The sequence below is a fragment of the Ralstonia mojiangensis genome (assembly GCF_023955645.1).
In the GTDB taxonomy this organism is placed as follows: Bacteria; Pseudomonadota; Gammaproteobacteria; order Burkholderiales; family Burkholderiaceae; genus Ralstonia; species Ralstonia mojiangensis.
The window spans coordinates 286,428-401,770 of record NZ_JAMXHU010000005.1; the positions used below are offsets into that span (position 1 = coordinate 286,428).

Annotated in this window: 96 protein-coding genes and 2 pseudogenes (2 of these 98 cut by a window edge); 49 read left to right on the forward strand and 49 right to left on the reverse strand. The window is 64.6% G+C overall.

From position 1 onward, the window contains the following. Positions 1 to 582 (forward strand): annotated as a pseudogene (locus NG898_RS21765) (methyl-accepting chemotaxis protein) (its annotated part extends 978 nt beyond the left edge of the window); the annotation flags it as partial. 192 nt (positions 583 to 774) lie between these two features. Here the strand turns inward: NG898_RS21765 and NG898_RS21770 are convergent. The 5 genes and pseudogenes from NG898_RS21770 to NG898_RS26200 form a co-directional block, all read right to left on the reverse strand. Next, positions 775 to 1,047, reverse strand: a complete 273-nt coding sequence (locus tag NG898_RS21770) for a hypothetical protein (RefSeq protein ID WP_252694379.1) — start codon at positions 1,045 to 1,047, stop codon at positions 775 to 777. 59 nt (positions 1,048 to 1,106) lie between these two features. Beyond that, complete coding sequence (locus NG898_RS21775) at positions 1,107 to 1,487, reverse strand: hypothetical protein (RefSeq protein ID WP_252694380.1); 381 nt, start codon at positions 1,485 to 1,487, stop codon at positions 1,107 to 1,109. A gap of 85 nt (positions 1,488 to 1,572) precedes the next feature. Then, positions 1,573 to 1,857: a hypothetical protein gene (locus tag NG898_RS21780; protein WP_252694381.1), complete on the reverse strand. Its 285-nt coding sequence runs from the start codon at positions 1,855 to 1,857 to the stop codon at positions 1,573 to 1,575. A gap of 90 nt (positions 1,858 to 1,947) precedes the next feature. After that, positions 1,948 to 2,274, reverse strand: coding sequence for a hypothetical protein (locus NG898_RS21785; protein ID WP_252694382.1), 327 nt, complete (start codon positions 2,272 to 2,274; stop codon positions 1,948 to 1,950). A gap of 187 nt (positions 2,275 to 2,461) precedes the next feature. Further along, positions 2,462 to 2,581, reverse strand: a pseudogene (locus tag NG898_RS26200) (cold shock domain-containing protein); the annotation flags it as partial. A 498-nt stretch (positions 2,582 to 3,079) separates the two neighbouring features. Between NG898_RS26200 and NG898_RS21790 the strand changes: the two are divergent. The 4 genes from NG898_RS21790 (at position 3,080) to NG898_RS21810 (ending at position 5,416) form a co-directional block, all read left to right on the forward strand. After that, on the forward strand, positions 3,080 to 3,310 hold the full coding sequence (locus tag NG898_RS21790) for an isochorismatase (RefSeq protein ID WP_252694383.1): 231 nt from the start codon (positions 3,080 to 3,082) through the stop codon (positions 3,308 to 3,310). An 81-nt stretch (positions 3,311 to 3,391) separates the two neighbouring features. Further along, entirely contained in the window at positions 3,392 to 3,646 is a 255-nt protein-coding gene (locus tag NG898_RS21795; protein WP_252694384.1) for a translation initiation factor 1, read from the forward strand. A gap of 377 nt (positions 3,647 to 4,023) precedes the next feature. After that, the gene (locus NG898_RS21805) at positions 4,024 to 4,902 is read left to right on the forward strand and encodes a lysophospholipid acyltransferase family protein (RefSeq protein WP_252694386.1); all 879 of its coding nucleotides are present in this window, start codon (positions 4,024 to 4,026) and stop codon (positions 4,900 to 4,902) included. Between the two features lie 190 nt (positions 4,903 to 5,092). Next, the gene (locus tag NG898_RS21810) at positions 5,093 to 5,416 is read left to right on the forward strand and encodes a hypothetical protein (protein ID WP_024978472.1); all 324 of its coding nucleotides are present in this window, start codon (positions 5,093 to 5,095) and stop codon (positions 5,414 to 5,416) included. Positions 5,417 to 5,528: 112 nt separating this feature from the next. Here NG898_RS21810 and NG898_RS21815 read toward each other — a convergent pair whose 3' ends face one another. After that, entirely contained in the window at positions 5,529 to 9,434 is a 3,906-nt protein-coding gene (locus tag NG898_RS21815) for a DUF4781 domain-containing protein (protein WP_252694387.1), read from the reverse strand. 431 nt (positions 9,435 to 9,865) lie between these two features. After that, positions 9,866 to 10,279, reverse strand: coding sequence for a hypothetical protein (locus NG898_RS21820; RefSeq protein ID WP_252694388.1), 414 nt, complete (start codon positions 10,277 to 10,279; stop codon positions 9,866 to 9,868). Between the two features lie 172 nt (positions 10,280 to 10,451). Here NG898_RS21820 and NG898_RS21825 point away from each other — a divergent pair, with 172 nt between their 5' ends. Both NG898_RS21825 and NG898_RS21830 read left to right on the forward strand, forming a co-directional pair. Next, entirely contained in the window at positions 10,452 to 10,778 is a 327-nt protein-coding gene (locus NG898_RS21825) for a hypothetical protein (protein ID WP_252694389.1), read from the forward strand. A 773-nt stretch (positions 10,779 to 11,551) separates the two neighbouring features. Next, complete coding sequence (locus NG898_RS21830; protein WP_252694390.1) at positions 11,552 to 11,830, forward strand: hypothetical protein; 279 nt, start codon at positions 11,552 to 11,554, stop codon at positions 11,828 to 11,830. Between the two features lie 127 nt (positions 11,831 to 11,957). Here NG898_RS21830 and NG898_RS21835 read toward each other — a convergent pair whose 3' ends face one another. The 8 genes from NG898_RS21835 to NG898_RS21870 form a co-directional block, all read right to left on the reverse strand. After that, the gene (locus NG898_RS21835) at positions 11,958 to 12,767 is read right to left on the reverse strand and encodes an arylamine N-acetyltransferase family protein (RefSeq protein WP_252694391.1); all 810 of its coding nucleotides are present in this window, start codon (positions 12,765 to 12,767) and stop codon (positions 11,958 to 11,960) included. A 35-nt stretch (positions 12,768 to 12,802) separates the two neighbouring features. Beyond that, a complete protein-coding gene (locus NG898_RS21840; RefSeq protein ID WP_252694392.1) occupies positions 12,803 to 13,774 on the reverse strand; it encodes a helix-turn-helix domain-containing GNAT family N-acetyltransferase in 972 nt (323 codons plus the stop codon). Positions 13,775 to 13,883: 109 nt separating this feature from the next. Next, positions 13,884 to 15,458, reverse strand: coding sequence for a methyl-accepting chemotaxis protein (locus NG898_RS21845; RefSeq protein WP_252694393.1), 1,575 nt, complete (start codon positions 15,456 to 15,458; stop codon positions 13,884 to 13,886). A gap of 225 nt (positions 15,459 to 15,683) precedes the next feature. Continuing rightward, entirely contained in the window at positions 15,684 to 16,757 is a 1,074-nt protein-coding gene (yjfF, locus tag NG898_RS21850) for a galactofuranose ABC transporter, permease protein YjfF (protein WP_252694394.1), read from the reverse strand. Further along, entirely contained in the window at positions 16,754 to 17,803 is a 1,050-nt protein-coding gene (locus tag NG898_RS21855; protein ID WP_252694395.1) for an ABC transporter permease, read from the reverse strand. The genes yjfF and NG898_RS21855 overlap by 4 nt, the downstream gene beginning before the upstream one ends. Beyond that, positions 17,800 to 19,389: a sugar ABC transporter ATP-binding protein gene (locus tag NG898_RS21860; protein ID WP_252694396.1), complete on the reverse strand. Its 1,590-nt coding sequence runs from the start codon at positions 19,387 to 19,389 to the stop codon at positions 17,800 to 17,802. The genes NG898_RS21855 and NG898_RS21860 overlap by 4 nt, the downstream gene beginning before the upstream one ends. Positions 19,390 to 19,584: 195 nt before the next feature. Continuing rightward, on the reverse strand, positions 19,585 to 20,571 hold the full coding sequence (locus NG898_RS21865) for an ABC transporter substrate-binding protein (RefSeq protein ID WP_252694397.1): 987 nt from the start codon (positions 20,569 to 20,571) through the stop codon (positions 19,585 to 19,587). Positions 20,572 to 20,840: 269 nt separating this feature from the next. After that, positions 20,841 to 21,776: a helix-turn-helix domain-containing protein gene (locus NG898_RS21870; RefSeq protein WP_252694398.1), complete on the reverse strand. Its 936-nt coding sequence runs from the start codon at positions 21,774 to 21,776 to the stop codon at positions 20,841 to 20,843. A 217-nt stretch (positions 21,777 to 21,993) separates the two neighbouring features. Here NG898_RS21870 and NG898_RS21875 point away from each other — a divergent pair, with 217 nt between their 5' ends. The 7 genes from NG898_RS21875 to NG898_RS21905 all read left to right on the forward strand — a co-directional run bounded on the left by NG898_RS21875 (position 21,994) and on the right by NG898_RS21905 (position 27,932). After that, entirely contained in the window at positions 21,994 to 22,779 is a 786-nt protein-coding gene (locus tag NG898_RS21875; protein ID WP_252694399.1) for a GntR family transcriptional regulator, read from the forward strand. Beyond that, positions 22,776 to 24,500, forward strand: a complete 1,725-nt coding sequence (locus NG898_RS21880) for a fumarate reductase/succinate dehydrogenase flavoprotein subunit (protein ID WP_252694400.1) — start codon at positions 22,776 to 22,778, stop codon at positions 24,498 to 24,500. Before NG898_RS21875 ends, NG898_RS21880 begins: the two co-directional genes overlap by 4 nt. A gap of 2 nt (positions 24,501 to 24,502) precedes the next feature. Continuing rightward, positions 24,503 to 24,769: a 4Fe-4S dicluster domain-containing protein gene (locus NG898_RS21885; RefSeq protein WP_004627681.1), complete on the forward strand. Its 267-nt coding sequence runs from the start codon at positions 24,503 to 24,505 to the stop codon at positions 24,767 to 24,769. A gap of 7 nt (positions 24,770 to 24,776) precedes the next feature. Then, positions 24,777 to 25,736 (forward strand): HEAT repeat domain-containing protein, encoded by a 960-nt coding sequence (locus NG898_RS21890; RefSeq protein ID WP_252694401.1) that lies wholly within the window; start codon positions 24,777 to 24,779, stop codon positions 25,734 to 25,736. Then, positions 25,723 to 26,013 (forward strand): DUF971 domain-containing protein, encoded by a 291-nt coding sequence (locus NG898_RS21895; RefSeq protein ID WP_252694402.1) that lies wholly within the window; start codon positions 25,723 to 25,725, stop codon positions 26,011 to 26,013. Before NG898_RS21890 ends, NG898_RS21895 begins: the two co-directional genes overlap by 14 nt. Before the next feature lie 96 nt (positions 26,014 to 26,109). Further along, positions 26,110 to 27,102: a sulfonate ABC transporter substrate-binding protein gene (locus tag NG898_RS21900; RefSeq protein WP_252694403.1), complete on the forward strand. Its 993-nt coding sequence runs from the start codon at positions 26,110 to 26,112 to the stop codon at positions 27,100 to 27,102. A 65-nt stretch (positions 27,103 to 27,167) separates the two neighbouring features. Next, positions 27,168 to 27,932 carry a molybdate ABC transporter substrate-binding protein gene (locus tag NG898_RS21905; RefSeq protein WP_252694404.1) on the forward strand — a complete coding sequence of 255 codons (765 nt, stop codon included), beginning with the start codon at positions 27,168 to 27,170 and terminating at the stop codon, positions 27,930 to 27,932. A gap of 24 nt (positions 27,933 to 27,956) precedes the next feature. Here the strand turns inward: NG898_RS21905 and NG898_RS21910 are convergent, their stop codons facing one another. Then, positions 27,957 to 28,520, reverse strand: coding sequence for a YbhB/YbcL family Raf kinase inhibitor-like protein (locus NG898_RS21910; RefSeq protein WP_252694405.1), 564 nt, complete (start codon positions 28,518 to 28,520; stop codon positions 27,957 to 27,959). A 178-nt stretch (positions 28,521 to 28,698) separates the two neighbouring features. Between NG898_RS21910 and NG898_RS21915 the strand changes: the two genes are divergently transcribed. Together NG898_RS21915 and NG898_RS21920 are read left to right on the forward strand one after the other, a co-directional pair. Then, positions 28,699 to 29,259, forward strand: coding sequence for a YggT family protein (locus tag NG898_RS21915; RefSeq protein WP_252694406.1), 561 nt, complete (start codon positions 28,699 to 28,701; stop codon positions 29,257 to 29,259). Positions 29,260 to 29,331: 72 nt separating this feature from the next. Continuing rightward, positions 29,332 to 29,514 carry a glycine zipper 2TM domain-containing protein gene (locus NG898_RS21920; protein WP_252694407.1) on the forward strand — a complete coding sequence of 61 codons (183 nt, stop codon included), beginning with the start codon at positions 29,332 to 29,334 and terminating at the stop codon, positions 29,512 to 29,514. A gap of 32 nt (positions 29,515 to 29,546) precedes the next feature. On the opposite strand, the gene NG898_RS21925 is transcribed toward NG898_RS21920, so the two are convergent. Beyond that, positions 29,547 to 30,524 (reverse strand): GlxA family transcriptional regulator, encoded by a 978-nt coding sequence (locus tag NG898_RS21925; protein ID WP_252694408.1) that lies wholly within the window; start codon positions 30,522 to 30,524, stop codon positions 29,547 to 29,549. Between the two features lie 134 nt (positions 30,525 to 30,658). On the opposite strand from NG898_RS21925, the gene NG898_RS21930 reads away from it, so the two are divergent. After that, on the forward strand, positions 30,659 to 31,318 hold the full coding sequence (locus tag NG898_RS21930) for a cysteine hydrolase family protein (RefSeq protein ID WP_252694409.1): 660 nt from the start codon (positions 30,659 to 30,661) through the stop codon (positions 31,316 to 31,318). Between the two features lie 39 nt (positions 31,319 to 31,357). Here NG898_RS21930 and NG898_RS21935 read toward each other — a convergent pair whose 3' ends face one another. Next, positions 31,358 to 32,191 (reverse strand): MBL fold metallo-hydrolase, encoded by an 834-nt coding sequence (locus tag NG898_RS21935; protein ID WP_252694410.1) that lies wholly within the window; start codon positions 32,189 to 32,191, stop codon positions 31,358 to 31,360. A gap of 147 nt (positions 32,192 to 32,338) precedes the next feature. On the opposite strand from NG898_RS21935, the gene NG898_RS21940 reads away from it, so the two are divergent. Beyond that, positions 32,339 to 32,941 carry a helix-turn-helix domain-containing protein gene (locus NG898_RS21940; RefSeq protein WP_252694411.1) on the forward strand — a complete coding sequence of 201 codons (603 nt, stop codon included), beginning with the start codon at positions 32,339 to 32,341 and terminating at the stop codon, positions 32,939 to 32,941. Between the two features lie 9 nt (positions 32,942 to 32,950). Here the strand turns inward: NG898_RS21940 and NG898_RS21945 are convergent, their stop codons facing one another. Next, positions 32,951 to 33,490: a hypothetical protein gene (locus NG898_RS21945; protein ID WP_252694412.1), complete on the reverse strand. Its 540-nt coding sequence runs from the start codon at positions 33,488 to 33,490 to the stop codon at positions 32,951 to 32,953. 352 nt (positions 33,491 to 33,842) lie between these two features. On the opposite strand from NG898_RS21945, the gene NG898_RS21950 reads away from it, so the two are divergent. After that, positions 33,843 to 35,627 carry an IlvD/Edd family dehydratase gene (locus NG898_RS21950; RefSeq protein WP_252694413.1) on the forward strand — a complete coding sequence of 595 codons (1,785 nt, stop codon included), beginning with the start codon at positions 33,843 to 33,845 and terminating at the stop codon, positions 35,625 to 35,627. Between the two features lie 21 nt (positions 35,628 to 35,648). Here NG898_RS21950 and NG898_RS21955 read toward each other — a convergent pair whose 3' ends face one another. Both NG898_RS21955 and NG898_RS21960 read right to left on the reverse strand, forming a co-directional pair. Then, positions 35,649 to 36,665, reverse strand: a complete 1,017-nt coding sequence (locus NG898_RS21955; RefSeq protein WP_252694414.1) for a LacI family DNA-binding transcriptional regulator — start codon at positions 36,663 to 36,665, stop codon at positions 35,649 to 35,651. Between the two features lie 84 nt (positions 36,666 to 36,749). Next, the gene (locus NG898_RS21960) at positions 36,750 to 37,505 is read right to left on the reverse strand and encodes an IclR family transcriptional regulator (RefSeq protein ID WP_252694770.1); all 756 of its coding nucleotides are present in this window, start codon (positions 37,503 to 37,505) and stop codon (positions 36,750 to 36,752) included. A gap of 139 nt (positions 37,506 to 37,644) precedes the next feature. Here NG898_RS21960 and NG898_RS21965 point away from each other — a divergent pair, with 139 nt between their 5' ends. Further along, a complete protein-coding gene (locus NG898_RS21965; protein WP_252694415.1) occupies positions 37,645 to 38,829 on the forward strand; it encodes a fumarylacetoacetate hydrolase family protein in 1,185 nt (394 codons plus the stop codon). Positions 38,830 to 38,837: 8 nt separating this feature from the next. On the opposite strand, the gene NG898_RS21970 is transcribed toward NG898_RS21965, so the two are convergent. From NG898_RS21970 to xylF, 5 genes are all read right to left on the reverse strand, one after another. Continuing rightward, entirely contained in the window at positions 38,838 to 39,722 is an 885-nt protein-coding gene (locus NG898_RS21970) for an SMP-30/gluconolactonase/LRE family protein (protein WP_252694416.1), read from the reverse strand. Next, positions 39,719 to 40,486, reverse strand: a complete 768-nt coding sequence (gene xylB / locus NG898_RS21975) for a D-xylose 1-dehydrogenase (protein ID WP_252694417.1) — start codon at positions 40,484 to 40,486, stop codon at positions 39,719 to 39,721. The genes NG898_RS21970 and xylB overlap by 4 nt, the downstream gene beginning before the upstream one ends. A 47-nt stretch (positions 40,487 to 40,533) precedes the next feature. Continuing rightward, positions 40,534 to 41,736, reverse strand: a complete 1,203-nt coding sequence (locus NG898_RS21980) for a sugar ABC transporter permease (protein ID WP_252694418.1) — start codon at positions 41,734 to 41,736, stop codon at positions 40,534 to 40,536. Then, the gene (gene xylG, locus NG898_RS21985; RefSeq protein WP_252694419.1) at positions 41,733 to 43,292 is read right to left on the reverse strand and encodes a D-xylose ABC transporter ATP-binding protein; all 1,560 of its coding nucleotides are present in this window, start codon (positions 43,290 to 43,292) and stop codon (positions 41,733 to 41,735) included. Before xylG ends, NG898_RS21980 begins: the two co-directional genes overlap by 4 nt. 81 nt (positions 43,293 to 43,373) lie before the next feature. Next, on the reverse strand, positions 43,374 to 44,405 hold the full coding sequence (gene xylF, locus NG898_RS21990) for a D-xylose ABC transporter substrate-binding protein (RefSeq protein ID WP_252694420.1): 1,032 nt from the start codon (positions 44,403 to 44,405) through the stop codon (positions 43,374 to 43,376). 279 nt (positions 44,406 to 44,684) lie between these two features. Here xylF and NG898_RS21995 point away from each other — a divergent pair, with 279 nt between their 5' ends. Beyond that, positions 44,685 to 45,908: a XylR family transcriptional regulator gene (locus NG898_RS21995; protein ID WP_252694421.1), complete on the forward strand. Its 1,224-nt coding sequence runs from the start codon at positions 44,685 to 44,687 to the stop codon at positions 45,906 to 45,908. Continuing rightward, positions 45,905 to 46,987, forward strand: coding sequence for an aldose epimerase family protein (locus tag NG898_RS22000; protein WP_252694422.1), 1,083 nt, complete (start codon positions 45,905 to 45,907; stop codon positions 46,985 to 46,987). Before NG898_RS21995 ends, NG898_RS22000 begins: the two co-directional genes overlap by 4 nt. A gap of 43 nt (positions 46,988 to 47,030) precedes the next feature. Here the strand turns inward: NG898_RS22000 and NG898_RS22005 are convergent, their stop codons facing one another. Beyond that, positions 47,031 to 48,458 (reverse strand): nucleobase:cation symporter-2 family protein, encoded by a 1,428-nt coding sequence (locus NG898_RS22005; protein ID WP_252694423.1) that lies wholly within the window; start codon positions 48,456 to 48,458, stop codon positions 47,031 to 47,033. A 342-nt stretch (positions 48,459 to 48,800) separates the two neighbouring features. Between NG898_RS22005 and NG898_RS22010 the strand changes: the two genes are divergently transcribed. Beyond that, positions 48,801 to 49,868: a hypothetical protein gene (locus NG898_RS22010; protein ID WP_252694424.1), complete on the forward strand. Its 1,068-nt coding sequence runs from the start codon at positions 48,801 to 48,803 to the stop codon at positions 49,866 to 49,868. A gap of 195 nt (positions 49,869 to 50,063) precedes the next feature. On the opposite strand, the gene NG898_RS22015 is transcribed toward NG898_RS22010, so the two are convergent. Then, on the reverse strand, positions 50,064 to 58,181 hold the full coding sequence (locus NG898_RS22015) for a hypothetical protein (protein WP_252694425.1): 8,118 nt from the start codon (positions 58,179 to 58,181) through the stop codon (positions 50,064 to 50,066). Between the two features lie 371 nt (positions 58,182 to 58,552). Here NG898_RS22015 and NG898_RS22020 point away from each other — a divergent pair, with 371 nt between their 5' ends. Together NG898_RS22020 and NG898_RS22025 are read left to right on the forward strand one after the other, a co-directional pair. Further along, the gene (locus tag NG898_RS22020; protein WP_252694426.1) at positions 58,553 to 59,044 is read left to right on the forward strand and encodes an Ivy family c-type lysozyme inhibitor; all 492 of its coding nucleotides are present in this window, start codon (positions 58,553 to 58,555) and stop codon (positions 59,042 to 59,044) included. Then, positions 59,041 to 59,553 carry a CC0125/CC1285 family lipoprotein gene (locus NG898_RS22025; RefSeq protein WP_252694427.1) on the forward strand — a complete coding sequence of 171 codons (513 nt, stop codon included), beginning with the start codon at positions 59,041 to 59,043 and terminating at the stop codon, positions 59,551 to 59,553. The genes NG898_RS22020 and NG898_RS22025 overlap by 4 nt, the downstream gene beginning before the upstream one ends. Here the strand turns inward: NG898_RS22025 and NG898_RS22030 are convergent. Further along, positions 59,547 to 60,107 (reverse strand): hypothetical protein, encoded by a 561-nt coding sequence (locus NG898_RS22030; protein ID WP_252694428.1) that lies wholly within the window; start codon positions 60,105 to 60,107, stop codon positions 59,547 to 59,549. The two genes, NG898_RS22025 and NG898_RS22030, sit on opposite strands and share 7 nt — an antisense overlap. A gap of 281 nt (positions 60,108 to 60,388) precedes the next feature. On the opposite strand from NG898_RS22030, the gene NG898_RS22035 reads away from it, so the two are divergent. From NG898_RS22035 to NG898_RS22045, 3 genes are read left to right on the forward strand one after another with little or no spacing between them, the layout of a single operon-like run. Further along, complete coding sequence (locus tag NG898_RS22035) at positions 60,389 to 61,351, forward strand: formyltetrahydrofolate deformylase (RefSeq protein ID WP_252694429.1); 963 nt, start codon at positions 60,389 to 60,391, stop codon at positions 61,349 to 61,351. Continuing rightward, the gene (locus NG898_RS22040) at positions 61,348 to 61,623 is read left to right on the forward strand and encodes a hypothetical protein (RefSeq protein ID WP_252694430.1); all 276 of its coding nucleotides are present in this window, start codon (positions 61,348 to 61,350) and stop codon (positions 61,621 to 61,623) included. Before NG898_RS22035 ends, NG898_RS22040 begins: the two co-directional genes overlap by 4 nt. A gap of 9 nt (positions 61,624 to 61,632) precedes the next feature. Continuing rightward, positions 61,633 to 62,046, forward strand: coding sequence for a hypothetical protein (locus NG898_RS22045; protein ID WP_252694431.1), 414 nt, complete (start codon positions 61,633 to 61,635; stop codon positions 62,044 to 62,046). Positions 62,047 to 62,065: 19 nt separating this feature from the next. On the opposite strand, the gene NG898_RS22050 is transcribed toward NG898_RS22045, so the two are convergent. Then, the gene (locus NG898_RS22050) at positions 62,066 to 63,547 is read right to left on the reverse strand and encodes a hypothetical protein (RefSeq protein ID WP_252694432.1); all 1,482 of its coding nucleotides are present in this window, start codon (positions 63,545 to 63,547) and stop codon (positions 62,066 to 62,068) included. A 438-nt stretch (positions 63,548 to 63,985) separates the two neighbouring features. Here NG898_RS22050 and NG898_RS22055 point away from each other — a divergent pair, with 438 nt between their 5' ends. Continuing rightward, the gene (locus NG898_RS22055; protein ID WP_252694433.1) at positions 63,986 to 65,083 is read left to right on the forward strand and encodes a LysR family transcriptional regulator; all 1,098 of its coding nucleotides are present in this window, start codon (positions 63,986 to 63,988) and stop codon (positions 65,081 to 65,083) included. 9 nt (positions 65,084 to 65,092) lie between these two features. Here the strand turns inward: NG898_RS22055 and NG898_RS22060 are convergent, their stop codons facing one another. The 4 genes from NG898_RS22060 to NG898_RS26205 all read right to left on the reverse strand — a co-directional run bounded on the left by NG898_RS22060 (position 65,093) and on the right by NG898_RS26205 (position 68,674). After that, positions 65,093 to 65,980, reverse strand: coding sequence for a helix-turn-helix transcriptional regulator (locus NG898_RS22060; RefSeq protein ID WP_252694434.1), 888 nt, complete (start codon positions 65,978 to 65,980; stop codon positions 65,093 to 65,095). 110 nt (positions 65,981 to 66,090) lie between these two features. Next, complete coding sequence (locus NG898_RS22065; RefSeq protein ID WP_252694435.1) at positions 66,091 to 66,843, reverse strand: lytic transglycosylase domain-containing protein; 753 nt, start codon at positions 66,841 to 66,843, stop codon at positions 66,091 to 66,093. A 24-nt stretch (positions 66,844 to 66,867) separates the two neighbouring features. Continuing rightward, entirely contained in the window at positions 66,868 to 67,527 is a 660-nt protein-coding gene (sctR, locus tag NG898_RS22070) for a type III secretion system export apparatus subunit SctR (protein WP_065854284.1), read from the reverse strand. After that, positions 67,520 to 68,674, reverse strand: coding sequence for a FliM/FliN family flagellar motor switch protein (locus NG898_RS26205; protein WP_252694436.1), 1,155 nt, complete (start codon positions 68,672 to 68,674; stop codon positions 67,520 to 67,522). Before NG898_RS26205 ends, sctR begins: the two co-directional genes overlap by 8 nt. A 255-nt stretch (positions 68,675 to 68,929) precedes the next feature. Between NG898_RS26205 and sctV the strand changes: the two genes are divergently transcribed. The 16 genes from sctV (at position 68,930) to NG898_RS22155 (ending at position 93,652) form a co-directional block, all read left to right on the forward strand. After that, positions 68,930 to 71,125 (forward strand): type III secretion system export apparatus subunit SctV, encoded by a 2,196-nt coding sequence (gene sctV / locus NG898_RS22080; RefSeq protein ID WP_252694437.1) that lies wholly within the window; start codon positions 68,930 to 68,932, stop codon positions 71,123 to 71,125. Further along, positions 71,125 to 71,403: an EscS/YscS/HrcS family type III secretion system export apparatus protein gene (locus NG898_RS22085; protein WP_027679288.1), complete on the forward strand. Its 279-nt coding sequence runs from the start codon at positions 71,125 to 71,127 to the stop codon at positions 71,401 to 71,403. Before sctV ends, NG898_RS22085 begins: the two co-directional genes overlap by 1 nt. 38 nt (positions 71,404 to 71,441) lie before the next feature. Then, on the forward strand, positions 71,442 to 73,313 hold the full coding sequence (gene sctC, locus NG898_RS22090) for a type III secretion system outer membrane ring subunit SctC (protein WP_252694438.1): 1,872 nt from the start codon (positions 71,442 to 71,444) through the stop codon (positions 73,311 to 73,313). Next, positions 73,288 to 74,559, forward strand: coding sequence for an FHA domain-containing protein (locus tag NG898_RS22095; protein WP_252694439.1), 1,272 nt, complete (start codon positions 73,288 to 73,290; stop codon positions 74,557 to 74,559). Before sctC ends, NG898_RS22095 begins: the two co-directional genes overlap by 26 nt. Before the next feature lie 115 nt (positions 74,560 to 74,674). Then, positions 74,675 to 74,887, forward strand: coding sequence for a hypothetical protein (locus tag NG898_RS22100; RefSeq protein WP_252694440.1), 213 nt, complete (start codon positions 74,675 to 74,677; stop codon positions 74,885 to 74,887). Positions 74,888 to 74,987: 100 nt separating this feature from the next. Beyond that, positions 74,988 to 75,413, forward strand: coding sequence for a hypothetical protein (locus NG898_RS22105; RefSeq protein ID WP_252694441.1), 426 nt, complete (start codon positions 74,988 to 74,990; stop codon positions 75,411 to 75,413). Positions 75,414 to 75,415: 2 nt separating this feature from the next. Further along, a complete protein-coding gene (sctJ, locus tag NG898_RS22110; RefSeq protein WP_252694442.1) occupies positions 75,416 to 76,231 on the forward strand; it encodes a type III secretion system inner membrane ring lipoprotein SctJ in 816 nt (271 codons plus the stop codon). Positions 76,232 to 76,239: 8 nt separating this feature from the next. Beyond that, positions 76,240 to 76,914 carry a bcscK gene (locus tag NG898_RS22115; RefSeq protein ID WP_252694443.1) on the forward strand — a complete coding sequence of 225 codons (675 nt, stop codon included), beginning with the start codon at positions 76,240 to 76,242 and terminating at the stop codon, positions 76,912 to 76,914. Beyond that, positions 76,896 to 77,510 carry a type III secretion system stator protein SctL gene (sctL, locus tag NG898_RS22120; protein WP_252694444.1) on the forward strand — a complete coding sequence of 205 codons (615 nt, stop codon included), beginning with the start codon at positions 76,896 to 76,898 and terminating at the stop codon, positions 77,508 to 77,510. The genes NG898_RS22115 and sctL overlap by 19 nt, the downstream gene beginning before the upstream one ends. Continuing rightward, entirely contained in the window at positions 77,507 to 78,919 is a 1,413-nt protein-coding gene (sctN, locus tag NG898_RS22125; protein WP_252694445.1) for a type III secretion system ATPase SctN, read from the forward strand. The genes sctL and sctN overlap by 4 nt, the downstream gene beginning before the upstream one ends. After that, positions 78,882 to 79,394, forward strand: a complete 513-nt coding sequence (locus tag NG898_RS22130) for a hypothetical protein (protein ID WP_252694446.1) — start codon at positions 78,882 to 78,884, stop codon at positions 79,392 to 79,394. The genes sctN and NG898_RS22130 overlap by 38 nt, the downstream gene beginning before the upstream one ends. Further along, on the forward strand, positions 79,391 to 80,191 hold the full coding sequence (gene sctT / locus NG898_RS22135; protein WP_252694447.1) for a type III secretion system export apparatus subunit SctT: 801 nt from the start codon (positions 79,391 to 79,393) through the stop codon (positions 80,189 to 80,191). The genes NG898_RS22130 and sctT overlap by 4 nt, the downstream gene beginning before the upstream one ends. Then, positions 80,188 to 81,231: an EscU/YscU/HrcU family type III secretion system export apparatus switch protein gene (locus tag NG898_RS22140; protein WP_252694448.1), complete on the forward strand. Its 1,044-nt coding sequence runs from the start codon at positions 80,188 to 80,190 to the stop codon at positions 81,229 to 81,231. The genes sctT and NG898_RS22140 overlap by 4 nt, the downstream gene beginning before the upstream one ends. A 298-nt stretch (positions 81,232 to 81,529) precedes the next feature. After that, complete coding sequence (locus NG898_RS22145) at positions 81,530 to 82,432, forward strand: helix-turn-helix transcriptional regulator (protein ID WP_175537130.1); 903 nt, start codon at positions 81,530 to 81,532, stop codon at positions 82,430 to 82,432. A gap of 235 nt (positions 82,433 to 82,667) precedes the next feature. Further along, a complete protein-coding gene (locus tag NG898_RS22150; RefSeq protein ID WP_252694449.1) occupies positions 82,668 to 93,035 on the forward strand; it encodes a LysM peptidoglycan-binding domain-containing protein in 10,368 nt (3,455 codons plus the stop codon). A gap of 101 nt (positions 93,036 to 93,136) precedes the next feature. After that, positions 93,137 to 93,652 carry a VirK family protein gene (locus tag NG898_RS22155; RefSeq protein ID WP_252694450.1) on the forward strand — a complete coding sequence of 172 codons (516 nt, stop codon included), beginning with the start codon at positions 93,137 to 93,139 and terminating at the stop codon, positions 93,650 to 93,652. 21 nt (positions 93,653 to 93,673) lie between these two features. Here NG898_RS22155 and NG898_RS22160 read toward each other — a convergent pair whose 3' ends face one another. Continuing rightward, entirely contained in the window at positions 93,674 to 94,405 is a 732-nt protein-coding gene (locus NG898_RS22160) for a Crp/Fnr family transcriptional regulator (RefSeq protein WP_252694451.1), read from the reverse strand. Between the two features lie 226 nt (positions 94,406 to 94,631). Between NG898_RS22160 and NG898_RS22165 the strand changes: the two genes are divergently transcribed. Next, complete coding sequence (locus tag NG898_RS22165) at positions 94,632 to 95,714, forward strand: MBL fold metallo-hydrolase (RefSeq protein WP_252694452.1); 1,083 nt, start codon at positions 94,632 to 94,634, stop codon at positions 95,712 to 95,714. Between the two features lie 68 nt (positions 95,715 to 95,782). On the opposite strand, the gene NG898_RS22170 is transcribed toward NG898_RS22165, so the two are convergent. The 4 genes from NG898_RS22170 to flhA are packed head-to-tail and all read right to left on the reverse strand — an operon-like array spanning position 95,783 to position 101,370. After that, positions 95,783 to 96,544: an RNA polymerase sigma factor FliA gene (locus tag NG898_RS22170; protein WP_045201919.1), complete on the reverse strand. Its 762-nt coding sequence runs from the start codon at positions 96,542 to 96,544 to the stop codon at positions 95,783 to 95,785. A gap of 8 nt (positions 96,545 to 96,552) precedes the next feature. Continuing rightward, on the reverse strand, positions 96,553 to 97,332 hold the full coding sequence (locus tag NG898_RS22175; protein ID WP_252694453.1) for a MinD/ParA family ATP-binding protein: 780 nt from the start codon (positions 97,330 to 97,332) through the stop codon (positions 96,553 to 96,555). Between the two features lie 13 nt (positions 97,333 to 97,345). Then, complete coding sequence (flhF, locus tag NG898_RS22180) at positions 97,346 to 99,265, reverse strand: flagellar biosynthesis GTPase FlhF (RefSeq protein ID WP_252694454.1); 1,920 nt, start codon at positions 99,263 to 99,265, stop codon at positions 97,346 to 97,348. After that, positions 99,262 to 101,370: a flagellar biosynthesis protein FlhA gene (gene flhA / locus NG898_RS22185; protein WP_252694455.1), complete on the reverse strand. Its 2,109-nt coding sequence runs from the start codon at positions 101,368 to 101,370 to the stop codon at positions 99,262 to 99,264. The genes flhF and flhA overlap by 4 nt, the downstream gene beginning before the upstream one ends. Before the next feature lie 462 nt (positions 101,371 to 101,832). On the opposite strand from flhA, the gene NG898_RS22190 reads away from it, so the two are divergent. After that, positions 101,833 to 102,525 carry a YitT family protein gene (locus tag NG898_RS22190; RefSeq protein WP_252694456.1) on the forward strand — a complete coding sequence of 231 codons (693 nt, stop codon included), beginning with the start codon at positions 101,833 to 101,835 and terminating at the stop codon, positions 102,523 to 102,525. 58 nt (positions 102,526 to 102,583) lie between these two features. On the opposite strand, the gene flhB is transcribed toward NG898_RS22190, so the two are convergent. From flhB to nosZ, 8 genes are all read right to left on the reverse strand, one after another. Continuing rightward, entirely contained in the window at positions 102,584 to 103,759 is a 1,176-nt protein-coding gene (flhB, locus tag NG898_RS22195; RefSeq protein WP_252694457.1) for a flagellar biosynthesis protein FlhB, read from the reverse strand. Between the two features lie 193 nt (positions 103,760 to 103,952). Continuing rightward, on the reverse strand, positions 103,953 to 104,555 hold the full coding sequence (locus tag NG898_RS22200; protein ID WP_252694458.1) for a nitrous oxide reductase accessory protein NosL: 603 nt from the start codon (positions 104,553 to 104,555) through the stop codon (positions 103,953 to 103,955). Between the two features lie 2 nt (positions 104,556 to 104,557). Further along, positions 104,558 to 105,088, reverse strand: a complete 531-nt coding sequence (locus tag NG898_RS22205; protein WP_252694459.1) for a nitrous oxide reductase accessory protein NosL — start codon at positions 105,086 to 105,088, stop codon at positions 104,558 to 104,560. Next, positions 105,085 to 105,909 carry an ABC transporter permease gene (locus NG898_RS22210; RefSeq protein ID WP_252694460.1) on the reverse strand — a complete coding sequence of 275 codons (825 nt, stop codon included), beginning with the start codon at positions 105,907 to 105,909 and terminating at the stop codon, positions 105,085 to 105,087. Before NG898_RS22210 ends, NG898_RS22205 begins: the two co-directional genes overlap by 4 nt. After that, the gene (locus NG898_RS22215) at positions 105,906 to 106,862 is read right to left on the reverse strand and encodes an ABC transporter ATP-binding protein (RefSeq protein ID WP_252694461.1); all 957 of its coding nucleotides are present in this window, start codon (positions 106,860 to 106,862) and stop codon (positions 105,906 to 105,908) included. The genes NG898_RS22210 and NG898_RS22215 overlap by 4 nt, the downstream gene beginning before the upstream one ends. Next, positions 106,840 to 108,144: a nitrous oxide reductase family maturation protein NosD gene (locus tag NG898_RS22220; protein ID WP_252694462.1), complete on the reverse strand. Its 1,305-nt coding sequence runs from the start codon at positions 108,142 to 108,144 to the stop codon at positions 106,840 to 106,842. The genes NG898_RS22215 and NG898_RS22220 overlap by 23 nt, the downstream gene beginning before the upstream one ends. Then, entirely contained in the window at positions 108,141 to 110,759 is a 2,619-nt protein-coding gene (locus NG898_RS22225) for a NosR/NirI family protein (protein WP_252694463.1), read from the reverse strand. Before NG898_RS22225 ends, NG898_RS22220 begins: the two co-directional genes overlap by 4 nt. Before the next feature lie 58 nt (positions 110,760 to 110,817). Further along, positions 110,818 to 112,767, reverse strand: a complete 1,950-nt coding sequence (gene nosZ / locus NG898_RS22230; protein WP_252694464.1) for a TAT-dependent nitrous-oxide reductase — start codon at positions 112,765 to 112,767, stop codon at positions 110,818 to 110,820. 237 nt (positions 112,768 to 113,004) lie between these two features. On the opposite strand from nosZ, the gene NG898_RS22235 reads away from it, so the two are divergent. Beyond that, on the forward strand, positions 113,005 to 113,427 hold the full coding sequence (locus NG898_RS22235) for a c-type cytochrome (protein WP_252694465.1): 423 nt from the start codon (positions 113,005 to 113,007) through the stop codon (positions 113,425 to 113,427). A 4-nt stretch (positions 113,428 to 113,431) separates the two neighbouring features. Then, on the forward strand, positions 113,432 to 114,472 hold the full coding sequence (locus tag NG898_RS22240) for an FAD:protein FMN transferase (protein ID WP_252694466.1): 1,041 nt from the start codon (positions 113,432 to 113,434) through the stop codon (positions 114,470 to 114,472). Between the two features lie 75 nt (positions 114,473 to 114,547). On the opposite strand, the gene cheZ is transcribed toward NG898_RS22240, so the two are convergent. Together cheZ and cheY are read right to left on the reverse strand one after the other, a co-directional pair. Next, positions 114,548 to 115,216 carry a protein phosphatase CheZ gene (gene cheZ, locus NG898_RS22245; protein ID WP_092972198.1) on the reverse strand — a complete coding sequence of 223 codons (669 nt, stop codon included), beginning with the start codon at positions 115,214 to 115,216 and terminating at the stop codon, positions 114,548 to 114,550. Beyond that, positions 115,216 to 115,343 carry the final stretch of a chemotaxis response regulator CheY gene (gene cheY, locus NG898_RS22250; protein ID WP_004627759.1) on the reverse strand. 274 nt of this gene lie beyond the right edge of the window, so 128 of the gene's 402 nt are visible here — the last part of the coding sequence; its start codon lies beyond the right edge, outside the window; it ends in the stop codon at positions 115,216 to 115,218. The genes cheZ and cheY overlap by 1 nt, the downstream gene beginning before the upstream one ends.

Consider the following 115,343-nt stretch of genomic DNA (forward strand, 5'->3'; position numbering starts at 1 on the left):
GCTCAGCAGGCCAGCGTGCTCGCCTCGGACGCCTCCGAGATTGCGCAACGGGGCAGCACCGTGGTCGGCAACGTGGTCGACACCATGACCGACATCCGCACCAGCTCGGCCAAGGTGGCAGACATCATCGGCCTGATTGAAGGCATTGCATTCCAGACCAACATCCTCGCGCTCAACGCCGCAGTGGAAGCTGCGCGCGCCGGAGAGCAAGGCCGCGGCTTTGCCGTGGTGGCCAGTGAAGTCCGCAGCCTCGCGCAGCGTTCATCCAGCGCCGCCAAGGAGATCAAGGAACTCATCAGCACCTCGGTGCAGAAGATCCAGGACGGCTCCTCGCTGGTGGAAACCGCTGGCAAGACCATGAACGAAGTCACCCAGGCCGTGGCCCGCGTGACCGACATCATGGGCGAGATTGCCGCCGCCTCTGTCGAACAGAGCCGTGGCATCGAGCAGATCAATCTGGCGATCACGCAGATGGACGAAGTCACCCAGCAGAATGCCGCGTTGGTCGAACAGGCAGCGGCTGCATCCACGTCATTGGAAGGCCAGGGTCAGCAACTGAGCCATGCGGTGGCGTTTTTCCGGCTGCAAGGGTGAGTTCAGCGGCTTGATGCAGCAGACAATGTCGCCCGTATTGGGCGGCTATCGCCATTGAGTGGGAAATCGATTTGTAGGAACGCAGCCGTTTGACCACGGCTGCTGTCTGCGAACGTCTGCGAACAGACGAGACTCGAATGTCGCGCGCGATTGTCCGCTACCAACCGTCGAACACGCCCCTTAAACCTTTCCAGGGGCAAATCCATCGATGATGGCTTCGGCCATCTTCGTGGCTGCCCGTCTGGCGATACCAATGCTCTCCCAATGGTCCGCCTGCAGCGCGAAAATCCGAGAATGCTCGGTACTGGGAGGCATCCCTTCCTGGCAGATCAACACGGAGGCACGGTAAGACCGGTCAGGACGCCGCTCGTGCCATTCACGAGGCGGATCAAAGAGGTAGATCAGGGGGTAAACATCGAACCCCTTGTAGCGGCATGTCGGATAGGCATCCACAGCAATCTCCGTTGAAAGGGGTCGCCTCACTCTACGCTCTTTCCATTTGCTCCATTGAACTATCCCCGAACGAGCGAATGCGAACGAAGCGGCCTTTGTGCGCCACGTGATCCCGCCGGTTTGAGATCTCCTTGCCAAGGCTGCACGTGCATATCGAGGGTATGGTCGCCTTGTGCAGTTTTCGCGTAGAGGCTGTCACGGATGACTTGTCCGATGGCCAGGCGACACAAGGTTTCAATGCCGCCCGTGGCTGCAGAGGCCAGATCCCGCGCGCTTGCCAGCAGCCTGAAGGACCGCCTTCCTTCTCCCACGAAACTGGTGAACTGGACGCAGTTCGGCTGCCCATCGTGGATAAAGCCCACAGTGATGGAGTACGCCATGCCTTTTGCCGCTCCGGGGAGCGTGCAGAGAAAGCTCGTCTTGTCGGTCGCATGATTCATCTTGTTTCCTAGCCAGTCATGCGAGCAACACGCCTCGCCAACGCAATATCAAAAAGGCACGGGCTACAGGCACACGTGGCGCCCGTTACAGCGATGCCACCGACTCGCCGGGTACCAGACCATTGATGACGTCCTCGCCGAACTTCAGCGCCCCGCGCCTTGCGGTGCCGACATTCTCCCAAGCGGTCGGTGTCATTCGAAAAACGCGTGAGTGCTCCGCCCCGGGTTGATGACCTTCGCGGCAGATCACTACAGACGCATTGAACGTACGATCGGGACGCTTGCGCGGCCATGACGGGGCCGCTTCCGTCCGGTACACCAATGGATACAGGTCGAAACCCTTGTACGTGGCTGATGGGCTTGCATTCATGAGGGGCTCCAACCGAGGGTGTGCGTGGTCGATGCCCGGTTAGGCATCGACATTGACTGACAACAGCAATCCGCTGATTTGCCGGGGCAGCTATGAGTCCACCCCTAGATGATCGACGGAGATCACGAGCATCCGATCTCCACGGTCCGCTTGGGCATGCGTGCCCAACTGCGCCCGCAGAAAGCGGTCAAGCATGCACTGCAGCTGACAGAGATCTTGCCGATCTGCGTGCGTCAACTGTTTCATGACATCGTGCGTGAATGCGATGGTCAGCGTCCTGACGCGCCATATACGGCTGCCGAATTCAGGTACTTGCCAGTTCGCTCCGAGCACACTCGGCCCCGCGTTCCAGGTCCGCACATCCTGCCCGGTTATTTCATCCAGCACCGGCTTGGTAAACGCGACAAGGTCGAGCATCACGGCTCTCCATGACTTACATCGCCGGTTGGAGCATCAACGGGCACGCGTCCGTGTGCGGAACAGGAGGATGGTGCCCCACTCTACTCCTATATATGCATGGCTGCGTGTCCGAAGCCGGCGCCAGACGTGCGAGCGACGAAAAAAAACCCCGCGTGGCGGGGTTTCTTAAAGCGGGCGAGACGGAGATCGCTGCAATCTTGGCCGCGACCGGGCCTTTCTGGCCGACGCCCGACACAAGACTGATCTTCTGCCCCTCTTGGAGCGACTTGAACCCATTGCACTGGACGTCAGAGAAATGAGCGATGAATGTGGATGGGGCCGCTCTTTGCCATCGCTGCCATGTTGTCCATACACCGCCGCGTTTGGTCGTGAAAGTAGCGCCGGGACATCCCATGGTGACCCGCCATAGGAGCCATTGAGGCGCCTCACAGAGCGGCGACTGCGAGAAGCTGTTACCATGCGCAACCTTTGCCCGTTTATCGAATCGATCGGGCTGGGTGCCTAGCAAGAAGACACATCAAGCGCTGGCCACCCGTCGGGCGTACACCCGAATCATCTTGGGCCACACGGTCCATCACCTACCTGACCGGCGGTTTATCCGCTCCGTACGCAGCGCGCATGTACTAGGCGTGCCAGCCTACGCAAGTACGGTCACCTCGTTGCCAATAGCTTGCGCCGTGCATTTGTATGCATGATCCCAAGGCGTTGGCCCTACCCATCGTGGCGTAGCTCATCGGCAGGAACAGGTTTGCCCAGGTGCTCCACACCTGCCATCAGCTCTCGCCCGAAGCCTAGCAGTGTATTGAACAAAATCGACTCCCCGTACACGGTGTCCGTGTACCCAATTGAACAAGAACCAGGCGTCTGGTTTGCCACCTACCTCATCAACGAGTACAGGGATGGCACGGAACGCATCCTCGCCAATGTCTCGATGCGACACAACGTACATGGCACGGAAGCACTCGCAAGAAATGCCGCCCGGCTTGCAGGAAGAGCCGCCGTCGCGCGTCTGGTGCCCCATCACAAGAACTGAACCGCCAAAGCCGCCCTGCGCGGCTTTTCCGCTTGCGGCAAGTGCAGGCGCAACCCAGCAGTCAACAGGAGGGAAATCACCATGTCTGTTAGCGAAGAGTGGGAAGAACTGCATCTGACGCCCGAGGGCTGGAAAGATGGCAGCTATCGGCACGTACCGGGTGATGCCGTCATCGTCGCGCCGCCGGCCAATGATGTACTGACGGTGCGCAGGCATGTTGCGGCCCTCTATGGCGGGCCGTCACGCGTGACAGAAGACAGAACACCGCGCACCGATGACATGAACCAGATCGAGCAACTGCTGTTGAAGTACGGCGCTCCTGTCTTTGGCGTCTAGACCCAAGACGAAGCGGACGAATGCTCGCGCGCCACATCGCGCCCACGTTATTTGAGAGAGGAGTTGGCATGTCACTCTGCCGCGCTTGCCTTGCAATTGAAGTCCACCGACTTGGTGCGTCAGGCCATGCTTTCCTACGAATCACCGATACCCAGCGCATCAAGGCTTCCAAGACAGCGGCCGTCACGGTGAGCACGTTTGCATGCCGCACATGCGGTGCGAACTGGACCTATCGCGAAGGGAAAAACGTGCCCAACCCAGGATGGTCGCTCGAACAGTAAGCGCCCTCATTGTTTCGCAAGCCTCCGGCGTCTCGGCCAAGGCTCTGAGAAACGCCTGGCAGCGCGCCCGGCAACTCACTCCAGGAGAGCAACACCGTGCATCGCCCATCTCAGCTCGTTCAGCGCGCGCTACCTGTTCTCTTGAGGCTGTTTTCCTCGCTGCCGTTACCCATCATCCACGGCATCGGGCGCGCGGGCGGGCGACTGCTCTACGCCTTACCCGGTGGATATCGCCGCCATGTCCAGCGCAATGCTGCGCAGGCCGGCTTCGAAGCGCCCCGCTTTGCGCGGCAGGCAGCAGCAGAAACCGGTGCAATGATGAGCGAACTGCCGAGGGTCTGGTTTCGTAGCGATGCATGCATGGCCCAGGTGATTTGCGAGGACTGGAACGTCATCGAGGAGGCCCTGGCCGAGCGCAATGGACTCATCATGCTCACTCCCCACCTGGGTTGCTTTGAACTGGCTGCACGCTACATGGCGCTGCGCATTCCATTGACGATCATGTTTCGCCCGCATCGCAAAGCCATGCTGCGCGGCCTGCTGGATGCCGTGCGCGCGACGTCGAACTTGAAGGCGGTGCCCGCAACATCTGAAGGCGTTCGATCTTTCGTACGCGCCTTGCGCCAGGGGGACGCGGTCGGCCTTCTGCCCGATCAAGCCCCGAAGGGCGACGGTGTATGGGTTCCGTTCTTTGGCCGGCCGGCGTACACCATGACGCTGCCGGGCAAGCTTGCCAAACAGACGAACGCCGCGCTGATCATCGCCGCGGGCGAGCGCCTGCCTGGCGGGCGTGGCTGGCGAATGCACGTGAAACGCCTGACGGGCACGGTTCCCGAGAGCGCCGAAGCCCAGGCCGCCTGGATCAATGCAGAGATGGAAGAGATGGTCAGGCGCTTTCCTCAGCAATACCTGTGGGGCTACAACCGATACAAGGTACCCGCGGGCGCGCGCGCGGTGCCTACCGGGGCCGCCTGAGCGGCTTTGCTGCCTGAAGAGAGCGCAGGACCGACAAACGCCGCCTCCCCAGGCACCTGTGGGCCCAAGCAAAAGCCCGAACCCAAGCCGGCGCATTCCTGGAGCCCAACCAACGCCGCATATCGAATAACATCTTCCGGCCACACAGCAACGCAGGAGCCCCTCTGCGCAGTGGCCGAAGAGTCCTCCAATGCCACGTCACCACCATCACGTCTACGTCGTCGAACTGTCGCGGCAAGTGCTGGGCGAAGCGCGCTTCGTGAAAGCCAATCCCGATTACTTCGGCGACAAACCTTGCGTTTATGTAGGCATGACAGGTCAGTCACCAGACGTGCGTTTTGACAAACACAAGGCGGGACTGAAATCGAACCGGTTTGTGCGCGAGTATGGGTTGCGTCTGATGCCAGAGCTGTACGAGTGCTTCAACCCGATGCCTTACGAGGCAGCGCGGGAGATGGAAGTGGAGCTGGCGATCGGATTGCGCGAGGAAGGGTATGCCGTGTGGCAAGCGTAAGTCGACAACAGGCGTCGAAACCTGAGCATGTTCTGGCCGGTCGAGCACCTCACCGCCGAATGATGCATAACGGCGCACTCGAGTTTTTGCGCGCCACAGCGCCGGCGTCAAGTCACCCTTTCCCGGATTCCCTCAGAATCCGGATCAGCAATTCCCGCGTCGTTTCCCCCGGGTTCGGTCTCAACACATCCATGTTCAACGTGCCTCCGTTGTTGACATCGGCAATGAAGAGCGGGTGTGAGCTGTTGTAGCTGAGCACATCTTCCACATCCTCGCCGAGGATGAACGGCGTCGAGAAGACTTCGCTCTTCTCTTTTAGCCCGTCCGTGCCCTGGAGGGCGGCCGTCGCTTCCTCCGGTGTCCCCTCGTGCAGCCAGAAGCCTTTGAACTGGCAATCCGGATACTGCTCTGAAAGCGGCTTGATGACGTACTTGTAGATCGTGTTGACTGCGGTGCCGCTGAAGTAGACCTCGGTGAAGGCAAAGCGCTTCTTTCCCGCCCGAATCTGATCTTCGACCGCCTGCTTCATGGCGATCATATTGGCGGGCGCGGTCGGGTCGTCGCTCGACCCGCTCAGCCCCGCCGCAGCGACATCGCCTGCTTTGACTTTTTGGACCTTGACCACGCAAGACGCCAGGTCGGGTGACCCCGTCGTGACGGTGTCGGCGACAAACGCGCCGCCGCGCTCCAAACCGATGATCGCGTCGGGACGGTAATCATTGAGCAAGGCATGGCGCATATCAGAGAGCACATCGGCATGCGCCACCAGGCTATCCAACGTGAAAACGCGTTGATACTTGCCGCGCCTCAGCGCTTCGGTTGCCGATTTGCCCGTTTCATCCGGCCCCAGGTCGACGTTGTCGTCCACCATGTCGACGATGCCGGGTAGCTCACGCTGCGTCTTATCGTCCAAGCGCAGGACAAAGTCGAGTGAAGGCGGTTGGCTCCCTTGCTTGCCTTCCGCTGAACGGTCCAGCGAGAACGCTCGTGTTCCGTCGTCCAGTCCGGCATAGCGCGAGAGCTGCCCCAACGCATTGCCGGGGCGCAGCACGATGCCATCGCTGCTGATCTGATCGATGGCCGGATCGGGTGCCCCACCAATGCGGGAGCCTACGCCGCTGATGAAGTTGCGCATGGCGGTGGACGCCTGATCCAGAAGCTCCTGCCGGGTGGGGCTGGGGGTTGACGCATCGGGGGCGTCCGTCGATTCCAATGGAAGCCTTGCGCCGGCGGCAGGGTCAAACTCGCCTCCGCTGGTCGTGCCGGTCGTACCACCACCACGCACAGCCAAGCCTGCGCCGCCCAGGCCCAGACCGAGAAGGAGCACCGCCTCGGCTTTCGCCTCACCTGACATCTTGTCGCCGTACTTCATCAACGTGAGGGCTTGGTCGCCCGTCATGAAGGCGCCGCCCAGGCCCGCCGTCAAGTCAGCGCCCTTGGCGCCAACCCGGAAGGCATTGCTGTTCACGATCAACGGCGTCATGCCCCTCAAGCCACCAGCTGCCTCGGCTGACCCGGCAATGCTTCTGACACCGCCGGCAGCCAAGCTGCCCTCGCCGGCCACGGAGACGGCAATGGTGAGCCAATCGGCGCGCGCCTCCGGATCAAATGGCGAGATGGAGCGACCGTGCTCCGACAGCGTCGTCAAACGGTCGACCGATTCGCCGATTGCCCACCCGGCCCCGGCTGCCATCACGCCGCCAGCGATAGGCGTTGCAACGCCACCTGTGCCCGCCATCAAAACGACACCGGCTGAGAGGGTCGCGACACCAAAGACAAAGTCGAGCCCATGCCTGACACGTTGCCAACCCGTGGTGACATGCGCGCTCAGACCGGCAACATCGGGAACACCTTTGGCATTGAGCGTCAGCGCGCCGTTCGCATCGTTCGGCACGTAAATGGTGCCGCCATCGGCCAGGGCATTGTTATGCCGAAAATCTTTGATGTCGCCGTACTGCGTGCCGCGATCATCAACGTAGGTGATCTTGCCGCTCTGCTTGTTGACCACCTTGAACAGCGCAGTCGGCGCGACGCCGGTGCTTTTGTCGACGTACGCAATCGGAATCGCCGTGACGGCACCGTCAGCACCGCCTGCTTCACGGATTGCCTTGCGGACGCCGTCGATGACCTTGGTGCTGTTCTTGTTGGTAAACCACGCAGTGTTGATGTCGCCGCTGTCTTGTGCGCCGCTGTTATCGGCCTGCACCATCAGTGACGCACCAATGAAGTTGTCGAGCTGCGTGTCTGCGCCAGGGGCGTTGAAGACGTGGCTCTTGCCGTCGAAGATGGGCGCGTCACGACCAAAGGTGGCCGCGCTCATCTGACCGAAAATGCTTGTCAGGCCGGCGTCGACATTCGACTGGAACGCGTCGTAGTCGGCGGCGGCCTGCTTCGTCTGGACGGTCTGCTTGCCAAGATCAAACGCGTGCTGCAAGGCATCCGCCTCGGGCAACACGGCGCGGTGCGCGAGCAGCGCAGTGGTCAGGCTGGTGGCTTGTGTATCATCGACTGCGTTGGTGATGGGTGCCCAGTCGGAACTGCCGTTGACAGATCCCGACGCTCCAAGTGTGTCGAGGTAAGCGTTTGCTTGTCGGTTGCTGGTCAGCCAATCCGCCACCTGCTGCGCATGCGCGGTGGACGGCAGTGTGTCACGAAAGCTCGGCGTGTCCGCAGCAAGCGCCGTCAAGCTCAACCCGCCGTAGAAATCCGTGCCGTGCGCGATGCCCATGCGAAGTTGGCCAGCATTATTTTGGAACCAGTGGCCGTTATCGTTAAAGCGCCCTTCAACGGTCTGCAGCAAGTTGGCCGCAACTTCAGGTGGGGCATCCTTTGCGAGCGTCTTCATCCACTGCCCCACCGCGTCCGACTTGACCGTGTCGTCGTAAGCGAGCCGCTGTGTGGCATCCGGATCGTCGGGGTTGAGCTTGTATACCGTCGTTAAGCTGCCGATCTGTTGATTGAAGTAAGCGCTGTTCGCGCCAAAGTACTTTTCGCCGGCTTGCCGGAAAAGTTCCTGGCGTGCCTGAGGGCTCGTCTGCGAGAACGACACCGCGTTCATGTTGATCGACAGGGCCTTCAACGCACCGTTTGCGTCCCCAGCGCTCATCAGTTGATCGACCAGCTTCTTGGTGTTGCTCACGCGCACGTCAAAGCTCACGCTGCCGACGAACTCTGCGATGCCGAACGCATCTTTGTCGTTCTTGTATGGGGCCAGCAACTGCTCGCACGCAAACGTCACCGGATCGTTCTTCGCCACGGCCTGCAGGTCCGGCGAAAGCTTCGGATCGTTCGGGTTGATATGGTCAACCTGGTACTGAAGGGCATGTCGGACGGCAATCACGCGGGCCATATCCAGGCTGGCGGTGTCCCATTCCGGGTGTGCAGCCGACAGTTGCGAAACGGCATCGTTGGCGGCCTTGAGGTCATCAGCAGTGCCAAACTTCTCGTACTCGCTCAGCTCCGTGCCGAGGGCATCCTTGAAGTTCTTGACCGCCTGATCGAGCTTGCTCTGCGCGTCAGAAACGCCGGCCTGCTTTTCGTCCGCGATCGTGCGATTGGTGACCTTCATCGCCATCGCAGACTGCAAGCTGTCCTGCGCATCCAGCACCGCATCGCGCTTTTCCGACGCATTGCGCTGGCTCGCGTCCTGCTGCTCAACGCCGTTCTTCGCGTCGTCAACCACTTCCCCGAGCCACTTTGCATCGGGCGCGCGCTGCTTGATCGCCGCAGCGGCATCCTCGATGGCTTTCGTCTCGCCCCCCGGGGGCGCCAGATCTGCATTGAGCCGCAGCTCGTTCTCCACGGCGGCCATGAGATCGGGCAGCGATGTGTCGAGCGATGTGCCATCCGCAGATGCACCGTTAGCACCGTTGACGTCCGAACGGACCGTGGTGATGTCTTGGTTGGTCTTTGTCTTGGCGTCCGCCACTGCCTGCAGTTGCTGGGGAGACGGAGGAAGCGGATACAACTGGGGCCGGTAGTACTCGAGTCGCCCGTTGATCTCGACGTAAGCAGGCATGGCGTTCTCCCGTACCGCACCGTTCGCGGAGGCAATTGCAGCACCAAAATACGCGGCAATCTTGGCCAGATGGGCGGGGGGCTACTACTAGGAAAACGCGTAGTTCTTCTGCGGCGGGGAGGCAATACCGTTACGTGGTGCGCGTTGCTCCTCACATGTGCCGGGCTTTTCATCGCCACGACCTTTGCGTTGAGCAGAGGTCACGCAGCAAGTGCATCGCCGGGTGCACGGCATGAATCACTTGCACCACGCTGGCAACCACGATGCAGCGCTCCAGACCACTGCCGCAGCGGCACAGTGGCGCAGTGGCAATCGTTCTGGTGCCTGGCAGTGATGCACCTGAGCCAGCGCAGATTCCGTGAATGCCACGCTGCTGACGAAACGCTCCGGCGTCACCGTCGCCTAGCCTCGCACCGGTTGGCGCATCGATATCAGTTGATCAAATCCTTAGCAGCCTTGGCGCCCTCTTCCATCAGCTTGGCTTGCGCGTTGGCGCGGTTCAGCACGTTCTGCAGCTCCGCACTGCGGATCATGGTCTCGGCCTGCATCTGCATGATGCGTTCCATGCGCGAGTCTGCGTCACCGTGTGCGCGAGGCAGTTCCGAGCGGGGCAAATCCGCGCGGCGTTGCTTGGCTTGGGGCTGTGCAGCGGCATCATCACCACTCGACTCGCGTGGGCGCTTCGTGCCGCGCGCAGACAACGCCCCAAGTTCCCCTTGCGACGTACGTGCCGTGCGCTGAGGCACCTGAGGCTGCGACGGCTTGACCGGCGACGAGCCTGGCGCGTCGTTACCGCTGATGTGTGTCTGGACGCTCGGTCCACTGATCTTCGATGGAATCGGCATGGCGGGCAGAAATGGGGCAAGAACGCTTGCATGCTAGGCGGCCCATTGCAGCGTCCCGCACAATCATGCGAAAACGCAATCGCAAACGCGAAGCCGCTCCACATGGGCCATGGCATGTCGAGCAATCGGCCGCCAACCACTCACACCATCAAATACGCGCTCGGAGGCGTTGATGTACGTGCTGGACCACGAACCGCAAAGCTGGTTTTTATTTGAAGCAGATGGCGAGCTGTATCTCGATGCCAATTGCAACCATGGGGCAGTCGGCTACAGCTTCATGATTCGGCTGACCACGGCGGAAGTTCAAAAGTATCGCGATGAAGGTCGGGATTACCTGAACTGGCTGGCTCAGGACATACATAACTCCGCGCCGATTTTGGTTGCCAGTTCATCGCCATATAAAACCCGAAAGGCGACCAAGGAAGAGGAAGCCGAAGCGAGCACTGCGTTGGCGGCATGGCAGGCGGAGCGAATTCGGAGCCTCAAGCTGGGCGCTTGAGGCTTAAACCCCCGACTGCCACCCCTCAACCCCCGCTTGCCGCCCTCCAAGCCCCAACCGTGGGGCTTTTTGCTCCGCCGCTGCTGCTTTTTGCAGCAATGGGTCGGACCTTTTACCTCGACGCATGGCGCTCCGAACTCCATGCGTGGGGCTCTGAACTCGGAGAACGACTCTTTTTGCCTCGCGCTTGCTGCTTTTTTCAGCAACACATGCTGCTTTTTTGAGCTCGGTCGAGGGTCTGACCTCGGTGATTGGGGTTCTGAACTCCAGCGTTGAAGCTCGGAGCCCGGCGTGTGGGGCTTTTTGCTCGGCGTTTGCGGTTCGGAACTCGGCGCCCCGAGTCCGGAGCCCGGCGCGCGGCGTTCTGGACCCCGCGAATGCGCTCTGATTTGACCTCCGAGACAAACCGCAACTTGCCGCCGCGGCTCGCCGCCCATAAACTCACCCTCGCTCGCGCAAACCAAGCGCAGCCGGGACTGCAATCCCGAATTCAAGTTCACCCGTGAGTGCCGTTATAGCCCTCGCGTGCCGTCGTTCGTCCCTATGGGCGGGCCCGGCAGGGAGGGCCTCGGCCCTGCCGGTTGTGGTGAACTTGATCGGTATTGCAGACCTTGTCGTGTGCCCGCCCACCCTCCCAGGTGGGTGGCTCCTCACTCAACCAGAGGCAAGACAATGGATCAACCGACCCAAGCTGTACCCATCCCACGCGGGCATCGCCCCGCAAACTGTCACTTCACCGGCATCGCGCAACGTCCTCCGTCCGGAGGTGCCCGATGAGCATTGAAGACAATCTCCTGTATGCACAAGGCGCCCTGAGCGGGCGGGATTATCTACGGCGCACCCAAATGAACATGAAGGTGCAGCGGCAGTTCATCCCGCAGACTTTGCGCTTGGAATACCAGCTTCACGTCAAGGACAAGGCCGTTGAATATCAGGCCGGGTTTCTCGATGCGATTGGCGCTTACATGCTGACGTCGCTGGATGGTGTGACAGTGGACTTGTACCGGTGGGAAGTTCTGAGCGTGCTTCAGCGCGCGAACAAGCTGAAATAATAAAAACAGCAGTAAAAGCGAACCCGCGACGGGCGGGGGCGCTTGCAGAAACGGTATCTCGTTATGAGGTGACGTCGGACTCCAACAAGCCATCACGGCGGCAGGAAATCCGGATGCCAGTGCAGTTTCAATTCCACCCCTCCACACCCGGCACCCGCATCCCCTCCACCTCCGGCAAGTCAATCCCAAAGTACTCAGCCAACAGCCCCCGCAACGCCCGCCGGTCTTCCAATTCAAACCTGTGCGGCGTATTCCCGCGCCAGATCGTGGCATCCCGGTTCATCACCGTCACACGCCCTTCGTCGGTCAATGCCCGCATGAGGATGCGGTTCATGAAGGGCGATGCCGGATACGTGCTCGTGTAGTGGTTCGCCATTTCGAAATCGATCGGGTAGTCCTGCTCCATCGTGGTGACCCAGGCGTCGACGGGCGTGTCGCTGCGCACCTGTGCGCGGAGTATCCAGCGGTCTTCATCGCGCGCCATCCAGTGCAGTTCGCCATCGATATTGGCTTGCGTGCCGTCCAGCGGCACCGGCACACGCGGGGCCAGCGAGCCAAAGCCGGGGTCGACGACAAAGGTGCCTTCGGGCAACGGCACCGTCAGGAACATGTGGGTGCGCGGCGCCTCCGTGCGCGGGGCGAGCAATACCACGCGCGACGAGTGGCGCGTGGGCTGAAAGCCAAGCTGCTCCAGCACGGCGGCAAACAAGGTGGCGTGCTCAAAGCAGTAACCGCCGCGGCGTGCGTGAACGAGCTTGTTCTGCAGGCTTTCCAGGTCGATCCGGATGCCGCGCCCGAGCAGCACGTCGAGGTTTTCGAACGGAATGTGCCGCATGTGCGCGTGCACCAACTGCGCGAGCGTGTCGTAGCTGGGGCGGCTGCTGCCGCCCCACTGGATGCGGTTGAAGTAGGCGTCCAGATTGAGTTGCGATGTCACGTGTTGTCTCCTTGTGCGCCGGGGGTGACGCCACGTCAGCCCGGTTTGCGGCGGCGGAACTGCTGTTCGGTTACGGTGCTGCCCCACTGCGTGCCAGCCTCTTCCTGCGTGAGTTGAAAGCCGAACGATTCGTAGAGGTGGCGGGCGGCATCCAGGCCCTTGAAGGTGTTGAGGTAGGTCTCGTCAAAGCGCTCGTCGACAAAGCGCATGGCCTGCGACATGAGCTTACGGCCAATCCCGGTGCCGCGTAGTGAATCATCCACGATGAACCAGCGCAGGTGTGCAGCACGATAGTGCGGGTTGCCGTCGATGGCGAGCGATGCGAGGCAGCGGTTGTTCTCTACACACAGCCAAAGTGCCTTGTTGGCGTCGGGCAGGGATTGCGCAAAGTCGGCCAGTTCCTTGGCGACGCGACGCTCGAAGAACACGCCAAACCCCCAATGCTGTGCGTAGAACCGGCCATGCAGGCTGGCGATATCGCCAATGCAGCCGGGCACGTAGCCTTGCACGATCTGGGGGCCAGCATCAGTGGGGGCTTGCGCGGGCTTGTGGTCGTTGTCGTCGGCCAGCGCGCTGACGTATTGCGACAGCGATGCAACCAGCCGTTGCTGGTCTGCGGGCGTCAGGTGACGCAGCGCATTGGAGACTTGGCCGGAGGCAAAGGCGTCGATCTTGCGCCGCAGTTGCTGGCCGTCTTTGGTGAGGTGCAGTTCGGAAGATCGGGCGTCTGCACAGGTGCGGCGCTCGACCAGCCCGGCGGATTCCAGCCGGGTGACCTGGCGGCTGGTGCTGGATTTGTCCAGCCGCAGGCGTTCAGCCAGGTCGCGTGCCTGGATGCCGGGCGTGCCGGCAATCTCCAGGATCGCGTGCACGGCAGACGGCGGCAGGTCGCTCTCAGCCAGCGTGTTGCGCATGAAGCCGAGTTCGCGAACGAGCTTGCGCGAAATCTCCCGCAGCTCGCGGATGGTTTGCTCGCGTGATTGCGTGGGCGCTTCAATGAAGTCCATACCGGCCTCGATTAGTTGTTTCGCGCAACCAATATAGTTGCACGAAACAACCTTTTCAAGGCGCGGCGGTGCTGTGGCGGGCAGCGCCTAAAAGGCTTGTCGCCAGTGCTCAGGCAAACGCGGGCCGGCTGGCTCCATCTGACAGACGGAATACCGACACCGCGCGGCGCAGCGTCGTCGCCTGCTCTTCCAGCGATTGCGCTGCCGCTGCGGCCTGCTCGACCAACGCGGCGTTCTGCTGCGTGACTTCGTCCATCTGCGTGACGGCCTGGTTGACCTGCTCGATGCCCCGGCTTTGCTCGGCAGAGGCGGCGGCAATCTCGGCCACGATCTCCGACACGCGACGGATGGCATCCTTCACTTCGCTCATGGTCTCGCCCACCGCAGCCGCCTGTTGCGAGCCCGCCTGCACCACGGCAACGGAGTCGCCAATCAGCCCCTTGATCTCCTTGGCGGCGGAGGCCGAGCGTTGCGCAAGCGTGCGCACCTCGCTGGCAACGACGGCAAAGCCCCTGCCCTGCTCTCCGGCGCGCGCGGCTTCCACTGCGGCGTTCAGCGCGAGGATGTTGGTCTGGAAGGCGATGCCCTCGATCAACCCCGTGATCTCGGAGATCTTGCCGGAGCTGGTGCTGATCTGGTCGATGGTGCCGACCATGGCCTGCACGGCCTCGTTGCCGGCCTGCGCGATCGTGCTGGCGCTGGAGGCGAGGCTGTCGGCCTGGGCGGCGTTCTCGGCGTTCTGTTTCACGGTCTCGGTCAACTGCGTCATGCTCGACGCGGTTTCCTCAAGCGATGCGGCCTGCTGTTCCGTGCGGGCAGACAGATCAATGTTGCCGGCTGCGATTTCCTTGGACGCCACCGTCACGGATTCGGCCGATACCTTGATGCCGCGCACCGTGTCGGTCAACTGCTGATCCATCGTGCGCAGTGCGGCCAGCAGCTCGCCAAACTCGCCGCGCGTGTCGATCACGATGTTGTTCTCCAACTGCCCGCCGGCAATGTGGTTAGCAACGTCCACCGCGCGGCTGAGCGGGCGAGAAATTGCACGCAGCAGATACCAGCACATGCCCACGCCCACCGCGAACCCCGCACACACCAACACAACAGCCATGCTGAAGATGGAGTGATAAGTCGCCTCGCTATCGTCGACGGCCAACTTGGCCTGTTCCAGATTGATGGCAATGTCTTTTGCCAGCAGTTCGCTCACGGCCTGGCCGGATTGAGCGTGGCGATTGATGATCTGCGCGGCAGCATCATGGCGGCCCGCCTGTAGTGCTTCAATCGCTTCGTTCGTAGCGGTGTTGAATTGCGGCAGGGCGTCGTTGATCTTGCTGGCGACCTCGCGCTCCTGCTCGCTCGTCACGCTGGCGGGGTAGTACTGCTTCCACGCGCCGTTGATCTGATCCAGATCCGCACGCACGGTGCGCACGGCCGCTGCCACCTGCGCCGCATCGTCCGTGAAGACCTGCGCGCGGCGCAGTTGCAGGCGTACATCCAGTTGCGCCGTCCGAAGCTCGGCAAGCTGCGCGATGGGCAGCGTGTTGTTGGTGTATGCGTCGCCAATGTTGGCGTTCAGGCGCATCAGGCCTCGCACCCCAAACACACCGGTGGCCAGCAGCAGCACCAGACACAGACCAAAAGCCCCAAGCAATTTGAAGCGCACCGAATGCACGATGGACGGCATGATTTCCCCCCGACTTGTTTATCCGGAGGCACGTGCCCCGGATTTATGAATCTTCTACATCTGCATATCGGTAGGCCGCGAAATACCTTAAGTGCGTGAGTCAAAGCGCTCACATTGCGCTCTGCATCAGTGCGTGCCTTGGCGATTCGGGTGCGTGAGGGGAGACATCCGAGAGCCGGCCCGCGCGAGCGACGAGCCGACTTCGAGCAACGCGAGCGTGCGTGCCTAGTTGAACGGCGGCACGGCGTGCGACCGCATGACGATGGCCGAGGGAGCTGTGTCCTTGGTCGTTTCATTCGGGCGCCGCACAGGCTTGTGCGGGCTGGACGGCGGTACCGACACCCCGCGTTGCGCACGTCCAAGGAAACGCTGCATGAGGCAGAACACGCACAGCAACACCCCAATGGCGATGCGCGCCCACCAGGAGCTGAGCGTGCCGTCAAAGGTGATCAACGACTGAATGACGCCGAGCAACAGCACGCCCACCACGCTACCGCTGATCAGCCCCACGCCGCCTGTGAGCAACGTGCCACCGACCACGGTGGCGGCAATGGCGTCCAGTTCCATGCCCTGGGCATGTAGCCCGTAGCCGGAGAGCATGTAGAACGTGACCAGCACGCCGCCCAATGCCGAGCAGAAACCGCTGAGCACGTAGACGAGGATGCGCGTGCGCGCCACCGGCAAGCCCATCAGCAAGGCAGAGCGTTCATTGCCGCCCAGCGCATAGACCGTGCGGCCGAAGCGGCTGCAATGTGCAAGCCACGCCGCAGTAGCAAACACCACCAGCGCAATCACCACGCTGGGCGATACGTAGTTGCCGCCACCCACCTGGATCTTGTATTGCGACAGCGTGGTGTAGATCGGGTCGGTAATGCTGATCGAATCAATGCTGATGAGGTAGCACAGCCCCCGCGCGAGGAACATGCCGCCCAGCGTGACGATGAACGGCTGAATGCGGAACACCTGGATCATCACGCCCATCATCAAGCCGAACAGGCACCCGACAGCGAGCACCAGCGGCACCACCACGCCAATCGACCAGCCGTGATGTTCGACCAGCGCGGCCGAGATCATGGTGGTAAGGGCCACCACCGCCCCCACCGACAGATCGATGCCGCCCGACAGAATGACGAACGTCATGCCGATGGCAACAACCATCAGAAACGCGTTGTCGATCAGCAGATTGAGAAACACCTGCACGCTGAAGAAGCCCGTGTAAGTCACAGACCCAAAGCCAAACAGCAGCGCAAACAGGAACAGCGTGACGTAGAACGGCAAGCGCCGTGGATTGATTCTCATGACTGCGCCCCTGCACGGCTTTGGCGTTGAAAGAGCATGCCGCGAAACGCTTCCGATTGCGCCAGGCACACGGCAAAAACCACCACGGCTTTCACCACGAGGTTGATTTCTGGCGGCACGCCCATGGAGTAGATCGCATAGGTGAGCGTCTGAATGATGAGCGCGCCAATCACGCTACCCCACAGGCTGAACTTGCCGCCCGCCAGCGAGGTACCGCCCAGCGTGACGGCCAGGATGGCGTCAAGCTCCAGCAGCAGCCCGGCGTTGTTGCCGTCCGCACTCTTGACGTTGGAGCAGATGATGAGCCCCGCAACGCCGGCCATGGCGCCGCAGAACCCGTAGATGCCAAACAGCAGCGCCTTGGTGTTGAGCCCCGCAAGCCGCGCGGCCACCGGGTTGATGCCGACGGCCTCGATAAACAGCCCCAGCGCTGTGCGATGCATCAACAACAGCAGCAGGCCCAGCACAGCGGCCGCGATGTACAGCCCGAACGGCAGCCCGAACAGATAGCCATTGCCCACAAAGAAGAATGGCTCGTAGTAGACGGTGATGATCTGGCCACCGGTAATGAGCTGCGCCACGCCGCGCCCGGCCACCATCAGGATCAGCGTGGCAATGATGGGCTGCATGCCTGCACCCGCCACCAGCAGGCCATTCCACAGGCCGCACACCAGCGCCACGCCCACGGCAGCCAGCAGCGCCAGCAGCAGCGGCACCTTGGTCACATACACGGGCAGGCCGTTCTGCACCACCAGCGTGCCGCCAATGAGCGATGCCGCAATGGCGCCGGAAATGGCCACCACCGCGCCCACGGAAATATCGATGCCGCCCACGGCAATCACCAGCGTCATGCCCAGGGATATGAGCATCAGCGGCGCGGCACGGTTGAGGATGTCGATCAGGCTGCCGTACAGGTGTCCACCGCGGATGTCGAGGTGAAAGAAATGCGGGTTGAACCACGCGTTGAGCAGACACAGCACGAGTAGCGTCACGCACGGCCAGAACAATCGGTGGCCGGTGAGTGCGCGCAGGTTGGCGGAGTTCATGCGGCGCCTCCGGTGGTGTTGGACTGGGTGTTGGACTGGCCGGCGGGCACGTCGCCGCCGGCAATCACGTGGCACAGGTTGTCTTCGGTCACATCGGCGCCGGCAAGCTCGCCCACCTTCTTGCGATCGCGCAGGATCGCCAGCCGGTGGCTCACACGCAGCACTTCCGGCAGCTCGCTGGAGATGAACAGGATGGCCATACCCTTGCGGCACTGCGCGGTCACCAGGTCCATGATGTCGAGCTTGGCGGCAATGTCGATGCCGCGCGTAGGCTCATCCAGGATCAGCATGGCCGGGTCGGTCGCCAGCCAGCGTGCGAGCACGGCCTTCTGCTGGTTGCCGCCCGAGAGCTGGCCGATGGGCTTTTCAGCGTCGGGCGTCTTGATGCCGAGCTGGGCGATGTACTGGTCGGCAATTTCGCGCTGGCGCTTCTTGGGTAGATAGCGGAACAGCCCACGCTTGGCCTGCAGCGCGAGGATGATGTTCTCGCGAATCGACAGCTCGGCGATGATGCCCTCGGTCTTGCGGTCTTCAGGGCAGAAGCCGATGCCCTGCCGGATGGCGTCACGCGGGGAACTGAACTGATGCGCCTGGCCCTGCACGTTGATCGAGCCCGCATCGTTGCGATCCACGCCAAACAGCAGGCGCGCGGTCTCGGTGCGGCCCGAGCCCAGCAGGCCGCCCAGGCCCAGCACCTGCCCAGGGCGGACGTCCAGATCGAGCGGCTGCACGACGCCACGGCGGCCCATGCCACGCGCGCTCAGGAACGCTGGCACGGTGTCATCCACAGGCGGCACTTCGGTGCGCTCGAAACGGCTTGCATCAATGTCGCGCCCGACCATCTTGTTGATCAGCTGCAGTTGCGGCAGATCGCGCGCAGCGTATTCGCCCTCCAGCCGGCCGTTGCGCAGCACGGTAATGCGGTCGGCAATGGCGTACGTCTGCTCCAGAAAATGCGTGACGAACAGCACTGCCATGCCGCGCGCCTTGAGCGTGCGGATGGCGGCAAACAGGCGGGCCACTTCGTCGTCGTCCAGGCTGGAGGTGGGTTCGTCCAGGATCAGGATGCGGGCTTCGGTGGAGAGCGCGCGCGCAATTGCCACCATCTGCTGAATGGCCACCGGATACAGCGACAGCGGCAGCGTCACGTCGATGTGGATGTTCAGATCGGCCAGCAGCGCCTGCGCGGCACGGTTGGTGGCGCGCCAGTCGATGCTGCCCATGCGCATGGGGAAGCGGCCGATGTGGATGTTCTCTGCCACGGTCAGGTTCGGGCAGAGATTGACCTCCTGATACACCGTGCTGATACCGAGCTTTTGCGCCTCCAGCGGCGAGCCCGGCGCGATGGGCTGACCGCTGAGCACGATCTCGCCCGCATCGGGCGCCTCAACGCCAGTCAGCACCTTGATAAGCGTCGACTTGCCGGCGCCGTTCTGCCCCATCAAGGCATGCACTTCACCGGGAAACAAGCGGAAATCGACCCCGGCCAGCGCCTGCACGCCGGGAAAGTTCTTGGAAATGCCGCGCATGTGCAGCAACGCGCCACGGGCATCTGTGGCGGCGGCATGATCAACGTGATCCAACATGGATGTCACCTGTTAACGTGGCGCAGCCGGCATGGCGAAACAAAGTCGCCCTGCCGGCCCGCTCGGAACCTGTTCATGATCCGTAGCAAGCGGCCCGCGGTTGGCAGAACGCGTTGTCCAAACCGGCAGCCGTACGTCAATGCGGCGAGCACGAATTTGGCAAACCCGGTACCAAGGTCGGGCCGCGCAGCAGGATCAGTACTTGCGGTTCGGAAACTCCTTGGCCGCCACGTCCATCGGGAAGATGCCTTCCTTGGTGACGATACGCTTGGGCACGGTCTTGCCCGCCAGCACGGCGCGCGCGGTATCCATCAGTTGCGGCCCGAGCAGCGGGCTGCATTCCACCGTGACGTTCAGCTTGCCGGCCATCATGGCTTCAAACGCGCCCTTCACGCCGTCGATGGAGATGATGGTGATGTCCTTGCCCGGCTTGAGCCCGGCCTCTTCAATGGCCTGGATCGCACCGATCGCCATGTCGTCGTTGTGCGCAAACAGCACGTTGATCTTCTTGCCCTCGGCCTTCAGGAAGGCCTCCATCACTTCCTTGCCCTTGGCGCGGGTGAAGTCGCCGGTTTGCGAGCGGATGATCTTGTAGTGCGGATCGGCCTTGATGATTTCCTCAAAGCCACGCTTGCGGTCGATGGCAGGCGCGGAGCCGACGGTGCCTTGCAGCTCGACGATGTTCACGTCGCCCTTGGGCTTGACGTTCTCAAGCAGCCAGCGGCCCGCCTTGCGGCCTTCCTCAACGAAGTCCGAGCCGATGAACGTGGTGTAGAGCGAGGTGTCTTTGCTGTCGATGCCGCGGTCGGTCAGGATGACCGGAATCTTCGCGGCCTTGGCCTCTTGCAGCACGGTGTCCCAGCCGGATTCCACCACCGGCGAGAACGCAATCACATCGACCTTCTGCGCGATGTACGAGCGGATCGCCTTGATCTGGTTTTCCTGCTTCTGCTGCGCGTCGGAAAACTTCAGGTTCACGCCCTGCGCCTTGGCCGTCGATTTGATGGACTCCGAATTGGCGGTGCGCCATTCGCTTTCGGCACCCACCTGGGCAAAACCCATGGTGAACGACTTGTCAGCCGCGTGAGCCGCGGTGGTCAGGCCCGTGGCCAGCAGCACGCCGGCCGTGGCCAGCAAGCTCAACACGGTCCGTCTGGCGCGCGAAGCGCTCGTTTTTTTCATCGTTTGTCTCCGTTATGGTGGAGCGCAGCCGGTAACTGCCCCCGGGGCTGCGCACGTCGTCTTTGCAACGCGGTACACGAGTCAAACCCAGCAGGGACGACCGTCTTCCCCTGCCGGCGATTCGTGGTGAGCCATGGTATTGACAGCCTGACATGACCGTCTAATGTTTTTTTGGGGGCCAACCGATATCGCTTTTGATATCAGACAGGCGTTTGCGCATCGTGCAGCGCACCAAAATCGCGCGTAAAGATGGCAGCCCCGCAGTGTGCTCAGCGAGATTCCGCCAGCGATGCCGCCACGTGCGAGAACGCCACGCGCTGACGGCGAAAGTCATTGGGTGACAGACCCTGGCGGCGGCGGAAGACCAGCGCAAAGTGGCTCGCGCTCTCAAAGCCCACCGCAGTTGCGATCTCCAGGACGGACATGCGCGTCTCGGTCAGCAGACGGCTGGCAAGTTGCAGGCGGCGCTCGGTCACGTACTGGTGCGGCGTGCGGCCGCTGGCTTCTTTGAAGCTGCGAGCAAAGTGATGCACGCTCAAGTCTGCAATGCCGGCCATGTCGCGCACGCTGATCGGCTGCGTCACGTTGGCTTCCACAAACTCCATCACGCGGCGCAGGACGTGCGCGGGTAGCGATGCGCGCGTGGCGATCTCCTTGTTGCGCTGCGCGCTGTCGCGGGCTTCTTCGAGATGCGTGCAGGCACGCACGATGATGCGCATGGCGCCACCCATCACCGTGTCGTTCATCCAGGCGCGATCGGGCTTGGATGAAGACAGGCTGCAGAAGACGATCCAGGTGGAGCGCGGCGTCATCTGATGGCGCAATGGCGCGCCCCACACGATGCCGCTATTCAGGTTGAAGCGCGCCAGATCGGCAAAGAAGGTTTCGATGCGAGGGTCGGCATGGTCGGCACATACGCGCTCACGCAGGTAAGGGATGTCCCATGCCAGGGGCAAGCCGCAGTCCCCCTGCAGGGCGATGCGCGGGTCGATCTCGAAATGGCGCTGCTCCAGATAGCGCTCTTCCCAGCCGGCGGGGGAATTGGTGTTGTAGAGCACGCGTTGCTCGCCCCGCTGCTTGCCCGCCTCGCCGATGTATTCCATCAGGCCAAACGAGAGCCACTCGAAGTCGACGTCGTGCATGGCTTGCCGCAATGTGTCAGCAAAGCCGGCGGAAAAATCTTGCAGGCGTGCGCCCTGGTCCATCACCCGTATCCGTTGTTTTCGTGCGCCGTCTGAGACGCGGCGCTCCGTACATCTGATGCCGGCCCGCGTGCGCGGCGTGCGGGCGGCTCAAAACAATCTCGCAACTATAGCGGCCGCGCGAGTCAGAAACCGAGCATGCATATCGAAAAAGCTTCGTTCCGCTGCATACGTCTGCTTTTTACACTGGGCGCACTTGTTATGACGAGTTCCGCGCCCGATGACGACCTCTAATCTGCACCGCCAACCGGCCCTGCCGCTCTATGAGCGCATCAAGGGCGCGCTGCGCGAGGGCATTCTCAACGGTCACTACGCGCCAGCATCGCTGCTGCCGTCAGAAGCGGCCCTGGGCGCGCATTTCAACGCCAGCCGCATCACCGTGCGTCAGGCGTTGGCCGATCTGCAGAACGAAGGGCTGATCTTCCGCCGTCACGGAAAAGGCTCGTTTGTGAGCCAGCCAAAGGCGTTTCAGAACGTAACGGCGCTGCAGGGCTTTGCCGAGGCGATGTCGGCACAAGGTCACGCGATTCGCAATCGCGTGCTGACGCTTCGGACCGTCCCGGCGCCGACCGACGTGGCGCAAGCGCTGCAGTTGGCCCCCGGCACGGCCGTCGTGGAGTTGCATCGCGTGCGCTTGCTGGACCGGTTGCCCGTGTCGCTCGAGGTGACGTGGCTGCCGGAAGCACTGGGCAGCGTCGTCGCCCGGGCGGACCTCGTCACGCGCGATGTGTTTCTCGTGTTGGAGCAGGACGCGGGTGTGGCGCTGGGCCACGCGACGTTGGCCATCGATGCGGCATTGGCCGATCACGCGACAGCCACCGCGCTCGACACAGGCGCGGGCGCAGCGCTGCTGCGTGTGGAGCGCCTGACGCATGACGCACAAGGCACGCCCATCGACTTTGAACGCCTTTATTTTCGCGGCGACGCCTTCCAGTACCGGCTTCGGCTGGACCGGCACGTGGCGGCGCACGCGCAATCCATCCTCCCTTTGCAAGGCACCGTATGAACACGTTGGAACTGGAGTACGACCTCGTCGTCGTAGGCGGCGGCACGGCCGGCCCGATGGCGGCCATCAAGGCAAAAGAACGCAACCCCGCGCTGCGCGTGCTGCTGATCGACAAGGCGCACGTGAAACGCAGCGGCGCCATCTCGATGGGCATGGATGGGCTGAACAACGCCGTCATTCCCGGGCATGCCACGCCGGAGCAATACACGCGCGAAATCACGCTGGCCAACGATGGCATCGTCGATCAATCGGGCGTATATGCCTATGCGCAGCACAGCTTCGCCACCATCGAGCAGCTCGACCGCTGGGGCGTGAAGTTCGAGAAGGACGAAACCGGCGACTACGCCGTCAAGAAGGTCCATCACATGGGCAGCTACGTGCTGCCGATGCCGGAGGGGCACGACATCAAGAAGGTGCTGTATCGGCAGCTCAAGCGTGCACGGGTGGAGATCACGAACCGCATTGTCGTCACGCGTGTGCTGACGGATGCCGATGGCGCAGCCTGCGGCGTGCTCGGTTTCGATTGCCGCACTGCAGATTTTCTCGTGGTGCGTGCAAAGGCCGTGGTGCTGAGTTGCGGTGCGGCTGGACGGCTTGGTTTGCCGTCGTCCGGCTACCTGATGGGCACGTACGAGAACCCGACCAACGCCGGCGATGGCTACGCGATGGCGTATCACGCGGGCGCGGAGCTTTCCAACCTGGAATGCTTCCAGATCAACCCGCTCATCAAGGACTACAACGGCCCCGCCTGTGCGTATGTGACCGGCCCGCTGGGCGGCTACACGGCCAACGCCCGCGGCGAGCGCTTCATCCAGTGCGACTACTGGAGCGGCCAGATGATGTGGGAGTTCTACCAGGAGCTGCAGGGCGGCAAGGGCCCAGTGTTTCTCAAGCTCGACCACCTGGCCGAGGAAACCATCCAGACCATCGAGACCATCCTGCACACCAACGAGCGCCCCAGCCGCGGCCGCTTCCACGCGGGGCGCGGCACCGATTACCGCACGCAGATGGTGGAGATGCACATCTCGGAAATCGGCTTCTGCAGTGGGCACAGTGCGTCTGGCGTGTATGTGAATGCGCGCGCGGAAACCACCGTGCCAGGGCTTTACGCAGCGGGCGACATGGCCGCCGTGCCGCACAACTACATGCTCGGCGCGTTTACGTATGGCTGGTTTGCGGGCCAGAACGCAGCGGACTACATCGCCGGCCAGCAAGGCGACGCCCGCATCGACGACGAACAGATCGCCCGCGAGCGCACGCGCATCTTTGCGCCGCTGCAACGCGACCACGGCCTCGCGCCCGCACAAGTGGAATACAAGCTGCGCCGCATGGTGAACGATTACCTCCAGCCGCCCAAGGTCACGCGCAAGATGGAAATCGGCCTGCGCCGCTTCGACGAGATTGCCGAAGACATCACGCACCTGCACGCGCGCAATCCGCACGAGCTGATGCGCGCGATGGAAGTCAGCTTCATCCGCGATTGCGCGGAGATGGCCGCGCGTGCCTCGCTGTTCCGCACGGAAAGCCGCTGGGGCCTGTATCACCATCGCGTGGATTATCCCGAACGCGACGACGCCAACTGGTTCTGTCACACGCGCCTGTACAAGGACGCACACGGCGCCATGGCCAGCCGCAAGCAGGCGGTTGAGCCGTACGTCATCCCTGTCGATGTGCTCGGCACCGATTCCTACGCGCACCTGCGCATTCCGAAGGCTGCATGACCATGCAACAGACGACCGTTCATTTCACCCACACGCCGCACGACATCACCTCACGCAGCAGCGCGCCCGTCACCATCGACGAAGCCAAGTGCATTGCCGACAAGGGCTGCACCGTGTGCGTCGACGTCTGCCCGCTCGACCTGCTCGCCATCGACCTGACCAAAGGGAAGGCTTTCATGCAGTTCGACGAATGCTGGTACTGCATGCCGTGCGAGCAGGACTGCCCGACCGGCGCGGTGAAGGTCGACATCCCGTATCTGTTGCGCTGAGGTGACGATGACGACAACCCTCTTGGCGCGCCTGCACGGCGCAGACGCAGCCACGCGCCGCGTCGCCCTCCTCCAGCTTGCCGACGCGGAAGACGCCGATGCGTTGCCCGATGTGATTGCGCTGCTGGCGCAGGACCCGGCGCCGGAAATTCGGCTCGAAGCCGCGCGCATCCTGGCGACCTGGGAACAGCCGGACACCGTGGCCGCACTTGCCCGTGCGCTGGAAGACGTGGATGGCACGGTGCGTGACGCAGCGGCAATCGGCCTGGCGGATTTGAAATCGCCCGACTCGGCGCCCGCGCTGTTGCCTTACGTCGACCATGCCAGCGCCTTTGTGCGCGCCGCCGCGTTGCGTGGGCTGCGTGAGCTGCGCGTGCCCGAGAGCGAAGCGCCCGCGCTGCACGCGCTGCAAGACGCTGACGCCGCCGTGCGCCGCGAAGCCGTTGCGGTGCTCGGCTGGCGCAAGCATGTGGGCGCATTGCCTGCGTTGGCGGAACGCGCGCGTCATGACGCAGATGTCGACGTGCGCCGTGCCGCAGTGGGTGCGCTCGGCCTTGCCACCGATGCCGCCGTGCTGCCCGCGTTGCTCGCTGCGCTGCATGACACCGACTGGCGCGTGCGCGAGGAAAGCGCCAGCACGCTCGGCAAGCTGCGGGCGCTCGCTCCCGATGCGCATGTCACGCAAGCGCTGGTCGAGGCGCTGGCCGATGCGTATTGGCAAGTCCGCTTGCAGGCCGCCCGGGCACTCGGCCGGTGGCGCGCTGCGCGTGCCGTCGATGCGCTCGCCGCGTTGCTCACACACCCGATCAGCAATCTGCGCAAGGAAGCCGCGCTTGCCTTGGGCGAAATCGGTGAAGCCTTTGCCCTGCCCGCCCTGCGCAGCGCAGAAACCGACGGCGACCCGGAAGTCGTCAAGGCCGTGCGGATCGCCTTGGCACAAATCGAGCGCGCCCGTGCAGCCCCCTGAGCACATCGACAACGACGTCGCACAAGGCCGGCTGCGCCTGCACTGGGCAGACGCGGTTGTCGCACTCGACCACGCTGCATTGCGCGAGGCGTGCCGCTGCGCGGAGTGCCAGTTCAAGCGCCATCACGGCACGCCGATCAACGTGCCGGCCACCGTGCGCATCGTCACCATCGCGCCCGCGGGTTACGGCGTGCAACTGGTGTTCAGTGATGGACATGCGCGCGGCATCTATCCGTGGGGCTACCTGGCTGAACTGGCTGCCATAGCAACAGGCTGACGCAGCCGCGTCTATGCACATGCAATCTTGTTCGTTCCTTCGCGCGTGCGCGGTCCGTAGCATCGACCGCACAACACCTGACTCGCTGGAGGAATCATGCAAACCCAATCGCCCCATACCGCCGCATCGTCTGGCCGACGACGCTGGCTTGCCGCGCTGCTGGGCGCCGGCCTCGCCCTGAGCGCAGGCCTCACCCAAGCCGCAGACCCGGCCGGCACGGTGCGCGTCGGCTTTCAAAAAGCGGGGCTGCTGGCGGTGCTGAAAGCGCAAGGCGCGCTCGACAAACCGCTGGCCGAGCTTGGCTACAAGGTGGAATGGAAGGAATTCCCCGCCGGGCCCCAACTGCTGGAAGCACTCAACACCGGCAGCATTGACTTCGGCTACACCGGCGCGCCGCCGGCCGTGTTTGCGCAGGCCGCAGGCGCGCGCCTCGTCTATGTGGGGGCCGAGCCGGGCGGCAAGACGAACGAAGCGCTCTTCGTGCTGGAGAGTTCGCCCGCGCACAGCGTGGCGGACCTGAAAGGCAAGCGCATCGCGTTGCAGAAGGGCTCCAGCTCCAACTACCTGCTGGTGCAGCTGCTTCGGCGCGCCAACCTCACGGTGCAGGACATTCAGCCGATCTACCTGCCGCCGGCCGAGGCGCGGGCCGCCTTCGAGAGCGGCGCGGTCGATGCGTGGGTCGTGTGGGATCCGTATTACGCGCTGGCACAGAAGGCGTTGAAGACGCGCACGCTGGGCGATTTCAGCGAGCTGCCGGTGTTCAACTTCTACGAAGCCACGCCGGAATTCGTGAAGACGCATCCGCGCGCGGTCAACGCCATCCTGGCCCAGTTGCGCACGGCGGGGCTGTGGGTGAATCAGCATCCGCAGGAGACTGCCGCCCTGCTGGCACCCAAGCTCGGCATCGAACAGCCCGTTGTCGAGACCTGGCTGCGGCGTGTGCCCTACGGCGTCACGCCGGTCACGCCGCAGATCGTCGCCTCGCAGCAGCAGATTGCAGACCTGTTCCTGCAGCAGAAGCTGATTCCGAAACCGGTGAACGTGCAAAGCGCTGTCTGGCAGGCGAGTTTTCCCGTAGCGGGGCTGTAACCGCATCACCATGGGTTGCCATGCAGTGCTAAGGTGCGGCACCGACACGTGAACGGAGCCGCATCGTGATTTCGAGAATCCCGTTTCTGGCGGCGCTCTTTGCGCTGTGCATCGCCGGCCCGGCGCGCGCGGCAGACCTCCGCATCCTCACGGCTGGGGCATTCCGGCCCGTGCTGGATGCGCTGGCGCCGTCGATCGAACGCACAGCCGATGTCCATCTGATCATTACGAACGGCACGGCAGGCGAACTGGCCAAGCGCATTCAGAACGGCGAAGCCTTCGACGTGGCGATCCTGCCGGAGCCTCTGGCAATGACGCTCAGCGCATCTGGCAATCTGGCGCCCCCGCTCAGCAACGTGGCGCGCGTCGGTATTGGCGCGGCGGTGCCTGAGGGCGCCCCCAGGCCCGATATCTCGACGATCGAGCAGTTCAGACGGACCTTGCTGGCGGCGCCTTCGGTGGCGTATCTGGACCCGGCGGCCGGCGGATCGTCTGGCATTTATCTATCGAAACTGTTCGAGACGCTCGGTATTGCGCAGGCGATTGCGCCCAAGGCTGTGCTCGTTCACGGCGGATTGGTGGGCACGCGGCTCGTCGATGGCAGCGCAGCGCTGGCTGTGCATCAGATCAACGAACTGCTTGCGGTGCCGCGCATCCAGTACGTCGGGCCATTGCCCGCGGCAATTCAGAACTACACGGTGTATACGGCGGGCGTGAGTCCCCATGTGAAGAACCTTGCAGACGCACAGAAACTGATCCAGGCGCTGCGTGGCAAGAAAGCCTCCGCCTTGCTCGAGCGCAAAGGCATGGAGCCGGCCGCGCTGCAGTAAACGCAGGCGACCGGCGTCGTCACGTCAAAAGTTACCGAACCGGCCAATCCAGGCAGCGACGCCCTTGCTATGCCCCTTGATGGCCGCATCCAGTTCAGCGCGCGTGAGCCCGTTGGGCAACGCGTCCGGCGCCAGATCCGTGGCGATCAGCACAAAGACGTAGTGGTGCATGCCTGTGCCCTTGGGCGGACACGGCCCGAGGTAGGCCGGCTTGCCGATGGCGTTCTGGCCCATGCGCAAAGCACCGCCGGTGCCGGCGCCTTCGGGCAGGCTCGTCAGCGTCGCAGGAATACCATAGGCCATCCAGTGGTTCACGCCCAGGCCACCTGCGCCTTGCGGGTCGGTAGCGATCAGCACGAGGCTGTTGGAACCGGGCGGGACGTTGGACCAGTGCAGCGGCGGCGAGACGTTGTCTCCCGTGCAGTTGGCGTTGGCGGGGTTCTTCCCGGCGTACTTGCGGTCCATGACGCCGTTGTCGGCAAAGGCAGGCGATTCGACGGTGAACGTGCTATCGGCCTGCGCATGCACATGCGGCACGGCAGACAGGCACGCCAGCGACAGCAACGCGCGAAACAGGGTGGGCTTCAAGGCAGGTCTCCTGGCAGGAAAGGCGGCGAACGGGCACCACGATACGCCAATGCGCCGCCCTTGCGCGGGGGCATCAACGCACAGATGGACGTCAGATTGCCGTGCGACAATACCGCGCCCCAGCGCACCGCGTTTGCCGCGCGCTTTTGCCCGACCCGACCATAGGAGAACCGGACGCATGTTCGGCGATATCACGCGTTTTCTGCTCGACACGATCTTCTCGCTCTTTGGCGCGGCGCTGCTGCTGCGCGCCTGGACGCAAGCGGTGCGGCTGTCACCGCGCAATCCGCTGTCGCAGGCCATCTTCCAGCTGACCGGCTGGCTGGTGCACCCGCTGCGCCGGGTGATTCCGGCCACGGGCTATATCGATTGGTCGTCGCTGGTGGCCGCCTATGCCACGGCGCTCGTGTATCTGTTCCTGCTGCTCGCGTCGGTGGGGCTGAGCCCGATGGCGCTTGTGCCGATGGGCTTTGTGGCCGCGCTCTTCACGGTGCTCAAGTGGGCGTTCAACGTGCTGGTGTGGGTAACCATTGCGTCGGCCGTCCTGTCGTGGATGGGGCCGGCATCGCCGATGGGCGCCGTGCTCAACACGCTGGTCGACCCGCTGTTGCGGCCGATCCGCCGCGTGGTGCCCCCGCTTGGCGGCCGGCTCGATCTGTCTCCGCTGATCCTGCTGGTGATTGCACAGGTGATCGTGATCGCGCTGTCGCATCTGTCGCTCTCACCCTTGTTCATGTGAGCGCGGCACGCGCCTTGCTCGACTGAGGGATATGCCGGCCGCTGCATCTGGCCGGCCACTCAGGAGGACATCATGAACGCATGGAAAACAGCGCTGGTCTGCGCAATTGCCGTGCTGGCTCCCACGCTCGCGGCGTGTACGGCAGGCGGTGCAGTGGCAGGCGGTGTGGCCGGCCACGAACTGACGCATAGCACGGCCGGGACGATCGGGGGTGCCGCAGCAGGCGCCGTCATCGGGCACGAGCTGAGCAAGTAACCAACACAGCGGCTCATCAGCCGCTTTTTTTTTCAGGCTTGCGCAAACAACGTGCGATAGGCGCTGGGCGACGTGTGATACGTCCGGCTGAAATGTTGCCGCAGCGATACCGCGCTGCCGAATCCCGCCAGTTGCGCGATCGCTTCGACCGGCTGACGCGTGGTCTCCAGCAGGCGCTGCGCATAGGCCAGACGCTGCCCCAGCAACCATTGACCGACGGTGGTGCCCGTCAACTCACGGAAGCGCCGCGTGAAATTGCGCCGGCTCATGGCCGCGCGCTCGGCCAGCGAGTCGAGGGAATGCGGCTCCGCCAGATTGGCCACCGTCCAGTTCAACAGGTCCGACAGGCGATCGCCGCCCGGCGCATCGTGTAGCGGTTGCTCGATGTATTGCGCCTGACCGCCCTGCCGGTGCGGCGCGACCACCAGCCGCCGTGCAATGCGGTTGGCGACCTCCGCGCCATGCCAGCGGCGCACCAGGTGCAGGCAGCAATCCAGCCCGGCCGCGGTGCCTGCGGATGTCACCAGCCGGCCGTCGGCAGCGTCCAGATACAGCACATCTGGCACCAGCTTCACACGCGGGTAGCGCTGTGAGAACGCTTCGACGGCGCTCCAGTGCGTGGTCGCCTCATGGCCGTCGAGCACGCCAGCTTCAGCCAGCACAAACGCCCCCAGGCACAGCCCGACCACCGTGGCACCGCGCGCGTAGGCGTCCCGTACCGCATTCACCATGGGCGCCGGCGGCCGCTCTTGCGTATCGCGCCATGACGGCACGATCAGCACGTCAGCGCGGGCGGCGTCTTCGAGTGTGAGATCGGTCTGTACGGCAAACCCCGCCGTGGTGCGCAGACCGCCTTTCCTGGGCAGCTCGCCGGCACAGATTCGCAGGTTGTAAGACGGCAGCCCCGCCCAGATGCGGTCTTCAAACACAAGACACGGCACAGACAGGTGAAACGGGCTGATGTCGTTGAAGGCAAGAACGGCGATTTCCTGAGGCTGCTGCGTTTGCATACGGGCTCCACGCTTTGGCCCGATTCTTTCGATAAACGTCTTCCGGGCCACTGTCGGGAAGGATAGACATTCGCGAAGATGCTGTCCACGGGCTCACGCAAATGCCCGATCCAACCGACCTTGAGGAGTCAGCCATGACCACGAACAATGCCCCGAAGCGCGCCCTGATCGTCATCGATGTGCAGAACGAATACTTCACCGGCGGCCTGCCGATCGAGTATCCGGACCCGCAGCAGACCGTTGCCAACGTTGGTGCTGCCATGGACGCGGCGCACGAGGCCGGCATTCCGGTGATCGTCGTGCAGCAGACCTCGCCGGCCAGCTCGCCGCTGTTTGCCATTGACACCGACGGTTGGCAACTGCACCCCGTCGTGGCGTCGCGCCCGCATGATCACTATCTGCGCAAGCTTCTGCCCAGCGCCTATCCGGAGACGGACCTGGCGCAATGGCTGGAAGCACGCGGCATCGATACGCTCACGGTGGTCGGCTACATGACGCACAACTGCGACGCGTCGACCATCAACCACGCTCTGCACAACGGCACGGCGGTGGAGTTCCTGCACGACGCGTCGGGCGCGGTGCCGTATCAAAACCAGGCTGGCTTTGCGAGTGCGGAAGAGATCCACCGCGTGTTCAGCGTGGTGCTGCAATCGCGCTTCGCGGCGGTGATGTCGACCCAGGAATGGGTGCACAGCCTGAAGACCGGCGCGGTGCCGGTGCGCGACAACATCTACAAGTCGAATCAGCGGGCGCGCGGGCTGCTCAAGGACGAAGTGGCACAGCAGGCAGCGTGATGCTGCACGCGCAGGCCCAGCGCGGGCTGGTCCGATGTTTTAATCACGGCCCGTCGCGCGAGATTCAACGGGTTGGAAGGTGAAATCTTCACCGCGCCTCATCACCCGGCCAATACCGGGAAAGTCGAGATGCGCGCCCGCGACGTAGTAGTCCGGGCGCGCTGTTCTTTCCAAGATCGCCTTGCGCGTAGCACGTGCCTTGGGCTGGCTGTCATCAAGCTCCCAGGTCAGTTCAGGACGCCCGAATTGAATGGACGGTACGTGAATAATGTCGCCCCACACCAGGAGGTGCCCGGCACTGCTTCTGACTTCATAGACGGTGTGCCCTTGCGAATGCCCTGCGGCCCGCACGGCGGTGATCCGGTCGCTGACGATCAGCCCATCGTCAACCGGTGCCACACGATCGCGCAATGGCGCGAGCCGCCCGGTGATTTCCGATACCTCTTCCTTCGGGATCAGGATGCGTTCCGCCTTGGGAAATGCCTCCGAACCATCCGGAGCAATGAGCCCGTGCACATGGTCTTCATGCGTGTGCGTGACCGCTACCTGAGTGATGGTGTTTCTGTCGATGCCGCATTCCTGCAATCCGCTCAGGAGGCCGCCCATCGAATCGTCGAGTGCGTTCGATGCGCCGGTATCAATCAGCACTGACGTGCCCTTGTGGACGACCAGGAACGCGTTGACTGACAACCGCAGTTGGCCGTTCACGACGGGAACGTCGGCAGGCATCGTGTCGAGGGGCTCGCCGGATGCCTGGCACAGCCGTGTCGTCGGCACGTCGATGTAGCCATCGCGCAGCGCGACGACCCGGACATCGCCGAATTCAAAGTCAGCGTAGCGCTGGCCTTGCGAAATCAGTTTCATGCTGCCCATGCTTCGCCTCCATTTCGTTATTCCGGAGAAATTTATCTTCTATAGAAGATTTCTCCAAGAAAAAACGGCATTTCGGCTTGGACGTTCTTCCATCGTGGACATAATGTCAGCCTGGCGAGTTTGCGTCGGTAAGGCAAAGGAGGCGTGTTGGCAAAGCAGGATGAAGACGTGAGGCAGCAAGATGATGACGAGGCGTCCTCGCGCGCCTTTGGTGCGCGCGTGCGCAAGCTGCGTGATGCTGCAGGGCTGACGCTGGAACAGGTTTCCCAACGCTCTGGCGTGAGCCGGGCGATGCTGTCCAAAGTGGAGCGCGGCGAAAAAAGCCCGACCATCGGGATTGCCGCCAAAATCGCCCACGGATTGCAAACCTCTCTGACGGAGCTGGCCGGGGGCGGTGCATCAGAGGGCGCGGTGGTGCGGATGCGCAGGGCTGAGCGTCCCATCTTTCGTGACCCTGAAACCGGCTTTGAGCGGCACATCGTGTCACCAGCAACGGGCGGGGGGCGCGTCGAACTCCTCTATCACTACCTTCCGCCCGGCGTCTCAACCGGGATACTGCCCGGCTACCCTGCGGGGGCAGAAAAGCAGATCGTGGTAACCATCGGCAACCTAGTCGTGGAGTTCAAAAACACCAAGGAATACCTGGGACCCGGCGACTCGCTGTTCTTTGAGGCGAACGTGGAGCACGGATTTGCCAATCAAACGGCGGAGCCCTGCGGGTACTTCATGGTCGTGTCGCGCCGCGCGTAAGCAAGACTCTTAGCCGGCCACACTTTCTTCGGCCGGCAAAAACCCGCGAAACGACACTTCCACCTGCTCCACCATCGACGCCGATGTGGCTTCGCGCAGCGCCGCCAGCAACGCATCGAACGCGCTTTCCACGGAGGCGCGGTCGGTGGCCTGGACCAGGCGCTGGCGGACCGGATGCTCGGCCGAGCTGAACGTGCGTGCCGCAATGTCCATCAGATACATGCGCGCCGCCGCCAGCGAACGCTTGCGCGCTGGTGGGGCGGGGGCACGCGCCTCGGGTGCCTCGGGCTGCGGCTCGGCCACCTGAACGAAAACTGGCTCGCCGGCAACATCGGTTGCGCTCTGAATGAACCCAGCCTGCATCAGCTCGAACACGGCCTGTGCCTCCAGGCCGAGCTGGCCGGCACGTACGGCAAGGTCCTCGCCCGTGACTTGCCCGTCCACCATGATGAGCAACGCGCGGCTTGAGCGGCTGAGCACGCCGCTGCGCGTGGCGATTTCCCGCCGCCCTGCGTCTGTCTTTTCGAATCGTGCAGATAACCCCTGCATGGCAGCCCCCTATCCTCCCCCGAAGATCGGCACAACATAGGGCGGGTTGTTTGCAGAATCGTGAAACCGGGGCGGTTTTTCTTCGGCGGCAAACGGCAAACGCTTGCACTCAGATGGATGTCGGCAAATCCAGACACCCTCCCCCGAAGTGGGGCTGACAACGCGCACGCATCATTGAGACGGCACGCCTGAGCGTGGCCCGACACTGCTTCGGGAGCCCGCTCTTGCCTGCATCCGCTTCCACCTCTACCATGCGTTGTTATCGGTAACAACATTGACGCGCAAACCGTCGATAACCACCACGCCGATTCCCCGCAGAGGGAACCCTGCTCCACATAACAACCGAGACACCATGCCCGCCCAACCTCCACGCAGACTGCGCAGCCAGCTTTGGTTCGATGACCCGAACCACGCAGACATGACTGCCCTCTATGTCGAACGCTTCATGAACTACGGCCTGACGCGCGAAGAGCTGCAGTCGGGCCGGCCGATCATCGGCATTGCACAAACGGGTAGCGACCTCGCGCCGTGCAACCGGCACCACCTTGAGCTGGCACAGCGTGTGAAGGCCGGTATACGCGACGCGGGCGGCATCCCGATGGAATTTCCCGTTCACCCGCTGGCCGAGCAAAGCCGCCGCCCGACCGCCGCGCTCGACCGCAATCTCGCCTACCTCGGTCTGGTCGAGATCCTGCACGGCTTCCCGCTTGACGGCGTTGTGCTGACGACCGGCTGCGACAAGACCACGCCCGCCTGCCTGATGGCCGCCGCCACGGTCGACCTGCCGGCCATCGTCCTGTCTGGCGGGCCGATGCTGGACGGCTGGCACGATGGCAAACGGGTCGGCTCCGGCACCGTCATTTGGCATGCGCGCAACCGGCTGGCTGCCGGCGACATCGACTACGAAGGCTTCATGGAGCTGACCACCGCGTCGTCGCCGTCGATCGGCCACTGCAACACGATGGGCACCGCGCTTTCGATGAACAGCCTGGCCGAGGCGCTGGGCATGTCGCTGCCCGGGTGCGCCAGCATTCCGGCGGCATATCGCGAGCGCGGGCAGATGGCCTATGCCACCGGCAAGCGCATCGTCGACCTCGTGCGTGAAGACATCCGCCCTTCGACGATCATGACGCGCGCGGCGTTCGAGAACGCCATCATGGTGGCTTCGGCGCTTGGTGCGTCAACCAACTGCCCGCCACATCTCATCGCGATCGCGCGCCACATGGGCCTGGAACTGAGCCTCGAAGACTGGCAGCGCCACGGAGAATCGGTCCCGCTGCTGGTGAACTGCATGCCGGCCGGCGAATACCTGGGCGAGAGCTTTCACCGCTCGGGCGGCGTGCCGGCCGTGTTGCGCCAGCTCGACGCGGGCGGATTGCTGCGGCGCGATTGCCCCACCGTATCGGGCCGTACGATCGGCGCAATTGCCGATGCCGCCCCCGCCGCAGACAGCGATGTGATCTTTCCCGTGGACGCACCGCTCAAGCATCGCGCAGGGTTCATCGTACTGTCGGGCAATTTCTTTGACAGCGCCATCATGAAGATGTCGGTGGTGGGCGAGGCGTTTCGGCAAACCTACCTGAGTGAACCCGGCGCGGAAAACGTCTTCGAGACGCGCGCGATTGTCTTCGATGGCCCAGAGGACTATCACGCCCGCATCAACGATCCGGCCCTCGCCATTGACGAGCGCTGCATCCTCGTCATCCGTGGCTGTGGAACGGTCGGCTATCCGGGCAGCGCGGAGGTCGTCAACATGGCGCCGCCGGCGGCGCTGGTCAAGCAAGGGATCGAATCGCTGCCGTGCATGGGCGATGGCCGGCAGAGCGGCACCTCCGCGAGCCCGTCCATTCTGAACATGTCTCCGGAGGCGGCTGCCGGTGGCGGCCTCGCGCTACTGCGCACGGGCGATCGCATCCGTGTGGACCTCAACGCGCGCAAGGTCGATGTATTGGTCGACGCGGAAGAGCTTGAACGCCGCCGTGAAACCGCAACGTTCAGCGTGCCGCAGTCGCAAACGCCTTGGCAGGAAATCTACCGGAAGTTCGTCGGGCAGCTTTCGACGGGCGGATGCCTGGAGCCGGCAACGCTGTATCTGAACGTCATCGAGACGCGCGGCAATCCACGGCACTCGCATTGACGCTGCGCATGAGGCAGCCCGCTATGCGCTCTCGCGTTCGACAACGCTGAAGTCGATGCGCGAGAGCTTGGGCGCACCCGTGGCCTCGCCTACGCCGAGCGCATCGAGCAAGACCTCGCCCGTGCGCAGGCCGATGCCATAGGCATCCACGGAAATCGTCGTGATGGTCGGGTGGCAACACCACGCGACTTCAAAGTTGCCGAAGCCCGCAACAGCGATGTCGCCGGGCACGGAGAGGCCGCGCCGGTGGCACTCCATGATGGCGCCGAATGCGGACATGTCGCTCACGCACATCACGGCATCGGTGTCCGGCCAGGCTTCCAGCAAGGCGGCCATGGCGGGCCCGCCGTGGCTCATGGTGATGGGCGAATCGCCCAGGCGGATCACACGCGGCTCGCCCAGGCCGAGCGCTTTGATTCCGCTCACGTATCCGCGCATGCGGTCCGTGCCGCGCCGGTCCAGCTCGCTTGCGCCGCACAGAAAACCGATGCGCCTGTAGCCCCGCGCGTGCAGGTGGCGCAGCATCGCGAGCGAGGCCTTGGCGTTCGAGAACCCAACCGCCCTATCGATCGGGCGCTCGGGCAGATCCCACATCTCGACAATGGGGATGCCGGCGCGCTCCAGCAACGCACGCGTGCCTGCACTGTGGTGGCGCCCTGTCAATGCGATGCCGCGCGGCTGATGGCGCAGCAGCGACTTCACCAGCGCCTCTTCCTGGTCGAGGTGGTAATCGGTGTCACCCAGCAGCAATTGCAGGCCATGTGGCGCAAGCGCATCCGTCAGCCCGCGGACGGTGTCGGCAAAGTTGGAACTGGCCAGCGACGGCACCAAGGCGGCGACGAATTCCGACCGGCCGCTCGACAGCATCCCCGCCGCGGCCGTAGCGACGTAGCCGAGTGCGTCGATCGCCTGCTGCACGCGCGCGCGGGTCTCGGGCGACACGCTACCGCCTGCCAGCACCCGCGATACCGTCATCTTGGACACGCCGGCCGCGCGCGCAACATCGGCCATGCGAGGGGGTGTGGTGCCGGTGGTCATTGGGAAACGCCTACGCGCAAGGGGAAGAGGAAAGAGAAAGAGGAGTGGCGATCATAGCGGAACCGGCCGTGATGCAGCCGGGCGCTACGCCTGCGTCAGCGCGCGGCCGATGCGGTCCGCCATCCCCGCAACACCAACAACGAGACGCTTTTCCCTGCGCGCGTCCAGCCGGCTGATGGGCACGCTGGAACTCACGGCAACGTGCTTTCCCAGCGGCGTGACGCCGACGAACGCCGCGAAGCAGGCCAGCCCCGCCACCACCTCCTCACGCTCCGTCGCCAGCCCCCGCACGCGAATGCTCTCAAGCTCGTGGAGGAGATCGGCCCGGCGCGTGGTCGTGCGCTCCGTCATGGCGGCCAGACGGGCAGGCAGAAGCGCGCACACCGCTTCGTCATCCAGGCTGGCGAGAAGCGCCTTGCCCAGCGCGCAGCAATGCGCCGGCAGGCGCAGGCCGACATCCGAGACCAGGCGGACTGGCCGCGGCGCGTCTTCCCGCGCGATGTACACGACTTCCGTGCCGTCGAGCACGGCAAGCTGGACGACTTCGTTGTGTGTGGCCACGAAGGCGGCGGATTCGCGCCGGAACGCGGCCAACAAGCTGTCGTGGCGGAAATAGGCGTTACCCAGCTCAAACAGGGCCAGGCCGATCAGATAGCCATCGGCCCGCTTCTCGATCCAGCGGCGCTTTTCCAGAGACTCCAGCAGCAGGTACAGCGTGCTTCTGGACATGCCCGTCGCCTGCGCCAACGCGGCTGGTCGCACGGGAGACGTCGCCGCGCAGAGTATTTCCAGCACGTCATGTATGCGCTTGAGTGCTGGCACCTCGTAATCTGTCTTCACTGGAAAGCTGCTCCACTCGTGATTGGCTCGATTGTCCAACAGGTTGGAAATTGCGTCACCGTGTTGGACACCCCGAACCGCCATCTCTACGATCACGCGGGTTCCTTGGCAACAAGGGTGTCCAATTTACGGAGTGCACATGACCACCATCGACAACTATTTGCCGCACGATCTGGAGCAGTCAACGCTCGTTGGTCGGGTCTGGCGTACGACCGGCAACGGCGCGGGGCCATCTGTCGTGGTGGTGCGCAACGGTGTCGTGTTCGACATCACGGAAGCCGTGCCAACGGTGGCAGATCTGTTCGAGCATCCTGACGCACTGGCCGTGGCCCGGCAGGCACCGGGGGAAAACCTGGGCCGCGTCGAAGCGCTTATCGAACGCTCCCTGGCTGCCAATCGTGAGGACAACGCGCCGACCCTGCTTGCGCCGAACGACCTCCAGGCAATCAAGGCCTGCGGTGTGACGTTCGCGGTCAGCCTGATCGAGCGCGTGATCGAAGAACAGGCGGGCGGCGATCCGGCCAAGGCCCGCGACGTGCGCGAATCGATTGTGGGTGTGGTGGGCTCGGACCTCTCCAAGATCAAACCCGGCTCCGATGCTGCCATGCGGCTCAAGGAGGAACTGCAGCGCCGGGGCGCATGGTCGCAATACATGGAAGTCGGCATCGGCCCCGATGCGGAAGTGTTCTCCAAATCGCAGCCGATGTCGGCAGTCGGGTTCGGCGCCGACGTGGGCCTGCATCCGGCCTCGCACTGGAACAACCCGGAGCCGGAGATCGTGCTTGCGGTCAGCAGCACGGGGCATGTCGTCGGGGCAGCGCTGGGCAACGACGTGAATCTGCGCGACATCGAGGGGCGCTCCGCATTGCTGCTGGGCAAATGCAAAGACAACAACGGCTCCTGCGCCATCGGCCCGTTTGTGCGCCTGTTTGACGAGCACTTCACGATCGACACGATTCGCGCGACGCAGGTATCGCTGCGTGTTGAGGGCGCCGACGACGGCTTCATGCTCGACGGCGTGAGCCACATGAGCGAGATCAGCCGCGACCCGCTCGATCTCGTCGCCCAGACCTGCGGGCCGCATCATCAATACCCGGACGGCTTCATGCTGTTCCTCGGCACGATGTTCTCGCCGATCAAAGACCGCGACGCACCTGGCGCCGGCTTTACGCACCACCTCGGCGACCGCGTGACGATCAGCGCGCCTGCGCTCGGCGCGCTCGTCAACACGGTGCGCCTGTCGACGGAGATCGCGCCGTGGACATTCGGTGTCCGTGCCCTGTATCGCAACCTGGCGGCACGCGGGCTTGTCCGTCAGGGCTGACCTGTCGCCTAAGAAAACGCCACGGCACAGTCCGTGGAAGGCAGTCCCTTGACCGGCGCGCGGAACGTGAACAATCCGCCGGCAAGGGGCTGCTGCTGCAACGCCTCTTCCGTCAGGCCCTTTCGGGCGGTGGTCGCGTAGACCGTCTGCAGGTCATCGCCGCCAAATGCGAGCTTGGTGATGTTGGAACACGGGAAGTCGACGCGCCCGATGCATCGGCCGTCGGGCGAGAACCGCTCGATCCGTCCTCCGCCGAACAGCGCGACCCACACGCACCCTTCCTCGTCGACGGCCATGCCATCCGGGTAGCCGGTGCCCTCAATCGAGGTGAAGACGCGCTTGCGTTCCAGGCTGCCGTCGTCACCAAGGTCGAAGGCATAGACCGCACGCTGCAAGGTATCGGTGTGATACAGCGTGCGGCCGTCGGGGCTCGCGGTCGGGCCATTCGTGATCACGTAGCCTGAATCGCGCACGCTCAGCCGGCCATCCAGACCGACGCGGTAGAGCTGCCCGCTGGGCTCGGACTCCCCATCGTCCATCGAGCCAAACCACAGCGCCCCGGTGCGGTCGACATAACCATCGTTCAAGCGGTTTCCCGGCCGATCGGTCTCGACCGGCAACACCCGGCTGAAGGTGCCCGTTGCAAACGCAAACCGGTAGAGGCCGCCTTGCACGCCGCAGATCCAATCGCCGTCAACGCTGGGCAGCGCAAAGCCGATCTGGCCGGGCGCGACCCAGCTGCGGCGCACGGCGGTATCGGGGTCATATCGGTAGAGCCGTCTGCCTTTGATATCGACAAAGACCACGCAGCGCGACGCCGCATGCCACACCGCGCCTTCCCCAAGCGTTGCGCCGACGCGCCAGACGCATTCCGGAATGATCGGTGCCGTCATCCGCCGTACCACCCGGCATCGACAAAGTACTCACGCGCCGTACAACGCGCGGCATCGTCTGACGCAAGAAACAACGCCATGCGGGCTACGTGTTCCGGCTCGACACGCTCATGCAGGCATTGCTCGGCCAGCAGCTTGGCTTCGCTCTCGGGCGATTGCCAAAGTGCCATCTGCCGCGGCGTTCGGACCGCGCCTGGCACGATGCAATTGACGCGAATGCCGAATCCGCCAAGGTCGCGCGCCAAGCCGCGAGTCAGGCCTTCAATGCCGGCCTTGGCCGTCATGTAGATGGCGAGGTCCGGCTGGGCAAGATGCCACGAGATGGAACCGAGGTTCAGGATCACACCGCGTCCCAGCTTCTTCATGCTGGGCAGCACGGCTTGCGCGCAGAAGAACTGATGGCGCAGGTTCACCTCGATGCGGTTGTCCCAATAAGCTTGCGTCACCGTTCCGATCTGATGGCGGTCATCGTTCGCAGCGTTGTTGATCAAGACTTCGATGGGGCCGGTGTCGGCCTCAATGTCCGAGAACGTGGTGTTCAGCGCATCGATGTCGCGCAGGTCGCAGTAGCGGAAGACTGGCGGATGCACGCATTCGACCAGCGACGCCGCCAGCGCTTCTGCGTCCGCACGCGCAATATCCAGAAACGTAACGCGCGCCCCCTGTTTGGCAAAGCCTTCGACGATGGCAGCGCCAATGCCGCTACCGCCACCGGTAATCACAACGTTTTTGTTAACAAGGCTCGGATAAATCGCATAAGACATAGGAGATTCCAGTTACAGCAAAAAGAGATAAAGCCCGCAGCGCTGGTTCAGCGACGGCCGGAGCGCGAGATGACATCCACCCAGACGGCAAGAACGAGGATGCCGCCCTTGACGATCATCTGCCAGTACGCGTCGACGTCGAGCATGGACATGCCGTTGTCGAGGCTGGCCATGACGAGCGCGCCGACCAGCGCACCGTAGACCGTGCCCGCGCCGCCACGCATTGACGTGCCGCCGATAAAGCAGGCCGCGATGGCATCCAGCTCGCCCATGGTTCCGGCGGACGGCGAGCCCGCAGCGAGCCGCGCCGTATTGACGATGCCGGCAAACGCGCACATCAGGCCCATGAGCCCGAAGATGGCCAGCTTCACGCGATCGGTGTTGATGCCCGACAGGCGCGTGGCCTCCAGGTTTGAACCCACGGAATAGATGCGGCGCCCGAATACCGTCTGGCTGGCGATCCACGAAAAAATACCCAGCAGTGCCAGAACGAGGAGAACCGGCACCGGGATGCCGCCATAGCTGTTGAGCGTGGCGACAAACGCAACAATGACCGCGCCCGCCGCAATCAACTTGGCGACGTCTTGCCAGAACGGTGCGACGTCGAGCTCATAGCGGCGGTGCTCACGCCGCTGCCGGATTACCACGAAGATCAACAGGCAGAAGATCAGCACTGCCATGAGGTCACCCACCCGGCGCGGCAGATAGCCCTGGCCGATCAGCACGAAGCTGTCCGACACCGGCGCAATCGTCGAGCCATGTGTGAGGCCGAGCAGAATGCCGCGATACGCGAGCATGCCGCCAAGGCCAACGATGAAGGACGGAACGCCCCGGTAGGTCGACCACCATCCGTTGAACAGCCCCATGGCCACGCCGAGCAGCAGCACCACAGGCACCGTCGCCACAATTGGCCAACCCAGCCCTTGATCCAGGATGGCAGCTACGCCGCCAAGCAAGCCCAACAGCGAACCGACGGAGAGATCGATCTCGCCCGCGATGATGACGAACACCATCCCGCAGGCCAGCATCCCCGTAATGGACATCTGCCGCAGCAGATTGGAGAGATTGCGAGGCGACGTAAACGCGCCGTCGGTCAGCATTGAAAAGAACAGCCAGATCGCGGCCACGGCGATCAGCAACGCCAGGATCTTGTAGCGTGCGAAGAGTTGCCTCAGGCGCTGGGTTGCCTTGAGCGTGCGACGCGAAGGGTCCACCCCGCCGGCGGCTTGTGGGCTCGTCTGAGAAGTCATGCGTGGCCTACCTGATGAAAAGTGGATGCGTGCCGCACCGGTTGAATGGCTGCGGTCAGAATGTGTTCCTGCGTCAGCCCATCGTTCACGAAATCGCCACGCAGCTCGCCCTCGCCGATCACCAGCACGCGATCCGAAATACCGAGCACTTCGGGCAGCTCCGATGAAATGACGATGATGGCCATGCCGCGTTTGGCCAGGTCACCGATGAGCTTGTAGATTTCATACTTGGCGCCGACATCCACGCCGCGCGTCGGCTCGTCCAGAATCAGAACGCGCGGCTCGGTGAGCAGCATTCGCGTGAGGACGGCCTTTTGCTGATTGCCGCCCGACAAGCTGGCAATCGGCAGCATTGGATGCGCTGCCCGCACGGCAAGCCGCCGCATCTCCTTGCGGATCGTGTCGAGTTCGGCCGCGCCATCGATGCGCCCGAGACGCGAAAAACGCTGGAGGACGGCAAGTGTGATGTTGTGCCCGACGCTCATCAGCGAGACGATGCCGTGACGTTTGCGGTCTTCCGGCACCATCGCAATGCCCGCACGAATGGCGTCAAGCGGCGCCCGGACTTTCAACGGTTTTCCGTCCAGTACGAGCGCCACCTCGCTGGCGCCTTCGTACGCGCCAAAAACCGCCTGCATCAGCTCGGTGCGCCCTGCGCCGACCAGGCCGGCCACGCCAAGAATTTCGCCCCGGCGCACCGAGAAAGACACATCGTCGACCCGCTTGCGAGTCGGGTTGTTCGCGTCGTAGCACGTCACATTGCGCGCCTCGAAAACAACCTCCCCGATGGGATGAGGTTCGCGCGGGAACAGTTGCGTGATCTCGCGCCCGACCATCTGGGCGATGATGCGGTCGGTGGTCAGGTCTTGCATCGGCGCGGTCGACACATGGCGGCCGTCGCGGATGACGGTGACCGTATCGCACACTGCTTCCACCTCGTCGAGCTTGTGCGAGATATAGACACACGCAATGCCGCGCGCCTTCAGATCACGCACGATATCGAGCAGGATGCGCGTTTCAGCCGCCGTAAGCGACGACGATGGCTCGTCCAGAATCAGCAGCTTGGCGCGCTTGTTGAGCGCCTTGGCGATCTCAATCAATTGCTGATGGCCGCCGCCGTAGTGCATCACGGGCAACGCCACGTTGATGCCCTGGATGTTCAGGTCGCGCAGCAGCTTGTCCGCGCCCTGGTACATGGCCGCGTAGTTCATGCGGCCGCCAGGCAGCGTGATCTCGTTGCCGAGATAGATGTTCTCAGCCACCGACAACTCCGGCACCAGCATCAGTTCCTGGTGGATGATGACGATGCCCGCCCGCTCGGTGTCGCGAATACCGCTCGCGCGGAGCGGCTGCCCCTCCCACAGGATTTCGCCATCCCAGGTGCCGCTCGGGTACACACCCGAAAGCACCTTCATGAGCGTCGATTTTCCGGCGCCGTTCTCGCCGCACAGGCCCACACACTCGCCTGGCCTCACGACCAGGTTGATACCGTCGAGCGCCTTCACACCGTCAAACGTCTTGACGATGCCGCGCATCTGCAACAGAGGTTCAGACATGCCTCGTCCTTGAGGTACGAACGCGGCCGGCGACAAAGCGTTGGCTCGTCGCCGGCACAAAGTGGCCCTGGCTGCGCGACCTTATTGGCCGCCGCCGATCTGAGCCTGCGTGTAGAAGCCGTCTTTCACCACCAGGTTGACGTTGTCCTTCGTGAGTTGGGTGGGTTGCAGCAACACCGTGTCGACCTTCTTCTTGCCGTTGTCGTACTGTGCGTTGTACTTGGGCTTATCACCCTTGGCGAGTGCCACGGAAAGCTGCGCGGCTTCAGTGGCAATCAGCTTGAGCGGCTTGTAGACCGTCATCGTCTGCGTGCCCGCAATCACGCGCTTGACGGCAGCAAGGTCTGCATCCTGCCCCGACACCGGCACTTTGCCGGCGAGCTTCTGCGCAGCCAGTGCCTGGATCGCGCCACCTGCCGTGCCGTCGTTGGACGCAACCACGGCATCGATCTTGTTGTTGTTCGCGGTCAGCGCGTTTTCAACAATACCCAGCGCAGCAGACGCGCTCCACTCGGGCACCCATTGCGAGCCGACGACCTTGATGTCGCCGCGGTCGATGGCAGGTTGCAGCACCTTCAGCTGACCCTGCCGCAGCATCTTCGCGTTGTTGTCCGTCGGCGCGCCGCCCAGCAGGAAGTAGTTGCCCTTCGGGCGCACGTTGAACACGCCCTGCGCTTGCAGTTCACCCACCTTCTCGTTGTCGAAGGAGATATAGGCATCGACGTCGGCATCGAGAATCAGGCGGTCATACGACACCACTTTGATGCCGGCCTTCTTGGCTTCCGCCACCACATTGGTCAGCGCCTTGGAGTTGAACGGCACGATGACGATCACGTCGACACCGCGCGAGATCAGGTTCTCGATCTGGGAGATCTGACGTTGCTCGCTGGCGTCCGCCGATTGCACCGACACTTTGGCACCCAGTTTTTCTGCAGCGGCGACAAAGTAATCGCGGTCGCGCGACCAGCGCTCCACGCGCAGGTCGTCAATACAAAAGCCAATCTCCGGATGCGCCTTGCTGGCATGCGCCAGGGGCGCCGCGATCGACAGGCTGGCGAGCATTGCGCCGCAAAAGGCGGCCCTCAGAACACTACGGCGTTGGTTCGATTTCATGTCTCACTCCATCTTCTATTGTTGGTGGATACCCTTAGGCCGACGGTGCGCGTGGTGCGCCGCAATAGTGATCTCGCCCGGCTCGACGGCCATCGCATGGTGATGCGGCCGCCCAGCACGGGCAATTACGAAATTGCCCAACCGCCCTAACATTTCTTGCCACCCCGCTGCGATCGTCTGACAGCGCCCCATGTAGCCAATAGAATGTGCAAGCGCGCAGCACGCCCCAGCGCTGCAGCCGTTTGGCAACCCCTGCCACCGCGAGCGGCCCGAGCCACCATGCACCGTCAACCGTCCGATCCATCGCAGCACGCGCGCATTCATCGCATTGCGCTGCTGTTCAATGCCAACAAGGTGTATGACCGCGAAATCATCGCGGGCATTGGCGACTACATGCGCTCCACGCGCGTGACGTGGGACCTGTTTCTCGAGGAGGATTTCCGCTGCCGGCTCCCCGGCATCGAGCGCTTTGATGGCGACGGCATCATTGCGGATTTCGACGACCCGGCTGTCGCTGAGGCGCTGTGCGGTTGCCCGCTGCCGGTCGTGGCCGTCGGCTCATCGTATGAAGATGCGGCGCAATACCCGGCAAAGGAGCCGTATGTCGCAACGGACAACGGCAAGCTGGTCTCTCTGGCATACCGCCACCTGATCGAAGCCGGCCTGCAGCACTTTGCGTTGTACAGCCTGCCTCAGGCCCCGGAGAACCGCTGGGCACAGCAGCGCGAACTGGCCTTTACCCGCTTGCGCCGGCAGGACAATCCCAGCGCCCAGATTGAGCAGGAGATCTACCGGGGCCTCTCGACCAGCGCGCCGACCTGGCATCAGGCGATCGGTCAATTGATTGAATGGCTGCGTGCGTTGCCCAAGCCCATCGGCGTCATTGCCGTCACCGACGCACGGGCCCGGCACCTGCTGCAGGCATGCATGACGGCAGGGTTGGCCGTGCCGGAGGAAGTCGCCATCATCGGCATCGACAACGATCCGCTCACACGCACCTTGAGCCGCATCCCGTTGTCGTCGGTCATTCAGGGCACCGTGGAAATGGGTCGCACCGCTGCGCATCTGTTGCATCAGATGCTGGGCGGTGCCCGCCTGGCAGGCCGGCAGATTCTCGTGCCGCCGGTTGGCATCAATGTGCTGGCGTCGTCCCGGCACCAGCCGCTTTCCAGCCCGTATGTCATGCGCGCACGCCACTTCATCCGGCAGTACGCCTGCCAGGGAATCAAGACCGAGCAGGTCGCGGACTACGTCGGTATCTCGCGGTCATCGCTCGAAGAACACTTTCGTCGTGAATTGAATTGCACCGTGCACCAGGAAATCCTTCGCCATAAGCTCGACGCTGCCAAGCACATGCTGGCCAGCCGTGATGTCGCAACCGCCGAGGTGGCGGTGCGCTGCGGTTTTACCTCTGCGCAATACATGCACGCCGTATTTCGCCGTGAGCTGGATTGCACGCCACGCGAATACCAGGAACGCACCATCACAGAGGGCCAATCATGAGCATCGCGCCAGCGCTGTCCGCACACGCGCCGCTCGACGGCGCCATCTCGTCGGCAACGTGGGGGCACTTGCCGGACGGCGAGCCGGTTCAGCTGTTCACGCTGCGCAATGCCTCGGGCATGCGCGTCTCCATCAGCGATCTGGGGGCGACGCTCGTCTCCTGGCAGGCGCCTGACCGCGGCGGGCGCCTGGGCGAGATTCTTCTCAACCACGCGACGCCTGCCGCCTACCTGGAATCGCCGGGCTATCTGGGCGGCTTGATCGGACGCTGGGCCAACCGGATTGCCGGCGCGCGATTTACGCTCGACGGCATCGACTACGCGCTCGACCGCAATGAGGGTGGCAATCTGCTCCACGGCGGGGCGAGCGGGTTTCATCGGGCGCTATGGGAGGCTGAGGATGAGGCCGGTGCATTGGTCCTGCGGCTCACGTCCCCGGAAGGCGATGCGGGATTTCCGGGCAATGTCGCCGTCCAGGTTCGCTATGCGCTCGACGACGATGGCATGCTGTCGATCGACTACGAAGCGCGGACCGATGCGCCCACGCCGATCAACCTGACAAGCCATGGGTATTTCAACCTGAGCGGCAAGCCCGGCACCGACATCAAAGGCCACATCCTGTCGATCGATGCCGACGCCTTTCTGGAAGTCGATGCCAAGCTGATCCCGACGCGGACAGCCAGCGTCGCGGGCACGGCATTCGATTTCCGCCAGGGGGCGCCCATCGGGGTACGGCTGGATTGGCCCAACGCACAACTCGCGCAAGCCGGCGGGTTCGATCACTGCTTCGTGCTGCGCAACACGGCGCCGGAGGGCCGCCCGCATGTGCGCCCCGTCGCGCGGCTGTATGACCCGGGCAGCGGCCGCGAATTGACGGTGCTCACCGATCAGCGCGGGCTTCAGTTCTACTCGGGGCACAAGCTGGGGGGCACGCACGCGCTACGCAGCGGCTTATGCCTGGAAGCGAGCGCGTTCCCGAACCAGGTCAACATGCCCGATGCGGAAACGGTCATGTTCCGCCCGGGCCAGGTCTACCGCCAGCACACCGCATACCGCGTGTCGGTTGCTGAAGAGGCCTGAGCCCCGAAACCTGATCCGCTTTTCAGGCGCGCGGCTTGGATGTTCAATGCGCGGCTGCGGCCGCGCCGTGCATGACTTCGTGCGAGCCGCGAATGCCGTTGAACCATGCGTTGAGCACCACGGCCACCAGCGTGCCCATCACGATGCCGCTGTGGGTGATCGGGTGCGTCCAGTCCGGAAAGTGGTGGAAGAACGCCGGCGCCAGCGTCGGCATCATGCCAAAGCCGACCGACACCGCGATGATCAGCAGGTTGTGGCGCTGCTGCTGGAAATCGACCATGCCCAGCATGCGGATGCCGGCAGCGGCCACCATGCCGAACATCACGATGCCCGCACCGCCCAGCACGTATTGCGGCACAGACGCCACCACGTAAGACAGCTTAGGAAACAGCCCCAGCACGATCAGCAGCACCCCGCCGGCGGCCGCCACATAGCGTGAACGCACGCCCGTGATCGACACCAGCCCGATGTTCTGCGAGAACGACGTATGCGGGAACGTGTTGAACACGCCAGCCACGACCGTCGCCAGACCGTCGGCACGCAGCCCGTTGGTCAACTCGTTGCGCGAGATCGGCTTGCCCACCACGTGCGCCAGCGCGAGGAACATGCCGGTTGATTCCACCAGCGTGATCACGATCACGATGCACATCGAGATGATGGCCGATAGCTCGAATTTCGGCATGCCGAAGTGGAACGGTGTCACCAGCGTCATCAGCGGCGCCGCGCTCGCATCCGCCAGCGACACCTTGCCGAACGCAGCCGCGACAAGCGTGCCCGTCACGATGCCCAGCAGCACCGCGATATTGCACAGCAGTGCGTTGCCGAACTTGGTCAGCAGCAGAATCGTCACCAACACCAGCGCTGCAATGGCCAGGCCGAACGGATCGCCAAACGCCGGGTTCGGCACCATGTGGCGCACGCCGTCCACCACCTGCGGAATCATCTGCTGACCGCCCGCGGCCCAGTTGATGCCTACGCTCAGCAGCGAAAAACCGATCAGCATGATGACCGTGCCCGTCACCACGCGCGGGAACAGGCCCAGCAGCCGCCCCATGACCGGCGCGATGGCAATGCCGAACACACCTGAAACGATGGACGCCCCGAAGATGCCGGGCAGCCCCATGCCGGGCTCCACGCCAATGGCAATCATGGGTGCAACCGCGGCAAACGTGACACCCATCATCACCGGCAGGCGGATCCCGAAAATCAGGAAACCGAGCGATTGGATGAGCGTGCCAATCCCAGCCGCAAACAGGTCGCAATTGACGAGATACGACAGGTCGCTCTTCGACAGGCCAAGCGCATTGCCGACAATCAGCGGCACGGCAATCGCACCTGCGTACATCACCAACAGGTGCTGCAGGCCAAGCGCGAACAGGCGGGGCAGCGGCAGAAACTCGTTGACGGGATCGGCAGCGGCGTGAGCGATTGTCGACGAAGAAGGCGAGGGTTGGCCGGGGGATTGGCGCATTGTCTGTCTCCTGGGGCCGCCCCGTGTCAATGCCGGGAGCGTGCTTTAGGCGGGTGTGGCGGATTCAATCCGCCGGCATTCATGCGGCGTGATGCCGCGTATTTGCCGGAATCTTGGAGGGACACCGTTTTTATGTCAACAATTCCAACCGTTTTTTGTGTACATATTTTGCGTTCTGAAACGTTTGTGCGCTTCAGACATCACCCGACGCTACCAAACCCAAACAACGAAAACGGGGTGTTCAGGAGACGCAGCCGGCCGCGCAGCCTCGGAATGTTCGTAGGCCTGCTGGCGCAGGAGCGTGGCTAGACTGGCTCGGTCTATTTCTTCACGAGCCCCATCATGACGATGATTGACGGAGCCAGCATCGGCTACTGGAAAGCGCACGCGCCGGCGCCGGAAACCACGGCCGCGCTGAACACGCTGAGGACCTTCAACGCCTCGCATCCGCTGAACGGCGGGCCATCGCAAGTGCTCACGACCGCAAACCTGCTCGCCACGAAGACATCCGAGCCAGGCGCCAGTGCTGCCATGGAGGCGGTCAACCGTGAGCGCCAGCAGGTCAGCGCGGCAGAGGATGCGTGCCGCACCCTCGTCGCCCAGGCGCGCGCCGGCAAGCTCGACACCGACATACTTCGCGAGGTCCGCTCGCAGACGCAGCAGTTCCAGGACGTCGTCAACGCAGAGGCCGGCAGCGGCAGTGAGGCCACCAAGACGAGGATCCGGAACTACATGGCGGACGGCGGGCCAGCAGATTTCCTGGCCGACTTTCAAGTCGAGACCCAGCGCGCAGACGACGTGCGGAGCATCATCGGCGCACAAAACAGCAGCCCCTACACCGTGATGGACACCGACAGCTATGCACAGACCACAGTCGCACCGCTGCTGGACCAGACCCGGCAGGACATGCAGGCAGTCGCGCAATACCTGCCCGGCACCCCGGAAAAGAAGGCCGCGCTGATCAACCTGACGCATGACCTCGATGAGCTGAAGCACACCCGGCAAACGCTCGAGCAGGATGGCGCCGCCGCCGGCAACATGCAGAACCTCGGCGGTGCGTTGCAAACGCAGGCCACGCAGCACATGACCTGGGGATTCAACCAGTTGAATCAACTGGAGCCGCTCATGCGGGACGCTACGCAAGCGCAGCGGCAGGGCGTGATCGATGTGGCGATCACGCATACGCCGAATCTTGCGGGCCTGCATGACAACGCGCTGGCCGCCGTCAATGACGTCGAGTCGGCACCCAAGAGCGTGATGGACCCATCGAATCCGGTCACCTCGGTCCAGCAGGCCTTGGGAGACGTGATCGACCCAACCACTGGCAAGGCGATGCTGCAAGCGGATCTTTATTCAAGCGGTGGACTGGAAGCGCTGCTCAGCGATCCTTCGTTGCGGTGGTCGCGCTGACTGAGTAAGCACAATCCGCGCGCTATGCCAGACACATGCTGCGCATAGGCAGGCGGTAGCTCGAAGAAAATGCATCAACTTCGAGCCACCGCTTTGCTCACTCCTCCGCAACACACGCCTCCTTCCCCCCTCTTTCTCCGACTTCGATTTTGAGAAGCCGCCACCCCGCTTTCAGATGACGGACTCTTCGGTCAATCAGGAGGAAGTGGGCGGCTTTGGGAAGTGGTCACGCGTGCGAGCACCGCGCGGCAGATTGGCTGGATCGATGGGCGACTCGGCCAGGTTGTCCAGGAGTTTGCTATATCGGCCTCCCAGGGTGCCCAGCGCGGTCAGCAATTTTTCGAGCGCCGCATTGACCACATCCAACGCCTTGCGTAGTGCAGCCGGCTTTTGCGAGTACTTTGCGTCGACAAGCCCCGTCTCCAATTCCAGAAAAGCATCTGCGATGGCCTTCAGTTCGCTCGCATGCATCTGTCCTGCGCCCTCAATTGCTGTCGCTACAGCCTCCTCCAACTCGGCCAAGCGCCTGATCTCGTCGCCGGTATTGGCGTTATGCGTACGGTCATCGTCTGAGATGTCGTAGCGTTGCTCGTCCTCGGCTTCGGCATGCCAGTTCCTGCTGTTGCTTGCCATCTCTTCAAGTTCAGCGTGAGCACGCGCGATGGTTTCGATCACACCGGGCAAGCCAGGCTTGTCGGACAGCGTGGGCGACCCGGTGCCGTCTCCGACCGGTAGCGCCTTTTTGCTCTCCGCCGGCCCCAGCGCTTCCCGCCGCATGATCGATTTCCCAGGTGTGCTGCCGGCAAACACGGCACGGTTCATCAGATCGCGCGTCCTCTCAGCGATGCGCCTTCGCACCCCGCGCAGTGTCTGCACCAAGCCGCCTTGCGTGTCGCCATCGTTTGCCGTCGCAGTCGGCCCCGGTTCAGAACCTGATGCAGGAGGCAGTGCGCGCGGCGTGTCGCCAGCGTCGTCTGGCACGTCATCACTCGAATCGTCGACTGGTAAAGCATCAACTGCGGCAGGCAAGGCCGGCGTAGGTGCGCCAGTTGGTTGATCCAGCTCGGCACGCGCTTGCGAGGCACGATCGAGCAGCGCGGTGACGTGGTACTCGCCCAGTCTCGGCGACGCGCCCTTCGCATCCTCCAGGGCAAGCTGGACACCCTCGATGCGGTCCAATAATTCCTGAACCTGCGGATGATCAGCGCCAAGTGCTCCACCGGCAGTCAGCGCATCACGAACCGGCTGAAGCGCAGCAGCGTCGATCGCCACCGGTTCGGTAGTTTGCCCGTCGGGGACCAATCGACTCAGTTGCGCAATGGCAGCACTCAGGCGAGCGCGGGCGCCGTCGAGCACCTCCAAGTGCGGCCCCGTGATGTCGGACGGCCCTTCAAGTTCCGGCGCCGTCCGATCCGCTGCAGGCAACGTTTCTGAAGGCGGCGGCTCGGTACTTTCTGGCGGGGCGCCGCCGCCACCCGACGGCAACGGCGGACGCGTGGGCGAGGGACCGACGTGCGGGCCGTCCGGCGGTTCCGGATCATCGTCGGAGCCACCGCCAGGGCTTGGTGGTTCATCCTCCGGTGGAACTTCGCCAATCAACTCCATCGCGTGCCTGCCGTCCGGCAGCATGGGAGCATCCGAATTCACCACCTCAACACCCAGGCGCTCCAGGGCAAGGTAGAGCGCTTCGACAATATCGCCAAGCTGGGCATCATCCTGCGCAACCAATCGCAGCCGCGCACCGGACAGGCCACTTTCCAGGTCATTGATCTCTGCCGCCAGTTGTTCGGCAAGCGCTTCCGGATCCTCCAACACACCACCGCCCGCGGTCAGTTCCATGGTGACCGGGGCGTCGCCGCTGGCCGGCCGCAGCGTGTATTCCAGCGGCAGGACGTCGATGGCAGTGTCCGTGCGGATCTGGTTGGCGGTGTTGGCCACCTTCTGCAGGTTGCCGACCGTTTCGATGGGATGCGGCTGCGATGCGTCGCGCTCGGCGCGTGCGCGTTCGTACCACGCCCGGGAGGCTAGTGCGTCTTCAATGAGACCCACCACATCCGCATCGGTGGCACGCGCTGACGCAGGCAATTGGGCTTGCTCCAGCAGCAGTGAAAGAGATCGCCGAAGCCCGTCGTCCTCGTCCATCGCGTCGATCCAGTCTTGCGCGCTTTGCAGTTGCTCCGGCGCCAGCGAATGGGCCGGCCTGGCCTCGGGCGGTTCAGGGCGCGCCGGTGCATTGTCGGGCGGGGGAATGGAAGGCTCCAGCGCAGGCAGAATGGGGCGATCGTCGCTGGGTGAATGGTCCGGCGTCAGGACGTTCTCGTCGGCCAGCAGCTGTGCAAGCCGCACTTGCTTGGCGACGTGCTCGGGCGCATTGGGATCGGCCGTTGGCTCGCTCAGTTCGCGCACCAGGTCACGCGCTTCATCCGGCAGTTGGTTCAGGTCGCGTTGCGCCGCGCGCTCGATCAGGTGTGCGTCGATCGCATGTGCACCAATAGCCGCCACCTGCGCGTGGGTCAGCGTCGCGTCGGCCTCGAGGGCGGCTTTCATTGCATCGTTAGCCACCATCATGGCGCGCCAACCCGACCCGGTAGTGGGCACCCAATCCAACAATGTTTCCTTGTCGGGCATCGGGCTGACCTGATCGATAACACCCTTGGCGCGCAGGTCAGCCTCGATGGCGTCATAGGGCGCCACCCAATTGGCGTCACCCACCATACGGTAGAACCCAGAGCCCAGAACCTTTGCCACCTCGGCGGGGGCCATCTGCTCGTCCTCAATGAGGTCCATGCCAGGAACGCCACCCTCACCAAACTCAGCCCGCAAACCTGCAAGGCGGTCGTAGAGTTCCTCTGCAGAGCGCGTCGTGCAGAGCGTCTCCATCTGGTCGACCATGCCCATGATCTTGCACACGGTGAACAGCCCCGAGGCCTCTTCCATGGTCAGCGTGCCGTCGGCGTGCGCCGCTTCGAGCTGCTCGTGCCACGTTGGCGACACGGCTTTCTCTGCAGGGCTGTGGGCGGTAGCGGCATCGGTGATCTTCGCGACGGTCTGCTCGAACGGGTCGAGGCCGACCACGGCGGACAGATGGTCGAAATCCTCCAGTGTCTTGCCGATGAATGGCGGCGTGCCCGCCGTGCGGTCTCGCGTGGCATCGTGCAACAGCCCCGCCTTGCGGAAAAGGCCCTTCTGCACCAGCGCGGTCAGCCGAGGCGGAAAGTCGGCTTCATGCGCGACAAACCCGCGCACGCCTGCATCCAAGGCATTGCCCACACCAATAAAGTGCCGGTGATCGTGCTGGGCGACCGGCCAGCCGCGCGGAGGCACAGGCGCAAACCAGCTACGCCACTCCTGCGTAGGCGCAGCGAGCGAGCCATCGGGATTGCGCGGCGGAAAATCATCGCTCGCCGGTGCCGTCAGATTGCGCTCCAGCTCGGCAGGCGATATCGGTTCGCCATCTGCCCGGGACGGCGTAAGCCGCTGCCGCATGCCAACAGTGACAGCCGGTTCGGTTAGCGGAATCTGTTCGGCCATGGACGAATGTGGCGACGCTGTGCCGGGCTCGCGCCTGCGGCCAACGTCCATGGCGACCTGTATGCCCTCGGTCAGGGTATTGAGGAGCGCCTCCGGTTCAGCAACGGCAGCAGCCAGCGCGTTGATTTGAAGCACACATTGGCCATCCGGCTGCACATGAATACCGGTGGCGCCATCGTGAAGCTGCACCGTATCGATGTGTTCAGCCAGCGCGCTGACACCCGCCTGTGCTGCAGCAGCGTTGAGCGCCGTGCGCACGGCTTCCAGCCTTTGCTGCGCGGTCGTCGAGCCGACCGGCCGGCTACGGCTGTCCTCGAACCGGATGCCGGCCGTGTAGGTTGCGTTCTCGGATGATTCTTGGGCACTCTGCGGGCTGGAGTCGCCCTCTTCCGACCCGCCGAAAACCTCCCATGCCACTCCACGCTTGCCCAAAAACAGGCCGCGCAAACCATTTGCATGGTGGAAGGTCGCATACCCGGCGGGCAAGCCGGTTTCGGGATCCGCCGGCACGACCGCGCCCTCTGGCAACTGGCGTGGTGAGTCGTCGTGCAGGACGATAAAACCGCCGGCCTCGGCCGCCTCCGAAAGCTGCGGATACCGCATCATCAGAACCTTTTGCGTGCCCGAATGGTTCCACCAGGCCTGGATGCGATTCCAGCGCTCAATCGGAGGCAACTTGGCGGGCAAATCCAGTATGGCTTCTTCCGGCACGAACGCGTGTATCTGAAGCGAATGCTCTGACAGCAACGAATCCGATGTCCGCGCAATGTGTGAGGTGGGCCGCCCAGCATCGGCCATCGCACGCCGCTCCCGCACCGCACGCACACCACCCATCAACGGTGCCATCCCAACCATGGCGGCAAAGTTCATCACCTGCATGAAGAGCTCGTGGTCGCGTTGCTCCGGGTCGTCCCACACGGCAGCCAGTTGCTGCAGCCCCTGCGCTGCCTGCAGCCCGCCGGCCACGCCTGACACCGCGCGCAGCCGTTGAGCGGCCTGTGCAAGAGCAGGACGCACATCGGCAGTTGTGACGGCTTCGGCCACCCCGTCGACAGCGCCTGCCGCGCGCACGCCGGACGCTTCCGACGAAATCGCTTCCGCCGCGTTACGTCCGACGGCCAACGAGTTCCCGGCCGCTTCCGACACTTCGGCACCGGAGCGCGCCGCCGCGGGCAGGCTTGCACCCCAGTCGAGCGTACGCGCGACGGCTGCGCCTCCGGCAGCGGCCACCATCAGCTCTGCACCAATGGCTTCGCCCGAGGTAAGCGAGCGGTCGTGCCCAGCCATGTTTGCAAGATTGGCCAACCCCAGCGTGGCGGTAGGCAGCGCTATCAACAATTCCGCCGCCAAACCCACAGGCCCTGTCGACAGCGCCGCCACCACGCCCAACGCCACGCCCCCGACCAGCATCGGGATGCCCGTCGCATCGTTGATGTCATCCAGCGTCGAGTTGATATGACCAGCCACCGTCTCCATGGCGATCGTGCCGTCGGCACCGCTGCGTGCAACGTTGCCCCCTTTCGGCATGACCAGGCAGTCCTTGGTCGTCAACGCTGTCTGCGAGAGGAAATCGTCCCGGCTGGTGGCGGTGGCGGTCGGATCGTCCGCGCTGCCGCCCCGACTGCCCACGTAGAACGTGGTGCCCTGATCGCCCTGCACGCGCACTAAAGCCATCTGCATCTGCCCGGATTGTTCACCATAGGCTCGCATTGGCATGACTGTGAGCGACCAGTGCTCTTCCGGCGCGCGGCTTCTACGTGCCTTGGCGTTGGCCGCCTGGATGCCGCTTGCAATCGCACTGTCGAATGCGCCGATGACGTTGCCGGCATCGGCCAGGCGGTCACCAGCAAACCATTCGGTGGTGGCGTCAACGGGTGCATTGGGCGTGTTGAGCCATTGCTCGGCACGGTTGGCGCGCGCCTGTGCGTCGGTCGACGTGCCGATGTCCGTCATACCAAGCGACAGGCCCAGCGCGTTGTGAAAAGCAACCGACCCGACTGTGTAGGGTGTAGCGCTGACACGTGCCACCAGCGTCTCCACTTGCCCTTCGGCGGCATGTTCCGGCAGCGCCTGGTAAGCGGCCCATTGCGTCTTCGAATACGAAGTCCGGTCATCGCGGCTCAGGTAGCCCTTGCCGGCAACGAACGATTGCAACCCGCCCTGGTAATAGTCATCCAGACGCTGTGCCGCCTCGGGGTCGACCGGCTTGAGTGCGGCACGCAGGGCCTCGGGAAGCTGCTGATCGCCGTTGGCTCCCATCTGCTGGGCGCTGGCGAGCAAGGTATCGCGCGTGGTGTTGTCGGAACGCGCCAGCGTCGACTGCGGGCCGATAAGCCACGTTGCAAACTCGGCGCCGCGATTTTTCTCCGGCAACGCAGCCTGTACAAGCGCGGCAACGCCCTCGTACCACGATCCCGCATCGGACAGTGCTTCCGGGTTGTTGTCGAACCAGTCTTCCTTGTAGTTCGCCTTGATCCAATCGAGCGCGCGGCCGGCGTCTGCACCAGACATATAGGGTGCCAACTGCTTCATGAACTGGCCGACACGCACCAGCCCAATCGTCTGCAGGCCGGTGTCGCGCTCCGAAGGTTTGAGCAGTTGCCCAATCTGATCGGACCAGAACGCCGGCCCGAACGTTGACGCCGTCATCTGATCGATGACGCCAGCCGCTGCGGGCGTGAGCGCGTTGTTTCGGTTGATGGCCGCGATCTGCATGGCGTTTTGCACGGCGCCAATGTGCGATGGATCGCGCGGGTCGCCTGCGGGCGCCTGCGCATTGCAGTGCTCCTGAACCCACAGCACGCGCGCATCGTCGGCGGCTGCCACCCAGCGCCCCATGATCTGCTTTTGCTCGGGCGTGGCGTGCTGTGCTGCCCACGGGAACGGATCGCGCTGCACGGCGGGGTCGTTCCAGTCGAGCGTCACTCCGGCCAACTTGAGGATCGCCAGTTGCTGCAGCCGGCCAGCAACCTGCTGCGTGCGCCTCGGGTCCATGAACGCCGCGTCCGCGCTGGAAAGCGATCCGAGCAACCACATGCGCTCAGCGGCGGGAAGCTTCTGCACCTGGGTCAGATCGAACTGGCTCGTGCGCACCAGGCCAAGCGTGACGGCGTCGGACCCGGCAAGGGTCTGCTCGAATGCAGTCAGGCCGGGCGTGCTGGGCGTGAGCGGTGCCGCTGCGCCCTCCACCCGCCCACTCAACGACGCGCGTGAAATGGCCTCGTCAAGGCCTTGTCCGGCGTGCGCCCGCTGGGCAGCAGCCACGCCCTGGTCCCAGTCGGCTTGCGGTACCTGAGGGGCCTTGTTTGCCGCCGCCGCGTTCTGTTGCGCCTGGGCATCGCGCGCGGTGCGCTTGGCATCGTGCAGGCTGCCGAGGTTGTCCTGCTCTTCTGCCCGGCGCAGGCTTGCGGGCACGGCATGCGATGGTTGCGCCGCACGCTGCGCAGCCTGTAGCGTCGTTTGGGCGTCGTTGGCGTAGGCCTGTGTCGCGTCCTGCGCCACCTCGTTGCCCAGCGCCCGTTTGAAATCAGCCAGCGCTCCGCTGGTCGCGCGCTGCAGGTCGGTCAGCGATGCCGCGTAGCCGGAGAGTTCCGGCGTCTTGGCTGGCAAGACGACATCCTTGCCCGCCGCCGCGGCCTGCTGCTGCGCCTGCGCGTCGGCCACCTCGGCATTCGCCTGGGTCAGTTGGTGTTGTGCCTGGTTGAATGCCGCGTTGTCGGAGGGTGCCTCGGCGCGACGCAGGCTGGCGGGCAGGTTGCGATTGCTGTCCAGCACGGCTTGCGCAGAATCCACGCTGGCCTGCGCAGCTTGCTGATGCTTCTGCGCCAATGCGACATAGGCGTCGGCAGCCCTGGCGCTGACATCCGCAGCGGCGCTCTGGTCCACTCCCAGCAGATAAAGCGCCATGGTGGAGTGACGCGTGGCAGGCGCCTCCGCCAGCACCGCCTGCATGGCTTGATGGCAGGTGTCGCTCAACTGTTGACGCAACTCCGGTGTGGCCGCTGCCACGCATGCCCGACCGAACGCATCGACCAGGCCCGCAGCGGCGGTGCCATCGGGCGCGTTATCGGCAACGCAACGCATGCCGTTGATCATGGCGCGCTGCAGGCGCGTCAACGCAGCGTTGGCGCGCGTCAGCTTGCTGTCTTGCTCATCAGCGGGGGCGCCACTGCTTTCGGCAGCGGGGTAATCGGTAACGGCCTGATTGCAGTCCTGCGTGCTGGCGGCAATGTCGGCCTGTGAAAAAGCCAGCGTAAGCGTGGCTGCCGGAAAGGTCGCACCCAGGTCGCGCATCGCCAGCGGCAGCGCGTTGGCCACCGGGCCACCGTGTTCTGCGGCACAGGCCATGAGCGCGGCGACCGCCAGATCCAGATCGGCATCCGGCTGTTGCGTCGCCTGCTCTGCGCGCAGCACATTGACCGCTTCCGCTGGCGTGGCGCCCGCCTGCATCTGCGCACGCATGCGATCGACCAGCACTGCATCGGGTGCATGCAGCCGCGTGAGGTCGGGCTTACCGGTTGCCGACTGAACAGGGCGCTTCAGCAACTGGCCCACCTGATCGACCACTTTCGCGTCCAGCACATGCGCATCGGCAACCTGCCGGGTGGCACGATTGATCAGATCGGTGGGTTGCTTCGGCTTCGTATTTGCGCGGGCGGATTGCTGTGCTTGCTGAGCCGCTTGCGCCGCAATGGCAGCCATCGCCATCTGTTCTGCCGTTGCCAGCGGATTGCTCGCCTGCGTGGCATGCACGGCATCTTGCAGGCTACTGCCTTGGGCCATTCGGCCTTGCACCTGGGCAGTCAGGGAAGCGGGGGGAGGAGGCGCCGGTTCTGGCGCACGCGGCACGACAAGGCCGTCGGGGCGATAGGGAAACATGGGGACACAAGGCAACGAAAAGGGCCACGGCGCGAGACGCATCCCTGGCCCGATGCATTGTCACAAGCACGGGCACGCAGCTTGCCTACAGCCCTCCGTAAGTTCGGCCTGCGCCGCGCAGGCCAGCCCAGAAAACCAGTTGGACGATCCCGCTCTTTCGCTGCATGGCGTGCGGCACACGCCTTACGAATCCATGTAGTGCCAACCGGGTGTTCCGACGGCTACGCTAGGCCGTCCTGTCTGACTGCCCGCGCGCTGTGCGATGGGCTACGCCTATGCGCCGCATCGTCGAATTCCTCATCCTGGCCATCGCCATCGTGGCCATTGCACTGGCGGTGCCGACGCTGATCCACGCAAGCGAGTACGGCATCTTCCTGGAATTGACGCACAAGCCCGGTTTTCAACCCGCGTGGGACGCCATGCTGCGTGGCGAGCCTGCCCTGCCCGCCTGGCTGCGCGGTGGCCAGGGAACGAGCAGCGAGTACACCGCGCGCGCAACCGACGGCCAGACCTACATCACGGGTGACATGTGCAAACCGCATGACTGCCCAGCGCAGCAGGTCTTCGGTGCCTTCCGCATGGATACGCCGGAACACGCCAACGCCGCCTGGGCGGTTCTGGTGGAAGTTCATTACCCGCATCCGACAGACCGGCCAGCCTCCGCCTATGCAAAGCTGCGCTGGCTCGGCCATCCGGACGAGCCCATCAAGGCACTGCTGATGAAGAATGTCCGTCGCGCCAACCCCGACTGGGACCACGCATCATGATCCGCTGGCCAATTGCTTCGCTCGCTTCTCTCAGCTCACTCGCGCGATGCCTCGTCGTTGCCGCGCCGCTGTTCCTGTCTGGCTGTCAGACGCCGTACCAAGCTGACCTCGGCTACGGCGGCTTCTCTGAACAGCAGATCGGTCCGCGCACGTGGGAAGTGCGCTTCCGCGGCAACGACACGACCACCACATCGACGGTCTACAACGGCCTGGTGTTGCGTTGCGCGCAGATTGCAGCGGCGCACGGCTACCGCTATTTCGTGCTTGAAGGCAATGCCGATGCCAGCGAATTCCACCCGTTCTACACGCCCGACAAAGTTTATGTTGGGCGGCACGGCCGCGTGGTGGGCTACGAGCCAGGGCAAGACCTGAGCACGGTGGCACCGGGCCAGATCTATCGCATCACGCTTACCAACACGCTCACGAAGCGCAAGCCGATGGGGGATGCACGCGCCATCCTGGCGGCGCATCCGGAATTGGCCGCCGGCCAGGCACGCATCGACTACTGACGGCCTGACGATGCTGCGGTGCCCTCATCGGCCTTTTTGCGCGGCCACATCCGGTACACCCAGTTCGACATGAAGTAGCAGAGCAGCCCGCCAATGAACACGCCCATGGGCGTCGTGCGGCCCAGCCAGAACAAGCCGATCGTCACTGCCGCGAGCATCAGCGTGCTGATGGCCGTCACGACCGCCGGCAGCACGGTGGTGATTTCGACATCGGCCTCGCCGGTGGCCTCGACGCCCTCCCCTTGAACGATCAGCCTGTCCCGCGCCAACGCGGGGTCGTATCCGCTGATCACGACATGCCCGCGCCGCGCATCCAGCCGAGCCGCGCGCACCCGTGCGCCGAGCATCGTCAGCGCCATCGACAACGTCATGGTCAGCACTGCCCACCCCATGCCGACAACCGCCATCAGCGGCGTGGATGCACGCACCTGCGTGCGCAGGATATGCAGTGCAATCGCCCAGCAGATGACGCCCCCCACCAGAAAGGCACCGCCAACCACGACAAAAGCGATGTACGCCTTCCGGCGTGGCTTGCTCGAATCGTCACGTTGCATGACGGGCTCCTGCACAGTCAGAAAAGAGATCCACCGATTCTGGCAGCGGCCCGCCCGCACGGTGCCTCCGAGAAATCGTGTCCGCCAGGGCCGAAGCGCCGTGCTACGACAATCGCAGCGTAATCCGTCGCCACATGCGCAAGCTTGCGCAAGGCCGTAGTGCCTTCGATTGAGCCCGCTCGCTACTCTCGCCTTAAGCGCCATTACATGCGCGATTGCGTAAAAACAGAACGCCCCATTCGCATGCCATGCGAAGCGCGGCGAGAGAGGAAACCCACGGCATGACATCGACCCATCTTGGCCTGGAAGCGGAACACACGCTGCATTCCCACATGCGCGTGCCCGGCACCCGCGCAATCGTGACCGCGCTGCATACGCTGCCGGCTGCACATACGCGGCACATCTACGGCTTTGTGCGGGACCACCTGGACGCCGACGCCCGCATCGAGCACATCAGCGCCCGCGGCATGACGATCGTGCGTGCCGAATGCCATACACCGTCTGAGGCAATGCGCCTGCACCCCGACGTGCTGGCACAGGACTATCGGCTCTATCAGCGGTGGGCAACCGCATCGGCACCAAGCAACGATGTCACCTGGCACAGCGCCGCGGGCCGGCGCATGAGCGTAGCCATCCTCGTCTCCCGCACGGAGCACTGCCTGCAGGCGCTGCTGCAAGCGCACGCGGCACTGACGCTGCCTTGCGACATCGCGTTCGTTGCTGGCAACCACGCTGAACGGGCCACCCTGTGCAGGCAGCATGGCGTGCCCTTCATTCACGTCGACCATCGGCACGGTCAGGAAGCGGCAGAGGCCGAGCTGGACGCCTTGCTCCAGCTTCACCATGTCGACCTGATCGTGCTCGCACGCTACATGCGCGTGCTCACGCCGGGCTTCGTCGCACGACACGCCGGCCGCATCATCAACATCCACCACTCGCTGCTGCCAGCCTTTTCTGGCGCAGATCCGTACCGCCGGGCCTACGCCAGGGGCGTGCGCTACATCGGCGCGACGGCGCACTACGTGACGGCCGACCTGGACGAAGGGCCAATCATCGAGCAAGCCATGTCGCGCATTGCCTCGGACGACGGCCCCGACGCGCTGATCGCCCAGGGCGCGGCGCTTGAGTGCCAGGCGCTGGTCAACGCCACGCGCTGGCATCTGGAGCACCGCGTGGTCACCGTCGGCGCGGCCACCGTGGTGGTATCCCCAACAACGATCGCCAATACGGAGGCTGTGTCATGAGCGCACGTCATCTTCCGCCGTCCACGCGCGGGCGTGTGGCGGCACGCATTGTCATTGCAGGTGCGGCCGTGGCATTCACGGTCTGGATGTTTGCGAGCGGCTCCGTGCACATGGCGGGCGCAAGTGCCGGCGTTGCGCATGACGCGCCCCGCGAGCCGGCAGCATCAACGCACGCCGCGGCCGCAGTCTCCCGCTATTTCGGTGACGAATACGCCGACGCCGAAACACGTCTGCAGTCGCAGCCGCAAAGTCCGCAGCCACCGACGTTCTGAAGGCGTGCCATGGCTTGCGTCCCCGCCCTTGCCCCGTTCGATGCGGATTTCGGCGCCGCACCGCCGGCGCTCTTCGTGCGCTACGCGCGGCTGTACCTGCGGCTGGTCCGGCTGTTGTCACACGCTGCAGCGGCGGTCGACGAGCCCGTGGTCGTCATTGCGCTGAGCATGATCCAGCGCCGTGCGCGGGCCCGCATTGGCACCTGCCCTGACTACGCACGCCTGCTAACCCGCCTGGTGCTCGTCTTCGGCGATGTGCTCCAACGTGCCGATGCACTGCCGGGGCTCCCCGCAGGGGATGCGCCGCCCTTGCCGCAGGCCTGGCTGTACGCGTGGGCCGTCGCGCCCATCACCGTCTGCCCGCAAACATGCTGCGCTTCATTCGCGTGCGAACTGACGGAGCATGCAGCGGCGCTGGCTTGACGCAACCAGGCGCGCATCGTCAAGGGCACAGTGTTGCAGCCGCGCCGGCCCGGTACGCCACCCACATGGCATCGGCAAACCGGCTGCTGTAATAACCGTCGTTGCGGCTGGTGCCGTGCAGCGCCGGGTAACGGCCTGTTCCATCGGAAGGGTCGGTATCCAGCGCGCCATTGCCGTGCGGTGCGTAGGGGTCAGGCTGCGTCCACGCGCCGAAGTTGACCCAGCGATCGGCATAGGCGATCAAGTCGGGGTTGTTCCAAAGGCACTGCAGGTGTGGCATCAGATGCAGGATCAATGCAGTCGCCACCAGCGGCTTGGTAGTGCAGCAGAACTGGTATTCGCCGCCCGGTGTCTGGCCGCCGTCGATACGGTCGTACGGGTCACGGCAATCGCGCGAGCCCCGCGTGGTGTTCTGGTTGAACCAGTAGTCGTCGGTTGAACACGGCGCGCCCCATAGCACCTGGTTAGCCACAGGGCTGAAATGCAGGTCGCCGTCTTCCTGGTACGTGTTGTAGGGCGCGTCGTGCACGAGGGCGGCGATGTCCACGTCATCCAGCAGCTCCGCCGCAAACGCAAGCACCACCTTGCGCCCGATACGGTGGCCACCATTGGCGGCAAACTGCAGCCCGCCGTGCCGCGCGGCCGCAAGGTCGATGCCGTATTGCAAATAGCCGATCAACGCGGGCATCTTGGCCTGCAGGCTGTCGGCAAGCATCAGGCGCAAGCCTGCGTCCGCCGTATCTTCGGCAACCTGCGCGCCATAGTCAGGCAGGTTCTGCACGGGGTGGATGTCGGCGCCCGTCCAGTCGTTCATGTGGTCGAGCTGTACGCGGGCGAAGCGGCTCGCAATGTCGTCCAGCGAGGGCGCGTAGTCCACCGGCGCCAGTTTCGGCAGCCGCTCGGTATGAACACGTGTGAGCGGAATCAGCGGCTTGTCGGCGCCGAAGTACGGAGGGCGGAACAAGTTCGCCCCGCCCTCGGGGGGGATGGCGCCAAGCACCGTCAGCACAGCCGCGCTATCAAGAAAGGTGCGCCCCGCAGGTGAATCGACCAGCGAAATGCTTTTCACCACCGATTCCCCACCGCGCGCGGCATACGGCAACGCGGGCACCAGCGTGGGGTCGAATCCCTCCGATCGGCTGTCGAAGCCTTGCCTGTCAACGTGCGCAGGGTTGACCTCGAAGCCGTTGCGCGTGCCGGTATAGGCGGGGCTGATGGCGGTGATGGTGACCACACCGCCCGCCGCATCCGGCGCGATCCAGTAGTCACCGTTGGCAAAGGTGCCGCACGCATAGGCGTGATCGAACGTGAAGGTGATGCCGTACTGAGCGACCTCGCTGCACGTGGCAGTCGATTGCGGCGGCTGGCTTGGCGCGCCTGCCACAGGCGGCGCGTCGTTCCCCTGCTGGCCTGGCGCCGCGCCATCTCCTCCGCCGCCGCACGACACCAGCGCAAGCAGCACCGCTGCGCTGCTCGCAAGCCGCCCCCATCGAATGTTCATGATCCCGCTCCATCGTCTGCTAATGCGCACATGCCCGCCACTGTAGGGACGATCGGAGGCGCGCCGCCCTACGGTCAACCGTAGGCAGAACGGGGCATCAAGGCGCGTGGGTGCTCCGGCCTGAGGCCTGCGCCGTGCACTTTCATGGCGCGGGAGTCGCCCGAAGGCAGGGCTGAGGCGGGAAATCCATGCCTTTTCAGCATAAGCACTGCGGTTTTGGCTATTGCACCCAAAACCTTTGCCCACGCTTTTGCGACGCCCAATGGCAGGAACCCGACAATCGTCGCAAGAAAGCGCGCACGCCCCTCAAGCCAACGCGCTATCGTTTTCGCAGGCCCTTGTGCAGCCGTGTCTTACGAAAAGCCGGACAACTGCCCAAGTCTTGAAGACATACCCTAGCGTGGCGAATGACCGCCCTGTTTCACGATGTGTACGCGCATGGATCTGCGACAGCTTCGCTATTTCGTCACGGTTGCCACGACCGAGAACATTGCCCAAGCGTCTGAACGCCTGCATATTTCGGCGTCGCCGCTAAGCCGGCAGATCATCCGGCTGGAAGAAGCGCTGGGCGTGGTGCTGTTCGAGCGCGAGCGCAAGCGCCTCAAGCTCACCGAGGCTGGGCGCAGGCTGCTCACCGAAGCGCGGGCCCTGCTCCAGCAGGCCGATACGCTGGCCCGGCGCATCGTCCAGCCCGAACCCAGCACCGCTCAGAATGACGCACACGCCGAAACCCGCACGGCGCTGACATTCGCTTATACGCAATCGTCGCTCATGCCCGGCATGCCGGCGGCACTGCAGCGCGTGGTGACGGCTCTGGCAACGAGCGCGCCCGGCATGCGTGCCGACATGTTGGTGATGGCACCGGAACGTATCGTCGCCAACGTCATGCGTGGCGTGTTGCACGCCGGCCTGATCGCGGGCTACGTCCCCCTGCACGACGGTCTGGATCAGGTATCGGTCGCCTACGAGCGCGTGACGCTGGTGGTCTCGGTCGACCATTGGCTGGCCCGCCAGAACGTGGTGGATGCCTGGCAGTTGGACAACGTTCCCGTGGCGCTCGACGCCGCCTTGCACGATGGCTTGTTCGGCGCACTGACCCACTGGTGCGGCCGACATGGCGCCACGCCGGGGCCGCTGCTGATCACGCCCGACGCCGCCAGCGCGAGCGACCTTGCAGCCAGCGGCATCGCCGTCACCCTGCAGGTGGGTCAGGCACATACCGCCTTGCCGCCTGACCTGGTGCGGGTGCAACTTGCGTGGGACGCTCCGCAGATCAACACCGCGCTCGTGTACCCGAAGGCGGATTGCCATCCGGTCGTGAGCGCCGTGGTGTCAGCGCTGAGCGGCGGACGCGGCAGCAGCGCGCCGGCACCACAGCCCAAGCTCCTGTCTGTGCCCGGCCTGGGTGTATTGACGGACAAGGGCACGCCCGTTACACCGGCACCTGCCCACATCGATCTTCCGTCAACCGCTCCATGCGGAAGCACCGTGCTGGTCGACGATCACCTCGGCTTCCTGAACTCCATGCTGGCCTGACACGGCACCCTATCCGTAGCAGGCCGCCTTCACCAACTGCACGCGCGTGGTCACGCCAAAGAGTGCACGCAAGCGGCGCAGGTGGTAGTCGACGTTGTGCGTGGTGAGTTCCAGCAGTTGGGCGATCTCGCGATCGGTCATACCCTTGATCAGGCAGTCCAGGATGCGCTGTTGCACTTGCGACAGATTCGGATCGCCGGGCAGCGGGCGGCTCGGCACCAGATCGTAAGCGCTCAGATATTCATGCACTGCCATGCCAAGTGCCAACGCCTGCCCAATCACGGCGTCAGAGATCCAGCGCCGATTGCGGTTGCTGGAATGAAAACGCACCACCACCCGCGCACGCCCTTCTGCAGCCGGCCAGCAGTACGTCACGCCGCTGGAAACGCCGAACGCCTCGCAGTCGAGCAGATACGCCTGCATGCGCGCGAGGCCCGGCGTGCGCTCGGTCCAGGCGGCCAGGTCATCTGCGTCCCAGACCAGCGGTGTGCCGCTGGCCAGGCACCGTTTGAGGCACGGATCGATCTCGTGGTAGCGCTGCGAGAAATAGCGATGAATCCAGTCGGCCTTGCCGTACGTCGTCAGGCTGGAAAGCACCTCCACCGTACCGGACATCATGCGCGCCACGCTGTACTCGAAGCTGTCGAAGCCGATGCTGGTCAGCACCTCCTGGACTTTCTGGCGGCGCTGATACGGCTGCATGCTGGCGGCGAGCTGCGTGGCCAGCTGGGGCGCGTGCACGGCGAGCGTGTGCGGCGGTTGGCGCGTGATGATCTTCTGGTCATCGAACAGCAGAACGCCGCCCAGCGTGCGCATATGCACGGCGTCGTGCAGCCCGGCGGTGGCTGCCTGGGGCGTGAAATACGAGGCTCCGGCGTTGTCGCTGGCACTCTTCATGGTCGGTTCCCGGAAAAGCCGCAATGGCTATACGTAGTCTTGTGGCTGCATATGCTGCTGTCCATTGCCGAATGGGAACGAGATCGGACGTGCCAAGTCCGATGTCCTGCTCAATGCCCCAGACAGCGCACGCAGGTGCCCCGGCCGCAACTGACCAGCATGACCTGTCGCCCCGCGGCGCAACCCGAGGACGAAGAGGCCGGACGTACGGCCGCGGGCGATGGCGCAGGAGACGGCATCGGCGCCGCTGCGGCCTGCGTGTGCCGCGAGGGCTCCGCCAGCGGGATCGGCTGCGCGCGTGCGGGCGCAACGTCGATCGGCGGCACCATCGTTTGGGCGTTTGCCACCACGCGGCTCACGTAGCCCTCTCGATACCCCACGCTGAAGCCCCCCGAGTAATAGCAGGACAGCGCGTGCCGCAAGGCTTGCTGCTCGATAGCGGTGCTGCGGGTGGCCCGTGTGAAGCATTCGCGCAGGATGCGCTGGCTGGCGGCCAGATTGCGGCACGGGTCGAGCACCGTGGTGGTGGTCTCCCCCAGACGGGCGAGGTTGCGCCGGTTGATCTGCGCCAGGCCGAGGCTGAAGTCGTAGCCGCGTTGCTCGAGCATCTGAATGGTCGCTTGCGCTTCTTCCATCGATGCCGGCTGCCGTGCCAGCCGCGCGCCCACCACGCCAATCGCGTACGGGTTGTAGCCGGACTCGGTGCGCACAAGCGCTGCCAACGTCATCACATCCACACGCGGCGCGCACTGCTGCGCCACCTGTGCGAACTCCGCGCTCGAAAGCGTGGGCCCCGCATGGGCCAGCCCGGCCGCAAACGCCAGCACACCGGTCAGCAAGCTGCAGAAGACACGAAACCGCATGGCCGCCCCTTCAGTGTTGAGGGTTCAGTGGTAAGAGAGCACCAACCCGTGGATCAGCACTGCCCAACCGTCGAGCATCACGAACAGCAGCAGCTTGAACGGCACCGAGATCGTCGTCGGCGAGATCATCTGCATGCCCAGCGCCAGCAGCACGTTGGCCACCAGCAGATCAACGATGACGAAGACAATGTAGACGACAAAGCCGATCTGGAATGCCTTGGTCAGCTCGGTCAGCGTGAAGCTCGGCACCAGCACTGTCAGATCGTCGGCCTGCAGGTTTTGCGCGCGTCCGCTGGGCCAGATGTTGGTGGCGGATTTCAGGAAGAAATTGCGCTCGCGCTCCTGCGTGTGCTTCTGCAGGAAAGCCTTGATAGGTGGCACGCCGGCGTCCACGATGGCCATCACGTCGTCCACGCTGAACTGCGCGCCGGAATTGAAGTTGCGGCCCTTGAGGTTGTTGACCATGTCGCCGCCCACGGGCGCCATGATGAACAGCGTCAGGATCAGCGCAATGCCGTTGAGCACCAGGTTGGGCGGCACCTGCTGGATGCCCAGCGCATTGCGCGTGAGCCCGAAGACGATCACCAGCTTGGTGTAGCACGTCACCATGAGCGCCGCGAACGGGATCAGCCCGATCGCGACGATCATCGCGATCATCGGTACGGGATTCGGCAGGCTAGGCATGGTCGGGCGTGTCGTGCACAAAGGCGGATACGCGTACCGCCAGCCGGTTGCCGACGGCCACCAGCTGGCCGCTGCCCACCAGGCTGCCGTTGGCGCGGATCTGCACGGTGGTGTGGTTCAGCGGCTGCTCCAGCTCGATCACCTGCCCTGGCGCCAGATTGCGCAGCACGTGCAGCGGCAGCGCCTGCTCGGCCAACTCGAACGTGGTCAGCACTTCGATGTCATCAAAGGACGCCACCGGGGCGCCTGCTGTGGCCGCACCCGGCAAGCCCTTGGCCTGCACCGGTTTGGCGGAATTCCTTTCGTCGGGCATGTCGCGCTCCGTGTGGCGGACGGCGTCCACCATGATTTGTTTGCCAAGGGCATGCGCGGCAATGCCCAGCATGGGGATACCCGGCACCGTGCCAACACACTCCAGCGCCGCACCCCGCGAAGTCCATTTCTCGATGGCGATGATGTCGCCCTTGGCCACGCCACGCAGTTCGGAGGCACGCAGTTGTGTCTGGCCGATCATGAAACGCACGCCGATCGCGAGGCGCTCCATCCATTGCGGGGTCGGCACTACACGGGCGGCGCGGGGTGTATCTGCGTCTGGCGCTTCTTCCAGCGCCTGTTGCCAACGCTGCCAGCCGGCAAGATCGTCCATTGCGATGGCACCGCTGCCGCGCGCCGCGCCCTCATCGGTGCAGACAGAAAAACTCACGGCATTCTGCGCAAGCCATACCGCCGTCGGCTGCATGCTGAGCTCGGGCTGCCAGCGCACCGGTTGACGCAACTGCGCCTCCACTGCGCGCGACACGTTGCCCAGCGCATCGGCCGCCAGCGCGCAGAAGATGGCATGCGGCACGTCCGGTTGCACACCGTCATCGGCCAGGCAGGTGGCCAGCGCTGCGTCTGCCAGCAGCCAGCCTTCGTGTTTGCCCACGGCAAAACGCAACGCGTGCCATCCCGGCAGCGGTACTGCCTGGTGGGATGCGGCATCCGCGCCAGGCGGCGTCCAACGCAACCGCCAACGCTCTGCACCCACCTGTACCGGCGGCAACAACACGTCGCCATGCGCCTGCACGTACGCCCACGACTGGGCCCGCGCGACGCCGCTGCCCAGGTGCAGGAGTCCTTCGGCCTGCGCGAGGTCAGTGACCGACACGGGCATCTCTCGCTTCACGTTCTTTCGCGGCTCGTTGGGGGTGGCTGGAAAACGGAGCCACTGTAGTGCCGATGCCCCCCCACGCCCGCTACTCGTTCTCGTAACCACGGCAAACCCGCCTGGCTGCCGTTACGTGAGTTCGGACGCGGCGCCGCGAAGGGCCGCTCTTACACTGGGCTCGCCCTGCAGCACGCCTGTACCGCGTGTGCAGGACAACGTTCTTCAGGGCACCGCTGCCCCCAGATAAGGAAGGTCATGCCGAGCATTCCCACCGCGCAGGAAGCCCTCGCCAAACTGCGGTCCGACCCCGGCCATGCCGCGTTTGCCAGCGGCCTGCTGCGCTATGACCTGCTCATCGCGCTGTTCATCGGGTCGGTGGTGGCGCTGTTCGTGCTGCCACTGCCCACGGTCGTGCTCGATGGGCTGATCTCGCTCAACCTGGCGGCGAGCGTGATCCTGCTGACGATCTCGATCTACCTGCCCTCGGCGCTGTCGTTCTCATCATTTCCCTCGCTGCTGCTGTTTACGACGCTGTTCCGGCTCTCGCTGAACATCGCCTCGTGCAAGCTGATCCTGCTGCAAGCTAATGCCGGCCACGTGATCGACACGTTCGGCAAGCTGGTGGTGGGCGGCAACGTTGTGGTGGGCGGCGTGGTGTTTACCGTCATCGCCATCGTGCAGTTCGTGGTCATTGCCAAGGGTTCGGAACGTGTGGCGGAGGTGGGCGCGCGCTTCACGCTCGATGCCATGCCCGGCAAGCAGATGAGCATCGACGCCGACCTGCGCGCCGGCATCATCACGTCGGACCAGGCCAAGCACCGCCGCGAACTGCTCGAACAGGAATCGCAATTGCACGGCGCCATGGATGGCGCGATGAAGTTCGTCAAGGGCGATGCCATTGCGGGCATCCTCATCGCCGTCATCAATATCCTGGCGGGCATTGCGGTGGGCGCGCTCATGCATGACATGTCGGTGGCCGATGCGCTGCACCGCTATGCCGTGCTCACGGTCGGCGACGGCATGGCCTCGCAGATTCCCTCGCTGATGGTGTCGATCGCGGCCGGGGTGGTCACCACGCGCGTGTCGTCGCGCGAGATGAACGACCGCCACCTCGGGCAGTTGATTGGCGCGCAGATCGCCGCGCACCCTCGCGGCTTGCTGATGGGCGCCCTCGTGCTGTTTGCGTTTGTGCTGGTGCCGGGCATGCCGAAATGGGCATTCCTGTCGCTGGCCCTGCTCGCGGGCGGGAGCGCGATCCACTTCCTGCGCGAGCGCCAGGCGCCACCCATCCTCAACCTCCTGTCGGTCGGCGCCGAAGGCACCGGCGCACAGCCGGGTCGCCCCGAAGAAGTCTCTGCAGCGGCGGGCATTGCCGCGCCAGTGGCCGTACGCCTTGCCGAGAACTTGCGCAAGGACATCAAGCTGGTGCCGTTGCAGAACGCGCTGGCGCGTTCCAAGGCTGCCGTGGAAGACGACATCGGCCTGGTGTTCCCGCGCGTGCATCTGACTTACAGCGCGCAGACACTTCCCAAGCACTACCGCATCTACGTGCAGGACGTGTTTGCCTCAGAAGGTACGTTGCAGGTTGCGCATCGCCTCTGGACGGAAGCGGCGCCGCCCGCTGGCGTGGACGCAGAAAGCACCGCGGCGTTCGGGCCCTTCACCCACGCGTGGTGGATGACGATGCCGGCATCGCAGGCCGACGAGACCGCCAAGGCTGCATGGGGCCAGGCGCTCGAGCCCGAGCAGATCGTGGCGCGGCACGTGGAGGCCGTGATCCGCCGCCACGCGGCACAGATGGTCGGCATTCAGGAAGTCCAAAACATGCTGCAGCTCGTGCGCCGCGATCGCGCTGAGTTGGTCGGCGAACTGACGCGCCTCGTGCCGCTGCAGCGCGTGACCGACGTCCTGCGCCGCCTGCTCGACGAAGGCATCCCTATCCGCAACCTGAACACGATTCTCGAAAGCCTCATCGCGCGCTCGCCGCACGAACCCGACGACGTGACCATGCTGGTGGAACTGGTGCGCATGGACTTGCGCCGGCAGATCACCGATCACTTCTGCGGGCCCGACCGATCGCTGAACGTCGTGCTGTTCGAGCAGAGCCTGCAGGAGCGCATTGAAGATGCGGTGGTGCGCACCAAACAGGGCAATCTGCTCGGGCTCTCGCGCGAGGTGCGCACCAACATCGCCGACCAGGTCCAGAACGTGACCGAAGCCGCGCGCCACGCCGAGGCAACGGCCGGCCAGCCGCGCACCGCCATCATGGTCGCCATGACGTGCCGCGCCTATGTGCGCCGGTTGATCGAGGCGACGCTGCCCGACCTGCCAGTGGTCTCTCTGCAGGAGATCGAAGCCGACGTGCAGCTCCACACCGTCGGCTGGGTGCGCAACCCGCCGGAAGACCGCCCGAAGGCCGACCCTGCGGCCACCGCCGGAGCCACCGCATGATGAACGCCGCCACCGTGATCGAGATCACGCGCCATGCGCTCACGCTGGTGCTGGTGCTGTCGCTGCCGGTGATCCTGGTGGCCGGCATCTCGGCGTTGCTGATCGCCGTGCTGCAGGCCGTCACGCAAATCCAGGACCAGAGCATCGGCCTGACGGTGCGGATGATCGCCGTGATGGTGACCGTGCTGCTCATGGCCGGATGGGCCGGCCAGGAACTGCTGCGCTACGCCGGCGGTGCATTGGAACTCGTTTTAACGGGCCGTCCCGGCCTGCTGTGAGCACGCAGTCTTCCTCCACCTCTCTTGAGCACCTTTTCGTGAACCCGCACCGTCTCCTGTGCCTCGCCGCACTGCTGGCCTGCTGTACCGTCGACTTGTCCTCCTCGGCTGCCGCAGCCGAGCTGCACTGGCGCAATCGCCCTTACCAGATCGTGGCCGAGAACAAGCGGCTGACGGACTTCCTGCGCGAGCTGGCAGCGGCGCAGGGTGTCACGGCCGTGGTCGACAGCAAGATCGACGCGACCATCAGCGGACGCTTTTCGGGCTCGCCCGCCAGCACGCTGAACACGGTGTGCGCCACCTATGGCCTGACCTGGTACTACGACGGCTCGTTCCTCTACATCGACCGCGCAGAAGAGGCACAGACGCAGGTCTTTCCCATCCCGAAGGGCAGCGCCGAGCAGGTCGGCCAGGTGCTGCAGTCCATGCAGATCACGGACAAACGTTTTCCGCTGCTGGTGAGCGACAAGGACAGCACGGTGTATGTGTCCGGCCCGCGCCGCTATGTCGAACTGGTCAAGCAGTCGATCTCCAGCGTGGGGGACGGCGCGCATTCGGGGGAGCGCGCTGAGATTCGCGCCTTCCCGCTCAAATATGCGTGGGCGACGGACTTCCAGGTCAATCGGTCGGGCCGCTCCGTGACCGTGCCCGGCATTGCGACCATCCTGCGGCGCCTCTATGGGCAAGGGTCGAGCACGTCGAGCACCAGCGCGGCGCCGCGCCTGGGCAGTGCCACACGGCAGGTCAAGCTCGGCCAGGGCGCCATGCTCAGCATCCCGCGCATCGACACCAGCAACTACACAGAGCCGCCGGCAGATTCCGGCCCGCCGCTGCTGGCATCGAACGGCCCGGGGCCGGAGCTGCCGCGCATCGAGCCAGACCCCGGCATCAACTCGGTGGTCATCCGCGATCTGCCTGAGCGGCTGGCGCAGTATCAGAAGGTGATCTCGTCGCTCGACATCCGCCCGCGCCTGGTGGAGATCAGCCTCACCATCATCGACATCAGCGCCGATTCGCTCGACAGCCTGGGCGTGGATTGGCGCCTGCACACCACGCATGGCGACTTCCAATCGGGCAATGGGCAGAACCCGCCGCTCACCTTCAGCGTGGGCAGCACCGAGCAGGGCTCCACCGGGCCGAGCACGCCCAACGGCATTGCGCTGACTGCGTCGATTGGCGGCAGCCTTCGCAACTACCTGCTGGCGCGCATCAACGCCCTGACACAGAACGGCAACGCCCAGACGCAGGCCAAACCGAAGGTTCTGGCACTCGACAACACCGAGGCCATCCTGGAAAACCTCACGCAGTTCTACATCCCGGTCAGCGGCTTTCAGGATTCGTCGCTCTATACCGTGCAAGCCGGCACCAGCGTGAAGGTCACGCCGCTGGTGGTGGATGAAAACGGCAACAAGAGCGTGATGCTCAGCATCAGCATCGACGACGGCAACGTCACGCAAGACACCGTGCAGAACCTGCCCGTGATCCAGCAGCGCGCCATCGTCACGCAGGCCATGGTGGAAGAAGGCAAGAGCCTGCTGATTGCCGGCTTCAACGCAGATGAACAGCGCTTTACTAAGAGCGGCGTTCCCCTGCTGTCGGACATCCCGATCCTGGGCAACCTGTTCAAGTACACGACCAAGTCGGGCAAGCACATGGAGCGCTTCTATCTGCTGACGCCGCGGCTGGCCACCACGCCGTTCGTTGACTCCGATGTGCCTGCATTCCCGCAACCGATGGAGGGCCCGAATGCGCCGCGCCCCCTGCCGGTACCGAGCAGCGATGCCCCATCAGTGCCGCCGGCTCCTCCGGCGCCCGCATCGCCAGCGGCAGACCAACCTGCCACGCAGGCGCCGCGCCCCGTCGCCACTCTGCTGAAGACGCCGTATGCAACCGACCGCCTCGTTGCCTAAATCGCCGTGGAGCCTGCGCTTCCTGAGCGGGCCGCTGTATGGGCGGTCGATGCCGCTCAAGCGCGGGCAGAACTGGGTCGGCTCGTCGGCCGATTGCGATGTGATCCTGCCGGACCGCGCCGTGGCAGGCCGCCACCTGTGCCTGGAAGTGGGCGACATTGCCGTGGCCGTGCGCAACGTGGCAGACACGCCTGCCGGCGCGGAGGCCACGCCCGTGCAACTGGGCGGCACACCGCTGCCGCAGGGCGTGCGGCGCACGCTGTCACCCAGCGATGCGGTGGACCTCGGGCCGATCCGCTTTGGTGTGGAGCGCATCGGCGGCCCCGCGACGGCGGTGCAGGAGCCGCCCGCACCCGTGCGCGAACGCGGCGTGCGCTGGCTGATCGACATGGCGGGTGTGGGGCGCTTTCTGCGCGGGCGTGGCTCCCGCGCCGCACCCGCGCTGGTGGCGCTGTGGTGTGTGCTGGCCATGATCACGCTGCTGGCGGCGGTGCTGGCCATTCGCGGTGAATTCCGCTTTCGCAGCGGATCCACCACCGAGCGCATCGCGCAGATTCAACAGGCGCTGGGCAATCCACGTGAAATCGTAGTGGCCCCGATGAGCGATGGCACGTATCAAGCAAGTGGGTACGTCGAAACGCAGGCCGACCGCAAGACCATCGGAGAGCGTGCCGCGCGTATCCCAAAGCTCACGCTGGGCGAAATCTATGTGGTGGGCGATCTGCTCGCCACTGCGCAACAGTTCGTGAGCGATGGGCACCTGAAAGTGGAATACGCCGGACACGGCCGCGTGATCGTGTCGGGCGAGACAAACGACTACCGGGTGCGCGACCACCTGCGCGTATTTGCGCGGGACGCGCGCCCCGCCATCGAGGTGGTGGACAACGTGCAGTACAAGGACGGCGGCCCCGTTGAGGTGGGTCAAAACGTGGACATCGCCAAGAGCAGCATCGTGGGCGTGTATGCCGATGAAGACGGCATGCGCTTTGTCACCACGCGCGACGGGCAGCATTACTTCGAGGGGTCCCGCATGCCCGACGGCGACGTGATCCGACAGATCTCGACCACGGGGGTGACGTTCGATCACGGCGGCACGGCGTTTGTGCGGCCGATTCAAGGCGGGGGTGTGGATTTTCAGGCTGCAAGCACGCCGGCCGCGTCAGAGGTTGCTGCCAGTGCGGTCAGTGCAGCCAGCGCGCCCGGCATGGCGGCCACGTCTGCACCAGTAACGGCTGCCACGCCATGACCCCGCTGCCCGCGCCGTCCCAACCCTTTGTACGCTCATGCCGGCCCACCGGCATGGCGCGCAACCGTTGCCTCTCACGAGGCGCATTTCCCCCTAGACCGACCTGGAGCAAACCATGGCTTTCGATGTGAACATCGGCAACACCACCAACAATCCGGCGGCTTCGAGCCAGGACACCATCAACCAGATGCAGGAGAACAACAAGATCCAGATGCAGCTCGCCAAGGTGAGCAGCGACGGACAGTTGACCACCATGCTGTGCACCACCCAGGAGCACAACGCGGAGAACCTCAAGCAACTGGCGTCCGAAGGCTCACGTCCCCAGTAACACACAAAGGGAGGACGGCACGGCCGCGCCCTCCCTTTGTTTCGGGACATCGGCCGCCCCCAACGGGCGTCATCCCGATCCTCGTCCAGGAGAGAACACCATGTCGACTGAAATCGCGGCCGCGGCAATGGCACCGAGCATCAATGCCCCCGCACCACCCACGCAGGCCGCCGCACACACCGCGCCCAACCATACGGTGGACGTGCAGCAGTTCGACGCGATGATGGCCAACGCCGCCATGTCGAACGCCTCCGCCCATGCCAGCGCACCCGCATCAAGCTCCGGCGTGATGGTGGAGCTGCGTCGCTACGGCAAGGACGTGGCAAACCGCTATGCCGATCTCGAAGACAAGATCGCGCAGGTGCATCAGGCCTCGCAAAGCGGCGACCTCGTACAGATGAGCGCCGCCAACACCGAGGCCAGCCTGCTGATCGCATCCACCACCGCAGACCTGCAGATGAACTACGGCCTTGCAAACGCTGCCAACGGCACCCTGAAATCGCTGCTGCACAACTCCAGTCAATGATGATGGCGACCCCAACCGGCCTGTCCCGCTGGCTGCGCTTTGGCCTGGCATGTGCAGCCGCCCTGCTCCTGTGCAGTTGCGACAAGGAACTCGTCTCCAACCTCGGCGAGCCACAGGCCAACGAAGTGCTGTCCGCACTCAGCAATGCCGGCATCGGCGCGCGCAAGGAGGCCGTGGACGAGCGCGGCTGGCAAGTGCTGGTCGATGACTCCGACATGGGGCAGGCGCTTGACGTGCTGCGCGCGCAAGGTCTGCCGCGCGAGCCGCTCGCTCGCCTGGGCGAGATCTTCCGCAAGCAGGGCCTTGTAGCGACCCCGGCGGAAGAACGCGTGCGCTATCTCTACGGCATGTCGGAAGAGCTGTCGCGCACGCTGCAGGCCATGGACGGCGTGGTCACCGCGCGCGTGCACGTGGTGATTCCCGAGAACGATCCGCTGTCCGACAAGGTGCGGCCATCCTCGGCCGCGGTCTACATCAAGTACCGCGAGGGCGTGAACCTGCGCGCCATGACACCGATGGTCAAAGACCTCGTCGCGCACAGCATCGAGGGGCTGAATTACGACAACGTCTCGCTCGTGCTGCAGGGCACCGATCTGGGTGCCAACGAACGCCGCTCGCGCGCAGCCACGTCGCCGTATCTGCTGATCAATGCGCGCAATCCGCTGGTTTGGCTGGTGGGTGTGCTGATTGTGCTTGGCGTGCTGGCGGTACTCGCCACAGCATTGCGCCGCGGCTGGGAGCCTCGCTGGCCCGGGTCACGTGGCCTGGGTAGGCGACGTGCTGGGCAGTTTGCCAATGACGGCGACCAGGCTGGCTGAGCACGGCGATGACGGCCTCCGGCATGCTCACGCCCGACAGCGCCCGCCTGGCACGTCTGCTGTGCGCATGGAACCTGCGCTTTGACCGCGTGCTGCACCCGAGCTGGCTGCCAGCCGAATGGCCGGCGCGCTTCCGCAACTGGGATCGCTTTGGCCCGCAAGGCCGGCGCGTGCTGATGCAGGAATTGCGCCGGCACGAGCCCGCGCTGGACGGCTTCATCGATTGCGTCGACTCGCGCGAGGCGCGGCTGTGCCTGCTGCCGCGTCAGGCGCTGGCGCAACTGTCCACCGCCTGCGGCATCGTCCTGCATCGCGCGTGGATCGAAGACATGGCGGGCAAGCGCCTCACGCGCGTGCTTCACCTGGCGCTGGGCAGGCCGTTGATGGAATCGGCCCTGCAGCATGCGGCCGCCTTCGATGCCGTGGCGGAAAGCCTGTCGGCCTATGCCAGCACGCCGCGCCAGGTCATCGATGTCTTGCAGGAGCGCGGCGCCCGCCTGCTGATCGACCTGACGATGCGTGCAGCACCCGAGCACGGCCAGCGTCTGGCGCTGACCTTCGCGCGCGCGGCGTTCGAGCGCGCGCCTTACACGCTGAATGCGCAGCAGTGGCAGCAAGTGGCCGACCTCGTTTTTCTTTGCTTCATTCCTGAACAGCTACCGGCATGGGACTGGCTTTTTTGATCAGCAGCGAGCATCTGCAAATCCTCAGCGAACGCAAGGTGCTCAAGGAGCGCGAGTACACCGCGCTGGTCGACGCCGAAGCGCTGCTGGGCGCTGCACAGGCCGACCGCAAGCGCCATGAAACTGAAGCCAAGCGGCAGTACGCCGAACAGCGTCAGCTCGGCTACGGCGATGGCTTCCAGGCTGGGCGTACCGAGGCCGCGCAATCCACCTACGCCACGGTGCTGCAGGCCGCCGCCATGCTGCAGGCCACGCGCGGCAAGATGGCTGAACTGGTGGTGCGCGCCGTCTCCGAGATCGTGGCTGACGCCGACCCGCGCGCCATCATGCTGAGCGCCGCCAAGCGTATCGCGCAGTATCTGCAGGACGAGACGTATCTGCACATCCGCGTGCACCCGGGGCGCGTGCACATGATGCAAGAGATCCTCGCAGCGCTACCGGGCGACCACCTGGAGCGGCGCACCATCCGCGTGACGGGCGATCCGGCCCTGCGCTACGGCGACTGCTCCGTGCAGACACCCTCGGGCACCATCGATGCGGGCGTCGACAGCCAGCTCGCCGCGCTGCGCAAAGCGCTGACGGGAGACGGCCAATGACCTCACCTGACTCGCAGAGCGCATTGCCCGACTGGAGCCGTGCACTGGGCGGTGTATTCGACGCGCAGGCGCTGGAGGCGGAACTCTCGCAGGCGCTCGATCGCTTCGCGCCGATCCAGACGCAGGGCCGCGTCACGCGCGCCGTCGGGCTGCTGCTCAGTGCCTCCGGCCTGCAAGCGCGGCTGGGCGAGATTTGCCAGCTACGCACGCCCGGCACGCCTGACACGCTGGCCGAGGTGGTGGGCTTCTCGCGCTCCGGAACCTTGCTCACACCGCTTGGTGAAACCGGCGGTCTTTCCGCAGCGACGACCGTCATCCCCACCGGGCGCGATCACAGTTTCCCGGTCGGCCCGGCGCTGCTCGGCCGCGTGCTCGACGGCTTCGGCCAGCCGCTGGACCGCGCAGGGCCCGTAGCGGCAGTCACACGGGCCAGCGCGTACGGTGCGCCACCCAACCCGCTCGACCGTCAACTGGTCGACAGGCCGCTCGCCACGGGCGTGCGCGCCATCGACGCGCTGCTTACCGTGGGCGTGGGCCAGCGCGTGGGCATCCTGGCGCCTGCCGGTGTGGGCAAGAGCACGCTGCTCGGCATGATCGCGCGCGGTGCCAGTGCCGATGTGAACGTGGTCGCCCTGATTGGTGAACGCGGACGCGAAGTGCGCGAGTTCATCGAGCACCATCTGCCCAAGCAGGCGCGTGCACGCACGGTGCTGGTGGTCTCCACATCGGACCGCCCTGCCATGGAACGCGTCAAATCCGCATTTGTCGCCACCGCCATCGCCGAATACTTTCGTGACCAGGGGCAAAGCGTGCTGCTGCTCATGGATTCGCTCACGCGCTTTGCCCGCGCACAACGCGAGGTCGGCCTCGCCAGCGGCGAGCCCCCAGCGCGGCGCAGCTTTCCGCCTTCCACCTTTGCCATGCTGCCGCGCCTGCTGGAACGTGCTGGCCCCGGCGCCAAAGGCTCCATCACCGCGTTCTACACGGTGCTGGTGGAGGGCGAGGAAGAGTCCGATCCGATTGCCGAAGAAGTGCGCTCCATCGTCGACGGTCACATCGTGCTCACGCGCAAGCTGGCCACCGAGGGGCAATATCCGCCAATCGACCTGCTGACGAGCATCAGCCGCGTCATGCCCAACGTAGTCAATGCCGAGCACATCGAGACCGCCAGCCAGCTCAGACGATGGCTCGCCCGCTACCAGGAGATCGAACTGCTGTTGCAGATTGGCGAATACAAGCCGGGCAGCGATCCGGATGTCGACCGCGCCGTTGCCGCCCGCGACGCCCTGCGCAAGTTCTTTGCCCAGCGCACCGACGAGCGCGTCGCCTTTGAAGACGTGCTGGCCCAAGCCCGCCAATTGGTAGAACGCTATGGACACGACACTGGCCACCCTGCGCCGCGTGCGTGACATCCGCCGCCGCAAGGCACTGGCGCGCACGCTTCAGGCTGCACACGTCGTGCGCGATGCGGAAGCGACCGTCAATGCGTCGCTGCAATCCATCCGCACGCAGACCGACTTCCGCCACCAGCGCGCCAGGCTGCTCGATGCGGCCCCGCAGGACCAGGCCTTGTCTGTGGACATGCTGGCGATTGCGCATTACGAGCAGGCCAGGCTCCGGCACATCGTGGCCAACGTGCAGACGACGCTGCAGGAGCAACGCCAATCGCTGCAAAGCGGCCAGACACAGTTGCAGGAAGCACGCACCGCCTTCGGCCGCGCGGAAGCCGCACGCAGCCGCATCCAGCACTTGGCCGAGCGCGCCAACGCACAGAGCGCCGCCCGTGCCGAACTGCGCGCAGAAGACCAGCTCGACGACCACAACGCCCTGGCCTACGCATGCGCACTCAGCCTTGCCGATGCCGAGGAGCCGCCCGCAACATGACTCCGTCCTTCAGTGGCTGGATGGAAACGGGGCACAGCGTCACGCTGGTGCTGCCGCGCCTGTTGCCGATGTTCTTCGTGCTGCCCGTGTTTGGCGAGCGCATGCTCACGGGCCTCGTGCGCAACGGCCTGATTGCCGTGGTGGCGATGTTCATTTCGCCGCTGGTGCCGCTGAGCGTGCTTGGCGAGCAGACGCCGGTCATCTGGATGCTGCTGTTGATCAAGGAAGCAGCGTTGGGGCTGCTGCTCGCCATGGGGGCTTCCGCCATGCTGTGGGCCGTGCAGAACGTCGGCTACCTGATCGACTTCCAGACCGGCACGGGCAACGCCACGTTCTTCGATCCGCTCTCGGGGCAGGAGAGCGGCCCGACCGCCAGCTTCCTGGGCTTTCTCGCCATCACGCTGTTCCTGACAGGCGGCGGCCTGCACGTGGTGCTCGGTGCGCTGTTCGAGTCTTACCGCGTGTGGCCCGTGCAGGCGCTGCTGCCCGATGTGCATGTGGCGCTGGACCAGTTCGCCATCCATGAAGCCGACTCCATCATGACGTGGACGGTCAAGCTGGCCGCGCCCATCGTGCTGCTGTTGCTCGTGGTGGAGATTGGCCTGAGCGCGATCAGCCGGTCGGTGCCGCAGTTGAACATCTTCATGTTTTCGCAGCCGATCAAGAGCGGTCTGGCAATGCTGATGATGGTGCTGTTCCTGCAGTTCCTGTATGACGCCCTGCGCCAGTTCATCGACACCGACAGCGGCATGCGCAGCCTGTTGCAGCTGCTTGGCTTTCCGGCTGCCGGGCCATGAGCGACAAGCCGCATCAGCCCACACGCAAGCGCCTGGAAGACCGCCGCAAACGCGGCGAAGTGGTGCGCAGTCAAGAGGTGGTGTCCGCGCTTGTCTTTACATGCATGGTAGGCGCGCTGTCGCTTACGCCCGCGCTGTGGATGGACAGCATCCGCGCAGGCCTTGCCGCCCTGAGCCGCGTGCTGGCAGCGCCCGAGCCGGGCAAGCTCATCGGCCCGCTCGTGACTGACATGGTGCTGCATGCGGCAGGGCTGGCCATCGGCATCATTGCATTGAGCGGCGTGATCGCAGCCTTCACGGCATTCGCACAAGTTGGCGCGCTGATGAGTCTGGCAAAAGTGTCGCCCGATCTCTCTCGGCTCAACCCGGCCAATGGCCTGACACGCATGTTTTCGATGCGCAATCTGGCGGGGCTCGGGCTGATGGTGCTGAAAGTGCTCTGCCTGCTCGGCATCCTGTTTGTCGTGGGCGCAGGCGCCATCGATGCATTGCTCTCGGCCGGGCGGCAATCGCCTGCGCAGATCCTGCACGTGGGTGCGCACGTGGTGCTCGTGCTGCTGTCTTGCGTGGCCATCATGCTGCTGGTGCTGGCCGCTGCCGATTACATGGTGGTGCGCGCGCAGTATCTGAAGGAAGCGCGCATGACGACCGAAGAAATCCGCCGCGAATACCGCGAGAACGAAGGCGACCCGCACCTGCGTGCCCGGCGGCGCCAGCTTGCCCGCGAGGCGCAGTGGAGCGCCCTGCCCGACCGCATCCAGTTGGCCGTGGTGGTCGTGTACTCGCCGCAATACGCCGTTGCGCTGTGGTACGGCGGCCAGGGCACGCTGCCCGTGGTGGTGGCACGCGGAGAAGGCGAGATGGCAGAGCGCATCCGCAAGCTGGCCGAAGCGCAGCTCATTCAAACGCACGGCAACCCCGGGCTCGCAAGCAAGCTCTACGAGCACGTTCAGCTCGACGCCGCCATTGACCGTACGCTTTTCCGCGAGGTTGCCGAGACGCTGCGCTGGGCCACCGGTGCGAGCCAGACCGGCGGCTGATCCGCGCACCGCTTCCCCGTCACGCTGCACATCGGACCGCAGCGGTCCGTTCTGTGTCCCAAGCGGACGTGGACGGCACATGCGCCGCCAAGTTTCAATGTACGCATTGTCGTCGCCGCCCCGCCAAAACGCGCCCCAGAACTGCGTTTTCCCGGACTGGGCGGTCGGTCAAAAGACCATGGCAATGCGCAGCAGCATCGGTTGTCGGGACCCGCGCATCGCATATCACGAACGGCAGCCCGCAAGGGCATCGGTTGGGGGATCGTTTGCACAATCAAAACATCCGCCGGAGCCACGCATGGACCTCTTGCATACGCAAGACCTGGACCGCACGTCCACCCTTCGGTTCGATTCCGCCCTACCGGATTTCGAACTGGCCACCGAACAACCGCCCATCCAATCCCACGTCCGCTTCTTTACCGAAGAAGAGTTGACCGTCTGGCGCCCCGACGAGCCACCACGTGGCACCGTCAACCTGCTGGTTGAACTGCTTTCCTGCACAAGCGCCGCCGAACGCAAGATGCTCGTGCGCCATCTGCTGTTCGACATGGGCTTCGACTCGATGGTCTATGCCACTGCGCGCGCACTCAACGCCCGCTCGACGGCCCGCACCTGCCTGGTGAGCTACACGGATGAAGACTGGGCCCGCCGCTACTTTGAAGAACGCTTCTTTGAAGTGGACCCGCGCCGCGAATGGGTGACGCGCAGCGGCATGCCGATGATCTGGGAGGCCGATGACCTGCGTCGCGCTGCCCACGCCGAGCAGGACGCCGAACGCAAGCGCGCGTTCATCGAGATGTCGCTCGAATCCGGCGTCAGCAGCGGTGTGTTCATCGCACTGCCCGGCGCACAGCACGGCACACGTGCCGTGATCAGCCTGACATCGAGCGTGCCGGGCCGGCGCTGGATGTCGGATGCGGTCACCGGGCGGGCGCTGGTGCTGGCACTTGGCATCCACCAGTTCATCTCTGACTACACGAGCATGTCGCGCACGCTGCTCGGCATGGGCCGGAGCATTTCGCAAACACAGAAGCGCGTGCTGGAGTGCCTGGCCCGAGGCATGCGCGACAAAGAGATCGCAAGCCAGCTCGACATCCCCGTGCACAACGTCGATTACCACCTGCGACGCCTGCGTGGGGTGTTTGGCGTGCGCAACCGCGTGCAACTGATCGAAGCCGCGCTCGAGCAACTGGCGTTCTAGCAGACGGCGCTCAAGCGGACACTCAGGCGCGCACTCAAGCGGACACTCAAGCGGACACTCAAGCGGCGCGGCACGCATATGACACCGTATTCCAGGGCCGCTTTGCGCCAACAGCGCAAGCGCCCTTACGGAAAGTCGGCGTTGTGTGCGACGGGGCGCGGGCCCAGCATGAACCGGTGTGGCGTGCGTTGCAGATGCTCCGTGCGCACCCACTGTTCATCTAGGAACGGCGTGCATGGGACCGAACTGGCCAGACGGCATCAAACCCCCGGATAGCGTTCTTCAAGCGCAACGCGAGGCGCAGGCCGCCTTTGTGCGTGCCCAGGAGCAGGCTGCCGCCGCGCAACGGCAAAAGGCGGCCGAAGACGCGCACAAGGCCACGGTTGACCAGCTCGGCAAGCTGAAGCAGGCCGGTAACCCGACCGCGCTGAACCAGGCCGTGAGCGCCGAAATGGCCGCGCTCTATACGCAGGCGCACAACACGCCGTACAACAGCGCCGACTCCAAGCAGTTTGCCGAGGCGCTGGCACTGCTGCAGAGCGCGCACGATAAAACCAACGCCGACACGCTGTTCGCCTCGGCCTGCGCAGACGCCGCCATCGACCGCGCAAACAAGGCCACCAATGGACCGAAGCAGGACTACGCGGCCGCCATGCGATCTCTGGCCGGCGATCTGGACGTCAACCACGCCACGCCGGATGTCCTCAACTTCACGCTGGGCGACACGCGCACGCGTGACATCGCCAACCATGCACGCGGCAGCTCCGCCGACGACCTGAAGAACATCGCGCAAGCCATCACGCGGCCCGATGCAAACGCGCCGGAACTGCTCGCCATGCTGGTCGACCAGCAGCCGCTGGAGACACTCACGAACCAGTCCGTCCGCGGATCGGACCCTGCTGCAAAACACGACGCACTGCTCAATGACCTGATGTTCATCAGCCAGCGCCTGCAGGGGGCGCGCAAGACCAGCTACTCGCCCAGCGGCGAGGAGTTGAACGATCGGCTGGCGCAATCGCTCGCGCATCGGCTGGAGAACGACCCGCTGCTCGACTACACCGGCAACCATCTGGATACCGCTGGTGAAACGTTTGGCATCAAGCAACTCGTGGACAAAGGTGCCGATCCGACGCTGATGTTCAAGGTGGCAGACCAGATCGGCCGCGACGGCCAGGCCGGCAAGCTCAATAGCCGGGTGGAAGGCCTGTTCGAAGGTGGCACCCGCAACATCCTGCTCAAGGAACTGGCCGGCAAGGCGCCCGACAAGCCCGCACAGGAGCCCGTTCCTGCACCGATCAATCCCACGCAGATCCAGCAGATCACCGGCAAGATGCTCAGCAACCTGCCGGCCAATGGCACCACGCTGGCACCCGGCGTGGACCCGCTGCAATACGCGGCCATCCTCACGCGGCTGCAGGCCGGGGCTCACGTCGACCCGACCGCATTCCAGACTGCCGCAACAGCGGCGCAAGAACAGCTCAAGCCCGAAGACCCGCGCATCGATGCAAACCAGCGCACCGACGATGCCATCGGACAGGTCGGCAACCTGCACCTGTTTGCCGACACACCGGCACCGGCCATCCACCAGATGCTGGACGCCACGCCGGTGCAGGAGGATTCCCCAGCACTGCAGGCTGATCGACACCAGACCGACCAGGCGTGGAACGACCTCACGCAAGCGCAGATCCGGCAGAAGCAAGCCGCCGATGGCCATGGTGACGTGACAAGCGCCAACCAGGCACTGGCCACCGCCACCACCGCTTACAACAAAGCCATCGTCCAGGAACTCAAGGACACGTATCCGCAGATTCCCGGCGACGATCTGCTGCGTTACGGCCTGAACGGCGTCTACCAGAACGACCTGCAGGCCGCCGTGCAACAGCTCTACCAACATCACGATGCGCAGGTCCCGCAGTTGTCGGGCACCTATCTGCAGGCGGCCATCGTGACGGAGCTGGTAGACAACACCATGCGCAGCACGCCGCCGGGCCAGGGCGCGGAGGCCCCCGAATACAAGGGGCTGGAGGCGCTTCAGCAATACACGGCAGCCATGGGCAACGCGCCGGACGGCAACACCGTACGCGACGCCATCCTCGGCGACAGCCGCATCCAGCACATGCGGCAGAACGTGGTGAACACCGTCATCGACCCCGTGCGCGGCGAGCCGCAGGACCGCATCAAGGCACTGGACCAGATGAGCCACATGCTGGCGTCGTATCTGCCGGTGGATTTCGACCACGCCATCCAGAACGCCGTGGAGAACGACCCCACCGTGCAGCACATGGTGGACGAAACCGCCCGGCTCACCACCACGCTGCCGCCGGCAGACGGCATTGCGCGCACCGCAGACCTGCTCGACAGCCTGGATACGACGCCCAACCTGATGGCGCGGCTCTACGCGGTCATCGACCCACCCGGCGGCAAGCCGCCCTCGGCGATGATGAACTGGATCGCCGGCCACCCGCGCGACCAGAAGGCCGTGGATTACTACCGCAACCTCGCGCGCATCGGCAATCGGCTGTTCAACGGCGGGCTGGCCCTTGGTGATGGCGAGAACGCACTGGTGGATGGTTATGGCCGCCTCGTGCACGCCTTCCAGCAGCGCCTGACGGGCGACACACCGGTCTTGTCGGATTACGGCGGCACCCAGGCCGGCATGCTGAGCGTGGACATGAACCTGATGCCCACCATCAGCAAGGCACTGGAGGCCGGCGCGCCGCCCAAGCTCTTCCTTTCTGCGCTCAACGGTTACAGCTACCGCGACAAGACCGGCGCCATGACGCAAGCGGCAGCGTGCATTGCGCCGACCGACCGCGTGGTCGACCCGATGAACATGGCGCTCAAGGATGCCAAGGGCGAAGCAGCATCGGACGATAGCCCCGCCGCCAAGGTCAACCAGTCGTTTTCGCCCGAGTTTCAGCAACTGGCCAAGGCCAGCGGCTTGGCACCGCGCAGCTTCGCCACGTTTTCAGATTTCAGCGACTATGTCGGCCAGCAAGCCGGCGTCAGTTCGCGCACGCCCGTCACGGCGGCCGACTGGCAGGCCGTGCACGACGGCACGTTCCGCTACTACGACCCCAACCAGCTCATTTACCGCAGCCAGGACGGCAGCGGCACGACGCTTGACGACCTCGCGCGTGCGGCGTGGCAGGCCGGCGGCGGCGACACCGGCCCCGTCACCGTCACCGGGCTCACCTTCGTGCTGGCCGAAGGCAGCAACGACCCGCAGCAATCGGTGCTGCTCGACGTGCGCCGCGACGGCCAGGACCGCTATGTCAGCGCCAGCACCGACAAGGCCCACAAGACCCGCGTGTATGACAGTTGGAGCGACTGGGTCAGCAACAACGACTTCGGCATCGGCCAGGTGTCGTACCTCGTGGGCGGGCAGGCCACCTTTGACGACCAGGGCAACGCCATGGCGCTGGTGGCCACGCACGAGACCGGCCACGAGCCGTGGCTGACGCCCGAGACGGCGGTCATGATCAGCGCGGCGGTGGTGTCGATGGTGGCCGCGCCCTTTGCCGCACCCGAGATGGTGCTGCTGGCAATGGCCGCGCGCGGCACGATGTTCGCCATCGGCGCCATGCAGACGAGCGAAGCCGCCGTGCGCGTGCTGGAACACCCCGACAACGCCGCCGCCTGGGCCGATGCCGGCTTCGCGCTGCTCATGACCGCCACCGACGGCATCGGCACGCTTGGCAAGATCGGCCGGGTGGGCATGATCGGCCGCACCGCCGACGACGCCCGCGCGCTCGAACGCTGGATGGCCGCACGCCCCGTCAAAGGCTTTGCTGACGAGGTCGACACCTTTGCAGAAGACGTCGGCCGCACGCCGTTGTTCAAGGTCGCCAAATACGGATCAATGGCCGGCATGGGCTGGAACATGATCCAGACCGGCGCCCAATGGAACCAGATGACGCACCAGCAGCGTGCCGTCGCCATCGGCCAGACCTTCGGCTTCCTGGCCGCTGGCATGATCGAGCAGCCGGGCGAGGCGCTCATGCTGCGCAAGGTCGCGCGGCGTAATGGCAACGCTGTCGGCACGACGTACGCGCCGATGAACGAGGAGCAGGCGGCCGTCGCCGACAAGTGGCTCGATCAGCTTGACGCATTGACGCCCAAGTCGGGAGAGGCTCTGCACCCGATCGTCGACAAACTCGGCGTAGATGCCTTGGATCATCTGCGGGAGGCGCTCATCCGCCGGCAGTTTGACGCGCCGGCAGTAGAGACTTTCGGCCAGCTAGCCGTCATGCACGATGAGGCAGCTGTGCTCGCCTACACCGCCGTACCCGTCGCGGCGTTGAGTGGCAACGTGATCCAGCTCGATGGCGACCCACACGACATGGCTGCCCATACCGAACCGGAGGTGCTTGCGAGCGATCGGCCGAGGCGTTATGGCACGCCGGGGCTGCATTTCGAGGATCTCGCCGACGCGCGTGTTCCGGCTGGGGAGCGTGCTGCCATCCTCGACGACCTGCACGAGGAGATCAATCGGCTGTATCTGTACGGCGGCGAACCGCACGCGGGCATGGGGATGGTGATCTCCCGCTCCACGCCCGAAGAAGTGCAGCAGCATGGCCTGGACACGCGGCAGATCCATCGCAACGTAACGGCCTTCGGCTTGCTGATGCACATGGAGCCGGACGAGTATCTCTACCTGCTCCCGCTGGGCAACTTGCGCGTGTCGGACGAGGCCGTGGCCGGGCGGCGCACAGAGAACGGCAGGCCCGTCGCCGACGGCCTACCCGTGGCAAGCGTGCAGCCCGCCAGCAAAGTACTTGGCTATATTCCCTCTGCAACCGCCGGCAAGGGAGGGCCAAGGATCGAGCTGAACTACAACCCCGACGGCCCCATGCAACCGTACGACGGCAGCCTCGCGTTCCTGCCGAACGTCTACCGTGCCGCCAGTGCCGACACGCCGCATATCAACCTGATCGATCCGGAGTTTCCGGACTCCGCGCCGTTCCTGCTGCACTTCCCGCAGCGCCGCGCCCACCTCAGCGGCGTACCCACCGACGTGCCGATTCCGTATGGCAGCCCGGCACCGGGCAAGAGCGGCATCACGCCGGCCTATGTGATTGCCGGCGAGGTGGAACACCACGGCATCTGGCTCGACGTGGAATCGGCCTACGGGTCCATCGAGGACGTCCCCGCAGGCTTGCCGATACGGCAGTCCGAACACGGGCTGCAAGTGCGGCTGGACGGTGTCGCGCTGGCCGAGCGCGTGTGGAACGATCAGACCTTCAGCATGGAGACGACCGGCAACATCGTCGTGCTTGGCTGTGATACCCACTCGGGGACAGCGCCGCCGCTGCTGGTGAATCTGTCGAACGAACTGTCCAACCGCATACGCCAGCGACGCAGCGCCGACGGGCAGATTGCCGACCCACGCCCCGGTATCCGCGTGCAGGGTCAGGACGGGCTTGACTGGCTGCAGCTCTCCGACGGTGCACAAGACGGGCGCCGGCAGGTCGTCAACGCCCATTTCGATGGGCAGACGCACGGCACCGTGGCACTGCCCGTCATCTCACATGCCGATGCGCTCTATGCCAAGACCAAAGAGCGGTTGCGCATGCTGTATGACGGCGATCAGCCGGTCTTTCCCGAGGGCGACAGGATGATGCTGCTGCTCGATCAGGCGCACAGTCAGATCGCGGCGGCAAACGACCTGGCGCAACACGGCACGCCGTCGGGCGCCTACAGGACAGGAAGCGATTCGCTGGACTTTATGGGGAGCTCACGTGCTTCCCACGTTGCCGATGCAGCCAACCAGCGGCCGTTTGCAGACGCCTGCAACCAGATTCTCTCGCTGCTCAATGCCGACCTCCCGTCTTCCGTGCTTCGGATGCGGGTTGCGGATGTGCTTGGCAGGGTGGTCGCGCACCCTCACCTCACCTACAAGCGCGAGGTGCCTGCCATGCCGGCGCTGGGCAAACCGCGCCCGGTTACGCTCACGCTCTACGCGAAGGGCGCACCAGACCCGGCCACCCCCGCGGTTCTCGTCAACGGGCGGCCTGCCTACGACTGCACCGCCTGGGACGACCTGCCCGCCCAGCCGCTGCTCGTGAACGCCAGTACCGCGTTCCACGACAACATGCACTTTCCGGCGGGCATGGTCGGCGCGGCATTCGACGGGCACGGCCCCATCGTCAACAGCGCGGACAACGCCCTGCTCACGCCGTTCGACATTGCGCGCGCGCTGATCGACACGCCGTTCGACCAGATCCGCTTTGAAGGCGCCACCCACACCCGGGACGTTGGCGCCGACGGGGCGATGCTGACGCTGCGCCGCGTGATGGAGATGAACCCGGAAATGGAGGCACCTGGGTTCTTCGTGGCGCTCCAGCATGGGGGTGCGATCATGCCGGACGTGGCGCGCTGGCTGGCGTTCCTGCTCAAGCGGGACAACGTGCGCGTCTTCGGCCTGGACGGCCAGCGCGCCCCGCTGTCTGGCGGCGTAGTGAGAGACCCCGAAACCGGCAAGCCGGCCAGTGAACGCGTGCGCACGATGCACGAAGACGGCACCGACGGGCGCATCGTGCTCTACACCGCCAAAGACGGCAGTGGCACGCCGATGCTTCCGAGCATGGTCAAACCCCGCACCGCCGATATCGGTGCGAAAGCCATCGGTGGCACGCGGTACGCGTTGCCGGAAGACGTGCTGATCATCGAGGGCAAGCTGGTCGACGGCAATCCGAAAGCAATCTGGCTCGACGGCATCTATGAAGAGCGTGGGCGGACCCAGCCATCGGTTTTCTCCGATGACGATCTGGCCGCCCTGATCCAGGCACGGCTGCACTCCAGGGGTTTCGAGGCTCCGTACACCGTGCCGATTGTCCTGATGATCGACAATGCGCTTCCGCTGAGCCAAAGCCTCTCTGCGGCGATGCCCAATCCGGTGTTCGCGACTGAACACAAAATCGACCGCTCGCAGATACACAACCCGGACTGCCGCGTCGTTCCCGCGCACCCGGACGACCCCGCGTTCGCCGCTGCGCGCCAGCCTGGGTGGAAGCTTGATCCAAATGGCCGTGCGTGGCCGCCCTCCGAAGAAACGCCTTACGTAGCGCCCACCGAGGTGTCATCTGAGCCGCGAACACCACGGGCAACCCGAGAAACACCGCCCAACGAAATGCCGGGCGATCCGGACGTCATCGCGCTCGACAGTGGCGGCGGTCCGTCTGCCTCACAACCAGCGTCGTCCTCCGGCGAGACGAGCCAGAGCCCCGCCACCCGCCCGGTGCCACCGGACAAACCGGTCAGCAAGTTCAAACGCTTCTCGCAGCATGTGGTGGACCTCCCGGCCCGCGCCGCCGTTAGCGCCATTGCAGGCCCACGCCGCATACTTGCCCGCATACCGATGCGCACGGCCGCGGAGCGAGTGGCGCGGGGGCGCGCGCTGCATGTCTCCGGCGAGAACTTCCATCTGCTTGCCATGGCACACCGTCATGGCGCGCTGGACAGCACACAGCAATTCACCTACGCGTTCACGCGCGAAAAAGACGGTGAGCCCGTACTACGCGGGCAGGTTGTGTTTGACGACAAAGGTGTGCCGTCGTGGCGCGACCTGGATGCGGACAAAGGCGGATTTGGTAACGATCCGCAACCCATGACCGACAACACGTCGTACACCCCCGACAGATTGTTCGTGGTCAGTCAGCGCAAGCCTGCCGATGTGGCGAAGAACCCAACCGTCCAGGACCTGGGCTCGAAGCGCACCTATCGCGGCCTGCCGCTCGCCGCATCGGATAAGGCATCGGTGCGACCGGAATTGAGGTCCATCGTCGATGCCGCAGGCACACAGGGCAGCAAGATCAAGGAGCGTGGCATCCGCAACGTCGACGCTCCAGGCCTCGGCGCTATCGCCAAGCGCGCGCGACAGAACAGCGAGATTTCGTGGGGCTCGCGCATCCGCCGTACATTCAAGGAATCGTTGTTCGTGATGCGCGCTTACCCGACTGTCGGCCTGCTGCGCGAGCAGACAGCGCTCAAGCTGCTGGAGAACGCCTGCACGACGCTCGGCGTGCCGTTCCCGCGCGGGCTTGCCCAGCACTTCAGCGTGGCCAGCACGGCCGATCGCCGGGCCGTACGTGCGTACCTGAACCTGGCGCATGACGATCAAGACCTGGTTTCGCTGGCCGCGCGCACGATCTCCCCCTCGAACATCGAAACCGACGGCTACGCGGTGCTGTGCAAGAACATCGCGGTGATTTCGGAGTTCCGGGTGGTGGCGGAAGAAAGCAAGGTGGCGGCGGCCGGCCGAAAGCGCCCGCTTGCGCACGTGCGCCGCCTATGGCAAGCAGCCGTCCGCAAGCATGGCAACGTCTCGTTCGATGAGAACGTGGGCGGGCTGATCAACAAGGACGGCGTGATGGTCGTACCGCTGGACTGGTTGAACCAGGACTCCATCCACAAGATGCTGGACTCCTCTGCAAAGACCGGCGCGCAAGTCACCCTCTGGATGGACCCGGCCAACATGCGTGTGGGCGCCGATGGACGCCCCGTGCCGGGGCCGAACCGGCCCGTCAACCTGGTCCGCTTTGGCAAAGCCTATGAAGCCTGGATGTTGAAAAACCCCGGCAAGCACCCGACAGTGAACATCTTCGGTACCGGCAACGACAACGTGCTCGATCCCGTGGAAGGCATCGCATCGCTCAAAGGTACGCGGATGCTCCTCGAGAGTCCCTACATGAGGGACGTTCACATCGCGCTGGACGGTACTGCCGACTACACACGTTCGCCGGAACTGACGCGGGCCACGGCCGAGTTGATCCTCGAGAACGAGAACTGGAAGCGCATTCACCTCGATGCCGCACTCGGACGGCCATTGAACCGCCTGACCAAACAGGACATGGCCATCGTGTACCAGCCGCTGATGGAGCAGATACGTAGCCTCATCGACGAATACAAACTGCCCTGCACACTCCAAGAGGTACGCTACGCGCTGTTCGCGGGCAACACGACCTACCGCGTCGAACAAGCAAAATACAGCACGATCCAATGGGTGCGAGCGAACCGAGACGAAGTAGGCGTGCAGTCCAATCCGCGTGCGGAAGCACACGCGCAACGCTGGCTCAAGGATCACGGCGAGAGGGTGCGGAACAGCTACGTCCCACCCGAAGAGCCAAGGCGCGACGCCCAGCCAACCGACTGGGACAGCCTGAAGACCGACCCGGAACTGGATCCGGCGCGCTATCAGGATCCCCGTGGTCTCCCGCCCATTCCGCTGGCAGAGGACCGGGCCGACGCCACGCTGCGCGCTCTGGGCTACGGCCCAATGCACGCGCCGCCCAAGCTGTTCAAGCGCACCGATATGCCGTCTTCCGATGGGACGCTCAACCAGCGGGCGCTGTTGCAGATTGGCAAGGCTGTCGCCGCCGGTGTGGGGGGCGCCACCCTCTCCGCGCTGCTCGTCAGCCTGGGCAAAATCGACTTGCGCGATTCGGCCTCGTTGGCCCGCGCACTGCCCGCCTTCGGACGCACCGCACAGGACTGGCGCACCATCCTGAGCGCGAGCATCAAGCGTGGTGATACCGCGATGATCGAGAACAAGCTCATCGCGTACTACGCAGGCATTGAGCGCTACGCCAAGGCGCGAGACGTTTCACCCGAGCGCCTGCCCCACATTCGCGCGGTGATGGAAGAGACGCTGGCCGCCATCGGCATGCTGCGCGACCGTGCCAAAGCCGGTGCGAAGCCCCAGCTCAGCGAGGAAGAGCGCGATGTCCACATTGCGCGCGTCACTTCCACCTGCCTGGAACTCGTGGATGGCTACCTCGGCCTGCCCGCGTCCCAAATGCATTTCATGCACTCTGGCGTGCGCTTGGGCCAGCTGGGGCGTCTGGCATCCACGGTGGGCGGCGTGGTAAGCATCGGCGCGTGGGGCGGCATGATGCTGGAGGGCTTTGCACCGCCGGCGCTGGCCATCACCATGATGGCCGGCAGCACGCTCAACGCCTTCTACCATGGGCTGCTGCGCTACAGCTTCCGTCGTGGTTTCGACTACGGCAACAGCGATGTCGTCCGCTCGCTGGTCCACGGTTCGTACACGCTGTCGTCCGTTGGAACGATCGCCTCTGCACTGACCCATGCGCCCAGCGTGGCGGGGGCCGTGTCGGTGGGCGGTTCGGCGATCTACCTGATGTCGACGCTCAAGGAGGTCGCACCGAATTTCATGCCAGGGGTGCTTCGTGCCGGCGCGGGGCTCACAGTGCTGGCGGAGACGACCGCGCTGATCTCGGCCTGGGTCAACTCGGTGCAAGGAGCGCAACCCCCGCAGCCGAATCAACCGCCGCAGCAGACCGGTCCTGCACAGCCACCGCCGCACACGCCGGTGGTGCCGCCCCCGCCCCCCGTGCCGCCCGCGCCGCTGACGCACCTCGTGCCCGCCGTCACGCACGACGTACTGGCCGGGGAATCGCTCTCGCGCATCCTGCGCAACGAGGCGGACCGCGGCACGATCGTGGTCGGCCCGACGTATCGCGAATTGCAAGTCGTGATCGACGAGGTTGCGCGACTGAACCAGATTGCCAATCCCAATCTGATTCACATCGGGCAGAACCTCATCATCGTGCCGGCGCATCAGGCGCCGGGGCCAGGCTGAGCGCAGGCCCGGCGTGTTGTCGCGTCTACGCACCCACGTAGTCGCGCACGCGCACGGGCCACCCTACGCTGCACATTCCCCTTCCCTCCGGAGCACGCTTCATGTCGAACCACCACGCATTCCGTTCCATCCGATCCGCCCTGCGCGTTGCCTTGACGTGCGCCACCTTGACGGCACTGACCACCGCGCCTCAGCTCGCACAGGCGCAAGCTGCGTCGCGCCTGGCGGTGTCGCATTACGACGTCTTGCGTACCGAGTTGTTCTCGGGCATTCCGGTCACGGCGGTCTTCTCGCCATCGCAATGTCCCAACGGGCAAGGCGTCGGCGCCAAGGCTGCGGCCCCGGTGGTGCACGGTGGTTTTGCGGTGCGCGACTTCATGGAAGTTGAAGGCAGCAACATCGGCTTTGCCAATCAGCACCTGACCCTGCGCCCCGACGGCACGCCCGTGCTGGAACTTGCGCTGTACCGCGTAACGCCCGACGACAAGGCCACGGTCACGGTGTCGTTTCTTTCGCCGCTGACGTATCAGGCCGTGTCGGCGCCGCAGACGTTCCAGTGCGCGATCGGCGCGGGCCTGGACTTTTCGATTGGGCTGGCAGGCCTGTTGCGGCGGTAAGCGGATGCGGCTTGCGCGAAATCACCCCTTGGCGATATCGCGCAGGCCAGGCAGGTCGAGCAATTCGATCTCGCCATAGGCGACCCTGAGAATGCCGCGTGCCTGAAAATCCTTGAGCACGAGATTGACGGTCTGTCGTGACAGCGCGAGCAGCAAGGCAAGCTGCTCCTGCGGCACGCGAAGCACGCGGCGGGTGCCGAGGCGCAAATCGCCGTAGCCGGCCGCCATCAGCAGCAGGCGCCGCGCCACGCGCACGGATGCCGGCAGCAGCGCCGTTTCTTCAAGCACGGAAAAGGCGAGACGCAGCTTGTGCGTCAGGAGCAACGCAAAAGCGTGCGTGTGCTGCGGCGCACGTTCGAGCAGATCCATCAACGCGGTTTGCGGCATGTGGAGCAACACGGTATCGCCCTCACCCCGCGCATCGTGTGTGCGCGCCTGGTTGTCGAACACGCCGATCTCGCCAAACCAGTTCACGGGTTCCAGCACGGCCAGCAGCGCCTCGCGGCCGTCGGCCGTGGTGGCGCGCACGCGAATGCCGCCTTCCACCACGCAATACAGGCCGTCGGGCGGATCGCCACGGCGAAACAGCACCTCTCCATCGGCCAGCCGGCGCACGATCGCCATGTCGATGAGGAGTTCTTGCAGGGGCTTGCTGAGCCCGCCAAACCAGTTGCTGGCGTGCAGGCGGTCTCGGTACAGCGCGGCTGAGAGCGGGCCGGACGGTGGATTGCTTCGGGCGGGGGCGGAATCCATGGGCGCGGGGGCAGTGGAATGTGGCGGATGCGACAGGCCCGAAACACGGATGCGCTGTCTGCGCCACCATCCGGCACGGTAGGACACGCTCAACGCATGGCACTGTCTACGATTGGACGATGATAACGACGGCACCGCGCGGACGTCCACGCCGTACTTGCGTAAGCTATGCGCCACCAGGCATGACTTCAGACGGTCCGCCCCGCCACCCCGGAACACTTCGCCCATGAAGAATCCCGATTACAACCCCGCCAAGCCGCACCACACGCCGGACGGATTCCGCAACCGCTATCCGCATCCGCGCCCCGACGCCGATTTCTGGCAATGGCAACGCGAGCGCCGCCGCCTGAAGCTGCCCAAGCCGCCCACGCACGACCTCTCCTGCATCCCGCCAAACCTGGGCGCCATCCACCCGCCGCCCGAGGTTCCGCAGCTCACCTGGATCGGACACGAAACGCTGCTGCTCCAGATCGACGGGCTGAACGTGCTGACCGACCCGGTGTTCTCCAAGCGCGCCTCGCCGCTGCCGTTTGCCGGGCCGCGCCGCCATCAGCCGCCGGGGCTGTCGCTCAAGCAGTTGCCGCATATCGACCTGGTGCTGCTCTCTCACAACCACTACGACCATCTGGACCGCGCCAGCGTGCGCGCGCTGATGCGCCAGCCGGGCGGCGCACCCATGTTCTTCGTGCCGCTGGGCATCGACCGCTGGTTTGCGCGCAACGTACGCGGCACGCGCCTGGGTGGCGACAACCCCAACGTGCGCGCGTTCGACTGGGACGACGAAGCCCGCTTCGGCCCCTTCACCGCGCACTTCTGCGCCGTGCAGCACTGGTCCGCACGCGGCCTGTACGACCGCAACCACACGCTCTGGGGCAGCTGGGCGCTGCTGCATCCGCGCCTGCGTTTCTGGTTCTCGGGTGATCTGGGCTATTCGCAAGACACACGCGACATTGGTGCGCGCTTCGGCCACTTCGATGTGGCCGCCATTGCCGTGGGCGCCTACGAGCCGCGCTGGTTCATGAAGGCACAGCACATCGACCCGACCGAAGCCGTGCAGGTCATGCAAGACATCGGCGCACGGCAGGCAGTGGGCATCCACTGGGGCACGTTCGAGCTGACAGACGAAGCGCTCGATCAGCCCATCACCGACTTGGCCCACGCGCTGAAGGCCGCCAACGTGCCTGCCGAGCGTTTCGTCCTCTTCAAGCATGGCGAGACCCGAGTGTGGGATTCCGCCGCCTCAAGCCTTGTGACCGACGTCCCAAAAGAAAAAGCGCGGCCGCGAAATGACTCGCTGGCCGCGCAGTAAGAAACTGGCAGGTCAAGCACAGACCAAGCGGCGCAGCCTAAAGGCGGCGGCGCTCGATTGACATCAGATCAGGTTGGCGTCGGCAGCCATGCGCGATCACGCAGGCGCGAGCGGATGCGGGCGATGGCCTGGCTGTGGATCTGGCACACGCGCGATTCCGACACGCCCATCACGGCGCCGATTTCACGCAGGTTCAGATCCTGCTCGTAGTAGAGGCTCATCATGAGCTTTTCGCGCTCGGGCAGTGCCTCGATGGCAGCAACAACCGATTCGCGCAGGTCGTGGTCCAGCAGTTGGTCCAGCGGCGTGGCGTCGTTCTCGGGCGCGCGGTTCTCGATGAAGGCGTCGGCGTCTTCGCGGTCGAAATCTTCGTAATACAACAGCTGGCTGCCTTGCAGGTCGACCAGTTGCTTCTGGTATTCGGCCAGCGACATGCCCAGCGCGGCGGCAATCTCGGTTTCGGTGGGCGCGCGGCCCTTCTGCTGCTGCAGCTTCTGGATCGCCTGCTCGATCGTGCGGGCGTTGCGGCGCAGGCCGCGCGGCAGCCAGTCGGAGCCGCGCAGTTCGTCCAGAATCGCGCCGCGAATACGCTGGGCTGCGTAGAACTCGAACTGCACACCCTGCGTTTCCTCATAGCGCGACAGCGCGTCGAGCAAGCCCATCATGCCGGCCTGGATCAGGTCGTCCAGCTCAACGCTGGCGGGCAGCTTGACCATCATCTGGTTGGCAATGCGACGCACCAGCGGTGCGTACATGGCCATCTCGTCGGACTTGGTCTTGCGACCGGTTGCGGTGTACATATTCATGCCTGCCTTTGACGCCTCGTTCATGCTGCGCCTCAATAAACCAATTCGGCCGCGCGTGCGGTGGCGCGGGGCGTCGCAGTCGAAGTCGACATTGACGTGTCTTGCGCCGATTCATCAGCCGGCTGTGCCGGTGCCCGCGCCGACATGACCACCCGCGACGGCGCACTGCCATCACCGGCTTGGGCCTCGGCGCTGGCCCAGCTCAACATTTCTTCGGCAAGCTGGCGGAAGGCCATGGCCGAAGGCGATGCGGGAAACGCGCTCGCCACGGGCTTGCCGAGCGAGAGCGCAAGTTCTACGTGCCGGTCCTCAGGGAGGTAGCCAGCGAAATCGATACGGGTGTTCAGGTACTGGCCCACGGTATTGGCCAGGTTACCGAACACGCGCACGGCGGAATCCACCGAATGCGCGCCGCACACCACGGTGCGGATGCCCGCGCTGCCTTGCAGCACGGCGGTTTTCTTGAGCAGCGTGTACGCGCTCTTGATGCCTTCCGGGCCATCGGAGAAGGTCAGCAGCACGTCGTCGCAGACTTCAGCCACGGTGCTCAGCGCCCGGGTGCCGAAATGCGCGGCCACGAGCGTCACATCCGCCGTCTCGTCGTACTGCTCGAGCACGCCGGGCATGGCGAGCATGGTCTGCGCGTTCACCACGGCCGTGTCGCGGCCCATGGCGGACAGCGCGATGCGCAGGTTGTCGACAAAGTCGTCGACCTGCTCTTCCGCACCGATCACCAGCACACGGCGGGCAGCAGCATGACCGAGCATGCGCCGCAGCCCTGCGGCTTGATCCTTGGCGAATGGCGTCGTCATGGTCGCCCCCTTGTCAGGCGAAATCGAAAGCGGCCAGGCCAGGTTCGCGGTTACGCGCGGCGCCTTGCGCCACGAGCAACGATTCATCCGAATCCAGCGTGAACGACGACTGCTCCGCACCAGCCCGGAACGAGCGATGGATCAGCAGCTTCTTGTTCGGCACCGCAATGTCCTCCGGCACGCGCTGGCCGTACGACACGTAGTGCAGCGGCAGGCGGCGGCGGATCATCACGTCCATCGCGTGGCCCACGGAGGCAGCCTCGTCGATCTTGGTCAGGATGCAGCCGGCCAGGTTGGCGTCGCGGTAGGCACCCACGACTTCGTCGAGCGTCTTGCCGTTGCTTGCAGCGTTCAGCAGCAGCAGGCGCTTGATCGACGGGCCCACGGCATGCAGCATCGCCATCTGCTCGGACACGGCGCGGTCACGCTGGCTCATGCCGATGGTGTCGATCAGCACGACGTGCTTCTCGCGCAGATCGTTCAGCGCCAGGCTCAGGTCTTGCGCGTCTTTCACGGCATGCACCGAGACGCCCAGGATCTTGCCGTAGATGCGCAGTTGTTCATGGCCACCGATCCGGTAGCTGTCGGTCGAGAGCAGTGCCACACGCGATGCGCCATGGCGCAGCACGAAGCGCGCGGCCAGCTTGGCGGTCGTGGTGGTCTTGCCCACGCCGGTCGGGCCCATCAGGGCAAACACGCCGCCCTGGTCGAGCAGGCTGTTTTCATCCGACACGGTGGTCAGGTTCTTTTCAATCGCGCGCTGCACGAAATCCAGCGCGCCTTCATACGAGTCGTGCTGCGGCATGTTCTCCAGCACGTAGCGCGTGAGCTGTGCCGAGAAGCCTGCGTTGAGCATGGTCTGGAACAGGCGCGTACGCACCGGGTCGCCCAGCTTCACGCCCAGCGAGGCGAGGCTCGACATGGCGTCGTTCAGCGTGCTCTTGAGCGTTTCGATCTCGCCGACCATGCGGCGGGTCATCACGTCGGTCTCGGCTCGGATGCTTTCCTTCACGTCGGCCTGGATGGCCGAGCGCTGCAGGCTCACGTCGTCACGCGGGGCTTCGGGCTTGGCCATCGTGTCCTCCACGCGGACGAAAATGTCGGACGACTTGGGGGCGTCAGTGCGAGCGTCGGCTTGCGCCTCGATGCGCCCATTCACGGGTGCTTCGGCCTTCTGTTGTTCTGCACGGAGGTTGCGGGCCTGGGCTTCCACGCGCTCGGCAAAGCTGCGCAGCGAAACCGGGCGGTCATCCTGCTCGCGTGCCTGCTCACGCGCTTGTTCGCGACGTGCGGCAAAGCGGGCGGTCGATTCCATCTCCGGTTCGTCGTCTTCCACCGCGGTACGGCGGGCGATGAACTGGGCGGTGCTGGCCAGGGCCTGCGCGGCAGATTGAGCAACCTCGGCATTGGCACGGTCGAGCGACAAGCCGGCCAGCATGCGGGTGGAGGCTGCCAGCGCATCTTCTTCGCCGAATGCCACGTCGTCATCCACACGCGTTTGCAGCGTGCGGCCGGCCGGCTTGGCTGCCTGACTGACCGGAGCCACCGGAGCTGCCGGTGCTTCTTCCTGTGCGGGGGCGCGACGCGAAGCAATGAAGCGGTTACGCAGACGGGCCAGTGCGTTGGGCGCCGGAGCCTCGGCCTGCTGGGCCTCTTCAGCGGGCGCCTGAGCGGCAACGACGGCTGCGGTTGCAGCGGCAATCGGTGCGGGCTCGGGGATCGGCGCCGGTGCGATCGGACGGCGCTGTGCCGTCTTGGGTGCCGACGACTGCGTGTCGACCAGCGCATCCACGTGCGAGTCGCATGCCGCGATGATCTCGATACCACCCGGAATGGCGCGGTTCGACAGGATCAGAGCGCCATCGCCCAGTTGGTCGCGGACCTTGCGCAAGACGTCACGCGACGTCAGTCCGGTAAATCGATGCATTTTCATGCGCGGCCTCCAAGCATGGCGACAACCTTAATCGTTCGGTGATCTGGAATTTCTGCGTGCGACAGCACGCGCAGGCTCGGTGCGGCACGCTTGAACAGGCGGGCAAGCATCGGGCGCAGTGCAGGCGGTACGAGCAGGACGCCCGTCTGACCCATCTGTTCGTGCTGTCGCGACGAGTCCGCAGCCGCTTGCATGAGCGAGTCGGCGAGTTGCGGTTCGATCGGGCCGGCGTTAGAGCCAACGACGCTTTGCAGCAAGATGTTCTCCAGATTCGGGTCAAGCGTGACGACCTGCATTTCGGTCTTGTTCGGGAAGAGCTGCTGGGCAATCGCCCGGCCCAGCGCCACACGCACGGCGGCGGTGAGTTCGGCGGGGTCTTGCGTCCTGCCTCCGTGTTCCGCCAGCGTCTCGACGATGGTGCGGATGTCACGGATATGCAGGCCTTCGTCCAGCAGGTTCTGCAGCACCTTCTGCACGGTCGCGACGGGCAACAGCTTCGGCACAACGTCTTCGACCAGCTTCGGTGCTTCCTTGCCCAAATGATCGAGCAATTGCTGAACTTCCAAACGGCCGAGAAGCTCGGTGCTATGGGTGTAAATCAACTGATTGACGTGCGTGGCGATGACCGTGCTGCAATCGACCACGGTGTAGCCCTCGGCCTGCGCACGATCACGCACATCGGCGTTGATCCACATGGCCGGCAGGCCAAAGGTCGGGTCCACCGTGGGCGTGCCGGGCAGTTGCGTGCCCAGGCGACCGCCATGGCCGCCGAGGCCATCCTGGCCACCCGGGTTGATGGCGAGGAACTTGCCCTGCTGTACTTCGCCGTGGCCGATTTCCACGCCCTTGAGCGTGATGCGGTACGACGACGGGCCCAGTTCCAGGTTGTCGCGGATATGCACCACCGGCGCCAGGAAACCCATGTCCTGCGTGAACTTCTTGCGGATGCCCTTGATCCGGCGCAGCAGCTCGCCGTCCTGGCTCTTGTCGACCAGCGGGATCAGGCGGTAACCGATTTCCAGGCCCAGCACGTCGACCCACGACACGTCGTCCCAGCTCGCCTCGGGCGTATCCACAGGGGCAATCGCCTGCAGCACGGGCTCGACCTCGGGCACTTCGCGCTTCTTCTTGAGGTACCAGCCCAGATAACCCAGACCGCCGCCAAACAGCACGAACGGGATGTGCGGCATGCCCGGCACCAGGCCCAGCAGGCCCAGCACGCCGGCGGTGGTCATCAGCACCATCGGCATGGCAAACAGCTCGCTCGACAGTTGCTGACCGACATCCTTGTCGGTGGAAACGCGGCTGACCATGATGCCCGCCGCGGTGGAGATCACCAGCGCCGGAATCTGCGCGACGAGGCCGTCGCCGATGGTCAGCAGCGTGTAGTTGGTGGCCGCGTGGCCTACGTCCATGCCGTGCTGGAGCACACCCACGGCCAGGCCGCCGACGATGTTGATCAGCAGGATGGCGATACCCGCCACCGAGTCGCCGCGCACGAACTTGCTGGCACCGTCCATGGAGCCGAAGAATTCAGCTTCCTGGGCGATCTCCGTGCGGCGCCTGCGGGCTTCGTCTTCGCGGATCAGGCCGGCGTTCAGGTCGGCGTCAATCGCCATCTGCTTGCCGGGCATCGCATCGAGCGTGAAGCGCGCGCTGACCTCGGCGATGCGGCCCGCGCCCTTGCTGATCACCATGAAGTTGATGATCACGAGGATGACGAACAGCACGATGCCGACGGTGTAGTTGCCGCCCACGAGGAAGTGGCCGAACGCCTCGATCACCTTGCCGGCGGCGTCGGGGCCGGTGTGGCCTTCCATCAGCACCACGCGCGTGGAAGCCACGTTCAGCGACAGGCGCATCAGCGTGGTGATCAGCAGGATGCTCGGGAACGACGAGAAATCCAGCGGCTTGAGCGTGTGCATGCTGATCAGCAGCACGATGATCGACAGCGCGATGTTGAAGGTGAACAGCAGATCGAGGATGAACGGCGGCAATGGCAGCACCATCATCGCCAGGATCAGGATGATGAGCACCGGGCCCGCGGCGGAGCGGTAGTCGCCCTTGCGCAGGATGTCGGTGACTCGGAGCAGTGCGGCGTTCATTGGCGGGGTCGTGCAGCGGGGGGCTTTTCGATGGATGCCATCTTGCCGGGGGAACCGCCAAATCGAAGACGTGAGAAAGCCGCCCAAAAGGCGGCTTTTCTCTGAAATACCCTCCCACCGGGGGGTGCGCTTCTATCCCTTCACGCCGCCAGGGGGCGCGTGGGTGCGCCGTACCAGACTTTCGTACAGAATCGCGTACTCAAATGGGCTGCGCCAATCCTGTCCCTCAACAGCACCCCTTTCGATACCCTCGCGCTGCAGCAGCGGCCTGGGGTCGTATGCGCCATGCCGCCGGGATGCTGGGTATGGGACTTGCAAATCATCCTGAAACGCCGCCCACCAGACCCGGATCCAGGCAACACCGCACGAAGGTGGTGCCGTGTCCGGTGCGTGGATGCACCAACCCGATCATAGGCAACGTTCAATGAAGCACCCCACCTCTGGATTACCGGACATCCATGATTGTTTGCCGGACTGGCCGTTCATCCGATGAGCGGCGCCATGGACCATCAGCTTCATCACGCAAGCGGCGCCGTTGCGGCAAGCCCTCCCCATGCCGCCCGACACACGATGCTCGAGGACGTCTACGGCATGGCCGTCGGCATGATGTTTATCGTGACAGGGGTGGTGTTGCTCAGCGCGGCCGGACTCGTGACCGGTGGCATTGCAGGAATCGCGTTGCTCGTGTCGTACGTGGCGCCGCTGTCGGTGGGCACCATTTTCACGTTGGTCAACGTGCCGTTTTTCGTGTTCGCCTATTTTGTGATGGGCCCTCGTTTTGCCATCAAGTCGACGCTGGCCAGTTGTGGCATCACCCTCCTGCTTGCGGTGACGCGGCAGGCCTTACACATCGATTTTGAGAGCCCGCTGTTTGCAGCCGTGGTGGGCGGAACGCTCAACGGCATGGGGGTGTTGGCGCTCGCCCGGCATGGCTCCGGCGTGGGCGGCACGGGCGTTCTGACGCTCTGGCTGCAGCGCACGCGGGGGATCAATGCGGGGATCGTGCAAGTGGCCATCGATTCGATGATTCTGCTGACATCGCTCCTGGTGATTCCGACCGGCCGTGTGGGCTGGTCGGCACTGAGCGCAGTGGCCATGAGCGCGATGGTGATCGCATGGCACCGCCCGGGTCGATATAACGTCGTGGTGCGGTAGCGGCAGTCGGGGCCTCACCGGCGAAAGCGTCAGCATCAACGTTGGGATTGCTGATCCCTCAGGCGTCGCTGGTGACGTCCTCATCGGCATCGTCCGGGCCGGGCTGCGGCCCCGGGTCCATATCGGCAGGCACCGGCAGGTCGGTCGGGCGCACCGGCACACGGCCGCCAACCTGATGCAGGCGGCGCAGCTGGTAGACATAGGCGAGCACCTCGGCCACGGCGGCGTACAGCGCTTCGGGAATCTGGTGGCCGATCTCGGTATGGCGGTACAGCGCACGGGCCAGTGGGGGCGCTTCCAGAATGGGAATCTTGTGCTCCGTGCCCAGCTCCCGAATCTTGGCGGCCACCATGTCGGCGCCCTTGGCCAGCACGCGCGGCGCGCCGCCTTCCTTCTCGGAATAGCGCAGCGCCACGGCGTAGTGCGTCGGGTTGGTGACGATCACATCGGCCTTGGGCACATCGGCCATCATGCGGCGCTGGGCCGCCTGGCGCTGCAGGTTGCGGATGCGGCCCTTGACGTGCGGATCGCCTTCGGACTCGCGGTGCTCCTTGCGCACTTCTTCCTTGGTCATGCGGTGCTTGCGCGCGTATTGCCACAAGGACAGCGGTACATCCACGGCCGCCACCAGCATCATCACCGCCGCCATGCAGAGGAAGGCCACGCCGGCCACGTGCAGGGTGTCGCGCATGGCCACGCCCAGGTCCTGCTGCGGCAGTTCGATCAGGTCACCCCGGTAATACCGGACCAGCAACCAGCCCACACCGGCAATCAAAAACAGCTTGATCAGCAGGCGGGGCAGCTCCACCAGCCCCTCCAGCGAGAACATGCGCGTCAGGCCCTGCAGCTTGAACAGGCGCGAAATATCGGGGGCCAGCGGCTTGAACGAGATGGCCCCGCGCGTGAGCGCCAGCGGCGACAGCGCGGCAATCACCAGCATCAGCATCAGCCCGCCCAGCGCCATGGCCAGCGGCATGAACTGGCCGGTCACGTAGTTCCACTGGTCCTGCCCGCTGGTGTAGTTGTAGCGGTGGAACTCCAGGCAGCGCGCCAGGAAAGACGACGCAGCCCGCACGATCGAGTCGCCCATCACCCACAAACCGCCCGCGGACACCGCCGTGAGGGCGAACGAAGCCAGTTCCCGTGATCTGGGAACGTCGCCTTCCTCGCGCGCCTGCTCGAGGCGCCTCGGAGAGGCTGGTTCGGTTTTTTCGAGATCGCTTTCTTCGGACATGCCGGGCGTGCGAGGGGTGGATGGAACAGGCCGGCAGGTTGGCCGACCGTCGCATTATCCAAGGCACCCCCGCCCATTGAAGCGCCGAAAAAGCGGCCTCTGGGGCGGCTTATCGACAGAAAGCCTCGGGAACCACGCCAACATGGGGCCACCGGGTGCAATCAAGCCTGCTCGGCCCACCAGGCTGCGTGCGCTAGGTGTGCTGACCGGCCGGATGGGGCTGCGTGGGCTCCAACGCCCGCAGGCGTTCTGCGGTAATGCCGGCGGAACCCATGACCGATCCGCCATGGCGCGCAATGAAAGCGCGCGCATCGGTGTGATTCTGGAAGGCCGGCAGATTGCCCCTGCGCATCGGCCCGGGCACATCGGAGCCCCATACGTAGACGGCCTGCAGCGCGGCGATCCAGCGCCCGTCGCCCACCGCGCGCACATAGGCCGCGGCAATGTCGGTGGCCTGCCGGCCGGCGGCGTAGCGCGGCAGGTTGCGCAAGTAGATGAACAGGCTCAAGGGCGAGTCGAAGAAGTACGCATCGCCATCGGCAAAGATCACCTGGGCTGCCCAGTCCGGCACGCGCGACGGAAATGCGCCGCAGACCGGGCAACGTGCGTGGGGCGGGATGGCGCGCGGCGCATCGGGCGCGACGCCGGAGCGCGGGTCATAGGGCGTGGGTGGTGCGACAAAGCAGATCTCGGTGGGGATCTCGGGCTCGACGCGGCGGCTCGCATGCACGCCATACCACCAGAGCGAGGCCGCCAGCAGAACCATTGCCGTCAAGCCTGATCGACGCAGCCGCATGGCTACATGCGCCCGTCGTGCAGCGCGCCGCCGCTGAGGTCGACCATGTCGGGCGTCACTTCGGCGTAGCGCAGCAGCTTGCCGCCGTCGCGTGCCATGAACGCGCGGGCATCGGCTTCCAGCCGGAAGCTGGCGACCGTCGGCCCCATCGAGCCGCGGCGCCGGCTGCCGAACACGTAATAGCCGGTCCTGGCATCAAACCAGTGGCCACGAGGATGGTCCCAGTCGGCCTGGCCCATGTCCTGCACAAGCGCCGCCCGGATCGGCCGCGCCCGCTCCGGCTTGAGCAGCGTGTTGAACATTTCCACCGTATCGCAGCACCAGTGCGGCGTTGCGTCGCCCTGGTAATAGAGCTGCGCCTTGGGCCCGGGATACTCCGCCACCAGCATGCCGTCCAGGTCGCAGGTGGTGGCCGCGTCGGCTTCAGCGGGGACAAGGGTGGCTTCGGCCTGCCGGCCACAGGCAGCCAGGCCGACGAGGGTGGCCGATCCGGCCAGGGCAGCCACCAGCAGGCGGCGACGATCCGGGTTCATGTGCGGAATCTCCAGGCGGCCAGCGCCAGCGGCGCGGCAATCCACGCCAGCATCGCCCCGCCCATTGCCCACGGGTTGCCCAGGGCAGGCGGCACGATGCTGACGAGGCCATGCAGGCCGCGCAGCTGGTCCAGCGAAAACACGTTGAGGATGCGGAAAATGTCGGTGGGGTTGAGCAACAGCAGATACGCCAGCGCCTGGCCGCCAAAGCTGCCGCCGGTGGCCACCAACAGGCCGAGCAGCAACAGGTCGAACACCAGCACGAAGCCAAACCACAGCGCGATGGCGGCGCCTGAAGCCCGCGTGCGTTCACGGCTGATGACGGAAACGCACAGCGCCAGGCTCAGAAAGACAAGCCCAAGCAGCACTGAACTCAGCACGAAGCCGGCCGCCTGATACAGCCCCGCCCCGCCGAACTGGTGCCACAGGAGCACCGCCATCAGCGCGAACCCGCCCAGCGTGGACAGCGTGAGCGCCGCAGCAAGCCCGAGGTACTTGCCCAGCAGCAGTTCCACGCGTGTGAGTGGCAGTGCCAGCAGCAGATCAAGCGAGCCGCGCTCGCGCTCGCCGACAACCGCATCGAACCCGAGCAACAGGGCAATCAGCGGGATCAGGTAGATGACGAGGCTGACCAGGCTGGTGATGACGAACTCGATGGAGCGTGGGCCGAGCGTGCCCTGCTCGGCGCCGCCAAAGTAGCTGATCACGAGCGAGAACACCGCAAACACGACGGCCACCGCAAGCACCCACCGGTTGCGCAGACGATCGCGTAGTTCCTTGGCGGCGACGGCAGCCACCTGCCGATATTCGATGCCGATCATGCGGCCTCCGTTTGCCTGAGGCCGAAGAACACGTCTTCGAGCGACGGTTCGTGGATCTGCAGATCCAGCAGGCGCCCGCCCAGCGGCTGCAGTGCCTGAAGGGCGTCCATCTTGAGCGAGCGGCTGCAGCGCAGCAGCATCTCGTGCTCGGCCTGCCCGTCGACGACCTCTGCGCCGTGTGCGCACAAGGGCGAGAGTTGCGCCCACAGTGCGCTGCGCGCGCCGGCCTCGACCCGCACGGCCAGCGTCAGGGGCAGATCGGCGCGTGCGCGCAGTGCAGCGACACTGCCAAGTGCAAGGACGCGGCCGTCGGCCAGAATGGCAAGGCGGTCGATGCGCTGCTGCAGCTCGGCCAGGATGTGCGACGTGATCAGGATCGTGACGCCCTGCTCGCGCAATCCTTGCAGCGTGGCGTAAAAGTCGTGAATGGCCGCCGGGTCCAGACCATTCGTCGGCTCATCGAGGAAAAGAACGCGTGGCGTACCCAACAGCGCCTGCGCAAATCCGAGGCGTTGCCGCATCCCCTTGGAGTAGGCACGCACCGGTTTGTCGGCCGCACCCGCAAGCCCCACGCGGGCAAGCAGCGGCGCGCAATCGGCCGCCGGTGCGCCCTTGAGCCGGGCGAAAAACCGCAAGGTCTCCAGCCCGCTCAGGTTGTCGTACAGGACGAGGTTTTCGGGCAGATAACCGATCTGCCGTCGGGCCGCCCGGAACGCGGCGCCGCGCACCGATGCGCCGGCCACGCGGATGCTGCCGGTGGTTGCGGGAATCAGCCCCAGCATCATCTTGAAGAGCGTGCTCTTGCCGGCACCGTTGTGCCCGATCAGGCCGAACAGCTCGCCGTAGCCGACGTCCAGGTCAACACCGTCGACGGCGCGCACGGCGCCATAGTGTTTGCTGACGCCGCGCAGTGAAATGGCGGCAGTCTCGTCAACGTGAAAGGGATCTGTCACGCCAGGTGCTCCAATGGGGGTTCGCGGGTTGCATGCGCGGATAGGCGTCGACCACGCTCGGCACACGCAGGATCGGAAACTGCCGGCTGACGAACCTGAGTGCCTGCACCGCCGGGCTCGCCAGCAGCAGTTGCACGCTGGGGTGGCGCCAGATCAGCCGGTCTACGACGTCGTTGGCCTCGTAAGGCAAATCGCCAATGCCATCGCCGTCGCGGTCCCAGCCGAGGTAGTCGCTCCAGAAGTTGCCCTGCCTGCGCTCGGCCGCCGTACGGGCACCCCACGCCTCGTCACGCGCGCCCACGTAGCGGACTTGCTCGCGGTTGCCGATGAAGTCGTTGCCTTGGACCACGTTGCGTGTGGAACCCGCCGACAGGTGCACGCCCACCTGGTTGCCGACGATGAGGTTGCCGCGCAGTTGCGTGTATTCAACGTCGTAGATGAAGAAGCCGCGATCGTTGTCGGCCACCACGTTGTTCTCCACCACTGAATCCTGCAGCGTGCGCAGCATGATCCCGTGGTCCGCATTGCCCCAGGTGCGGTTGTTGCGCACGATCTGGTCGCGCACTTCCATCAAGGCGAGGCCGCCCCGGTTGGCATAACTGTCGTTGTCCTCCCACAGGTTGTAGTAGGAGTTCATGTAGTGCGTGCCATAGCGGCTGTGGTGAAGCCGGTTGCCTTTGAACACGGCGTGATGCGATACGTCCACGTAAAGCGCATCGCGCACGAAGCTGATGTTGTTGCCGATGATGCGTGCGCCTTGCGTGTTGTAAAGCTCCACGCCGTTGCCGCGCTGCGCAGAGTTGTAGTCGCGCTTGCCGGTGATGGTGTTGGCCTCGATGCGCACGTCGTTGGCTTTCTCGATCCACAAGCCAAACAGGTTGTAGGTCAGCTCACACTGGCGCACCACGGCCCGATGCGCGCCGGGCAGGATGTTGATGCCTGCGTTCTGGTCTTTCAGGCTGTCGCCCGAATCACGAACGATCAGGCCCTCGATGACGACGTCCGGTGCGCTGATGCGGATCGTGTCGCCGCGCTGGCCGCCACTGAGCGTCGGGCGATCGAGGCCGCGCAGCGTCAGAGGCTTGTTGATGACGAGGTTGCCGGTGTACATGCCGCGCTCGATCTCGAGCACGTCGCGCGGATGTGCAGCGTCGATGGCCGCCTGCAGCGACTGCCCTGCCGCCACGCGCACCGTTGCCCCCGCGAATGCCTGGGCGCACCGAGCGCCCTGGGCAACCGCAAGCCAGCCGCAGACGACGAGCAACACCGGCAGCCACCTCATACCTGCAGCCACCCCAGCGCCTTCAGGGCCAGGAACAAGGCGGCACCGATCAGCAGGTTCTTGAAGCCGACGTAGCTCAGCATGTCCATGACGGTTGCCCGCCGATAGTTGGCATGCCACCACGGGCCGTCCTTGACGTAGCGTCGTCCTGCCAGGCGGATCAGCACCTCATACACGCTCCAGCCGAACCACCATGCGATGACGGCGCCCGACGACAGCTGGCCCATCGCGGCCAGGACCCACGCCACGCTTGCCGCCAGCGCAAGCGAAGCGCCCGCGATCTGCAGGCCGCGCGCAGAGGCCCAGCCCTTGCTGCTCCACGGCCACAGGTGATCGCGCACTTCCAGCATCAGCCAGCGCAGGCCACGCGCGCCTTCGAGCCCGGGCGGCACCATGCGATCGGTCGGCATGCGCGGGTCGGGGCCTTGTGCCACGCGCGGGCTCATCGGCACCGGCTGGATGGGAATGAAGTAGCCGTCCTTGCCGATGGGGGTGATCTCCAGCCCGTCGCGCTCGCGGCGCTTGCGCTCCTTGGCCAGCGGCGGGCATCCCTTGACGTCGGTGTACAGCACCATGCAGTCGAGGCAGTGCAGGCATTCGCGGTGATCGATGCGGCCATCCGCGTCGATCGCCAATGAGCCGCAACCCACGGCGCACGCCTTGCAACTGTTGCAGTCCTGCTTGCGGCGCAGGCCAAACCAGCGGAAGGTGCTCGGCATGGCAAGCGCGGCGCCCAGCGGGCAGATGTACTTGCAGTACGGGCGCTCCACAAACAACGAGATCCCGAGCAGCGTGCAGACAAACAGGCCGTAGGGCCACGCGCGGTGGCTGATGCCGACAAGGAATGTCGTCTTGAACGGTTCCACCTCGGCAAGCTTCTCTGCCAGCCCCATCGAGAACACCGACACCGTCAGCAGACCGAAGAAGATGGCGTACTTGAGCCACTTGAGCTTGTCGTGCCAGGCACGCGGCAGATGACGCTGCCAGCGCTTGAGGCCGAGCCTTCCGCCAATCTTGTACAGCGCTTCCGACAGCGAGCCGAACGGGCACAGCCATCCGCAAAACAGCCCCCGCCCAAACAGGAACACCGTCAGGATGATGAAGATCCAGAAGCAGAAGATGAACGGATCGGTCAGGAACAACGACCACGTCCACTGGAACAGCAGCGAGTGGAACCAGGTCAGCACTTGCGTGATCGACGGCTGCGCCATCGCACCGAAGCCCACGAAGCCGATGCTCAGTGCCCACGCGGTGTACTTGAAGGCATTCACCGGCCATTTGTTCTTGTGCGTGGAGCGACGCGTCAGGCGCTCGCGCAGCGCGTACACCACGCCCACCGAAACGAGCAGCGCGATGAACAGCGCGATCTGCGGCGCGCGCGTACGCCAGACCCGCCGCCAGGGTGCCTCCGGCTCGTCGATATGCGGGTGGCCGCCCTGCAGCAGCGCTTCGGGCATCCAGTACGGGGCATCGAACGTGACGAAGCTGCGCGTGCCGGTGGCCCGATCGACACGGTTGCCCAGGAAGGACAGCTTCCACGGATATGCCGCCGAGAACGCTGGCGAGCGCACCACGAAGATGGCCGACTCGGTGTAGGCCGGCGCGCCTGGGGCTGCCAGGCCATAGAGGTTCAGGTAGTCCGAATCGCGGAAGGTGAAGGACTCCGCGCCTTGCTTGATCTGGATGCGGTCATAGATGCCGCCGCGCACGAAGCCCGACCCTTTGAACGACGCGGCGCCCGCGCTGCGGATGACGAAGATTGCATGCTCGTTCGGCTTGAGCTGCGCGTGCAGATCGTTCCACGCGGACTGGCTGAGCAGGCTCGCACCCAGGTCCGGATGATTGAGATCACCAAACCACAGTTCAATGAACGGTTCCGGCGCGCGTTCCAGACCAAGCTGCTCAGGCCGGATCAGCAAGCGCTGCACGCTGCCCTGCTTGACCAGCTCCGCCCAGGCAGCGCGCTGGCCGGTCTGCGCATAGCGCGCGGGCTCGTGGCGCGTGGGTGCAAGAATGCCGACTTGCCGCGCCACCGAAGACGTGGCTGTCGCCAGCACCTGGTTCTGCGCAATCACGGTCACGGTGGCGCCCGAGATCGCATCGACGCCCAGCACACCTTCGTCAGGCCGCGACTGGCCGACTTCGATCTTGTCCTTGACCGACTTGCCGATGTACTGCTTGTTGAAGTTCAGCAGCGCAGACTCGGGAATCCCGAGCAGCAGGATCGGCTCGGAGTGTTTCAGGACCTTGACGCCGACATAGCGGCCTTGCCGGTCCATGCCGATGAGCGTCACGACGGGCTTGCCTGAATAGGCGGGAATGTCCGTGATGTCGGTGGACAACATCACGTAGCCCAGCAGGGGCGCCTTGCCGCCTTGCGCTGCGCCGTACGCTTCTACATACGGTGGTTGCCCCATCCGTTCGGAGAAACGCACCGCGCCGGGAAACACGTCGGCGCACGGTACAAGCGAGCACAGGTCCTTGGCCTCGGCCAGGTTGGCAGGCAACTCGGCTTCATAGGCGCCGCGACCAGCTTGCGCCGGCTGCACGCCCATGAACAGCATCAGGAGGAACGCAGCGACCCACGCCGCGAACCCTTGTTTTGGGGATGGCATCTTGGAGTTCGTCGGGGCGCGCGGGCCCGCACCCGGGCACGCGCGCTTGCCCTCGGGATCAGGCCTCAACAATCATGCGGCTGCGCATTTCAAGGTGCAGTGCATGGCAGAAATGCGTGCAGTAGCACCAGAACACGCCGGGCTTATCGGCAATGAACGTGACCGATGCGGTTTCCTGCGGGTTGACGATGAAGTTGATGTTGTATTTCGGAATGGCGAAGCCGTGCGTCAAGTCCTCGACCTTGTCGAGGTTGGTGAGGATCAGCGTGACCTCGTCGCCCTTCTTCAGCTTGAACTCCCGCAGGCTGTACGCCGGTGCCTGCGACGTCAGGCGCACCGTCACCTTCTTGCCATTGCGCACCACGCCGGATTGCTTCGGATCCTTGGTGGCAAGCGGGAAATCGTCCAGCGAGTAGACCTGCTTCGGGTGAAGCAGCTCGCGCTTGAAGATGATGAAGTCGTGCGGCTCGCTGCGGATCGGGTGGTCCTGCAGCAGCACCATCTTCTCGCCCGAGATGTCGATGAACTGTTCGTTTTCCGGGTGCAGTGGGCCAACGGGCAGGAAGCGGTCCTTGGAGAACTTGCAGCCCACGGCAAGGAATTTGCCATCGGCAGCCACCGTTTCGGATTGCGATGCGTTCAGGTGGCCCGGCTGGTAGTGCACGTCAAGGCGGTCGACCACGTACTTCGCGTTCTTGTCACCGTTGTGGAACTTGATCGCGGCATCGATGTTCCACTTCACGATCTGGCTGTCGAGGAACAGCGTCGTGTATGCGTTGCCGCGCCCGTCGAACGCCGTATGCAACGGCCCGAGCCCAAGTTCCACCTCCGCCACGATGGCGTCGTCAATCTTGGCGAGCTTGCCGTCGAACCAGTCCAGCACGCGGGACAGCTCGATCACCGTACCGGTGGGCGAGAGCTTGCCGGCACAGATGAAGTACTTCTGGTCTGGGCTGGCATTGACGCCGTGCGGATTCTTCGGCACCGACACATAGGCGGTCAGCGCCGTCTTGGGATCCTGGTTGGCCGCGTGCGTGCCGTCCACCACTGGCACCTTGGAGTCGCCGATGGTCTTGAACTTGCCGGCCTTGACCGCCGCTTCAATGCGCGCAATGTTGAAGAACAGGCAGGCGTCGCGCTCGGCAGACATCATGTCTTCGTAGTGCACGCCCATCTCGGTGTTGTACTGGTTGGTTGCGGCCAGCTTGCCGTCGTACGACGTTGCGACGAGATCGCAATTGCCGTCGATCTGCACCTGCCAGCGCACCTCCATGCTTTCGGCATCTACGCAGGTGAACAGCGAGCGGTACTTGGACGGGTCGTCGATGCCTGCGGTGTTCGGTAGCGGGATCGCAAACTCGCCGCCGCAGAACACGCGCGTCGTGTAGTTGATCTTCGGGTCGAGCGGGTCGCGCTTGTCCGGGAAGATGCCGTGGAAGCCCTGCACGTTGGGCAGTTCGGTGATCTTGTCGCAGATGAAATAGTCGAGCCGCACACGCCCCAGGCGCGAATTGATCTTGTCGTTGATCCACGCATAGCGGCCGTCGTAATTGCCATCCTTGTACGAGGCATGCACGTGGTGGGTATCGCCCACCGTGTACTTCAGACTGCCGTCGGGCTTGGTGCCCATCACCTTCTTCGATTCGTTCGTGATGCCCCAGCCAACCAGTGCATCCGGCACGAACATCGGAATGCGGTGGATCTCGCGGCCCGAGGGCATGCCCATGACGCGCATGTCGCCGGTATGTCCGCCGCTCCACAGGCCGTAATAGGTGTCGAGTTCACCCGGCTTCGGATGCAAGCCCGCAATGACGTGTTCCCCGGCGGCCGCGGCTGCGGGCGCACTGGCAGATGCGGCGGGTGCTGCAGCGGGCGTGCCCTTGTCTGTGCATGCCACCACCGTTGCCAACCCGGCGAGCGCTGCGCTGTTCATGAAGCGACGCCGCCCCGCTACGCTCAGCGCTTCTTCCTGCTGTGTGGATGGCGATTGTTGGTGCTTGGTCATCATCGATCCCTGTATCGATTCCTCTATCGGTTTTCACAAAGCCGGGCGGAAAGATGCCGGCTCACATCTGCGCTCTGACCTTCTCGGCAAGTGGCATCTTCAGGGTGCAGGCAGCCGAAGCAATTGACTTTCGTCACAGATTCTTGAAAAACGCATTTTTTATACATCTTTATGGGAAGGGAGCGTACAGAATGCGATTCGTGTTCATTTCGGAACCCGCGCCGACTCAAGGAGATTTCCATGCGCACGAAAACCACCCTAGGCCTGATGCTGATTTGCGCTGCCGTTCTTGCAGCGTGCGGTCAGAAGGAACCCGCCGCGCCGTCGGCTTCCGCCGCTGCGGCACCCGCACCGGCGCAAACCAGTACACCCCCTGCTGCAGCGACGGTTGCCGCAGCGGCGGAGCCAGAGAATGTGCTGGGCAAGCGCACGTTCGGCAACGTCTGCTCGATGTGCCACGCCGCAGGGGTGGCCGGGGCGCCAAAGCCCGGTGACAAGGCCGACTGGGGCCCGCGCATCGCGCAAGGCAAGGACACCCTTTACAAGCACGCGCTGGAGGGGTTCAACGGCAGCAAGGGATCCATGCCCGCCCGCGGCGGATCGACCTTGCCCGACGATGCCATCAAGGCTGCGGTTGACTACATGGTGGCGAAGTCGCAGTAATGCCATGCATCCCCTGCCTCCTTCCAACCTAGCCCGGCGGCGCTGCCTGGCCGGGGTGCCGCTGCTGGCAGTCGGCATGTTCGTACGGCCCGCGCTGGCAGACCCTTTGGTCGAGCGTGCATCCACGCGCTTGCTCGGCACGCAAGTCGATATCGTTGCGCAAGGCGCGACACCGGGCGCCGCCGCTGCCGCCATCTCCGCTGCCTTTGCGGAGATGGCGCGGCTCGAATGCTTGATGAGCCGCTACCGGCCCGACAGCCAGGTCAGCGCACTGGCACGCGCCGCGGGGCGGAACCCTGTACCGGTGGCGCCTGAAGTCATGATGGTGCTCAAGCGCGCCAGACAGGTCGCGGAGCAAAGCCGCGGGGCCTTCGATATCACCGTCGGCGCGTACTCGGGCTGGAACTTTGAGCCCGAGCACGGCCGCATCCCGAGCCCCACGGAGTTGGCGCGTGAGCGGCGCTTCGTCAACTATCGGGACGTGGTTGTGGACGAGCACAACGGCAGCGCTTACTTGCGGCGCCAAGGCATGAAGCTGGATCTGGGTGGCATTGCCAAGCTGCCCATCCTGCAGGCAGGCATACGCGTGCTACGGGAACACGGCATACGCGACGCCATGATCAACGGTGGCGGTGATGTGGTGGCCAGCGGAATGCTGCAAGGACATGCATGGCGCATCGGCCTGCGCGATCCACTTGCGCCGGAGCGGCTGCTGGGCGTCGTCGGCCTCAGCGACGGGGTTGTGGCGTCATCCGGAGACTACGAGCGTTACTTCATGCGCAACGGTCAGCGGTTCCATCACGTGCTCTATCCACAAACGGGTCTACCTTCGAATGGGCCGCATGGCGTGACCCTGATCGCTCGCGACGTAGACGACGTCAACGGCCTTGGCGCGGCGATCATGGCCGCAGGCCACGCCGCCGGGCAACGGATGCTTGCACCGGTGCTCTCGCGGGTGGATGCGCTGATCGGGGGCTCTGGAGATCGGCCTTGGATGTCGGCCGGAATGGCAACGCGCTTGCGGCAGTTCTCTGCAAGCAGTTGACGTTGATGCCGCCCGCTCGGGGTTCGGCAGAAGACGTGCCGGCCCTCGCGGCTGCGAGGGCCCGGCAATGCGGGTTCAGAACCCGAGGCTTTCCAACAGGTCGTCGACCTGTTCCTGGTTCGCAACCACGTCCGGATGATCCGGATTGATCTGCGGGCCGTTGAGCAGCGTTGTCGCAACCTGCGCGGCTTCCACGCGCAGGTGTTCCGGCGCGTTGTCGAGCAGGATGCCCACGAGCTGGCTTTCGATCAGCTGAACCACGTCCAGCACCTTCTTGATCACCTGGCCGGTCAAGTCCTGGAAGTCCTGAGCCATCAGGATTTCCATGAGCTGCTGGTTCGTGTCGCGGGTCTTTTCCGGAACGCTGCGCAGGAAGCCGTTGGTCTGGCCGACGAGTGCACGAATCTCTTCGTCGCCCAGTTGGCGGTCCATCCACGACTGCCAGCGATTGACCAGCGCCTCTGCGTCGGACTCCAGCGCATCTTGCACAGGCCGCGCCGCGTCGATGGCGTTGAGCACGCGAGTGGCCGCCTGCTCGGTCATGTTGGCGATGTAGTTCAGGCGGTCGCGCGCGTCGGGAATGGCCGATGCGGCCTTCTCCACGCCCTTGTCCAGGCCCAGCTCGCGCATGCTTTCGCGCAGCATGCGAGTGAGGTGGCCGATGCGCTGGAGCATTTCCGGCATGTCACCGTGGTCTGCGCCTTCTGCGGCAGGAGCCTGGGCGCCATCGTGCATCTCGCTCATTACGCCCCCTTTTCGAGCTTCTCGAAAATCTTGCCCAGCTTTTCGTCCAGCGTGGCAGCCGTGAAGGGCTTGACCACGTAGCCGTTAGCACCTGCCTGGGCGGCGGCGATGATGTTTTCCTTCTTGG

Coding starts and splice junctions, on each gene's coding strand:
- NG898_RS22030 (WP_252694428.1), bottom strand. CDS start 60,107: ATGCAACGTGACGATTCGAGCAAGCCACGCCGGAAGGCGTACATCGCT.
- NG898_RS21845 (WP_252694393.1), bottom strand. CDS start 15,458: ATGCCGTCCATCGTGCATTCGGTGCGCTTCAAATTGCTTGGGGCTTTT.
- NG898_RS22160 (WP_252694451.1), bottom strand. CDS start 94,405: ATGGATTCCGCCCCCGCCCGAAGCAATCCACCGTCCGGCCCGCTCTCA.
- NG898_RS21870 (WP_252694398.1), bottom strand. CDS start 21,776: ATGGACCAGGGCGCACGCCTGCAAGATTTTTCCGCCGGCTTTGCTGAC.
- flhA (WP_252694455.1), bottom strand. CDS start 101,370: ATGAACGCCGCACTGCTCCGAGTCACCGACATCCTGCGCAAGGGCGAC.
- sctN (WP_252694445.1), top strand. CDS start 77,507: ATGACCTCACCTGACTCGCAGAGCGCATTGCCCGACTGGAGCCGTGCA.
- NG898_RS21875 (WP_252694399.1), top strand. CDS start 21,994: ATGACGACCTCTAATCTGCACCGCCAACCGGCCCTGCCGCTCTATGAG.
- NG898_RS21855 (WP_252694395.1), bottom strand. CDS start 17,803: ATGAACTCCGCCAACCTGCGCGCACTCACCGGCCACCGATTGTTCTGG.
- sctV (WP_252694437.1), top strand. CDS start 68,930: ATGCCGAGCATTCCCACCGCGCAGGAAGCCCTCGCCAAACTGCGGTCC.
- NG898_RS21935 (WP_252694410.1), bottom strand. CDS start 32,191: ATGGGCAGCATGAAACTGATTTCGCAAGGCCAGCGCTACGCTGACTTT.
- NG898_RS21965 (WP_252694415.1), top strand. CDS start 37,645: ATGACCACCATCGACAACTATTTGCCGCACGATCTGGAGCAGTCAACG.
- NG898_RS22205 (WP_252694459.1), bottom strand. CDS start 105,088: ATGAACCCGGATCGTCGCCGCCTGCTGGTGGCTGCCCTGGCCGGATCG.
- sctL (WP_252694444.1), top strand. CDS start 76,896: ATGGGACTGGCTTTTTTGATCAGCAGCGAGCATCTGCAAATCCTCAGC.
- sctR (WP_065854284.1), bottom strand. CDS start 67,527: ATGCCTAGCCTGCCGAATCCCGTACCGATGATCGCGATGATCGTCGCG.
- NG898_RS21830 (WP_252694390.1), top strand. CDS start 11,552: ATGAGCATTGAAGACAATCTCCTGTATGCACAAGGCGCCCTGAGCGGG.
- NG898_RS21775 (WP_252694380.1), bottom strand. CDS start 1,487: ATGAATCATGCGACCGACAAGACGAGCTTTCTCTGCACGCTCCCCGGA.
- NG898_RS22050 (WP_252694432.1), bottom strand. CDS start 63,547: ATGAACATTCGATGGGGGCGGCTTGCGAGCAGCGCAGCGGTGCTGCTT.
- nosZ (WP_252694464.1), bottom strand. CDS start 112,767: ATGATGACCAAGCACCAACAATCGCCATCCACACAGCAGGAAGAAGCG.
- NG898_RS22235 (WP_252694465.1), top strand. CDS start 113,005: ATGCGCACGAAAACCACCCTAGGCCTGATGCTGATTTGCGCTGCCGTT.
- NG898_RS22000 (WP_252694422.1), top strand. CDS start 45,905: ATGAGCATCGCGCCAGCGCTGTCCGCACACGCGCCGCTCGACGGCGCC.
- sctT (WP_252694447.1), top strand. CDS start 79,391: ATGACTCCGTCCTTCAGTGGCTGGATGGAAACGGGGCACAGCGTCACG.
- NG898_RS22165 (WP_252694452.1), top strand. CDS start 94,632: ATGAAGAATCCCGATTACAACCCCGCCAAGCCGCACCACACGCCGGAC.
- NG898_RS22155 (WP_252694450.1), top strand. CDS start 93,137: ATGTCGAACCACCACGCATTCCGTTCCATCCGATCCGCCCTGCGCGTT.
- NG898_RS22175 (WP_252694453.1), bottom strand. CDS start 97,332: ATGACGACGCCATTCGCCAAGGATCAAGCCGCAGGGCTGCGGCGCATG.
- NG898_RS21995 (WP_252694421.1), top strand. CDS start 44,685: ATGCACCGTCAACCGTCCGATCCATCGCAGCACGCGCGCATTCATCGC.
- NG898_RS21785 (WP_252694382.1), bottom strand. CDS start 2,274: ATGCTCGACCTTGTCGCGTTTACCAAGCCGGTGCTGGATGAAATAACC.
- NG898_RS21950 (WP_252694413.1), top strand. CDS start 33,843: ATGCCCGCCCAACCTCCACGCAGACTGCGCAGCCAGCTTTGGTTCGAT.
- NG898_RS21890 (WP_252694401.1), top strand. CDS start 24,777: ATGACGACAACCCTCTTGGCGCGCCTGCACGGCGCAGACGCAGCCACG.
- xylF (WP_252694420.1), bottom strand. CDS start 44,405: ATGAAATCGAACCAACGCCGTAGTGTTCTGAGGGCCGCCTTTTGCGGC.
- NG898_RS21840 (WP_252694392.1), bottom strand. CDS start 13,774: ATGGACTTCATTGAAGCGCCCACGCAATCACGCGAGCAAACCATCCGC.
- NG898_RS21815 (WP_252694387.1), bottom strand. CDS start 9,434: ATGCCTGCTTACGTCGAGATCAACGGGCGACTCGAGTACTACCGGCCC.
- NG898_RS22005 (WP_252694423.1), bottom strand. CDS start 48,458: ATGCGCCAATCCCCCGGCCAACCCTCGCCTTCTTCGTCGACAATCGCT.
- xylB (WP_252694417.1), bottom strand. CDS start 40,486: ATGTCTTATGCGATTTATCCGAGCCTTGTTAACAAAAACGTTGTGATT.
- flhB (WP_252694457.1), bottom strand. CDS start 103,759: ATGTCCGAAGAAAGCGATCTCGAAAAAACCGAACCAGCCTCTCCGAGG.
- sctJ (WP_252694442.1), top strand. CDS start 75,416: ATGGCGACCCCAACCGGCCTGTCCCGCTGGCTGCGCTTTGGCCTGGCA.
- NG898_RS21880 (WP_252694400.1), top strand. CDS start 22,776: ATGAACACGTTGGAACTGGAGTACGACCTCGTCGTCGTAGGCGGCGGC.
- NG898_RS22220 (WP_252694462.1), bottom strand. CDS start 108,144: ATGAGGTGGCTGCCGGTGTTGCTCGTCGTCTGCGGCTGGCTTGCGGTT.
- NG898_RS21810 (WP_024978472.1), top strand. CDS start 5,093: ATGCCACGTCACCACCATCACGTCTACGTCGTCGAACTGTCGCGGCAA.
- NG898_RS21825 (WP_252694389.1), top strand. CDS start 10,452: ATGTACGTGCTGGACCACGAACCGCAAAGCTGGTTTTTATTTGAAGCA.
- NG898_RS22210 (WP_252694460.1), bottom strand. CDS start 105,909: ATGATCGGCATCGAATATCGGCAGGTGGCTGCCGTCGCCGCCAAGGAA.
- NG898_RS21970 (WP_252694416.1), bottom strand. CDS start 39,722: ATGACGGCACCGATCATTCCGGAATGCGTCTGGCGCGTCGGCGCAACG.
- NG898_RS22105 (WP_252694441.1), top strand. CDS start 74,988: ATGTCGACTGAAATCGCGGCCGCGGCAATGGCACCGAGCATCAATGCC.
- NG898_RS22025 (WP_252694427.1), top strand. CDS start 59,041: ATGATCCGCTGGCCAATTGCTTCGCTCGCTTCTCTCAGCTCACTCGCG.
- NG898_RS22060 (WP_252694434.1), bottom strand. CDS start 65,980: ATGAAGAGTGCCAGCGACAACGCCGGAGCCTCGTATTTCACGCCCCAG.
- NG898_RS22065 (WP_252694435.1), bottom strand. CDS start 66,843: ATGCGGTTTCGTGTCTTCTGCAGCTTGCTGACCGGTGTGCTGGCGTTT.
- NG898_RS21885 (WP_004627681.1), top strand. CDS start 24,503: ATGCAACAGACGACCGTTCATTTCACCCACACGCCGCACGACATCACC.
- NG898_RS21820 (WP_252694388.1), bottom strand. CDS start 10,279: ATGCCGATTCCATCGAAGATCAGTGGACCGAGCGTCCAGACACACATC.
- NG898_RS22010 (WP_252694424.1), top strand. CDS start 48,801: ATGACGATGATTGACGGAGCCAGCATCGGCTACTGGAAAGCGCACGCG.
- NG898_RS22200 (WP_252694458.1), bottom strand. CDS start 104,555: ATGCGGCTGCGTCGATCAGGCTTGACGGCAATGGTTCTGCTGGCGGCC.
- xylG (WP_252694419.1), bottom strand. CDS start 43,292: ATGTCTGAACCTCTGTTGCAGATGCGCGGCATCGTCAAGACGTTTGAC.
- NG898_RS21930 (WP_252694409.1), top strand. CDS start 30,659: ATGACCACGAACAATGCCCCGAAGCGCGCCCTGATCGTCATCGATGTG.
- NG898_RS22100 (WP_252694440.1), top strand. CDS start 74,675: ATGGCTTTCGATGTGAACATCGGCAACACCACCAACAATCCGGCGGCT.
- NG898_RS22145 (WP_175537130.1), top strand. CDS start 81,530: ATGGACCTCTTGCATACGCAAGACCTGGACCGCACGTCCACCCTTCGG.
- NG898_RS21915 (WP_252694406.1), top strand. CDS start 28,699: ATGTTCGGCGATATCACGCGTTTTCTGCTCGACACGATCTTCTCGCTC.
- NG898_RS22240 (WP_252694466.1), top strand. CDS start 113,432: ATGCATCCCCTGCCTCCTTCCAACCTAGCCCGGCGGCGCTGCCTGGCC.
- NG898_RS21860 (WP_252694396.1), bottom strand. CDS start 19,389: ATGTTGGATCACGTTGATCATGCCGCCGCCACAGATGCCCGTGGCGCG.
- NG898_RS22055 (WP_252694433.1), top strand. CDS start 63,986: ATGGATCTGCGACAGCTTCGCTATTTCGTCACGGTTGCCACGACCGAG.
- NG898_RS21980 (WP_252694418.1), bottom strand. CDS start 41,736: ATGACTTCTCAGACGAGCCCACAAGCCGCCGGCGGGGTGGACCCTTCG.
- NG898_RS21900 (WP_252694403.1), top strand. CDS start 26,110: ATGCAAACCCAATCGCCCCATACCGCCGCATCGTCTGGCCGACGACGC.
- NG898_RS21780 (WP_252694381.1), bottom strand. CDS start 1,857: ATGAATGCAAGCCCATCAGCCACGTACAAGGGTTTCGACCTGTATCCA.
- NG898_RS22015 (WP_252694425.1), bottom strand. CDS start 58,181: ATGGCCCAAGGCAGTAGCCTGCAAGATGCCGTGCATGCCACGCAGGCG.
- NG898_RS22040 (WP_252694430.1), top strand. CDS start 61,348: ATGAGCGCACGTCATCTTCCGCCGTCCACGCGCGGGCGTGTGGCGGCA.
- NG898_RS22170 (WP_045201919.1), bottom strand. CDS start 96,544: ATGAACGAGGCGTCAAAGGCAGGCATGAATATGTACACCGCAACCGGT.
- NG898_RS22140 (WP_252694448.1), top strand. CDS start 80,188: ATGAGCGACAAGCCGCATCAGCCCACACGCAAGCGCCTGGAAGACCGC.
- NG898_RS22095 (WP_252694439.1), top strand. CDS start 73,288: ATGCAACCGACCGCCTCGTTGCCTAAATCGCCGTGGAGCCTGCGCTTC.
- NG898_RS21925 (WP_252694408.1), bottom strand. CDS start 30,524: ATGCAAACGCAGCAGCCTCAGGAAATCGCCGTTCTTGCCTTCAACGAC.
- NG898_RS22035 (WP_252694429.1), top strand. CDS start 60,389: ATGACATCGACCCATCTTGGCCTGGAAGCGGAACACACGCTGCATTCC.
- yjfF (WP_252694394.1), bottom strand. CDS start 16,757: ATGAGAATCAATCCACGGCGCTTGCCGTTCTACGTCACGCTGTTCCTG.
- NG898_RS22225 (WP_252694463.1), bottom strand. CDS start 110,759: ATGCCATCCCCAAAACAAGGGTTCGCGGCGTGGGTCGCTGCGTTCCTC.
- NG898_RS21795 (WP_252694384.1), top strand. CDS start 3,392: ATGTCTGTTAGCGAAGAGTGGGAAGAACTGCATCTGACGCCCGAGGGC.
- NG898_RS21945 (WP_252694412.1), bottom strand. CDS start 33,490: ATGCAGGGGTTATCTGCACGATTCGAAAAGACAGACGCAGGGCGGCGG.
- NG898_RS22150 (WP_252694449.1), top strand. CDS start 82,668: ATGGGACCGAACTGGCCAGACGGCATCAAACCCCCGGATAGCGTTCTT.
- NG898_RS22130 (WP_252694446.1), top strand. CDS start 78,882: ATGGACACGACACTGGCCACCCTGCGCCGCGTGCGTGACATCCGCCGC.
- NG898_RS21865 (WP_252694397.1), bottom strand. CDS start 20,571: ATGAAAAAAACGAGCGCTTCGCGCGCCAGACGGACCGTGTTGAGCTTG.
- NG898_RS21955 (WP_252694414.1), bottom strand. CDS start 36,665: ATGACCACCGGCACCACACCCCCTCGCATGGCCGATGTTGCGCGCGCG.
- flhF (WP_252694454.1), bottom strand. CDS start 99,265: ATGAAAATGCATCGATTTACCGGACTGACGTCGCGTGACGTCTTGCGC.
- NG898_RS22045 (WP_252694431.1), top strand. CDS start 61,633: ATGGCTTGCGTCCCCGCCCTTGCCCCGTTCGATGCGGATTTCGGCGCC.
- NG898_RS22020 (WP_252694426.1), top strand. CDS start 58,553: ATGCGCCGCATCGTCGAATTCCTCATCCTGGCCATCGCCATCGTGGCC.
- NG898_RS22115 (WP_252694443.1), top strand. CDS start 76,240: ATGACGGCCTCCGGCATGCTCACGCCCGACAGCGCCCGCCTGGCACGT.
- NG898_RS21920 (WP_252694407.1), top strand. CDS start 29,332: ATGAACGCATGGAAAACAGCGCTGGTCTGCGCAATTGCCGTGCTGGCT.
- cheZ (WP_092972198.1), bottom strand. CDS start 115,216: ATGAGCGAGATGCACGATGGCGCCCAGGCTCCTGCCGCAGAAGGCGCA.
- NG898_RS22085 (WP_027679288.1), top strand. CDS start 71,125: ATGAACGCCGCCACCGTGATCGAGATCACGCGCCATGCGCTCACGCTG.